The sequence below is a fragment of the Jeotgalibacillus haloalkalitolerans genome, from assembly GCF_034427455.1.
GTDB lineage: Bacteria > Bacillota > Bacilli > Bacillales > Jeotgalibacillaceae > Jeotgalibacillus > Jeotgalibacillus haloalkalitolerans.
On record NZ_JAXQNN010000007.1, the window covers coordinates 1 to 115343 of the forward strand.

General features: G+C 42.6%; 113 protein-coding genes, 1 tRNA gene, 1 other RNA gene, 3 pseudogenes and 2 riboswitches (1 of these 120 running past the window's edge). Of the genes and pseudogenes, 91 read left to right on the forward strand and 27 right to left on the reverse strand.

Features of this window, described 5'->3' with window-relative positions; all coding sequences use genetic code 11:
* Positions 1 to 109 precede the first annotated feature (109 nt).
* Entirely contained in the window at positions 110 to 700 is a 591-nt protein-coding gene (locus UFB30_RS14805; RefSeq protein WP_322422478.1) for a biotin transporter BioY, read from the reverse strand.
* Positions 701 to 1117: 417 nt separating this feature from the next.
* Here UFB30_RS14805 and UFB30_RS14810 point away from each other — a divergent pair, with 417 nt between their 5' ends.
* The 16 genes from UFB30_RS14810 to UFB30_RS14885 all read left to right on the forward strand — a co-directional run bounded on the left by UFB30_RS14810 (position 1118) and on the right by UFB30_RS14885 (position 16599).
* The gene (locus tag UFB30_RS14810) at positions 1118 to 1891 is read left to right on the forward strand and encodes a SurA N-terminal domain-containing protein (RefSeq protein WP_322422479.1); all 774 of its coding nucleotides are present in this window, start codon (positions 1118 to 1120) and stop codon (positions 1889 to 1891) included.
* A 729-nt stretch (positions 1892 to 2620) separates the two neighbouring features.
* Positions 2621 to 3799: an ATP phosphoribosyltransferase regulatory subunit gene (locus tag UFB30_RS14815; protein ID WP_322422480.1), complete on the forward strand. Its 1179-nt coding sequence runs from the start codon at positions 2621 to 2623 to the stop codon at positions 3797 to 3799.
* Entirely contained in the window at positions 3796 to 4422 is a 627-nt protein-coding gene (gene hisG / locus UFB30_RS14820) for an ATP phosphoribosyltransferase (RefSeq protein ID WP_322422481.1), read from the forward strand. Before UFB30_RS14815 ends, hisG begins: the two co-directional genes overlap by 4 nt.
* A 121-nt stretch (positions 4423 to 4543) precedes the next feature.
* Complete coding sequence (gene hisD / locus UFB30_RS14825) at positions 4544 to 5815, forward strand: histidinol dehydrogenase (protein ID WP_322422482.1); 1272 nt, start codon at positions 4544 to 4546, stop codon at positions 5813 to 5815.
* A gap of 479 nt (positions 5816 to 6294) precedes the next feature.
* The gene (gene hisB / locus UFB30_RS14830; RefSeq protein WP_322422483.1) at positions 6295 to 6885 is read left to right on the forward strand and encodes an imidazoleglycerol-phosphate dehydratase HisB; all 591 of its coding nucleotides are present in this window, start codon (positions 6295 to 6297) and stop codon (positions 6883 to 6885) included.
* On the forward strand, positions 6886 to 7521 hold the full coding sequence (gene hisH / locus UFB30_RS14835; protein WP_322422484.1) for an imidazole glycerol phosphate synthase subunit HisH: 636 nt from the start codon (positions 6886 to 6888) through the stop codon (positions 7519 to 7521).
* Positions 7518 to 8246 (forward strand): 1-(5-phosphoribosyl)-5-[(5-phosphoribosylamino)methylideneamino]imidazole-4-carboxamide isomerase, encoded by a 729-nt coding sequence (gene hisA, locus UFB30_RS14840; protein WP_039810997.1) that lies wholly within the window; start codon positions 7518 to 7520, stop codon positions 8244 to 8246. Before hisH ends, hisA begins: the two co-directional genes overlap by 4 nt.
* A complete protein-coding gene (hisF, locus tag UFB30_RS14845; RefSeq protein WP_322422485.1) occupies positions 8246 to 9004 on the forward strand; it encodes an imidazole glycerol phosphate synthase subunit HisF in 759 nt (252 codons plus the stop codon). Before hisA ends, hisF begins: the two co-directional genes overlap by 1 nt.
* Positions 9001 to 9633: a bifunctional phosphoribosyl-AMP cyclohydrolase/phosphoribosyl-ATP diphosphatase HisIE gene (gene hisIE / locus UFB30_RS14850; RefSeq protein ID WP_322422486.1), complete on the forward strand. Its 633-nt coding sequence runs from the start codon at positions 9001 to 9003 to the stop codon at positions 9631 to 9633. Before hisF ends, hisIE begins: the two co-directional genes overlap by 4 nt.
* A gap of 190 nt (positions 9634 to 9823) precedes the next feature.
* Complete coding sequence (locus tag UFB30_RS14855) at positions 9824 to 11272, forward strand: tetratricopeptide repeat protein (RefSeq protein WP_322422487.1); 1449 nt, start codon at positions 9824 to 9826, stop codon at positions 11270 to 11272.
* 62 nt (positions 11273 to 11334) lie between these two features.
* Positions 11335 to 12306 (forward strand): thioredoxin-disulfide reductase, encoded by a 972-nt coding sequence (gene trxB / locus UFB30_RS14860; protein WP_343217570.1) that lies wholly within the window; start codon positions 11335 to 11337, stop codon positions 12304 to 12306.
* Between the two features lie 712 nt (positions 12307 to 13018).
* Entirely contained in the window at positions 13019 to 13477 is a 459-nt protein-coding gene (locus tag UFB30_RS14865) for an NUDIX hydrolase (RefSeq protein ID WP_322422489.1), read from the forward strand.
* Positions 13478 to 13491: 14 nt separating this feature from the next.
* Complete coding sequence (gene rapZ / locus UFB30_RS14870) at positions 13492 to 14376, forward strand: RNase adapter RapZ (protein ID WP_322422490.1); 885 nt, start codon at positions 13492 to 13494, stop codon at positions 14374 to 14376.
* Positions 14373 to 15347, forward strand: coding sequence for a gluconeogenesis factor YvcK family protein (locus UFB30_RS14875; protein ID WP_322422491.1), 975 nt, complete (start codon positions 14373 to 14375; stop codon positions 15345 to 15347). Before rapZ ends, UFB30_RS14875 begins: the two co-directional genes overlap by 4 nt.
* A gap of 29 nt (positions 15348 to 15376) precedes the next feature.
* Positions 15377 to 16324 (forward strand): DNA-binding protein WhiA, encoded by a 948-nt coding sequence (whiA, locus tag UFB30_RS14880; RefSeq protein WP_322422492.1) that lies wholly within the window; start codon positions 15377 to 15379, stop codon positions 16322 to 16324.
* 17 nt (positions 16325 to 16341) lie between these two features.
* On the forward strand, positions 16342 to 16599 hold the full coding sequence (locus UFB30_RS14885) for an HPr family phosphocarrier protein (RefSeq protein WP_322422493.1): 258 nt from the start codon (positions 16342 to 16344) through the stop codon (positions 16597 to 16599).
* Positions 16600 to 17138: 539 nt separating this feature from the next.
* Here UFB30_RS14885 and clpP read toward each other — a convergent pair.
* Positions 17139 to 17744 (reverse strand): annotated as a pseudogene (clpP, locus tag UFB30_RS14890) (ATP-dependent Clp endopeptidase proteolytic subunit ClpP); the annotation flags it as partial.
* 221 nt (positions 17745 to 17965) lie between these two features.
* On the opposite strand from clpP, the gene UFB30_RS14895 reads away from it, so the two are divergent.
* From UFB30_RS14895 to UFB30_RS14940, 10 genes are all read left to right on the forward strand, one after another.
* Positions 17966 to 18037, forward strand: a tRNA-Arg gene (locus tag UFB30_RS14895).
* Positions 18038 to 18341: 304 nt separating this feature from the next.
* Entirely contained in the window at positions 18342 to 18581 is a 240-nt protein-coding gene (locus UFB30_RS14900) for a glutaredoxin family protein (protein WP_322422494.1), read from the forward strand.
* A 179-nt stretch (positions 18582 to 18760) separates the two neighbouring features.
* Positions 18761 to 19786 (forward strand): sugar-binding transcriptional regulator, encoded by a 1026-nt coding sequence (locus UFB30_RS14905; protein ID WP_322422495.1) that lies wholly within the window; start codon positions 18761 to 18763, stop codon positions 19784 to 19786.
* Between the two features lie 56 nt (positions 19787 to 19842).
* Positions 19843 to 20853: a type I glyceraldehyde-3-phosphate dehydrogenase gene (gap, locus tag UFB30_RS14910; RefSeq protein ID WP_322422496.1), complete on the forward strand. Its 1011-nt coding sequence runs from the start codon at positions 19843 to 19845 to the stop codon at positions 20851 to 20853.
* Between the two features lie 140 nt (positions 20854 to 20993).
* Positions 20994 to 22178 (forward strand): phosphoglycerate kinase, encoded by a 1185-nt coding sequence (locus UFB30_RS14915; RefSeq protein WP_322422497.1) that lies wholly within the window; start codon positions 20994 to 20996, stop codon positions 22176 to 22178.
* A 21-nt stretch (positions 22179 to 22199) separates the two neighbouring features.
* Complete coding sequence (gene tpiA / locus UFB30_RS14920; RefSeq protein ID WP_322422498.1) at positions 22200 to 22961, forward strand: triose-phosphate isomerase; 762 nt, start codon at positions 22200 to 22202, stop codon at positions 22959 to 22961.
* Positions 22954 to 24486 carry a 2,3-bisphosphoglycerate-independent phosphoglycerate mutase gene (gpmI, locus tag UFB30_RS14925; RefSeq protein ID WP_322422499.1) on the forward strand — a complete coding sequence of 511 codons (1533 nt, stop codon included), beginning with the start codon at positions 22954 to 22956 and terminating at the stop codon, positions 24484 to 24486. Before tpiA ends, gpmI begins: the two co-directional genes overlap by 8 nt.
* A gap of 459 nt (positions 24487 to 24945) precedes the next feature.
* Entirely contained in the window at positions 24946 to 26238 is a 1293-nt protein-coding gene (gene eno / locus UFB30_RS14930; protein ID WP_322422500.1) for a phosphopyruvate hydratase, read from the forward strand.
* Between the two features lie 174 nt (positions 26239 to 26412).
* Positions 26413 to 26850 (forward strand): cell wall hydrolase, encoded by a 438-nt coding sequence (locus UFB30_RS14935; protein ID WP_322422501.1) that lies wholly within the window; start codon positions 26413 to 26415, stop codon positions 26848 to 26850.
* A 249-nt stretch (positions 26851 to 27099) separates the two neighbouring features.
* Positions 27100 to 27249, forward strand: a complete 150-nt coding sequence (locus UFB30_RS14940) for a DUF1540 domain-containing protein (RefSeq protein WP_322422502.1) — start codon at positions 27100 to 27102, stop codon at positions 27247 to 27249.
* A gap of 41 nt (positions 27250 to 27290) precedes the next feature.
* Here the strand turns inward: UFB30_RS14940 and UFB30_RS14945 are convergent, their stop codons facing one another.
* Complete coding sequence (locus UFB30_RS14945) at positions 27291 to 28082, reverse strand: ABC transporter permease (RefSeq protein ID WP_322422503.1); 792 nt, start codon at positions 28080 to 28082, stop codon at positions 27291 to 27293.
* Entirely contained in the window at positions 28075 to 29028 is a 954-nt protein-coding gene (locus tag UFB30_RS14950) for an ATP-binding cassette domain-containing protein (RefSeq protein ID WP_322422504.1), read from the reverse strand. Before UFB30_RS14950 ends, UFB30_RS14945 begins: the two co-directional genes overlap by 8 nt.
* Positions 29029 to 29194: 166 nt before the next feature.
* Here UFB30_RS14950 and secG point away from each other — a divergent pair, with 166 nt between their 5' ends.
* From secG to UFB30_RS14995, 9 genes are all read left to right on the forward strand, one after another.
* Positions 29195 to 29428, forward strand: coding sequence for a preprotein translocase subunit SecG (gene secG / locus UFB30_RS14955; RefSeq protein WP_322422505.1), 234 nt, complete (start codon positions 29195 to 29197; stop codon positions 29426 to 29428).
* 559 nt (positions 29429 to 29987) lie between these two features.
* The gene (locus UFB30_RS14960; protein ID WP_322422506.1) at positions 29988 to 30740 is read left to right on the forward strand and encodes an alpha/beta hydrolase; all 753 of its coding nucleotides are present in this window, start codon (positions 29988 to 29990) and stop codon (positions 30738 to 30740) included.
* Between the two features lie 24 nt (positions 30741 to 30764).
* Positions 30765 to 33092: a ribonuclease R gene (gene rnr / locus UFB30_RS14965; RefSeq protein ID WP_322422507.1), complete on the forward strand. Its 2328-nt coding sequence runs from the start codon at positions 30765 to 30767 to the stop codon at positions 33090 to 33092.
* Between the two features lie 51 nt (positions 33093 to 33143).
* Positions 33144 to 33608: an SsrA-binding protein SmpB gene (smpB, locus tag UFB30_RS14970; protein WP_041123156.1), complete on the forward strand. Its 465-nt coding sequence runs from the start codon at positions 33144 to 33146 to the stop codon at positions 33606 to 33608.
* Between the two features lie 126 nt (positions 33609 to 33734).
* Positions 33735 to 34092, forward strand: a transfer-messenger RNA (tmRNA) gene (gene ssrA / locus UFB30_RS14975).
* Positions 34093 to 34240: 148 nt separating this feature from the next.
* Positions 34241 to 35017 carry a tyrosine-type recombinase/integrase gene (locus tag UFB30_RS14980; protein WP_322422508.1) on the forward strand — a complete coding sequence of 259 codons (777 nt, stop codon included), beginning with the start codon at positions 34241 to 34243 and terminating at the stop codon, positions 35015 to 35017.
* 23 nt (positions 35018 to 35040) lie between these two features.
* Positions 35041 to 35217: a tyrosine-type recombinase/integrase gene (locus tag UFB30_RS14985; protein WP_322422509.1), complete on the forward strand. Its 177-nt coding sequence runs from the start codon at positions 35041 to 35043 to the stop codon at positions 35215 to 35217.
* 579 nt (positions 35218 to 35796) lie between these two features.
* On the forward strand, positions 35797 to 36870 hold the full coding sequence (locus UFB30_RS14990; protein ID WP_322422510.1) for a hypothetical protein: 1074 nt from the start codon (positions 35797 to 35799) through the stop codon (positions 36868 to 36870).
* A 288-nt stretch (positions 36871 to 37158) separates the two neighbouring features.
* Positions 37159 to 37947: a hypothetical protein gene (locus UFB30_RS14995; RefSeq protein ID WP_322422511.1), complete on the forward strand. Its 789-nt coding sequence runs from the start codon at positions 37159 to 37161 to the stop codon at positions 37945 to 37947.
* Positions 37948 to 38339: 392 nt separating this feature from the next.
* Here UFB30_RS14995 and UFB30_RS15000 read toward each other — a convergent pair whose 3' ends face one another.
* Both UFB30_RS15000 and UFB30_RS15005 read right to left on the reverse strand, forming a co-directional pair.
* Positions 38340 to 40133, reverse strand: coding sequence for a hypothetical protein (locus UFB30_RS15000; RefSeq protein WP_322422512.1), 1794 nt, complete (start codon positions 40131 to 40133; stop codon positions 38340 to 38342).
* 85 nt (positions 40134 to 40218) lie between these two features.
* Positions 40219 to 41178, reverse strand: a complete 960-nt coding sequence (locus UFB30_RS15005) for an RES family NAD+ phosphorylase (protein ID WP_322422513.1) — start codon at positions 41176 to 41178, stop codon at positions 40219 to 40221.
* 1793 nt (positions 41179 to 42971) lie between these two features.
* Here UFB30_RS15005 and UFB30_RS15010 point away from each other — a divergent pair.
* The 11 genes from UFB30_RS15010 (at position 42972) to UFB30_RS15060 (ending at position 54654) form a co-directional block, all read left to right on the forward strand.
* On the forward strand, positions 42972 to 44195 hold the full coding sequence (locus tag UFB30_RS15010) for a hypothetical protein (RefSeq protein ID WP_322422514.1): 1224 nt from the start codon (positions 42972 to 42974) through the stop codon (positions 44193 to 44195).
* 532 nt (positions 44196 to 44727) lie between these two features.
* On the forward strand, positions 44728 to 45876 hold the full coding sequence (locus UFB30_RS15015) for a restriction endonuclease (protein WP_322422515.1): 1149 nt from the start codon (positions 44728 to 44730) through the stop codon (positions 45874 to 45876).
* A 67-nt stretch (positions 45877 to 45943) separates the two neighbouring features.
* Positions 45944 to 46339, forward strand: coding sequence for a helix-turn-helix domain-containing protein (locus UFB30_RS15020; protein ID WP_322422516.1), 396 nt, complete (start codon positions 45944 to 45946; stop codon positions 46337 to 46339).
* Positions 46340 to 46512: 173 nt separating this feature from the next.
* A complete protein-coding gene (locus tag UFB30_RS15025; RefSeq protein WP_322422517.1) occupies positions 46513 to 47130 on the forward strand; it encodes a recombinase family protein in 618 nt (205 codons plus the stop codon).
* The gene (locus UFB30_RS15030) at positions 47127 to 48374 is read left to right on the forward strand and encodes an RES domain-containing protein (RefSeq protein WP_322422518.1); all 1248 of its coding nucleotides are present in this window, start codon (positions 47127 to 47129) and stop codon (positions 48372 to 48374) included. Before UFB30_RS15025 ends, UFB30_RS15030 begins: the two co-directional genes overlap by 4 nt.
* Positions 48375 to 49525: 1151 nt before the next feature.
* Positions 49526 to 49855: an ArsR/SmtB family transcription factor gene (locus UFB30_RS15035; protein WP_322422519.1), complete on the forward strand. Its 330-nt coding sequence runs from the start codon at positions 49526 to 49528 to the stop codon at positions 49853 to 49855.
* Positions 49856 to 49937: 82 nt separating this feature from the next.
* Positions 49938 to 50300: an arsenite efflux transporter metallochaperone ArsD gene (arsD, locus tag UFB30_RS15040; protein ID WP_322422520.1), complete on the forward strand. Its 363-nt coding sequence runs from the start codon at positions 49938 to 49940 to the stop codon at positions 50298 to 50300.
* 11 nt (positions 50301 to 50311) lie between these two features.
* Positions 50312 to 52066, forward strand: coding sequence for an arsenical pump-driving ATPase (gene arsA / locus UFB30_RS15045; protein ID WP_322422521.1), 1755 nt, complete (start codon positions 50312 to 50314; stop codon positions 52064 to 52066).
* Between the two features lie 5 nt (positions 52067 to 52071).
* Entirely contained in the window at positions 52072 to 52350 is a 279-nt protein-coding gene (locus UFB30_RS15050; RefSeq protein ID WP_322422522.1) for an adhesin, read from the forward strand.
* Between the two features lie 95 nt (positions 52351 to 52445).
* A complete protein-coding gene (locus UFB30_RS15055) occupies positions 52446 to 54104 on the forward strand; it encodes an FAD-dependent oxidoreductase (RefSeq protein WP_322422523.1) in 1659 nt (552 codons plus the stop codon).
* A 184-nt stretch (positions 54105 to 54288) separates the two neighbouring features.
* Positions 54289 to 54654 carry a PilZ domain-containing protein gene (locus UFB30_RS15060; RefSeq protein ID WP_322422524.1) on the forward strand — a complete coding sequence of 122 codons (366 nt, stop codon included), beginning with the start codon at positions 54289 to 54291 and terminating at the stop codon, positions 54652 to 54654.
* 31 nt (positions 54655 to 54685) lie between these two features.
* On the opposite strand, the gene UFB30_RS15065 is transcribed toward UFB30_RS15060, so the two are convergent.
* Both UFB30_RS15065 and UFB30_RS15070 read right to left on the reverse strand, forming a co-directional pair.
* A complete protein-coding gene (locus UFB30_RS15065; protein WP_322422525.1) occupies positions 54686 to 55582 on the reverse strand; it encodes a DMT family transporter in 897 nt (298 codons plus the stop codon).
* Between the two features lie 12 nt (positions 55583 to 55594).
* Positions 55595 to 55996, reverse strand: coding sequence for a secondary thiamine-phosphate synthase enzyme YjbQ (locus UFB30_RS15070; protein WP_322422526.1), 402 nt, complete (start codon positions 55994 to 55996; stop codon positions 55595 to 55597).
* Between the two features lie 230 nt (positions 55997 to 56226).
* Between UFB30_RS15070 and ilvD the strand changes: the two genes are divergently transcribed.
* Positions 56227 to 57924, forward strand: coding sequence for a dihydroxy-acid dehydratase (ilvD, locus tag UFB30_RS15075; RefSeq protein ID WP_322422527.1), 1698 nt, complete (start codon positions 56227 to 56229; stop codon positions 57922 to 57924).
* Positions 57925 to 58211: 287 nt separating this feature from the next.
* Entirely contained in the window at positions 58212 to 58913 is a 702-nt protein-coding gene (locus UFB30_RS15080; protein WP_322422528.1) for a DsbA family oxidoreductase, read from the forward strand.
* Positions 58914 to 59072: 159 nt separating this feature from the next.
* On the opposite strand, the gene UFB30_RS15085 is transcribed toward UFB30_RS15080, so the two are convergent.
* The 5 genes and pseudogenes from UFB30_RS15085 to UFB30_RS15105 all read right to left on the reverse strand — a co-directional run bounded on the left by UFB30_RS15085 (position 59073) and on the right by UFB30_RS15105 (position 66037).
* Complete coding sequence (locus UFB30_RS15085) at positions 59073 to 59501, reverse strand: HIT family protein (protein ID WP_322422529.1); 429 nt, start codon at positions 59499 to 59501, stop codon at positions 59073 to 59075.
* Positions 59502 to 59623: 122 nt separating this feature from the next.
* Positions 59624 to 59984: pseudogene (locus UFB30_RS15090) on the reverse strand (IS1595 family transposase); the annotation flags it as partial.
* Between the two features lie 41 nt (positions 59985 to 60025).
* Positions 60026 to 61453: an alanine/glycine:cation symporter family protein gene (locus UFB30_RS15095; protein ID WP_322422530.1), complete on the reverse strand. Its 1428-nt coding sequence runs from the start codon at positions 61451 to 61453 to the stop codon at positions 60026 to 60028.
* A gap of 346 nt (positions 61454 to 61799) precedes the next feature.
* Positions 61800 to 62834: an SDR family oxidoreductase gene (locus UFB30_RS15100; RefSeq protein WP_322422531.1), complete on the reverse strand. Its 1035-nt coding sequence runs from the start codon at positions 62832 to 62834 to the stop codon at positions 61800 to 61802.
* Between the two features lie 125 nt (positions 62835 to 62959).
* Positions 62960 to 66037: an efflux RND transporter permease subunit gene (locus UFB30_RS15105; RefSeq protein WP_322422532.1), complete on the reverse strand. Its 3078-nt coding sequence runs from the start codon at positions 66035 to 66037 to the stop codon at positions 62960 to 62962.
* 139 nt (positions 66038 to 66176) lie between these two features.
* On the opposite strand from UFB30_RS15105, the gene UFB30_RS15110 reads away from it, so the two are divergent.
* Positions 66177 to 66443, forward strand: coding sequence for a hypothetical protein (locus tag UFB30_RS15110; protein ID WP_322422533.1), 267 nt, complete (start codon positions 66177 to 66179; stop codon positions 66441 to 66443).
* A gap of 23 nt (positions 66444 to 66466) precedes the next feature.
* Here the strand turns inward: UFB30_RS15110 and UFB30_RS15115 are convergent, their stop codons facing one another.
* Both UFB30_RS15115 and UFB30_RS15120 read right to left on the reverse strand, forming a co-directional pair.
* A complete protein-coding gene (locus UFB30_RS15115; protein ID WP_322422534.1) occupies positions 66467 to 67219 on the reverse strand; it encodes an HAD family hydrolase in 753 nt (250 codons plus the stop codon).
* Positions 67220 to 67237: 18 nt separating this feature from the next.
* The gene (locus UFB30_RS15120) at positions 67238 to 67555 is read right to left on the reverse strand and encodes a thioredoxin family protein (protein ID WP_322422535.1); all 318 of its coding nucleotides are present in this window, start codon (positions 67553 to 67555) and stop codon (positions 67238 to 67240) included.
* A gap of 326 nt (positions 67556 to 67881) precedes the next feature.
* On the opposite strand from UFB30_RS15120, the gene UFB30_RS15125 reads away from it, so the two are divergent.
* Entirely contained in the window at positions 67882 to 68703 is an 822-nt protein-coding gene (locus UFB30_RS15125; RefSeq protein WP_322422536.1) for an ABC transporter ATP-binding protein, read from the forward strand.
* Positions 68704 to 68971: 268 nt separating this feature from the next.
* Complete coding sequence (locus UFB30_RS15130) at positions 68972 to 69223, forward strand: DUF2573 family protein (protein WP_322422537.1); 252 nt, start codon at positions 68972 to 68974, stop codon at positions 69221 to 69223.
* A gap of 60 nt (positions 69224 to 69283) precedes the next feature.
* Here the strand turns inward: UFB30_RS15130 and UFB30_RS15135 are convergent, their stop codons facing one another.
* Both UFB30_RS15135 and UFB30_RS15140 read right to left on the reverse strand, forming a co-directional pair.
* Positions 69284 to 69577, reverse strand: a complete 294-nt coding sequence (locus tag UFB30_RS15135) for a spore coat protein (RefSeq protein ID WP_322422538.1) — start codon at positions 69575 to 69577, stop codon at positions 69284 to 69286.
* A gap of 22 nt (positions 69578 to 69599) precedes the next feature.
* On the reverse strand, positions 69600 to 69806 hold the full coding sequence (locus UFB30_RS15140; RefSeq protein ID WP_322422539.1) for a hypothetical protein: 207 nt from the start codon (positions 69804 to 69806) through the stop codon (positions 69600 to 69602).
* Between the two features lie 177 nt (positions 69807 to 69983).
* Here UFB30_RS15140 and UFB30_RS15145 point away from each other — a divergent pair, with 177 nt between their 5' ends.
* The 19 genes from UFB30_RS15145 (at position 69984) to sufB (ending at position 89775) form a co-directional block, all read left to right on the forward strand.
* Positions 69984 to 70901, forward strand: a complete 918-nt coding sequence (locus UFB30_RS15145; RefSeq protein WP_322422540.1) for a proline dehydrogenase — start codon at positions 69984 to 69986, stop codon at positions 70899 to 70901.
* Between the two features lie 595 nt (positions 70902 to 71496).
* Positions 71497 to 73875: a 3-hydroxyacyl-CoA dehydrogenase/enoyl-CoA hydratase family protein gene (locus tag UFB30_RS15150; protein WP_322422541.1), complete on the forward strand. Its 2379-nt coding sequence runs from the start codon at positions 71497 to 71499 to the stop codon at positions 73873 to 73875.
* Between the two features lie 252 nt (positions 73876 to 74127).
* On the forward strand, positions 74128 to 75306 hold the full coding sequence (locus UFB30_RS15155; protein ID WP_322422542.1) for an acetyl-CoA C-acetyltransferase: 1179 nt from the start codon (positions 74128 to 74130) through the stop codon (positions 75304 to 75306).
* A gap of 198 nt (positions 75307 to 75504) precedes the next feature.
* On the forward strand, positions 75505 to 77289 hold the full coding sequence (locus UFB30_RS15160) for an acyl-CoA dehydrogenase FadE (RefSeq protein WP_322422543.1): 1785 nt from the start codon (positions 75505 to 75507) through the stop codon (positions 77287 to 77289).
* A 336-nt stretch (positions 77290 to 77625) separates the two neighbouring features.
* A complete protein-coding gene (locus tag UFB30_RS15165) occupies positions 77626 to 78396 on the forward strand; it encodes an SDR family NAD(P)-dependent oxidoreductase (RefSeq protein WP_322422544.1) in 771 nt (256 codons plus the stop codon).
* 24 nt (positions 78397 to 78420) lie between these two features.
* Positions 78421 to 78723: an ArsR/SmtB family transcription factor gene (locus tag UFB30_RS15170; RefSeq protein ID WP_322422545.1), complete on the forward strand. Its 303-nt coding sequence runs from the start codon at positions 78421 to 78423 to the stop codon at positions 78721 to 78723.
* A 15-nt stretch (positions 78724 to 78738) separates the two neighbouring features.
* A complete protein-coding gene (locus UFB30_RS15175) occupies positions 78739 to 79098 on the forward strand; it encodes an arsenate reductase family protein (RefSeq protein ID WP_322422546.1) in 360 nt (119 codons plus the stop codon).
* 84 nt (positions 79099 to 79182) lie between these two features.
* Positions 79183 to 79566, forward strand: a complete 384-nt coding sequence (gene gcvH, locus UFB30_RS15180) for a glycine cleavage system protein GcvH (RefSeq protein ID WP_322422547.1) — start codon at positions 79183 to 79185, stop codon at positions 79564 to 79566.
* A gap of 427 nt (positions 79567 to 79993) precedes the next feature.
* Complete coding sequence (locus UFB30_RS15185; RefSeq protein WP_322422548.1) at positions 79994 to 80350, forward strand: toprim domain-containing protein; 357 nt, start codon at positions 79994 to 79996, stop codon at positions 80348 to 80350.
* Positions 80350 to 80673, forward strand: a complete 324-nt coding sequence (locus tag UFB30_RS15190; protein ID WP_322422549.1) for a thioredoxin family protein — start codon at positions 80350 to 80352, stop codon at positions 80671 to 80673. Before UFB30_RS15185 ends, UFB30_RS15190 begins: the two co-directional genes overlap by 1 nt.
* 101 nt (positions 80674 to 80774) lie before the next feature.
* Positions 80775 to 80877: riboswitch (SAM riboswitch) on the forward strand.
* Positions 80878 to 81016: 139 nt separating this feature from the next.
* Complete coding sequence (locus tag UFB30_RS15195) at positions 81017 to 82042, forward strand: methionine ABC transporter ATP-binding protein (RefSeq protein WP_322422550.1); 1026 nt, start codon at positions 81017 to 81019, stop codon at positions 82040 to 82042.
* The gene (locus tag UFB30_RS15200) at positions 82035 to 82703 is read left to right on the forward strand and encodes a methionine ABC transporter permease (protein ID WP_322422551.1); all 669 of its coding nucleotides are present in this window, start codon (positions 82035 to 82037) and stop codon (positions 82701 to 82703) included. The genes UFB30_RS15195 and UFB30_RS15200 overlap by 8 nt, the downstream gene beginning before the upstream one ends.
* A gap of 209 nt (positions 82704 to 82912) precedes the next feature.
* The gene (locus tag UFB30_RS15205) at positions 82913 to 83758 is read left to right on the forward strand and encodes a MetQ/NlpA family ABC transporter substrate-binding protein (protein WP_322422552.1); all 846 of its coding nucleotides are present in this window, start codon (positions 82913 to 82915) and stop codon (positions 83756 to 83758) included.
* A gap of 516 nt (positions 83759 to 84274) precedes the next feature.
* Positions 84275 to 84421, forward strand: a complete 147-nt coding sequence (locus tag UFB30_RS15210; protein WP_322422553.1) for a YuzK family famiily protein — start codon at positions 84275 to 84277, stop codon at positions 84419 to 84421.
* A 169-nt stretch (positions 84422 to 84590) separates the two neighbouring features.
* Positions 84591 to 85373 carry a Fe-S cluster assembly ATPase SufC gene (gene sufC / locus UFB30_RS15215; protein WP_322422554.1) on the forward strand — a complete coding sequence of 261 codons (783 nt, stop codon included), beginning with the start codon at positions 84591 to 84593 and terminating at the stop codon, positions 85371 to 85373.
* A 17-nt stretch (positions 85374 to 85390) separates the two neighbouring features.
* Complete coding sequence (sufD, locus tag UFB30_RS15220; protein ID WP_322422555.1) at positions 85391 to 86701, forward strand: Fe-S cluster assembly protein SufD; 1311 nt, start codon at positions 85391 to 85393, stop codon at positions 86699 to 86701.
* Positions 86698 to 87927: a cysteine desulfurase gene (locus UFB30_RS15225; RefSeq protein ID WP_322422556.1), complete on the forward strand. Its 1230-nt coding sequence runs from the start codon at positions 86698 to 86700 to the stop codon at positions 87925 to 87927. The genes sufD and UFB30_RS15225 overlap by 4 nt, the downstream gene beginning before the upstream one ends.
* The gene (gene sufU / locus UFB30_RS15230; RefSeq protein WP_204730859.1) at positions 87917 to 88351 is read left to right on the forward strand and encodes a Fe-S cluster assembly sulfur transfer protein SufU; all 435 of its coding nucleotides are present in this window, start codon (positions 87917 to 87919) and stop codon (positions 88349 to 88351) included. Before UFB30_RS15225 ends, sufU begins: the two co-directional genes overlap by 11 nt.
* A gap of 26 nt (positions 88352 to 88377) precedes the next feature.
* Positions 88378 to 89775 carry a Fe-S cluster assembly protein SufB gene (gene sufB / locus UFB30_RS15235; RefSeq protein WP_322422557.1) on the forward strand — a complete coding sequence of 466 codons (1398 nt, stop codon included), beginning with the start codon at positions 88378 to 88380 and terminating at the stop codon, positions 89773 to 89775.
* 231 nt (positions 89776 to 90006) lie between these two features.
* On the opposite strand, the gene brnQ is transcribed toward sufB, so the two are convergent.
* Positions 90007 to 91371, reverse strand: a complete 1365-nt coding sequence (brnQ, locus tag UFB30_RS15240) for a branched-chain amino acid transport system II carrier protein (RefSeq protein ID WP_322422558.1) — start codon at positions 91369 to 91371, stop codon at positions 90007 to 90009.
* Between the two features lie 252 nt (positions 91372 to 91623).
* On the opposite strand from brnQ, the gene UFB30_RS15245 reads away from it, so the two are divergent.
* From UFB30_RS15245 to UFB30_RS15280, 8 genes are all read left to right on the forward strand, one after another.
* Complete coding sequence (locus tag UFB30_RS15245) at positions 91624 to 92472, forward strand: DUF72 domain-containing protein (RefSeq protein WP_322422559.1); 849 nt, start codon at positions 91624 to 91626, stop codon at positions 92470 to 92472.
* Positions 92473 to 92490: 18 nt separating this feature from the next.
* Positions 92491 to 93315, forward strand: coding sequence for a sulfite exporter TauE/SafE family protein (locus tag UFB30_RS15250; RefSeq protein WP_322422560.1), 825 nt, complete (start codon positions 92491 to 92493; stop codon positions 93313 to 93315).
* Between the two features lie 23 nt (positions 93316 to 93338).
* Positions 93339 to 94694, forward strand: a complete 1356-nt coding sequence (locus UFB30_RS15255) for a bifunctional metallophosphatase/5'-nucleotidase (RefSeq protein WP_322422561.1) — start codon at positions 93339 to 93341, stop codon at positions 94692 to 94694.
* A 34-nt stretch (positions 94695 to 94728) separates the two neighbouring features.
* Positions 94729 to 95826, forward strand: coding sequence for an HD-GYP domain-containing protein (locus UFB30_RS15260; RefSeq protein ID WP_322422562.1), 1098 nt, complete (start codon positions 94729 to 94731; stop codon positions 95824 to 95826).
* A gap of 56 nt (positions 95827 to 95882) precedes the next feature.
* Positions 95883 to 96644, forward strand: a complete 762-nt coding sequence (gene yunB, locus UFB30_RS15265; protein WP_322422563.1) for a sporulation protein YunB — start codon at positions 95883 to 95885, stop codon at positions 96642 to 96644.
* Between the two features lie 66 nt (positions 96645 to 96710).
* Positions 96711 to 96895: riboswitch (Lysine riboswitch) on the forward strand.
* Between the two features lie 120 nt (positions 96896 to 97015).
* Positions 97016 to 98635, forward strand: a complete 1620-nt coding sequence (locus UFB30_RS15270; RefSeq protein WP_322422564.1) for a Na+/H+ antiporter NhaC family protein — start codon at positions 97016 to 97018, stop codon at positions 98633 to 98635.
* Between the two features lie 300 nt (positions 98636 to 98935).
* A complete protein-coding gene (locus UFB30_RS15275) occupies positions 98936 to 100459 on the forward strand; it encodes a sodium-dependent transporter (protein WP_322422565.1) in 1524 nt (507 codons plus the stop codon).
* Between the two features lie 14 nt (positions 100460 to 100473).
* Positions 100474 to 100584, forward strand: coding sequence for a methionine/alanine import family NSS transporter small subunit (locus tag UFB30_RS15280; RefSeq protein ID WP_322422566.1), 111 nt, complete (start codon positions 100474 to 100476; stop codon positions 100582 to 100584).
* A gap of 18 nt (positions 100585 to 100602) precedes the next feature.
* Here the strand turns inward: UFB30_RS15280 and UFB30_RS15285 are convergent, their stop codons facing one another.
* A complete protein-coding gene (locus tag UFB30_RS15285; protein WP_322422567.1) occupies positions 100603 to 100764 on the reverse strand; it encodes a hypothetical protein in 162 nt (53 codons plus the stop codon).
* Between the two features lie 113 nt (positions 100765 to 100877).
* On the opposite strand from UFB30_RS15285, the gene UFB30_RS15290 reads away from it, so the two are divergent.
* Positions 100878 to 101162 carry a YutD family protein gene (locus UFB30_RS15290; RefSeq protein WP_322422568.1) on the forward strand — a complete coding sequence of 95 codons (285 nt, stop codon included), beginning with the start codon at positions 100878 to 100880 and terminating at the stop codon, positions 101160 to 101162.
* A 288-nt stretch (positions 101163 to 101450) separates the two neighbouring features.
* On the opposite strand, the gene UFB30_RS15295 is transcribed toward UFB30_RS15290, so the two are convergent.
* Together UFB30_RS15295 and UFB30_RS15300 are read right to left on the reverse strand one after the other, a co-directional pair.
* Positions 101451 to 101678 (reverse strand): cytosolic protein, encoded by a 228-nt coding sequence (locus tag UFB30_RS15295; RefSeq protein ID WP_322422569.1) that lies wholly within the window; start codon positions 101676 to 101678, stop codon positions 101451 to 101453.
* A gap of 48 nt (positions 101679 to 101726) precedes the next feature.
* The gene (locus UFB30_RS15300) at positions 101727 to 101996 is read right to left on the reverse strand and encodes a DUF3055 domain-containing protein (protein ID WP_322422570.1); all 270 of its coding nucleotides are present in this window, start codon (positions 101994 to 101996) and stop codon (positions 101727 to 101729) included.
* Positions 101997 to 102109: 113 nt separating this feature from the next.
* On the opposite strand from UFB30_RS15300, the gene UFB30_RS15305 reads away from it, so the two are divergent.
* From UFB30_RS15305 to UFB30_RS15315, 3 genes are all read left to right on the forward strand, one after another.
* Positions 102110 to 102547, forward strand: coding sequence for a DUF86 domain-containing protein (locus UFB30_RS15305; RefSeq protein WP_322422571.1), 438 nt, complete (start codon positions 102110 to 102112; stop codon positions 102545 to 102547).
* Between the two features lie 21 nt (positions 102548 to 102568).
* Positions 102569 to 103333 (forward strand): TIGR01457 family HAD-type hydrolase, encoded by a 765-nt coding sequence (locus tag UFB30_RS15310; protein ID WP_322422572.1) that lies wholly within the window; start codon positions 102569 to 102571, stop codon positions 103331 to 103333.
* Positions 103334 to 103536: 203 nt separating this feature from the next.
* Positions 103537 to 104499 (forward strand): 2-hydroxyacid dehydrogenase, encoded by a 963-nt coding sequence (locus UFB30_RS15315; RefSeq protein WP_322422573.1) that lies wholly within the window; start codon positions 103537 to 103539, stop codon positions 104497 to 104499.
* Between the two features lie 70 nt (positions 104500 to 104569).
* Here the strand turns inward: UFB30_RS15315 and UFB30_RS15320 are convergent.
* Positions 104570 to 104862: pseudogene (locus UFB30_RS15320) on the reverse strand (NifU family protein).
* 283 nt (positions 104863 to 105145) lie between these two features.
* Here UFB30_RS15320 and UFB30_RS15325 point away from each other — a divergent pair.
* On the forward strand, positions 105146 to 105475 hold the full coding sequence (locus tag UFB30_RS15325; RefSeq protein WP_322422574.1) for a YuzD family protein: 330 nt from the start codon (positions 105146 to 105148) through the stop codon (positions 105473 to 105475).
* Between the two features lie 47 nt (positions 105476 to 105522).
* On the opposite strand, the gene UFB30_RS15330 is transcribed toward UFB30_RS15325, so the two are convergent.
* Positions 105523 to 105690: a hypothetical protein gene (locus UFB30_RS15330; RefSeq protein WP_322422575.1), complete on the reverse strand. Its 168-nt coding sequence runs from the start codon at positions 105688 to 105690 to the stop codon at positions 105523 to 105525.
* Between the two features lie 229 nt (positions 105691 to 105919).
* Here UFB30_RS15330 and UFB30_RS15335 point away from each other — a divergent pair, with 229 nt between their 5' ends.
* Positions 105920 to 106594: a peptidoglycan-binding protein gene (locus UFB30_RS15335; protein WP_322422576.1), complete on the forward strand. Its 675-nt coding sequence runs from the start codon at positions 105920 to 105922 to the stop codon at positions 106592 to 106594.
* 242 nt (positions 106595 to 106836) lie between these two features.
* On the opposite strand, the gene UFB30_RS15340 is transcribed toward UFB30_RS15335, so the two are convergent.
* Positions 106837 to 107904, reverse strand: coding sequence for an NAD(P)/FAD-dependent oxidoreductase (locus UFB30_RS15340; protein ID WP_322422577.1), 1068 nt, complete (start codon positions 107902 to 107904; stop codon positions 106837 to 106839).
* A gap of 234 nt (positions 107905 to 108138) precedes the next feature.
* Here UFB30_RS15340 and UFB30_RS15345 point away from each other — a divergent pair, with 234 nt between their 5' ends.
* On the forward strand, positions 108139 to 108375 hold the full coding sequence (locus UFB30_RS15345; protein ID WP_322422578.1) for a YuzB family protein: 237 nt from the start codon (positions 108139 to 108141) through the stop codon (positions 108373 to 108375).
* Between the two features lie 225 nt (positions 108376 to 108600).
* Here the strand turns inward: UFB30_RS15345 and UFB30_RS15350 are convergent, their stop codons facing one another.
* Positions 108601 to 109281, reverse strand: a complete 681-nt coding sequence (locus tag UFB30_RS15350) for a DUF2225 domain-containing protein (RefSeq protein ID WP_322422579.1) — start codon at positions 109279 to 109281, stop codon at positions 108601 to 108603.
* 225 nt (positions 109282 to 109506) lie between these two features.
* On the opposite strand from UFB30_RS15350, the gene UFB30_RS15355 reads away from it, so the two are divergent.
* Complete coding sequence (locus tag UFB30_RS15355; protein ID WP_322422580.1) at positions 109507 to 109869, forward strand: HesB/IscA family protein; 363 nt, start codon at positions 109507 to 109509, stop codon at positions 109867 to 109869.
* Positions 109870 to 109907: 38 nt separating this feature from the next.
* On the opposite strand, the gene UFB30_RS15360 is transcribed toward UFB30_RS15355, so the two are convergent.
* Positions 109908 to 110555 (reverse strand): SDR family oxidoreductase, encoded by a 648-nt coding sequence (locus UFB30_RS15360; protein ID WP_322422581.1) that lies wholly within the window; start codon positions 110553 to 110555, stop codon positions 109908 to 109910.
* Between the two features lie 68 nt (positions 110556 to 110623).
* Positions 110624 to 111619, reverse strand: a complete 996-nt coding sequence (locus UFB30_RS15365) for an NAD(P)/FAD-dependent oxidoreductase (RefSeq protein WP_322422619.1) — start codon at positions 111617 to 111619, stop codon at positions 110624 to 110626.
* A 301-nt stretch (positions 111620 to 111920) separates the two neighbouring features.
* Here UFB30_RS15365 and UFB30_RS15370 point away from each other — a divergent pair, with 301 nt between their 5' ends.
* The 5 genes from UFB30_RS15370 to UFB30_RS15390 all read left to right on the forward strand — a co-directional run.
* Positions 111921 to 113135 carry an NAD(P)/FAD-dependent oxidoreductase gene (locus tag UFB30_RS15370; protein ID WP_322422582.1) on the forward strand — a complete coding sequence of 405 codons (1215 nt, stop codon included), beginning with the start codon at positions 111921 to 111923 and terminating at the stop codon, positions 113133 to 113135.
* A gap of 50 nt (positions 113136 to 113185) precedes the next feature.
* The gene (locus tag UFB30_RS15375; RefSeq protein ID WP_322422583.1) at positions 113186 to 113668 is read left to right on the forward strand and encodes an NUDIX hydrolase; all 483 of its coding nucleotides are present in this window, start codon (positions 113186 to 113188) and stop codon (positions 113666 to 113668) included.
* A 243-nt stretch (positions 113669 to 113911) separates the two neighbouring features.
* The gene (locus UFB30_RS15380; RefSeq protein ID WP_162182134.1) at positions 113912 to 114019 is read left to right on the forward strand and encodes a YuiA family protein; all 108 of its coding nucleotides are present in this window, start codon (positions 113912 to 113914) and stop codon (positions 114017 to 114019) included.
* Positions 114020 to 114390: 371 nt separating this feature from the next.
* Positions 114391 to 114681, forward strand: coding sequence for a YuiB family protein (locus tag UFB30_RS15385; RefSeq protein ID WP_322422620.1), 291 nt, complete (start codon positions 114391 to 114393; stop codon positions 114679 to 114681).
* A gap of 121 nt (positions 114682 to 114802) precedes the next feature.
* On the forward strand, positions 114803 to 115343 hold the 5' portion of the coding sequence (locus tag UFB30_RS15390) for a 3D domain-containing protein (protein ID WP_322422584.1). It continues 98 nt past the right edge of the window; the window shows 541 of its 639 coding nt (coding positions 1–541); the start codon lies at positions 114803 to 114805; its stop codon lies beyond the right edge, outside the window.

Below are 115343 nucleotides of genomic sequence, written 5' to 3' on the forward strand. Positions count from 1 at the left end.
GCCGCAATTTTCGTTTCTAAAAGATACTTTGCCATAAAAAACTACACCTCCAATTGTTATGTGTGTCTAACAATTGGGGTGCAGTTCACTAAATCCTCTGCTCTTTTTATTATGCAGGAATACTTGTTTTTGAAGCTTGTGCCTGAGGGAAAACCTTCAGCATCTTAGCCCCGACGGCTGCTGCCACAAAAGAAAGAATGATATCTTTTGGAGCTGGTGGCAGCATCCAGATCCATGCCATTGTATAAGTAAAACCTTCAGGTGCGTTAAACCATAGCTTGTACGCCATATACATCCAATTCGTACCAAGGAAGTAGTTAAGTGCTGTACCAAGCAGTGCGGCTGCAACCAGCATCACAAAAGATTTATTTTTTTCCGTCAGTAAGCCTACAAACCAGGATACAACGATGTATGAAAGAATAAATCCGAATGTCGGACTGATCAGCGTGCCAAGACCGCCACCCCATCCGGCAAATACTGGCATACCCGCAAGACCGATCAGCATATAAACGGTCATTGCAATTGCCCCCCATTTTTTACCGAGCAGTAAACCTGCTATCACGCAGACGACGGTTTGAAGTGTGATTGGGACATTTCCAACTACCAGGATCGGCACAATTGAAGTAATGTTTGCGCCGATTGCCATGAGTGCTGCAAATAATGACGCTAGCACCATTCCGTGAACCTGTGATTTTACCATTTGAACCCCTCGTTTCTGATACATGCTGTGTAGTCTTCAGGACCGCTGGCACTTTCCGTGGCGGGCTGCGCTTTCCTGCCCCCGGGCGGTGAGCCCCCTCATGCTTCGCATGAATGGTCTTACCTGTCCCTTCCTGGGGCGGGAGTCTCCTCCGCCCGCCACTCCAAGTGCCAGCTGAAATATATATTGATATGTACAAAATGATTATAATTTGAAGAAGTATTTAAGTCAACTTAATGTTAATATAGGTTAACTAAACTTAGAGGAAGTATTTTTATTTTTAGTTTTTCAGCATTACAATCATGTTTCAATTTAGTGAAATTAAGTGTTATGGGTTTGCTTTTTTCCAGATATTCGTTACAATGCAGTCTAGGCTAAGAAATAGCGTTTTTGGAAATTCGAAAGGGGTTTTACTTTATGAACTTTAAGAAAATATTCCTACCATTCGCTGCAGGTGCATTAGCGCTTGGACTCGCGGCATGCAGTGATGATGAATCAGCTAATACAGAAGCAGAAAATCAAGAACCAACTGCTGAAGAGCAACAGGCAGCAGAAGAGCAGCAGGCTGCACAAGAAGAAATGCAGGCTAAAATGGAAGAGCAGCAGGTTGCTGAAGATGAAGTCGTAGCAACGATTAACGGTGAAGAAATTACTGGTGAAGACTATAACTCAGCGCTTGCTTCTACGCAAAGCAGCTTTCAGCAGTCAGGACAGGATCCTACAACTGAAGAAGCAGCAGAGCAAGTTAAAACACAAACACTTGATTTATTAATTAACCAAACTTTAATTGTTCAAAAAGCTAATGAGGCTGGACTTGAAGCAACTGAAGAGGAAATTGATGAAGAATATGCAACTTTCCAGGAGTCATTCGGCGGTGAAGAAGCCCTGAATGAAATCATGGAAGCGCAGGGTATGGATCAGGAAACTCTTCGGGAGCAAATCGCTGAGTCAATTAAGTTTGATAAGTATGTAGAGCAGGAAGCTCCAGTTGAAGAGCCTTCTGACGAAGAAATTCAGGAATACTATGATGAATCTGCAGCTCAAATGGAAGAACAGGGACAGGAAGTTCCACCACTTGAAGATGTAAGAGATCAGATTGTTCAGGGTATGACAGGTCAGGAACAGCAGGAAAAGCTGATGGCTCACCTTGAAGAACTGAAAGCTGACGCTGAAATTGAAACACTAATCTAAATGGTTGGAAGGCATCTCCTTTGGGAGGTGTCTTTTTTTATTTATCACTGGAATACAACAACAAAATGAGGTGATTGCTACAACCTGGCGGGGAATAGCGACATGATCCCGGGTGTATCGCTACATACCGAGAGCAAACCACTACAAATCCGGCAAAAATAGCGACAACTTCACCAGAACCACCCTCCCCGGCACTGAGTGCACTTGGGAAACGGGCTTTTAGTTTCTTAAAGAGCATCAAGAGGGGGTTGCGTGACATTAATTTGAGAGAAAGTGACAATATGTAAGGTTGATTGCTACCACATGGCGGGGAATAGCGACATCATCCCGGGTGTATCGCTACATACTGAGAGCAAATCGCTACAAGTTCAGCAAAAACACCAACAACTTCACCCAAACAACACCCTTGACTAACCACCCCATCCCTAGTAAACTACACAATATCTTTATTTTATTATCGTATTAGCGAACTAAAGGATTCAGTCAATTATTCGAGTTTTTAGTGGGCAGTAAGGTATAATGAATAGATACGATTTTATCGCTTTTAGTTCGTTAAACTATAAGAGTTGGACGGAGCGGAAGGCGGCGACTCCAACACGAGAAGCCGGACAGGTGAGACCCTGCAGACGTGAAGGGATGAGGAGGCTCACCGCCGGCCGCGTGGAAAGCGTCCGCCTGGAGCGCAGGCCAAAGGTTCTAATGTACAAACCATGAAAGGTTGTGGAGACGGTGTCAAAGCTGTTTATGTTTGAGAAACCAATCGGAATGAGAGATACGTTTCCTCATTTATATAGTTTGAAAAAAGAAATCCGTATGAATGTTGAGAATGAAATGATTAACTGGGGCTATGAATTTATGGAAACACCGGCCCTTGAGTACGATGAAACTGTCGGCGAAGCGTCAGCAATTTTAGATCAGCAGCTGTTCAAGCTTCTTGATCAGCAGGGGCGTACGCTTGTGCTCAGACCTGATATGACGGCGCCAATTGCACGTGTAGCTGCTTCAAAACTGTTAAAAGACCGTAATCCGCTCAGGCTGGCTTATGCGGCAAATTTATTCCGCGCGCAGCAGCGTGAAGGCGGGAGACCGGCTGAGTTTGAACAGATCGGCGTTGAGCTGATTGGTGATTCGACTGTCAGTGCGGATGCAGAAACGATTGCGCTTTTAGCTTCAGTTCTGAAGGCATCAGGGTTGGAGGATTTTACGATTGCAGTTGGACATGTCGGTTTCCTGCAGGAGTTGTTCCTTCAGATTGTCGGCACAGAAGAGCGCGCTGAGAAGCTGAGAAAGCATTTATATGAAAAGAATTATGTAGGTTATCGAAAGCATGTGGATTCATTACCGCTTTCCTCTATTGATAAGAAGAGGCTGATTGATATCCTGCACATCCAGGGGAATGGCGGATCGATTGCGAAAGCTGAGGCCCTTTTAGAGGGAGAAGGCGGACGCGGGGCATTGCGTGAGCTTGAGGAACTGCTTTCAGTCTTAAAGGATTATGGAGTCGAGGACTATGTGAAAATGGATGTGTCGCTTGTGAGCCACATGTCTTACTATACAGGCGTACTGTTTGAAGTGTACGCAGATAACGTAGGCTTTGCGCTTGGAAACGGCGGACGTTATGATAATCTGCTGAAGAAATTCGGTGCTGAGGTCGGTGCAACCGGGTTTGGGATCAGAATGGATTATTTAATGGAAGCGTTGAATAAAAGCGTGAAGCAGGTTCAGCCGGCATTGATTTTATTCTCAGCTGAACGCAGGAAAGAAGCAGCTGAAAAGGCGGCTGAATACAGACAGAACCAGCAGCCTGTGATTGTTCAGGATGTAAAAGGTGTGTCTGACCTGGACAGTTTTACTGCCGGATTTAAAGATGTGCATACGTTTATTGGAAAGGCAGGGGATCAGGCATGAAGGAATTAACGATTGCCATGCCAAAAGGGCGTATATTTGAAGAAGCGGTTGTCATGTTGAAGGAAGCAGGCTACAATCTGCCACCTGAGTTTGATGATTCAAGAAAACTGATTATTGAAGTGCCGGAGGAAAATCTGCGCTTTATTTTAGCGAAACCGATGGATGTACCGACTTATGTGGAACATGGCGTAGCGGACATTGGCATTGCGGGAAAAGATGTGATGCTTGAAGAAGAGCGTCATGTATATGAACTGCTGGATTTGAAAATCAGCCACTGTTATTTAGCGGTAGCGGGGCTTCCTGATACAGAAATGAATGAAGTCGCACCAAGGATCGCGACGAAATATCCAAACGTTGCATCGTCTTACTTCAGAGAGCAGGGCGAGCAGGTTGAGATTATTAAGCTGAACGGTTCAATTGAGATTGCACCGATTATCGGGCTGACGGACCGGATCGTTGATATTGTATCGACCGGGCGTACGTTAAAAGAAAATGGCTTAGTGGAATATGAGCATATTGTGGATATCACGTCACGTCTGATCGCTAATCCTGTAAGCTATCGTCTGATGCATGACCGGATCAGCGAGATGACGAGCAGACTTGAAAAAGTGGTGAACGGCTAATTAATTCGGGTTTATTAGGTTGGCGCTTGGTCTTCGTTTCAGGCGGACGCTTTCCACTACGATCAGCGCTGCGGATTATACCGATTTACCCCATCTTGTTATGAGAAAGGAAAGGCTTAATATGAACATCCGTTATCTGAATGAGAGCAGCATTCCGCGTCAGTCGCTTGATCAGGGTACTGAGGCACAGCGGAAAAGTGTGCAGGACATTATTGCAGAAGTGAAAGATGAAGGTGACGAAGCGGTCCGCTTTTACACGGAGCAGTTTGACGGTGTGAAGCTTGAGTCGTTAAAAGTAACAGACGGTGAAGTGGATGAAGCACTTCTGGAGCTGGATGAGGAACTGCTGTTGATTTTACAGGAGGCGGCTAATAACATTCGTGCCTTTCATGAAAAACAGGTTCAGCAATCCTGGATGACAACTGAAGAAAACGGCACAATCCTCGGACAAAAAGTCACTGCGCTTGATGCAGCGGGCATCTACGTGCCAGGCGGAACTGCCGCTTATCCTTCCTCTGTCCTGATGAATGCGATCCCTGCCCAGGTTGCAGGTGTAAAACGCATCGTGATGGTGACACCACCCGGCAAAGACGGAAAGGTACCGGCAGGCGTTTTAGCTGCAGCGCGCCTTGCGGGTGTGCGCGACATTTATAAAATTGGCGGTGCCCAGGCAGTTGCAGCGCTTGCTTACGGAACAGAATCGATTGAACCGGTTGATAAAATTACCGGGCCAGGGAATATCTTCGTCGCGCTTGCTAAACGTGAAGTGTTTGGAATTGTTGATATCGATATGATTGCAGGACCGAGTGATGTAACCGTGCTTGCAGATGATACAGCTTTTGCAAATGAAGTCGCAGCAGATCTGTTATCACAGGCTGAACATGGCGAACTCTCTCAGGCAAATCTGGTGACGACATCCAGGGAACTTGCTGAAGCGGTACAAAAAGAGGTGGAAGCACAGCTGAATGAACTGCCAAGACACGAAATGGCACGTGTAGCCATTGAAGAGCATAGCGCGATTTATGTGGCAGACACCCTTGAGCAGGCAGTAGAAGCAGTAAATCAGATTGCCCCTGAGCACCTTGAAGTGCAGATGGAAAATGCAATGGAATTGGTCGGAAAAATCCGCCACGCCGGCGCAATTTTCGTTGGCAGATACAGCTCAGAGCCGATCGGTGACTACTTTGCAGGACCAAACCACACACTGCCGACAAGCGGAACCGCACGATTTTCAAGCCCGCTGTCCGTAGACGACTTCGTGAAAAAATCCAGCATTATCTCATACAGTAAAGCTGCCTTTGATGAAAACGGCAGCAAGGTTGCGAAGTTTGCAAGGCTTGAGGGTCTTGAAGCGCATGCGAGGGCGATTGAGGCGAGAGATAAAAACAAATAGTAATCCAAAACGCTGACCCTTTCCGTGGAGGACTTCGCTTTCCGCACTCGGGCGGCGAGCCTCCTCAATGCTATGCATTTCCGGGGTCTCGCCTGCCCTTTCCCGGTGCAGGAGTCTTCGTCCTCCACTCCAAGGGCCAGCTAAGTGGGTTATTTAATTTCATTTTTATCACCACATGAAATAATGCTATCAGTATAATAAATCTACTCAAAAGTATATGATTATAACCATCTGGACTAATCAAAGTACCTGTTGAAACTTTGCTTTTTATTAATAACAATCAATATCCATGCACAGCTGAGGGTTGGAACGGAAGGGGGCGACTCCGGGACGATTAGTTGGAAGCTGAGACCCCACAGGCGCAGCCGAGGAGGCTCAGCAACAACCGTCCGGAAAGCGTCCCCCTGGAGCTCCAATCCTCAGCCAGCTTAATAAACCCATAAAAATAGTGGCCATACATATTAAAAGGAGTGTCCCAAATGACTGAACGTAAAGCTTCATTAAAACGAAAAACAAATGAAACCAATATCTCACTTGCGCTGAATATTGACGGTGAAGGCATAAGCGATATTCAGACAGACGTACCATTCATGACCCACATGCTCGACCTTTTCACTAAGCACGGCCACTTCGATTTAACCGTTGAAGGCCGCGGTGATGTGGATATTGACGGGCATCATACGACAGAAGATATCGGAATCGTACTCGGTCAGGCACTACTTGAAGCACTTGGTGATAAAAAAGGCATTAAGCGTTATGGCAACGCCTTTGTCCCGATGGATGAAGCACTTGCTCAGGTCACAGTTGATCTGAGTAACCGCCCGCATTTAGTAATGAATGCTGATTTCCCGAAAGAGCGGGTAGGGGATTTTGATGTAGAGCTTGTCCATGAGTTTTTATGGAAGCTTGCAATTGAAGCGCGGATGAATCTCCATGTGAATGTGCATTACGGTTTTAATACACATCATATGATCGAGGCAGTATTTAAGGCGCTTGGCCGCGCACTTGATGAAGCGACTCAGATTGATCCACGTGTTAAAGGTGTGCCATCAACGAAAGGGATGTTGTAAATGATCGGAATTGTTGATTATGGTATGGGGAATCTTTTCAGCGTCAGTAAAGCACTGGAGCGGATTGGCGTTCCTTATATCATCAGTGATAAAAAGGAGCAGCTTGAAAAGACTGACGGGCTGATTTTACCCGGCGTTGGCGCATTTCGTGATGCGATGAAGCTGCTTGATGAGACGAAGCTTTCAGATTTTATAAAAGAACAGGCAGATGCAGGAAAGCCGATACTGGGGATTTGCCTTGGCATGCAGCTTTTATTTGATGAAAGCGAAGAGAACGGTGTTTTTAAAGGACTCGGTCTTTTAAAAGGAAAAGCGGTTAAGTTTCCAGGGGAATCAAATGGTGAGCGTTACAAAGTACCGCATATGGGCTGGAATAAGCTGAAGTTTCACCAGGATTCACCGCTGACGGCAGATGTTGAAGCGGATCATGTGTATTTTGTTCACTCTTATTATATTGCAGGTGAAGATCGCGATGCACTGATCGCTTCATCTGATTATTATGAAGAAGTACCGGCGGTTGTCGGGAGAAACAACGTGTTTGGCATGCAGTTTCACCCTGAAAAAAGCGGTGACTTAGGCATGGCGCTTTTGAAAAATTATACGCAGTACGTACAAAATACGGAGGTGGAAGTATGAGTTTCACAGTCTATCCGGCAATTGATATGAGAGGCGGCAAATGTGTACGTCTCACACAGGGTGATTATGCACAGGAGACGATTTACGGGGATTCTCCTTTTGATATGGCTAAGCAGTTTGTTGATGAAGGTGCTGAATGGATTCACATGGTGGACCTTGACGGCGCGAAGGACGGCAAGCGCGTCAATGATGTATTTGTTGAGCGTGTTGTTAAGGAATTGCCTGCACGCGTTCAGGTTGGCGGCGGCATCCGTACGGAAGAAGACGTGGTACACTATTTAGATCAGGGCGTTGACCGCGTGATTATCGGAAGTCTTGCAGTAACAAACCCTGCTTTAGTAAAAGAATGGTTGAAGAAATATGGCAGCCGCATTGCAATCGGACTTGATGCTAAAAACGGTTATGTGGCAACACACGGCTGGATTGAAACGTCTGAGCTAAAAGCGGTTGACCTTGGAAAAGAGCTTGCAGAAGCAGGCGCTGAAACGTTTATTTTTACAGATATTGCAACAGACGGCATGCTGAGCGGTCCGAATGTAGATGCAGTTGTTGAGCTTGCTGAATGCACAGGTGCTGAGGTGATTGCATCAGGCGGCGTCAGCTCTCTTGAGGATCTGCGTACATTGCAGGCTGTTTCAGGAATCGGCGTAGCAGGTGCGATTGTCGGTAAAGCAATCTACACGAATAAATTCACCGTCAAACAGGCCATTGAGGAGACGTCGTGATGCTGACAAAACGAATCATTCCATGTCTTGATGTAAAAGAAGGGCGCGTTGTAAAAGGCATTCAGTTCGTTGAGCTCCGCGATGCCGGTGATCCTGTTGAGCTTGCCCGTGCTTATGACCAGCAGGGTGCAGATGAGCTTGTATTTCTGGATATTTCAGCATCACATGAAGGACGCAAAACGATGGTGGATGTTGTGCAGGGCGTCGCAGCAGAGCTTGCCATTCCATTTACAGTAGGCGGCGGCATTAATGCGCTTGAAGATATGAAGCGGATTCTGCGTGCAGGCGCTGATAAAGTGTCGTTAAATACAGCAGCGGTCCTGCGACCTGAGCTGATCCGTGAAGGTGCTGAATACTTTGGTACCCAGTGTATCGTGGTCGCGATTGATGCGAAATGGGATGAGGAAGCAGGCACGTGGCGCGTCTATACGCTCGGTGGCAGAAAGCCGACTGACAGACTCGTGCTGGACTGGGTCAAAGAAGCTGAAGCACTTGGTGCAGGGGAAATACTTCTGACATCAATGGACCGTGATGGTGAAAAGTCAGGGTTCAATGTAGCATTGACGAAAGCAGTCAGTGAAGCAGTGAATATTCCTGTTATCGCTTCAGGCGGTGCCGGCGGAAGTGAGCACTTTACTGAAATATTTACAGAAGGCAAAGCAGATGCAGCACTCGCAGCGTCCATTTTCCACTATGAAGAAACAAGCGTAAAAGAAGTAAAAGCACATTTAAGAAAAGAAGGAGTGAATGTAAGATGAACATTGATACAGCGAACATTCGCTTCGATGAAAAAGGATTAATCCCGGCAGTAGTACAGGATGCATCAACCGGTGAAGTCCTGACAGTCGCGTATATGAATGAAGAATCTTTTAAAAAATCAGCTGGAACCGGTGAAACGTGGTTCTACAGCCGCTCACGCCAGGAACTCTGGCATAAAGGGGCAACAAGCGGCAACACACAGAAGATTGTGGATATGACACTCGACTGTGATGGCGATTCACTTGTTGTGCGTGTAAAGCCTGCAGGTCCTGCATGTCACACAGGCGAGCGTTCATGCTTTAATGAAAAAGTATATGAATCAGATGATAAAGCAGTCGGTACTCAGATTCTCTCAGTGCTTGAAAGCCTGATTGCAGAACGTGATGAGGAACGTCCGGAAGGCGCTTATACAACATATCTGTTTGAAGAAGGCGTTGATAAGATTCTGAAAAAAGTCGGTGAAGAATCAGCAGAAGTCATTATTGCGGCGAAAAATCGCGATAAAGAAGAGCTGAAGTGGGAAACAGCGGATCTGCTCTATCACACACTTGTGCTGCTTCGTGAACAGAAGCTTCCACTTGCTGATGTCATGGGCGTTCTTGAAGAGCGTCATAATAGACCAAAATAAATTGCGGCACCTGTTCCTTTTTGGAGCGGGTGTTTTTTTGTGTGCAGAGGCGGGTCTGTCCCGGGTCTACAGCGTCTGCGTAGACTTGGGACAGACCCGCCTCTACCGGCTTACCATGGCATTCATCCCTTTCCACACTTTCAAATCCGTGCTAAAATTGATTAGTTAATACAATGTACGGAGGCTATTCATGAAAAAAGGATCGGATCATCAAAAAGGAAAGCTTGTGCCATTTACCCAGACAGGTGAGAGCCTGTATAAAAGAGGGATGGCCATTTATCAAAAAGGTCAGCTTGAGAAGGCTGTGAAATATTTAGGGAAAGCGGCCGAGCTTGAGCCGGAAGAGCCGATGATTGCACTTCAGATTGCGATGATTGAAACGGAGCTTGGACATTTCCAGGAGTCAAATGAGCGCCTGAAGCATATAAGTGAGTTAACCGATCCATCTATGACTGAAATTCATTATTTTATGGCGAACAATTATGCGCATCTGGGTTTATTTCAGGAAGCGTACCGCCATGTGAACACCTATTTGCAGAGCCAGCCTGATGGGGAGTTCTCAGAGGATGCTGAGGATCTGCTTGAACTGCTTGAGTTTGAGGATGAAGACGGTTTTGAAGAAGGGTTTGAACAGGATGACCTGATTATTCATCAGGAGAAAGCAGGAAAGCTGCTTGCTGATGGGAAGTTTGAAGAAGCCATTAAGGTGCTTGAAGAAGTGGTTGAACGTTATCCGGATTACTGGTCCGCTTATAATAACCTTGCACTCGCTTACTTTTACCAGGGAGATACTGAACAGGCGTCAGCTATTTTAACTGAAGTGCTGAATAAAAATCCCGGTAATCTGCATGCCTTATGTAATTTAGCGGTATTTTATCATTATCAGGGCCGCACAAAAGAACTGGAAGCATTGGTTAAAGCACTGGAAACCGTCCGGCCATTTCTGATTGAACACCGTTTTAAGCTGGGGGCAACCTTTGCTTTACTCGGAAAGCATGAACAGGCATACGGCTGGCTGAAGAGTCTTGCGAAAAGAGGATTCGAGGGTGACAGCGGTTTTCACTATTGGCTTTCACATTCCGCCTGGCATTCAGGTCATAAGAAAGCGGCCGAGGATGCGTGGAAGCGCGTGATTGAAGAGCAGCCTGATAAAGCAGGTCAGGAGCCGTGGAACCGTGCAACCACACGAAATGACGAAAAGCTGAAAACATTTTATCCGGAAGAGCGGATGTTTATTTTATTTAAGGATATTCAGGAATCAGCCAGCTTTTTGACAGAGGAAGCACCTGAATATTTTACAGAGGTTGAAAAAGCATACTATCAGATGCTGCAATCTGATGAACCGCAGGATACACCGATCAGCAGAGCACACCTCGTTGCATGTGAGCTTTTAAAACACTTTGACCTGCACGAAAAATCTCATCAGGGATTATTTTATATGTGGTTTCACATCGTTTATCACGGGTCTGTTCATGGGTATACATTTCAAAATGTAGAGGCCCTTGCTGCAGCGGTTGAATATTTATGGCGGAAAGTCAGAGGCTCAAAACTGACGCAAAAAGAGATCGCAGTTAAACACGGAATTTCAGCCGGAACGCTTGCGAGATATAAGCGGGAGATTGAATTATACTTGCCATAAGCAGATGATTGGACGATTCTATTCCCTTAGATTACGATGGATTGTAGATAAATTATGAACTCATCAAAAAGGAGTGTCATTTCATGACTGAAGAAAAAATTTATGACGTGATTATTATTGGTGCAGGTCCTGCAGGGATGACAGCTGCTGTATATACTTCAAGAGCGAACCTATCAACACTGATGCTTGAGCGCGGTGTACCTGGTGGCCAGATGGCAAATACAGAGGATGTTGAAAACTACCCTGGATTTGACCATATTCTTGGACCTGACCTTTCAAATAAAATGTTTGAGCACGCGAAGAAATTCGGTGCTGAATACGCATATGGTGATGTAAAAAGCATCGAGGACGGCACGGATTACAAAACAATCAAAGCCGGATCAAAAGAATATAAAGCACGTGCAGTACTCATCACAACTGGTGCAGAATACAAAAAGCTTGGCGTGCCGGGTGAAAAAGAACTTGGCGGACGCGGCGTGTCTTACTGTGCAGTATGTGACGGAGCATTCTTCAAAGGAAAAGACCTTGTCGTTGTAGGCGGCGGAGACTCTGCTGTTGAAGAGGGTGTTTACCTGACACGCTTTGCGAACAAAGTCACAATCGTTCACCGCAGAGACGAACTGCGCGCGCAGAAGATCCTTCAACAGCGTGCATTTGATAATGAAAAAATTGATTTTATCTGGAATTCAACAGTGAAGGAAATAAATGAAAAAGACGGTAAAGTCGGATCAGTGACGCTTGTTTCAACTGAAGACGGTTCTGAAACAGATTTCGCTGCAGACGGTGCATTCATCTATATCGGTATGGTGCCACTGACAAAGCCGTTTGAAGGTCTTGGTATCCTGAATGATGAAGGATATATTGAAACGGATGAAAAAATGCAGACAAACGTACCTGGCATCTTCGCAGCTGGTGACGTACGTGACAAGACACTACGTCAAATTGTCACAGCAACAGGCGACGGCAGTGTCGCATCTCAGGCGATCCAGCATTATGTGGAAGAACTTGCTGAGTCTTTGAAGGTACAGTCTTAATTAAATAATGCTTTATGACAACCGCTGGTGATTGCCGTTCTCTGCAAGGATGGTATATTAACGGTTTAACTTGAACCTCTCCTTAAGTGGAGGGGTTTTTGTTTTGAGTAAATGTGTTTTGTGGGTTCCGGAGATAATGTGGTGTGTTCATGAAATTACATGTGGTGTTCAGAAGATTAGTATGGTGATTCCGGACATTTTGAGACTGGTCCCTGAAATTGTGTAATTAGACCCACCCCAACTTTGGTGGTTATTCAAAAAATATACGTTTATTATTAAGTAAACCATCTATATAATTGCACTAAGTTGATCGGAGCGTAAGGTGGCGACTCCAGCGGGATGTGACGGAGAGGTGAGACCCCGCAGACGCGCAGCGATGAGGAGGCTCACCGCCGTCCCCGCGGAAAGCGTCCGCCTGGAGCGTAGATCAACGTTTCCGGTTTAATCATCAATAACTAAATCTTTATCTAATCGTTACCAAACTGTAACCGCCATGCAACAATTAATGGGTATAGTAAGACCATAAGTAATTGACCCCCTTTAAGTATATATTTTTGGCACGGACACCGAACAGGTCCGTGCCCTTTTTTTGTTTTCATAACAAAAAGGAGATTCACATACATATAGAGAAGGAGACAGTACGGCTTCATTGTGAGAGTATGTGAAACCATGTATAATAAAATGAATGAGCTAAAAATGAGCAGGTGATAGGATGCAGAGAATAACGAATTGTGTATATATAAAAGATAATCAGGCACTGCTTCTTCAAAAGCCTAGAAGAGACTGGTGGGTTGCACCGGGCGGTAAGATGGAGCCGGGTGAATCAGTCAGGGACGCCTGTATCAGAGAGTATCGTGAAGAAACAGGGATTTATGTAAAAAACCCTGAAATTAAAGGGATTTTTACCTTTATTATAAAAGAAGGAAATGAAGTGATTTCCGAGTGGATGATGTTTACGTTTCTGGCGACAGAAGGTGATGGACTGATGCTGGATGAATCGCCTGAAGGCATTCTTCAGTGGCAGCCGGTTGAAGCCATTCAGTCACTTGATATGGCTGAAGGGGACCGTCACATTCTTGAATATGTGGTTCATGGCCAGGGCGTGATCTATGGTACGTTCACGTATACAAAAGATTTTGAGCTATTATCTTATCGTCTGGATCCTAGCTAAGGGGGAGTGTCGCGATGTCAACAGATATGGAATTAGTGATTATTACCGGTATGTCGGGAGCAGGAAAAACAGTAGCCATTCAAAGCTTTGAAGACCTGGGTTTTTTCTGTGTAGATAATCTGCCTCCAACACTGCTGCCAAAGTTTCTTGAGCTGATGAAAGAGTCAGGAGACAAGATGAACCGTGTAGCAGTTGTAATGGATTTGAGAGGAAGAGAATTTTTTGACTCTCTTTTTCAGGCACTGGATCAGTTTGATAATGAAGAAAGACTAAAGCCGCGCATTCTGTTTTTAGAAGCAGACGATCAGGCGCTGGTGAGACGCTATAAAGAAACGAGACGTTCTCATCCGCTTGCACCTGCCGGACTGCCGATGGAAGGCATTAAGCAGGAAAGAATCCTGCTTGCTGATTTAAAAGGACGCGCACAGACCATTTATAATACATCGAGTTTAAAACCGAGAGAACTGCGTGAGAAAATTCTTAATGAGTTTTCAGTGAACAAGCAGTCTTTATTTACCGTCAATGTGATGTCGTTTGGATTTAAGCATGGACTTCCGATTGATGCAGACCTTGTATTTGACGTAAGATTCTTGCCAAATCCGCACTATATTGATCATATGAGACCCCAGACAGGCCTGGATGAAGAAGTATCTGAGTATGTAATGAAGTGGAATGAAACGAAGAAGTTTCTTGAGAAGACGATAGATCTGCTGCAATTTATGCTTCCTCATTATAAGCGTGAAGGCAAAAGTCAGCTTGTCATTGCAATCGGTTGTACAGGCGGACAGCACCGCTCAGTCGCATTGACTGAAGAGATGGCCCGTGCATTTGCCAAGGACTATCACACTCAGATTACGCACCGTGATATTCATAAAAAGCAGGGTGCACCAAAAAAATGACGCAGCAAAAAGGTAAGGTTGTTGTGATCGGGGGCGGGACAGGCCTGTCTGTTCTGCTCCGCGGGCTGAAGCAGCACCCGCTTGATCTGACAGCGATTGTAACGGTAGCGGATGACGGGGGAAGCTCGGGCAGAATCAGGGATGACCTGAAGATCCCGCCTCCTGGGGATATCAGAAATGTTATTGCCGCATTATCTGATGTAGAGCCGCTTGTAGAAGAGATGTTCCAATACAGATTTGCGAGTAAAAACGAATTAAGCGGTCATTCGCTGGGGAACTTAATCATAGCAGCAATGACGTCCATTACCGGGGATTTCGCACACGGTGTAGAGGAAATGAGTAAAGTACTGAATGTCAGAGGCCGCGTGCTGCCTTCTGCCAACCAGAGTATTGTGCTTTCTGCAGAGATGGAAGACGGTACGATTATAAAAGGTGAATCTAAAATTCCATTTAGCGGGAAGAAGATTAACCGCGTATTTTTAACACCAAAACACGTTAAAGCACTACCTCAGGCGATAGAAGCCATTGAAGAAGCCGATATGATTATTATTGGGCCGGGCTCACTATATACAAGTATCCTGCCGAACCTGCTTGTAAAAGAAATAGGGAAGGCAGTATTAAAGAGCAGCGCGCCAAAGGTGTATATCTGTAACCTGATGACGCAGGCCGGTGAGACAATGAATTATACAGCTTCTCAGCATGTAGAAGCGATCTACCAGCATATGGGTGCCAAATTTATGGACTATGTGCTCGTCAATAATGAAGACGTTCCTGCGGAGATCCGCACACTTTATGATAAAGAAATGGCGGAACCCGTAAAATTTGATGTAGATCGATTAAAAGGACTCGGACTTCAGGTGGTTTATGATAAAATAATCATTAATCGCGAAGGACTGATTCGTCATGATACAGATCGTGTCGCAAAAATTATCGTCCGCTTAATGGCTGAGGCTAAGGATCAGCTAGCGTAGTTAGTGAAAGAGGGAGGCGGAAAAGACACATGTCGTTTGCGTCAGAAACGAAAAAAGAACTCACCCAGATTGAGGCAAATGATTGCTGTTCAAAAGCAGAATTATCTGCGCTGATTCGGATGAACGGATCACTGTCTTTTTCTAACAGAGTTCTGATTGTCAATATTCAAACAGAAAATGCGGCAATTGCCCGCAGAATTTATACACTGATCAAAAAGAATTATACGGTACAGGTTGAACTCCTTGTGCGTAAGAAAATGAGACTGAAGAAAAACAACGTGTATATTGTCAGGATTGCTGAACAGGCGCGTGATATTCTTGAAGACCTCAACATCCTTGGAGAGGGCTTCCGTCTGAATCATGCAATCACACCGGCAATGATCGGTAAGAAATGCTGTCAGCGCGCATACTTAAGAGGCGCATTCCTGGCTGGCGGCTCAGTCAATAACCCGGAAACTTCATCCTACCACCTCGAAATCTTCACACTTTATGAAGAGCATAACGATTCACTTGCAAATCTGATGAATCAATTTGATCTGAATGGTAAGACGATTGAGCGTAAAAAAGGCTTTATCACTTATTTAAAAGAAGCTGAAAAAATCACTGAATTTTTCAGCCTGATCGGAGCTCATCAGGCGCTTCTCCGATTTGAAGATGTGCGCATTGTAAGAGATATGAGAAACTCAGTGAACCGTCTTGTGAATTGTGAAACAGCAAACCTGAATAAAACGATTGGAGCGGCACTCAGACAGGTTGAGAATATCCGCTTTATCGAAAGAACTGCAGGGCTTGGTATCCTGCCGGACAAGCTGAGGGAAATCGCTGAACTCAGAGTCGCGTATCAGGACGTTACGTTAAAAGAACTTGGAGAAATGGTCTCCGGCGGAGCTGTCAGCAAGTCCGGGATTAATCACCGCTTAAGAAAAATAGATCAGATCGCTGAAAAGTTGCGTAAAGGTGAAATGGTAAGAAATTAAGTTCAGGAGGAGATCAGATGCAGCAAAAAGAAGTGACAGTCAGGTTGAAAAGTGGATTGCAGGCACGCCCTGCATCCATGTTTGTTCAGGAAGCTACAAAGTTTAAATCCGACGTGTATATCGAAAAAGAAAACAAAAAGGTGAATGCAAAAAGCATTATGGGCTTAATGAGCCTAGCACTTGGATCAGGTGAAAGCTTTACATTGATCACAGATGGTACAGATGAAGAAGCAGCAATGCAAACGCTTGCCGCATACGTAGAAGAAGAGAATTAAACAGAGTCCCTTTCGGCTGATACCTGGGAGGGATTTTTATTTTGGCGGGGGAACTGATACGGGGTGAATGCTACAAGTTGTGGCGGAATAGCTACATCCTCGCCGGTGATTACGACAACAATCCGGGTGTATCGGTACAAGCTGAGCACGAATTGCTGCAACCCAGCCATGGAAAGCTACAATTTCTATAAGATCATAGCAGAGCTGGTAAGCCTTCCTTCGCCCTGAATGCACTTGGGAAACAGTCTTTTGATTTCTTAAAGGCATCAAGAGCGTGTGGTGCAACAACTTTGAAGTGGAAAGAAAAATTGAAATGAAGTGATTGCGACAATTCCAACGATGATTGCTACCCCCGAGGAGAAGATATAGACAACTTCCCGGGTGTATCGCTACAAGCTGAGGGCGGATTGCTACAAGTTAAGCACTGATTGCTGCAACTCACCGATGTGACACAATGCATTTTCAAACAAAAAATTGCATCTCAAACAAAAAAACCGGCCTCCCAAAACAGGAAGCCGGTTTCTCATATTCATATCTGATTATTTACCTTCTTCAGCAAGCTTGTTTCGGTCCATGATCTGATCAACAAGACCATATTCAAGTGCGCGTTCAGCTGTCATGAAGTTATCACGGTCAGTATCTTTTGCGATTGTTTCGAAGTCCTGACCAGTACGCTCAGCAAGAATTTTGTTCAGCTTTTCGCGAAGGAACAGGATGCGTTTTGCAGCAATATCGATTTCAGTTGCCTGACCCTGAGCGCCGCCAAGTGGCTGGTGGATCATTACTTCTGCGTTAGGCAGTGCATAGCGGTGACCTTTTTCACCTGCAGCAAGCAGGAATGCACCCATTGATGCTGCCATACCGATACAGATCGTGTGCACTTTTGGCTTAATGAACTGCATTGTATCGTAGATTGCCATACCCGCTGTGATGCTTCCGCCCGGGCTGTTGATGTATAGGTAGATGTCTTTGTCCGGATTGTCAGCTTCTAAGAATAGTAGCTGAGATACGATTGAGTTCGCAACGTTATCGTCAATTGCGCTTCCAAGCATAACAATACGGTCTTTCAGTAAACGTGAATAAATGTCATATGCACGCTCACCGCGGTTAGTCTGTTCAATAACTGTAGGAATTAAATTCATTGAAAAATCCTCCTTTAACGATCTAGTGGTGGTGTTGCAACAATATGTACTGTCATCTTACAATGAAGGTCAAATAAGGTCAAACGAAATGACTTATTCTTTCTTCCTTTCATCATACCCATCTGAACGCCTGATTAACAAGTCTAAACCATCTTCTTTATATTAATATTCGGCTTGCATTCCGAAAACTCCTTTATTATAATAGAAAAGCATTGTTAAAACGTGCCCTCGTAGTTTAATGGATATGACGCAAGATTCCGGTTCTTGAGATAGGGGTTCGATTCCCTTCGAGGGCGTACATAACAGCCGATCACTGAATGCAGTGGTCGGTTTTTTCTATATTAATGGATTTGTTAAAATTGGCTGTTGATTGCAGCGAGAGGGTGACGCTTTCCGGACCGTTTTTTGCCCTGTCCTTGAGTCCGCATGCTTCGCCTGGGTTTCACACTTCCCTTTCTGCAAGACCGCAACCTGCAGCGAGAATCACCAGCTGTACAAGAACAACAATGAATTTTTTCAAATTAATTTATAGGATCTGTACATTTTCCAATCAATTTATATTCATTTATAATAGTTGCATCAATGAATGAGGTGAATCAAATGATCGTACATTTTTACACCCGCAAAAACTGCGGTCTATGTGAAGAAGGTAAATTAATGCTCGAGCTCGCACAGGAAGACCATGGCTTTATAATAGAAGAGCGTGATATTGATACGTCTGATGAATGGACGGAAAAGTATGGGCTGATGATTCCGGTAGTGGAAGTTGACGGTGAAATCATCAATGCAGGCAATATTGACTTTGTGACAATAAGTAAACGTTTTCAAAAAAAGTCTTGACTTTATTTCTTGAAACGTTCTAAGAACCTTGCTATGATTAGAGGCGTAGCAGGGATCTTTTTTTTGCACCTGATGGGACATAATATGTCTACGCGGGACAAAAAACGACCAGAGACACTTCGATGTCGGGATAATTTGCCGGGCCTTGAAGTGATGTTTCACTGAAAAGGAGCTTTGATATGGCAAATATAATTGACATCCAAAAGCGTCTGGTACCTGACCTGCTAGATGAGATTCAACTGAAGTACCAGGTTTTGAGGTCAGTCAGGTTCTTGCAGCCTGTTGGCAGAAGAAGTCTTGCACAGTCTCTTGGTATGACTGAGCGGGTATTAAGGAAAGAGGTTGAGCAGTTAAAAGCTCAGGATCTGCTTCACATTCATTCATCAGGAATGAGCCTGACAAAGGATGGGTTGGAAATCCTTATTCCGCTTGAACGCATGATCAATGAGATATCGGGTATAACCTTAATGGAGCATTCCTTAAAGGAAATGCTGAAAGTCAAAGAGGTTATGATTGTACCCGGTGACAGCGACGATTCGCCATGGGTGAAGGAAGAGCTTGGACGGGCAGCAATTCAGAGTATGAAGCCTTATGTCGGCACTGACACAGTGATTGCAGTGACCGGTGGTACCACAATGTCTGCAGTAGCAGGCATGCTGACACCTGACTTTGCCACTCCTGAAACATTATTTGTTCCGGCACGTGGCGGCATTGGTGAGGATGTTCAGAACCAGGCGAATACGATCTGCTCGACAATGGCACTTAAATCCGGTGCGAGGCACAGAGTTCTATATGTGCCGGATCAGGTCAGCCGTGAAGTGTATGAATCGATCATGAAAGAACCTGCGATAAAAGAAGTGATGTCACTCATTACTTCAGCAGATATTGTTCTTCACGGAATCGGTGATGCATTTACAATGGCAAAGCGCCGCAGCACAACAGAAGAACATTTTCAGACCATATCTTCCGGACAGGCTGTAGGTGAAGCATTTGGTTATTATTTTGATGTGGAAGGTAACATTGTCCACAAGGTAAAAACCATCGGGCTTCAGCTGAAAGACCTGAGCAATGTACCTAACGTATTTGCCGTAGCCGGAGGTCATTCGAAGGCACAGGCAATCCGCGCTTATTTTAAAGGCGCACCAGAGACTTCTTCGACGCTGATTACAGACGAAGGAGCAGCGAAAGAGCTTTTGAAAGGGTAAGACCTTTTAAAATATAAAAAAGCACCATCCCCAAACATTCTAAGGAGGAATTATTCATGACAGTGAAAATTGGAATTAACGGATTTGGACGTATCGGACGTAACGTATACCGTGCAGCACTTAACAACCCGGAAGTAGAGGTTGTAGCAGTAAACGACCTTACTGATGCTAATATGCTTGCACACCTTCTACAGTATGACTCAGTTCACGGAAAGCTTGATCAGAAAGTAGAAGTTGATGGCGACGACAACCTTCTTGTTGACGGACACAAAGTAAAAGTACTTGCTGAACGTGATCCTGCAAACCTTCCATGGGGCGAGCTTGGCGTTGAGATCGTAATCGAATCAACTGGTATCTTCACTAAAGGTGAAGCTGCTGCTAAGCACCTTGAAGGTGGAGCGAAGAAAGTAATCATCTCTGCACCAGCTAACGGCGAAGACCTTACAGTGGTAATGGGTGTTAACGAAGACAAGTATGACCCGGCTAGCCACAACGTAATCTCTAACGCTTCATGTACAACAAACTGCCTTGCACCATTTGCTAAGGTTCTTAACGACAAGTTCGGCATCAAGCGCGGTATGATGACAACAGTTCACTCATACACAAATGACCAGCAGATTCTTGACCTGCCACACAAAGACTACCGTCGTGCGCGTGCAGCTGCTGAAAACATTATCCCAACTTCAACTGGAGCTGCAAAAGCAGTATCTCTTGTACTTCCAGAACTTGAAGGCAAGTTGAACGGTATGGCTATGCGTGTACCAACGCCAAACGTATCACTTGTTGACCTTGTAGCTGAATTCGAACAGAACGTAACTGCTGACGAAATCAACGCTGCACTTAAAGAAGCTGCTGAAGGCGACCTTAAAGGAATCCTTGCATACAGCGACGAGCCACTTGTATCAACTGACTACAATGGCAACACAAACTCTTCAATCGTAGATGGTCTTTCTACAATGGTTCTTGAAGATAACATGGTAAAAGTACTTTCTTGGTACGATAACGAAACTGGTTACTCAAACCGTTGTGTAGACTTAGCTTCTTACATGGCGAAAAAAGGACTGTAAGAAGTCCGGATTTAAATAGAGTATGATTGGTCTTTCGGCCGGTCATCCCTTATAATAAGAGGGTGAAACGGGGAGCGGGGAATGATCCCCTCTCCCTTTTTTCATCCGCTTGCCAATAAATTGAAGGAGGCCTGTATTCAATGAACAAGAAAAGCATGAAAGATGTTGATCTTAAAGGGAAACGGGTATTTTGCCGCGTAGACTTTAACGTGCCGATGAAGGACGGAGAAGTGACAGACGATACACGCGTGCGTGCAGCCCTGCCTACGATCAAGTATTTAACAGAAGCCGGAGCGAAGGTGATTTTAGCGAGCCACCTTGGACGTCCAAAGGGTGAGGTTGTTGAGGAACTTCGTCTTGCACCTGTCGCAGCACACCTGTCTTCACTCATTGGAAAAGATGTGAAAACAGTGGATGAGGCATACGGTGCGAAAGCTGAAGAAGCCGTTTCATCTCTTGAAGAAGGAGACATTCTCGTTCTTGAAAATGTGCGCTTCTACCCAGGTGAGGAAAAGAACGATGCTGAACTTGCAAAGCACTTTGCAAGCCTTGCTGATGTCTATGTAAACGATGCATTCGGTGCAGCACACCGTGCACATGCTTCAACTGCAGGAATCGCAGAACACATCCCTGCTGTTTCAGGTCTGCTGATGGAAAAAGAGCTTGATGTATTAGGAAAAGCATTATCTAATCCGGAGCGCCCGTTTACAGCAATTATTGGCGGAGCAAAAGTAAAAGATAAAATTGGTGTAATCGATCATCTGCTTGATAAAGTGGATAACCTGATTATCGGTGGCGGACTGGCTTATACTTTCGTAAAAGCACAGGGCCATGAAATCGGAAAATCTCTTTTAGAAGAAGATAAGATTGATCTTGCAAAACAATTTATGAAAAAAGCAGAAGACAAAGGCGTGAAGTTCTATATGCCGGTCGATATCGTCGTAGCGGATGATTTTTCAAACGATGCGAATATCAAAGAAGTTCCGGTTGATGAAATTCCATCTGACTGGGAAGGTCTTGATATCGGACCGAAAACACGTGAATTGTACCGTGATGTGATCCTTCAGTCCAAGCTTGTGATCTGGAATGGACCAATGGGCGTATTTGAACTTGATTCATTTGCGAATGGTACAAAAGCGGTAGGACAAGCCCTTGCTGATGCACAGGATACATATTCTGTCATCGGTGGAGGAGACTCAGCTGCAGCAGTCGAGAAATTCGGCATGGCAGATAAAATGAGTCATATCTCAACAGGTGGCGGTGCCTCTCTTGAGTTTATGGAAGGTAAAGATCTTCCAGGCGTTGTCGCACTAAACGATAAGTAAACCGGGAAAGGATGATCATCAATGCGTAAACCGATTATTGCAGGAAACTGGAAAATGAATAAAACAGCATCTGAGGCGAAAGCTTTTACTGAAGAAGTTGCTTCAAAAGTACCTTCAAATGAGAAGGTGGATGCTGTAATCTGTTCACCGGCACTATTTTTAGCAAACCTTGTGGATTTGACTGAAAACTCAGATGCCGCTGTAGGTGCACAGAACATGCACTTCGAGGAAAATGGAGCTTTCACAGGCGAAACAAGCCCTGTCGCACTTCAGGACCTTGGTGTACAATATGTGATTCTTGGACACTCTGAACGCCGTGACATGTTCAATGAAACGGATGAGTCAGTAAACAAGAAGACACATGCTGCATTCAAGCATGGCCTTACACCAATCGTGTGTGTGGGTGAATCACTTGAACAGCGTGAAAACAACGAAACAAAAGACTTTGTCGGTGGTCAGGTCAAGGCTGCACTGGAAGGATTATCTGAAGAGCAGGTAAAACAGACAGTTATTGCATACGAGCCAATCTGGGCAATCGGCACTGGTAAATCTTCAACTGCAGAAGATGCAAATGAAGTATGTGCACACATCCGTTCAGTTGTTGCTTCAACTGTGTCAGAAGCTGCTGCAGAAGCAGTACGTATTCAGTATGGCGGCAGCGTAAAACCTGCTAACATCGAAGAGTACATGGCACAAAGCGATATTGACGGAGCACTTGTCGGCGGTGCAAGCCTTGAAGCAGATTCATTCCTTGCACTAGTGGAGGCTGGCGCAAATGCGTAAAGCCCCAGTTGCTTTAATTATTCTTGACGGTTTTGCGCTGCGTGACGAAACAAAAGGAAACGCAGTCGCTAAAGCAAACAAGCCGAACTTTGACCGATACTGGGAAACCTTTCCCCATAATCAACTGACTGCATGCGGTGAAGCGGTTGGACTTCCGGATGGACAGATGGGTAACTCAGAGGTAGGTCACCTGAATATCGGTGCAGGACGCACGGTATATCAGAACCTGACGCGTATTAACATTTCAATCCGTGACAAGGAATTTCACTCTATCCCGGAATTCCTGCGTGCGGTTGATAATGCAAAGCGTCACAACAAAGCACTTCACATCATGGGACTGCTTTCTGACGGCGGCGTACACAGTCATTATGAACACCTCTTTGCACTGCTTGAGCTTGCAAAAGAGAAGGGTCTGACAAAAGTATACGTTCACGGATTTTTAGATGGACGCGACGTGGCTCCTTCGTCAGGTCTTCAGTATATTGCGGATGCTGAAGCAAGAATGAAAGAGATCGGCGTCGGGGAATTCGCAACCATTTCCGGCCGTTATTATGCAATGGACCGTGACAACCGCTGGGAACGCGTTGAAAAAGCGTACCGCGTGATGGTTGACGGTACAGGCCCTTCATTCAGTTCAGCTGAAGAAGGTGTCCAGGCTTCTTATGATGAAGAAGTATATGATGAATTTGTCATTCCTTTCGTGGTTGAAAAGGATGGAGCACCTGTTGGCAGAATTGAAAGTCAGGATTCAGTGATCTTCTTCAACTTCCGTCCTGACCGTGCAATTCAAATGTCAACAGCACTCACTAACCCTGACTTCCAAGGCTTTGACCTGGGTCATAACAAACCTGAAAATCTGCAATTCGTCAGCTTCACTCACTATAGCGATAAAGTGCGCGCTGACGTCGCATTTAAAGCAGCAGATCTGAAAAACACAATCGGAGAAGTGCTTTCAGCTGAAGGCCTTACGCAGCTGCGTATTGCTGAAACGGAAAAGTATCCTCACGTCACGTTCTTTATGAGCGGTGGCCGTGAAGAGAAATTCCCTGGCGAAGAACGGATCCTGATTGATTCACCTAAAGTGGCAACGTATGATCTGAAACCTGAAATGAGCGCATACGAAGTGACGGACGCGTTACTTGATGCAATCAATGAAGACCGATTTGATGCGATCCTGCTGAATTTTGCGAATCCGGATATGGTTGGTCACAGCGGAATGCTTGATCCGACTGTAAAAGCGATTGAAGCTGTAGACGAATGTCTTGGCAAAATCGTTGATCTGATTCACGAAAAAGGTGGACATGCCATTATTACTGCAGACCATGGTAACTCAGACGAAGTCATTACGACTGATGACAAGCCGATGACTGCTCACACAACAAATCCTGTACCGGTGATTGTAACGAAGGAAGGCGTAGAGCTCCGTGAGGGCGGAATTCTCGGCGACCTTGCACCGACGATGCTTGATTTGCTGAAGGTTGAAAAGCCTGAAGAAATGACTGGTGAGTCGCTTATTAAGAAGTAAGGTTTCCTGTAATCGCAGACCTGCGCTTCAGGCGGAGGCTTTCCGGACGGCGGTCGCTGAGCCTCCTCAGGCAAGCCTTGCGGGGTCTCAGCTATCCCGCTGCTCGTCCCGGAGTCCCCGTCTTACGCTCCGGTCTGCTGGATGCTTCTTAATAAAAAGAAACAAAAATTCTTCCGGGTTTTGTTTCGAACACAATTTAATTCTAGATAGTGAATTCATGACACAGTGTACTTCCGGCCTGAAGTTTGAATTTTGCTATCTAATGATTTGCACGTAGTTGATTGAAGCGTAAGGGGGGCGACTCCTGTGGCAGGAAGGGACAGGTGAGACAAAGCATGGCGAAGCCTGCTGGCTTACCGCCCGGCCACGGAAAGCGTCCCCCCTGAAGCGGCAATCAACGGTCAAAATTTTAAAGTTAATATATCCCGAAAATCATTTAAAAAGAGGAGAGATTTTAACATGCCATTTATCGTAGATGTATACGCACGTGAAGTAATCGATTCACGCGGTAACCCAACAGTAGAAGTTGAAGTTTACACTGAAAGCGGCGCGTTTGGCCGTGCACTTGTCCCATCAGGTGCTTCAACAGGTGAATATGAAGCAGTAGAACTTCGTGACGGTGACAAAGACCGTTATGTAGGTAAAGGTGTTCTTAAGGCAGTAGAGAACGTGAACAACGTAATCGCGCCAGAACTAATCGACAGCTATTCAGTACTTGACCAGGTGTCAATCGACCAGGCAATGATCGAGCTTGATGGTACTGAAAACAAAGGTAAGCTTGGTGCTAACGCAATCCTTGGTGTATCTATGGCCGTTGCTCACGCAGCAGCAGATTACCTTGATGTACCACTTTATCAGTACCTTGGCGGATTCAACGCGAAGCAGCTTCCAGTTCCAATGATGAACATCCTTAACGGTGGAGAGCACGCTGATAACAACGTAGACATCCAGGAATTCATGGTAATGCCTGTTGGCGCTGAAACGTTCCGTGAAGGACTTCGTATGGGTGCAGAAATCTTCCATTCACTAAAATCAGTTCTAAAAGACAAAGGTCTTAACACTGCTGTTGGTGATGAAGGAGGATTCGCTCCAAACCTTGGTTCAAACGAAGAAGCACTTTCAACAATTATTGAAGCAATCGAAAAAGCAGGATACAAGCCAGGAGAACAGGTTCTTCTTGCAATGGACGTAGCTGCTTCTGAAATCTTCAACAAAGAAGACGGCAAGTACCACCTTTCTGGAGAAGGCGTTGTGAAGTCTTCTGAAGAAATGGTTAACTGGTATGCTGAAATGGCTGACAAGTATCCAATCGTATCAATCGAGGACGGCCTTGATGAAAACGACTGGGATGGCTTCAAGCTGTTAACTGAAAAGATCGGCGACAAAGTTCAGCTTGTAGGTGACGATCTGTTCGTTACAAATACTGAAAAGCTTTCTCGCGGTATCGAGCAGGGAATTGGTAACTCAATCCTGATCAAAGTGAACCAGATCGGTACACTGACTGAAACATTTGATGCAATCGAAATGGCGAAGCGCGCAGGTTACACTGCAGTTATCTCTCACCGCTCTGGTGAAACTGAAGATGCAACAATCGCTGACATCGCAGTTGCTACAAATGCTGGTCAAATTAAGACTGGTGCTCCATCACGTACTGACCGCGTTGCGAAATACAACCAGCTTCTTCGTATCGAAGACCAGCTTGGTGCAACAGCTCAGTACCTTGGCGCTAAAACTTTCTACAACCTACGCTAATATGATGAATCCTCTCTGCTGTAATGGCAGGGGGGATTTTTTTGTGATACAGCGCGAAGGAGTAAGGGTATCATTTATGCATAATATCCCATTTTGATACACTCACCTCCGTCCCCCTGTATCAGCGAACATTTTTAAACACATTCTTCATACAATGATGTAGAGGTGAAGAACGTGACAAGAGTGAAACACAACAGCAAGGATATTGATCTGATTGCAAGAATGATAAGAGCTGAAGCTGAGGGTGAAGGGAAGCTGGGCATGCTGATGGTTGGGAATGTGATTGTGAATCGGGCTGTGGCTGACTGTCTGGATTTCAGGGATGTCAGAACGATCAATGATGTGATTTTTCAAATTCAGGGTGGGAATTATTCTTTTGAAGCTGTGCAGAAAGGTAATTTATTTTATAGTCCGGCAAGGGATCTTGAAAGAGATCTAGCTAGACAGGTCATTAAGAATTGGAGGCAGCATCCTTCTAAATATGCGCTTTGGTACTTCAATCCTTATGCGCCATGCCCTCCGACGTGGTACGATCAGCCATTTTCAGGGCAGTTTAAGCAGCATTGTTATTATGAACCTCAGGCTAATACGTGTGAGAGTGTTTATAGATGATCCAGAACTTGCTCATTATGTTAACCCTCTCTGCCGCTGGTGGCAGAGAGGGTTTTTTACTTCCCGATATGCTCAGCTGCAGCATAATTTTTTACCACGTTTAGAAATGGTCAGGCAGGATATAATATTAATACGTATAATTATCTGAATAAAAAGAATATTCAGTATGCGTATCAATTTCTGTCAGATATAATTGAAGTATGAAATATCAGCATCAGATTTGGTTATTAAAAGAAGGAGGGGCTTTTGATGGAACAAATCATTATGTGCGAAGTGAACAGCTGTAAATTCAACCGGGATGGTACAAGGTGTGGTGCGGAAAAGATTCATGTGGCACCTCATAAAGGCCGTGCGGATTCAAGTGAGGAAACAGACTGCAAGACATACGAGCATATTTAAAGAGAAAGCGGCTGCCGTGCGAAGCAGCCGCTTTTTCTATATTAATCCGTACTCACTGCTTTTTTAGCTGATACAGCCGAGAAGGTGATCGTAATCGCACAAAGTCCCGCAATTACCAGGAACCCTAATACGATTGGCCAGGTATCCGTAAAACCGTCAATCAGCACTGTTCGCATGGCTTCAAATAAATAAGTAACCGGGTTAATTGAAGCTGCTACTTTTAACCACGCAGCATCAATGAGTTCATAAGGCACAAAGGTTGTGCTGAGGAAAATCAGCGGGAAGAAGATAAATGTTCCTGCCTGCGCTGACTGTGCGTTTTTAGCACGAAGCGCGACTCCCACGGAATATCCCGCAAATGCAAGGCCCCAGCCAAGTGTTAATAATAAGACGACAACTACTCCCATTGCACCGCCGGCAACCTCCAGTCCTAAAATAAAGCCCACACAAATAATGAGTCCTGCCTGAATCACAAGCTGAAGCATACCGGCAATAATCGGTCCAAGTACAATCGCGAGCCGCGAACTTGGTGTCAAAAGCAGCCTGGAGAAAAATCCATTATCCAGATCCTTCACGAGCGCCTGCCCGGCACCACCGGCTCCGCCGATTGCTGCAGAAACAATGGATACAGGAAGGATAAATGCCAGGTAGTTTGCTCCTTCAAATGCAGGCAGGTTCGCGATACCGCTCAGCCCCGCTTCATATACAAATAGAAAAAACATACTGATTGCTAGGTTCGGTATAAAAATCAGCGGGTTTCTAAGGATCGTCACAATACTCCGTTTTGTCATAACAAGTGTATCTGAGAAAAAGTTACCCTGCTGCTTATTCATTCAGCCCACCATCCTTCTGTTCATTTGTCACCTGGATAAATACATCATCAAGAGAAGGGGGCTTTACATTAAGCTGTGCAGGATGCAGGTTCCGTTCATCAAGCTTTCTGATCACATCCGCTAATATAGATGTGCCATTTTCAGCAAGGATTGTCACATCGTTTTTCACGCGCTCCGTTTGATACTCAGGGGAAGCAACTGCCTCATGAGCACTGATTGCTTCTTCCTCTTCTTCAAATTGAAGGACAATTGCATCAAGACCAAGTGTCCGTTTCAGTTCAGCAGGTGTACCGGTTGCCACAATCTGCCCCTTATTAATAATGGAAATGCGGTCAGCCAGCTGGTCCGCTTCTTCTAGGTATTGTGTTGTCAGAAAAATCGTCGTGCCTTCTTCTTTATTCAGGCGTTTGATTTCACGCCAGATTGCCTTCCGGTTAGCAGGGTCAAGGCCGGTTGTCGGCTCATCAAGAAACAGAATTTTCGGCTGGTGGACAAGTGTCATCGCAAGGTCGAGCCTTCTTCTCATCCCTCCTGAATACTTTCCGCTCAGACGGTCAGCATCGTCAGTCAGTCCGACGAGCTCAAGCAGTTCTTCAGCCCGCTTCTTCGCTTCTTTTTTTGAAAAACCGAACAGTCTTGCCTGGAACTCAAGCAGCTCCCGTCCTTTTAAATCAGGATCAATGCCGGTTTCCTGCAGAGCAACACCAATTGACAGCCTGACTTTCTCAGGATCTTTACTGACATCATATCCTGCGACTTCAAGCTTTCCTGCTGTCGGCTTTAAAAGTGTAGTGAGCAGCTGGACCGTCGTGGATTTGCCCGCTCCGTTAGGACCTAAAAACGCAAAAAACTCACCTTCAGCCACATCAAAAGATACGCCTCTTACAGCTTTAACATCGCCTTTAAATGTCTTTTCAATATTCTCAACATGGATTGTACCGTTCATCATCTAACCTCCCGACAGGTGTGTCAGTTTTGATTTTATTCTATGCCTAAATCAGTTTTCTGACAAATTTGAGTGTTTTTAAATATTGTCGAAAACAAAGATTGTATGCCTTATGGGCGTATGATAAAATGAAACGAGTGTAAGGTCGGTTCAGGAGGTGGAACACATGGAAACATTATTAACTGTCCTATTAGTCATTGTATGTATCTCGTTGATCGTCGTGGTTCTTCTGCAGTCAGGTAAAAGTTCTGGTCTTTCAGGCGCCATTTCAGGTGGAGCTGAGCAGCTTTTCGGCAAGCAGAAAGCACGTGGGATTGACCTTGTTTTAAACCGTATTACTATCGTTCTCTCGGTACTGTTTTTCGTTTTGACGATTTCAGTTGCCTTTGTGCTAAAATAAATGCTCAAAACCCGATCGGATGGTCGGGTTTTTATTATTTCTTTTTAAAGGGAATGGTTATATTCTATGCGGTGAGATGAATCGTCTCGCTGCGCTTAAGGGGGACGCTTTCCGGACGGTTTTTGCTGAGCCTCCTCGCGCTTCGCACTGCGGGGTCTCAGCTTACAACTAATCGTCCCGGAGTCGCCCCCTTCCGCTTCGCTCGACTGTGATTACTCTTTATAATTGAAGAGCATATTAAAATGACCTTCCAACCGGTCAATGATCATAATGGTGATGTCAAAGTTAAATGTTACTGCAGTCATTGAAAGCTATTGTGTACTCAACAACAGTGTCACTGCAGTCAGCATAGACTATACAGCACTCAACCCGGGTGTGTCGCTACGTCGACCGGCATGATATGTCACTCAATTAGGGTGTATTGCTACGTCGATAGCCGGCATACGTCATTCAACCGGACCGGCCGCTGAGTGCCACACCCACAATGCGCACAAATAGCTTTCCACCGCGTTTTCTACTAAAATAGAACGAGACGAAATTGCAATTGGAGTGACAAATGATGAAATTAAATTTACCAAAACCATTTACATTTGAAGGCGGGAAGCGTGCAGTATTATTACTACACGGGTTTACAGGTAATTCTTCTGACGTCAGAATGCTTGGCCGCTTTTTAGAGAAGAACGGATATACATCACATGCGCCTCACTATAAAGGGCATGGTGTGCCGCCTGAGGAGCTAGTTGAGACTGGACCTGAGGACTGGTGGAAGGATGTTGAAGCAGGCTATGAGCACCTGAAGAATCTGGGCTATGAGGAGATTGCCGTTGCAGGGCTTTCACTTGGTGGTGTATTTTCACTGAAGTTAGGTTACACTGCTCCTGTAAAGGGTATCGTGACAATGTGTGCGCCGATGTACATTAAGAGTGAAGAAGTGATGTACAAAGGAGTTTTAGAGTACGCCCGCGAATTTAAGAAATATGAGAAAAAAGATGAAGATCAGATTGAAGCTGAAATGAAGGAATTTGAAAAGACACCAATGAACACGCTGAAGGCACTTCAGGAACTGATTGGTGATGTGAGAAATTCTGTTGACATGATCTATACGCCAACTTTTGTTGTGCAGGGAAGACATGATCACATGATTAATACAGATTCAGCAAATATTATCTTTGAAGGCATTGAAACTGATCAGAAGAAGCTGAAATGGTATGAGGAGTCAGGCCACGTGATTACGCTTGATAAAGAGAAGGAACAGCTGCATGAGGATGTGCTGGCATTTCTTGATTCCCTTGACTGGTCAGTTGAAAAATAACAGCTGAAAATGGAGGGATCGCTGATGGAAGAATCGGTGATGAAAATGAAAGACAGACTGCTCACGTTTATGCGGGAGGAAGCCTATAAACCGCTGACTGTGCAGGAACTGGAGGAATCGTTCGGGATTCATGATTCTGCAGATTTCAAGGACCTTGTAAAATCCCTTGTGATTTTAGAGGAAAAAGGTGAGATCGTCAGAACGAGAAGTAACCGTTACGGACTTCCTGAAAAGATGAACCTGGTACGCGGCACGCTGTCAGGGCACGCGAAAGGATTTGCGTTTCTGATTCCGGATGAGCCGGGCAGAAATGATATCTTTATTCCGCCGAATGAATCTGCACACGCCATGCACGGAGACAAAGTAATGGTCCGTGTATCACGTGAATCAAGAGGAGACCGTGAAGAAGGTACAGTTGTCCGTATTCTTGAGCGCGGGACGAAGCAGGTTGTCGGTACGTATACAGAAAGTAAAAACTTCGGATTTGTGATGCCGGATGATAAGAAAATGACCAGCGATATTTTTGTTCCGAAAAATGCGAGCAAAGGTGCAGTGGAAGGTCATAAAGTCATTGTTGAAATCACAGCTTATCCGGATGGCCGTAATAGTGCTGAAGGTGAAGTGATCCAGATTCTCGGTCATAAAAATGATCCTGGTGTGGATATTTTATCAATTATTCATAAGCACGGCATTACAATTGAATTTCCTGATGAAGTGATTCAGCAGGCGAATGACGTACCTGATGAGATTGATCCGGCAGATCTGAAAGACCGCCGTGATCTGCGTGACGTCACTACAGTTACGATTGACGGAGCGGATGCAAAGGATCTGGATGATGCGATTTCACTCACAAGACTGGATAACGGAAACTATAAGCTTGGCGTTCATATTGCGGACGTCAGTCATTATGTAACGGAAGGCTCGCCAATTGACGAGGAAGCTTATGAGCGCGGGACCAGTGTCTACCTTGTAGACCGTGTAATTCCAATGATTCCGCACCGTCTGTCAAATGGGATCTGCTCACTGAATCCGAAAGTGGACCGCCTGACGCTCTCATGTGAAATGGAGATTGATCAAAACGGCGGCGTCATTAAACACGACATTTTCCAGAGTGTGATCCGGACAAATGAGCGAATGACGTATTCAGATGTGAATAAGATTCTCGTTGATGAAGACGAAGCGCTGATTGAAAAGTATGAACCGCTCGTACCAATGTTCCGTGAGATGGAAAAGCTTGCGGCAATTCTGCGCGGGAAACGTTTTGGCCGCGGTGCGATTGACTTTGATTTTAAAGAAGCAAAAGTACTGGTGGATGAAGACGGAAACCCGACTGAAATCGGAATCCGTGAGCGCTCTGTCGGTGAAAAGCTGATTGAAGAATTTATGCTTGCGGCAAACGAAACAGTCGCTGAGCATTTCCACTGGATGAACCTGCCGTTTATTTACCGTATTCACGAGGATCCAAAGGCTGAAAAGCTGGAGCGCTTCTTCGAGTTCATTACGAACTTCGGTATTACGGTAAAAGGAACAGGCAATGAAGTGCATCCAAGAGCGCTGCAGGAAATCATTGATGATATTCAGGGAACACCTGAAGAAATGGTGATTTCAACGATGATGCTGCGTTCCATGCAGCAGGCGAAATATGATGAAAACAGTCTGGGTCACTTTGGACTCGCGACTGACTTTTATACACATTTCACCTCACCGATCAGACGTTATCCTGATCTGATTGTCCACCGTTTAATCAGAACGTATCTGATAAATAAAAAGGTGGATGAAAAGACGCAGAAGCGCTGGGCTGAACAGCTCCCTGAAATTGCTGCTCACACATCAGGACGTGAGAGACGCGCAGTGGATGCTGAGCGTGAAACAGACGAGCTGAAAAAAGCTGAATATATGATGGACAAGATTGGTGAAGAATTTGACGGCGTCATTTCTTCCGTAACGAACTTCGGTATATTTGTGGAATTGTCCAATACAATCGAAGGTCTTGTACACGTCAGCTATATGACAGATGACTACTACCGCTTTGATGAGCGTCATATGGCGATGATTGGGGAACGTACAGGAAATGTTTTCAGAATCGGTGATGAAATCTCAATCTGTGTTGTAAACGTCAATAAAGACGAGCGCGCAATTGATTTTGAAATTGTCGGTATGAAAGGCACGCCAAGAGTCCGCAGAGAAACTGCACGTGTCGTTGACAGCCGCGGCCGGGGACGTGACCGTGATAAAGACACCGGACGGAACCGTAAGAAAAAGCGTAAACGTGATGACGGCGGCAAGGGAGATAAGAAGAAATTTTATAAAGGTGCTCCGAAAAATAAGAATAAAAAGAAGAAGAGAAAGTAAGGTGTGGGGTCAGCTTTGACCCTGCCGCCTTTTATTGGGGAGGTTATACTCATGCCTAAAGGAGAAGGTAAATTACTCGCGCAAAATAAAAAAGCGCGTCACGACTATTTTATAGAAGAAACGTTTGAAGCAGGCATTGTGCTTCAGGGAACTGAAATCAAATCAATCCGCAGGGGCCGTGTGAACCTGAAGGATTCATTTGCGCGAATCAGTAATGGCGAAGTGTTTTTAAATAATGCACATATCAGTCCTTATGAGGAAGGTAACCGTTATAATCACGATCCGCTGCGTGAGAGAAAGCTGCTTTTGCATAAACAACAGATTAATAAGTTAATAGGCTTAACGAAACAGCAGGGCTATTCAATCGTTCCGCTGAAGCTGTATATTAAAGACGGCTATGCGAAAGTGCTGATTGGTCTTGGTAAAGGTAAAAAGAAATATGATAAGCGCGAGACGCTGAAGAAGAAGGATGCGAAGCGTGAAGTGGCACGTGCACTGAAAGAACGCCAGCGGTAAAGCATTCCAGTTGAAAAAAGACGGTACTATGTTATAATTGATTATGCCGTTAACAGCGGCAGGACAACCGGATTGATTTCCGGATCCCGTACTGAACCAGGCTAACGCCTGATTCATCCTTATCATGGGGACGTTACGGATTCGACAGGAATGGTTCGAGCTTGAGTTGCGAGTCGGAGGGATCGTCTCCGTCATCAACGTCAACAAAAATAGTTAACAACAAACAAGATTACGCTCTAGCTGCCTAATAAGCACTTGAGGCCTCACTTGTCTATCGCCCATGTAGACCTGCCTGAGGTTCACTTATAGTGGGATACGCAGTCTGCTGCCACCTGAAGCAGCCTGAAGAGACTAATCAGGATAGCCGTTCGGACGCCTGTCAGTTGGCATAAGTTACGGTGAAATGCGAATAGGCTGACTACGCTCGTAGAAGCTTAAGTATTGAAGTTTCTGGACGTGGGTTCGACTCCCACCGTCTCCACCAAATTAAAACGGTGGAAATACTGATATATATAGGTTTATAAGCAACAGGGATATTGAACGGGAGATGAACTCTCCTGTGATATCCCTGTTTTTTTATGTGGGTTGCGAACTCTGGTTCAACTCCTTAAATAAATTTAAGGAGCGGTTTTATGGAAAGAAATAGAAAACACGGTGTTTTTGCAGTGAAAGAGAAATCTACAGACCTACTTTTAACCATTAACGAAAGTGCTAAATCCACAGATCAGCTAATTGATGAAGCTCTTAAAGCTATCTATAAACAAATGAAAGTAGAGGGCATTAGGGACAGAACTATTCAAACTTATGAATATGCATTTCAACAAATGGTTAAATTCTCTAAAATCAAGTATACAAAAGAACTTAACCAAAATGTTATTTACGATTATCTTGGCAGTATAGAAGTCTCACCTCAAACAAAACTAATAAGGTTAAAGTCAATTAAAGCTCTTCTAAGCAGGTTCTTCAACAATGGCTTTTTAAAAGAACGTTTTTGGAGCGGGATTAAGATAAAAATCGACAAAGAATTTAAGAAGGGAGCTGACATAAGCGATATAGAGAAACTTTTATCATTAATTGATAAGTCATCTTTTATAGGCTTTCGAGATAGTGTAGCGATATTAACATTGTTAAAAACAGGTATTAGAATAAAAACATTAGGTCTTTTAGAAGCTAAGCATATTGATTATAAAAATAAATGCTTACTATTAGATGGATCTATCTTAAAAAGCCATAATCAATTAAAATTACCAATTGATGATCAATTATTAGACATGTTAAGAGCTTTGATTGATGTTAGCTCCGGAATTAAAGGTTATTACGATATTGAACATTCGTTTGTCTTTATAACTCAAAATGGTTTGCCTATTTCAAAACCAAATCCTCTAATTGCGCGATTTCAAAACAGTTGAACAAGTATTCAAAGAAATATAAATTGAAAAATATAAATGCTCATGCCATCAGAAGAGCATATGCTAAAAATTTGTTAAGTAAAGGAGCAAGTGTTGCCTTAATTAGTAAAGCTTTGGGACATTCAGATTTATCAGTTACAACACAATATCTTGATTTGAGTGTGGAGGAAGTGGTTACTAATCTGAGAGCATACATTTAATAAATTTATCTACAAACACGCTCAAGGCAAAACCTTTGGCGTGTTTTCTTTTCAGTGAAATATTATCAATTAATCACGGTAAATTACATCACCAGACAATGTATTTTTGTATCTGAGCAGTAATGTTGTGACAGAGGTGTATTAGTATTAAATCTAATTAAAACGCTGAGCTTGTAAATCCGTGTTTATTTTATTGAAAAGGAAGTAAAGTGCATTTCTTTTCATTAGTGGTCGAGTTTTTTGAGCGATCAATTGTTTTATAAGTTAATTATATTTCAAAATCATAAATTCTTAAAAAAGTCAACTATATTTTAATCAAAAAAGGAGAAAAATGCTATAATAGTAATGTAAGACTTTAACAAAAAGATTATTGAAAGGAGGACTTATTTAGGTGAAAGTATCGGTGTTTTATAATTTAACTGTGTTCATATATTGAGTTGAGTTATGTCCCGTTCAATATCAACATTTATTCAGCAACAATGAAGAAATTCACACAGTTTATATTGATGAAGTTTTACAAGAATCACTGAAAGAATATAAAATAAATCCTATTAAACATAGGGATAAGGAGAATACATATTGAATCAATCAATTACAATGGAAACAGTTAATGAAAAATTAGAAGTTGGACAAGAGGTTAAGAATTATAAAGTGCTTTGTGATCTGCTAGAAGTCGAGAAGAAAAAATGTAAAAAGTCTAGAGATTATCACCTTTTGGAGATTAACAGATATGCAAATGTGGAGAAAATAAAAGGTACACAGAGGTTTATAGTTAATAAAATATTTGATGAAGTTCAGCCTAAAGTTGATAAAAGAAAATCAGATAATCCAGATAACAAGAGAAACGGTAGATTTGATTATGAATTAACAGAAATTCTTCTTCTTGATTTGTTCGCCTCTTCTTATAACGAGGTGAGTTATTATACAGTTGGCAAATTGTTAGAGGGAATACACGCTGTAAATGGAAATTACTCGATAAGTAGACATAATCAGAAAGCACTGGCAAAAATAACAGAAGTAAAATTGAAAATCATCAATGAGTTTTTCGCAAAAACTCACAATTCTCTAAAGAACTTTATTGAACGTGGATTAGCCAACTTAGAGAAAAGATTTTTAATTACAACAGAGAAAGTTTTCATGGTTAAACAATTAGGAGACTTTTCAGCTAGACCAGCTACAAGAAAAGAAAGTCAATATTTGATGAAAGTTCACCGTCAAGTATTAATTGGGTTGGGGTTTACTAAAGAAAGTCAGATATATGCTTCAGGTTTTGATAAAAAGTTTTATTTTGAAGTTGAAAAGAAACTAAAAGAAGATGAGTCAAATAAAATTGTTGAATGTTATAAAGCCTTTAGAATAGTGTTGAATTATGATGAAATAAAAAATGTATGCAATGAAATCGAAGATTTAATTTTGAATAATGACGAAAGAATTACTAAACACATTGAAATGTCAGAAAGCATAGAGAAAAGAATTTCAGAATCTGCTTTCAGTAGGCATAAAAAAGCAAAAACTGAATATGGCTTCAGTGTTGATAAAGATAGAATAGAATATATAAGAGTACAAGATGAATACTTAGAGGGATTCGATAAAATCAAAGGAATTGTGATTAGTCCGTTTCCAGATGACATAAAAGTAAAAATGAAAAAATGATACTATAAAAAGTGATAAAAAATATAATCTTATATTATACTTTATAAAGTATCATTTTCTAAATACATAACTATGAACATTAATTGCTGAAGGCGGTTTTTGTCCCTGAACCTATTAGTTAATGGGGTGAGAGCTTGCTCTCAACCGACAACTGAAAAGGGTGATTTTCCCTTTTTAGGCAGCAGGCTCTTGACCTTGCCTTTCAGCATTTACACATAATAAAAGAAAGTCACTGATTAGTTTCAGTGGCTTTTTCTAATTCAAATCAAAAATTTGGAGGTTGTTTATTTGAAAAAACTACTTGTTACTCTTTTGTGCGTAAACTTGATGTTCATTGGATTTTCATCTTCTACATCAGCTTCGAAGAAAAATGAAGTTAGTCCCGCCAACCACATTTTAGTTAATGATAATGAGAATACTCCTTCCAACATGAAGTGGATTGAACAAACAGACGAATTTTTGAAGTACACATATACATTGGATGGAGTTAATTACTTAATTGAAGAAACATTTCATGATGATAATTCAGTAACTTCTAAGGTTTATAAAGAAGATGAAATTACTGGAGAATACGAAGTAGTTGATACTTTAAAATCATCTTTCGATGAAAGTAAAGAAGTAATAGTTCAAGAGAATCAAGAGGGGATAATTTCAGAGTTAGAAGTTAATTCTGAAGAAGTAGAAACTATTTACAATCCTATTGATGCATTATCAGTCTCAAACAGTGATAATTTCACTACACAAGCTGATCAGGATTTTGTATATTCTAGTACATCATATGGAAGTAACAAACCTGCACAATGGCTAGTAGGAGTAATAGCTATTACTATATCTACTATTTTGAAGAGAAAAGTAGATCAATGGGTTACAAGGGTAGCTGGACTGACTTATGCTTTCTGGAGTGAGAGAGTTTATTACAAATATGTAACTTATAAAAAGAATTACGGACAAATTACACAAGTTACTAGGACTTTCCGATATGTTTACTCAGACAGTGCAAGAACAAATCCAATTGCAAACACTGTACACGATTCCAGCAGAACAGGTATTACATTCGTATCTCAACGTATATACTAATGAAATAAAAGTCCACTCAAATAAGACATACGCCTTAAGAATGTTAAATTTAACATTCTTAAGGCGTATTTAATTTTATTTAAATTATGTAATTCGCAAAAATGATCCATAAAATTAGTGATATAACTGAAAGTACTGACCACAATATAAATTTATTTTTTTGAGATCTATGAGTGAAGGCTAAGGATAATGACCATAAGAAAAGTGAAAACCAAAATAAATGCAACCAAATTCCGCCAAATGTTATTGCTAATATTGCGAATATGATGTTTAGAAAAGAAAATATAGTACTAATTTTCATAATATCCCCTCCAATCCAATTTCATTGAAAACAAAATCATCTTATCCTATTGTTTGATTTTACCATGAAATAACACCTGTTGAATATTAAATTAATTTAATCTAGATTCAAGAATCTCTTTAGCTCTCCAAATTGGCAAGTTTTTCAAATTTTTCTGATCATCCAATGTTAATTTGCTAAAATGGTATCCAGCCTCTATTTTGTTATCCAATAAAACGTTTATACAGTATAAAAGAATATGTTGGTCTGTAGCAGCTTGGATCTTCATTTGAATTAACTGGTCAATTAAAGAATCACTTAATTCATATTGGTTTATTCGCCATTCAATTTGAATCAAATTCAATCCCACAACCTGTTTCATGGAAGGCTCTTTAACTTCATCGTATTTCTTGTAAATGTACTCAGCCAAGGCTAAGTGATCTTTGTTTTTACTTATATCATAAGCTTTAATACACTGAAGGCAAAAATCGTTTGCTAATTCAATTCGGTCATTGGCTTCTCCTGAATCTATCGCGCTATATATTTGATCTAGATCAATGTTAATTGATTTTGTGAGCGCTTTTGCATCAAGCAAGTAATAGTTACACATTTCTACTCTTTCAGTACGTTTCTCATTTGATACAAGGATCTTAATGTCAGAGAATTCTTCAGAAAAGGGGTCAATTAAGTATGTCTCTTTTTCACTCTGCCCATTTAAAACAAAAAATAAGTAACCTTTATTTGCAAGCGTATGCAGTACATAGCCATTATTTTTATTGGTTTCAAAGCCGACACAGGAGCCCTCAGTAATATTCTTAACGATTACTGCAAGTTCACTTAGAATAGCATGATAATCATCGTGAAATTTAATTTCATCTGAAATTCCTTTTTCAGCAAAAATGGATTGAGCAGCTGTTAGGATTTGCTCCTCTTTTGTTATCTGCTCAAGTGCTTCATCTTTATCTGTTACATTATCAATTTTAATTAAAACACTTGTGAGCATTAGCTCATGCCCATTTAAAAGATCCTTTACTAACGATAAGAGCATCAAATTTAGTTTAATTGAATGGAAGTTTTTAATTTCTACGTGATATTTATTTCCTTTATAGACTTCGATAAATAAAACATCTTCGATAGAAATATTAATAGCTCCGTTGGCCAGCCGCTCTTCTTCAATATAAAAATGATATTCATGATCGTTGATCTTAAGTAACCTTTTTGAGCCATACTTAAAGCTTGCCGGTTGAGAAGTAATGATGGGGACAGGAAATTTTTCTTTCGTTACCCCATAAATCGTGAAATTATGTTCAAATACTTCTTCAGGCTGCTTTGAGTGTGGTAACAGTGTGGTGGTTACCGCCTCATAGTATTCAAACGTAAAATCTCTTTTTAAAGCTTCATTTTTAACAGTGACTGTGGGTTGCTTTTCTCTTTCGTCGACAAATGTTCTACATACTCTTTCAATAGTAGACCCTTCCAGTGTAAAAAAGGTAACTGAACGACTTTGTTGTGAACCATAATTGTCTATAAGTTGTTTTAATTCTTGAGAGAAAAATTGACGATAATAAATCCGTGTATCATAATCATCCGCTTCTTCATTAACAAGCATCTCAACTACAAAATAGACAACACCCTGGGCAGCATAATAATTTTTGATGTCGTCCATCCGGATGGGATATGTACGAGTGCTGCCAGAGAAGGTATCAACAGTAATACCTTTAACCTGAACAGGTACTTTTGAGATTAAATCTTTTACTGTTTGGGCCGGGCTGCTGTACAGTTCAATTTCCCCATCAAAGGAAACAGTTTTATCACCTGAAAGGACGTTTGCTTTTACCCGGGACTTGGGCTTTCTGCAGGCTTTTGTAATCGCATCAACTGCAATATCTTCTGTTTGTGGATCCAATATAATACCCCCTATGAAAATTTATGTTCAGATCGATTCAATAATTTGAACCATTCAAGTGTTGGATTAAAAAGGACATAGTTGTTTACTTTAGAATCTTTTGTACTCTTATATTTAATCCCATCAAATCCATGGTATTTTGCGCAAAAAGCAATAAAGTTAGCAACAAGTATTCTTTCTTTTGATTTGATGTTACAGGATGTTGGGTGTATTGATAAATTGGTGCCTCTAGGATACTTGTTAAATCTAATAAATTCACTTCCTTGATTAACTTCAATTGTAATGAACCGAACCCGTAATCAGGTTTATTTGAATTGCGTACTTCTTTTATTGCAACCTCCAAAGATTCACTTAAATATAAATGATTATGGCCCATAAAATTAAATCTTCCGTTACCAGGCACACCATAGGGGGCTATAAATAATTCTTCAAAGAGAAATGGTGGTTCATTATCCGTTTCTTTTGGTCTTGCTCTATACACTGTCAAACCCTTTATTGTTGTAGAATTTTCAGTACTTAGCCATTCGAAAATCTCTTTGCCGACTTCATGAAACATACCCAACATTGGATAGCGATTCAGATATGTATAAAATTCAGCCATTCTATCAATAGTCATATTCTCTATTTTTTCAGAAATATTACCTGCAATTTCAACTTCATCTTCATCTATAATTACTTCTCCAGTAGGGTCACTCCACGCTTTGTATAATTGGTCACCTTGTTCTTGATAACCAGGTTGCCAGTCGATCGATGAATTAAACTTTTCAAAAACATGAGAAAAATCTGGCACAGTTCTTAATGAACTTACAATATTATCTATTGCAGGCGCAACATTTTTTGTCGTTATGCTTGTATCAGGCAGGAAACGTGTCATGCCTTGAACATTATCAGCAATTACTTTTAGGTACGCTCTATTTGGTTGGTCCATATAAGGTTGAACAGTTATTGCCGGAAAATTCAAATTTTGTACTATCGTTTTTATTTGATTATCCTGTTCAGCCTGGCGTTTGATAAATTCAGGTATAACTTTAGGTTTATCGGACACAAAATCCCTCTTTTCTTCTATTATATATACTCTCCTAATATATCACTCTTCCATTGATGGATGGCATGCTGCTCACGTTCAAAAATCTTCTCCAGGTAGATAGATCATCGTCGTTTCCAACTTCTCGTGCCCAAGTGATCGAATTATCACATAATTGTCATTTCCCTCTATTCGTGAAATGATCTTTAAGGGATGTCTCTGAAGGTATGAGGACCAATCGTGTTCTTCCGCTGCTTCACAAAGGACAAGTCTGTGGCGCTGATCTTAGAGTCAATAAATGAGAATAAGGAAATAGAAGTTGCTGCTACTTTATATGGTGATAAGTAAAAAATAAATAGTGGTGATGAAATCGAAACTGATTCTACTGAATATGTAATTAATGTTGCAGTTACAATTTATCAATAGTCCTGATCCAAACTACTATAACAATTGTGACTAACCGCCTTTTTAAGAAGGAACTGAAATGACAAGCTTACAACAACTACTGTTAGAAATTACAGTTAAAATATGTCATGCGATGATTTGTCAGTATTGCTCACTGATAACGGACTGCAAGTCTATATTAAATATTATCCTTACTCTTAGAATAATTATAGATTAACACTGTATTATTGCTCAAGGTGTAGAAATGGTAGTACTTCCTCTATAAACAGGTATAAATAAAAATATGAAAATGTAAACTAGCCTCCGCTTAATAAAATTTTATTTTTATCGAAAAAGAAGCAGGTCTATTAATTAAGGAAATTCAATATTATATTTAGAAGCTACAAAGCAAGTATGAAATCGATAAAGTGAGAAGTAGTAGAGAGCCATTCATTATAATCTAAATGGAGGGGTTTAGATATCATTACTTGGTTACCTCAAAGGGCGGGAGACAACGTAGGATTAAATCTATGCTGTTCTTATGAGTTTGTCCGTCTCGTTCTAATCGTCTTGTGCAATTCGTCTCTGTATCATTAAAATACTTTCTTAGGCTACTAGTGAAAGTATTTCTTCTATGTAAATGAAACATAACAGTTATTATATTTATAAGTGTAATATTCGATATGATAGATAGCCGGGCACACCGCGATTCATCTGACGGTTCCCTATTTTTTAACTCCTAAAAATGTTGTATATACAAATTTGCGAAAATTCTATATATTTTATTCTTGATCTGGATATTAAATAAGATCACCATGTTTATAAAAAGATGCGATATTCTTAAGGAAGTTACCATGCTTTGGCACTTTGGATTTTATCTAAAGTAACTATTTCGTTGGAAAACGACTTACATAATTAAGTATAGGAGTGTAAAATGAATTTATAAGAAGTTGAAACATTATCCAAATTTGTGATTGTTTTCGCTTGGCTAATGGTGCAGTTTAGTTCAATAATCCTTATAATTATCTATGTAGAGATGTAGAAGGATTAATATGGACAGGATTACGAAGCTATTACATAAAAAGGTAGGATATATAAAATGAAATTGCAGTATATATTCTCACAAAGGTACAAGTTTATATCGTTTAAGCTAGAATTGCTTTAATGGTTATCTTTGCAGTCCATAATTCCTTTTCTTCGTGGTTAAGATTTTTACATAGTATCTCTAATAAACCACAATAGTTTTTGGAAGTTCAGTGGAAATATCAAGGGGCTTGAATTTAATCGATGATAAATTTTAATACATCATTTTTCATTTTAGAGAGGACAATTAAGAAAGTATGTTTAGTTAGGGGGTAATTAATATATCTAATATTATTTCATTTGCAAACTTATCAATTGAAGCTTCATATAGAATAATGAGTCAAACTATGGATTTTAGAGATTTGACCCAACATCATTTAAAAGCTCTTATGGAGCAAATAGATGCTTTAAATTTTGAAATTTCCACTGTTAAAAGTGCTAAACTAATTGTTCATGAGGCATCGCATTATTTTGATCATCTGGTAACTCTTTCTGGACAGGAAATGCTAGTTAAAATTTATAGTGCATTAAATGAATATGAAATTATTAATGATGCAATTATTAATAATAAAGCGAAACCTCAAGCACATAATATTATTAACTTTTTAAATACCTTAAAAAACTGGAATCATGCCAAGTTTGCAAATGAGCTAAGCAATGGTTCTCATAGTCCAAGTTTTCAGAATTGGTCATACAATTTTGAAACTACTGGAGATTTAGATATATTCAATAAGCCAAGTGGTGAAGAACTTTTAACTGTTACTTTTAAATATAACGATACACCCTATGTAAGGGTTCCTTTTACAATGGAATCACTTTGGGAAACAAATGCAATGTGGGCAGAGATAATCTATCAATTCGAATTAGTTCGTAAGTTAGAAGGAAGTGCAAGGACAGTAGAAGCTCATCTTATGCAAGAAGAATACGAACATTATCTTTATAACCCAGGGTTATTTGTATATTCAGTAGCAGCGCACCTAGTTTCTTCTTTTATTAATTTAGGAGATATACCAAGTGCATTTAACTTAAGTAAGGCACTTTGTAGCATTAGCTTAAATTTACCATTTAAGTATTATGGACAAATAAAAAGGACACAGGGCACTATATTTAAAGGTCAAGTAAACCGCTTATTAAATAATACAACTAACCTTAATCCAACTTTTATTTTCCTTGCCCTGCTTGAGAACATTGTAGAATCAGGTTTAGATATTATAGACCTCAATAATGAACATGGACTGGATATAAACAAAATCCTTGCTATAAATAATCTTCCTGATAAATTAGTTTTAAATCGAGAAATACTTTTTGAAATAAATGAATTATCCCTTAAGGTTTACGGTCCACATACAGACCTGTACACATTTCAAAAGAATAAAGGGCTGGAATGTTTTGAAATGTTTGGTATTGAGGGAGGTTTAAATCAGCATCCAGCATATTTGATTGCCATGGCTAGTAGATCACAATCTTGTGTATTTCAGGGTTGGGATGAAGAAGCTTTTGAAGAGGGAGAATCTGAAACATTTAAAAGACAAGAGATATTACACGAACTATTAAAGAAAATGATTACTTGATGAACTATATAACAACTGTTAGTACTAAGCCGATTTGCCGACTAATGAAAAAGTTCATGCGGTAAAACTTGAAGAAAAGGTTCAAGAAACTCCCAAAGATAGTGTAAAGAATTATCAAGTATATGAATTTAGGGTTTATAACAATTGACCGCCTTTATTTTAAGGGCGGTTTTATTATGCAATTAGAAAGGAGAACTACATGGCAAATTTAAACGCTTACTCTTAGAAATTAAAGTTGATATGCCACAGCACAGGATGACTTAACAATCTTACTTGCTGAGAATGGACTTCAAGCACATTCTGAATATAACCTTATTATCAGATTAACTTTTGTAAATATTGGGGGTGTAGAAATGGTAGTGCTTCCTATGTAACTAGATATAGGGTTATATATGAAAATGTAAACAATCCCCCGCTCGATAAAATTATTGTTTTAATGAAATTTTTGTTTGTTATTATTAGTATATCTAGTGTTTATATGGAATTATAAAGAGTATTTACTACTTAATACAATAGGAGTGGGGTTGAAATTATGAACAATGAATTAATCACCCAAACAAAAATGTCTGAATTAGTTGGAAGGTCTGAATCAAACGGGAGACGTTGGGTCAAAGAATTTAAAGAATATATTCCTACTATTGAAGAAAGTAATAAAACCTTTTATACAGCGGAATCACTAAGAATAATGAAGTTTCTGAAAAAAATGCAGGAAGCTTCATTAACAATAAAAGAAATTAAGCAAATAATAAATAAAGAAGGAATACCTAATAATAAACAAGAAGAACAACGAATAATTGGTAAGTATAAAGTTGAAAAGGTACATAAAGATTACGATGAAACTATTAAAGAAACTATTCCTACTGCTGGGGAAATGATGGTTCCATATTTAAAAATAATTAAAGACGGCGAAGCATATACAGCCAGTGAAATTACAGAAAAGCTAATTGAGTACTTTAAATTAACTGAAGAGCAGCGTCTTATGAAATATGAAAATGGTTCTGACAGTATGTTTCTTTCAAGGGTACGAAGCGTAAGATATAGCTTAAAAAGAGAAAGTTATATTGATGAAATAAATAAATTAACATATATAATAACAAACGATGGGTTAGATTTACTAAACGAGAGTAAGAGTGGCATTAAAGAAGAGATTGAAGAATTAGAAAAAGTTGTAGATCCATTAACTACAGTGAAAGAAAATCTGGAAGAATTAAACAACGAGTTGGCGGATAATTTACTGAAACAATTAAGAAGTATTCATTGGATGAAATTTGAAGATATAGTTGTAGAGCTATTAACAGTAATGGGTTATGGAGACGGTCAAGTTACACAGAGATCAAATGATGAAGGTCTGGACGGATTAATAAAAGAAGATAAATTAGGATTAGACAGTATATATGTACAAGCTAAAAGATACGGAGTTAATAATTCTGTTGGTCGAGAACTTGTTCAAAGTTTTTCTGGGGCGTTAGATGGAAAAGGCGCAAAGAAAGGTGTATTTATAACAACTTCTTCGTTTACTTCTGGTGCAAAAACATATGTTGAAAAAGCAAACCAAAAGAAAATTATCTTAATTGATGGCATAGAACTATCAAAATTAATGATAGCTCATAATGTTGGAGTTGATGTAAACCATACCTTCGTGGTGAAAACACTCGATTATGATTATTTTAAAGATGAATGAGATATAAGGTGATTGGTAGCTTATTTATTGATAAGCGCAGTTATATGCTATTTAGGAGGAAGTCGAATTGGGCAGAGGAAAAGACACACCTTTACAAATTGAATTAAAAAAGATTCTTAGCACTAACCTTAAGAATTTAATGAAGTCATCTGCAGTGAGCCAAACAGACTTAGCGATGCAAACAGAAATACCGAGAACAACGATAAATGGCTACGTAAAGGGAACGTCTTTACCTACAGCTGAAAGCAGTGAAAAAATAGCACAGGTTTTAAATGTGCCAATAGAAGAATTTGATCCTAGATATAATATGAATTATTTTGATTCTATTAGTGCTAACAAAAAGAAAATTTTGCTGCAGTTGCTGGATAATGTGGTGCAAGACTTAAGCAGAGAAAAAGACTTAGATCAATATGAAAGCGTTATTGAAAATATTGAAATTGCAAGGATACTTATTAAATCGTAATTTTAGAACAGATACGTGGTAAAGGGTACTTTTTATTTTTCTAAAAGTTATAAGTTTTGAACATATAATTCAAATGTTGAAATAACCTAAAAAAATCAACTTGTTATTGTCTAAAAGATAGTCTAAAATAATATGTACAAAACATAAGAGACTTTCAGACAGGAGTGTTATATATGGCTTTGATTGGCTATGCAAGAGTTTCTTCCGTTGGGCAATCACTGGAGTCACAAGTTGAACAACTTAAAGCATTTGGTTGCAAACGGATATTTAAAGAAAAAGAATCTGGAGCTAAATCAGATAGAAAGGAATTACAAGCTGCTTTAGAATTTTTAGAAGATGGGGAACTGGATAACAACGGGAAGATTATCTATAAGGATAAGCTAATTGTAACAAAAATTGATCGCTTAGCTAGGTCAACCTTTGATCTTCAAAGAATTGCCGGTGAATTAAAAGATAGGAAGGTTGGACTTCAATTCTTAAAAGAGAATATTGATTTCTCAACTCCATCCGGCGAGTTAATGTTTACTATGCTTGGAGCAATAGGTCAATTTGAAAGGGACATAATTAAGGAAAGAACTACAGAAGGGCGAGAGAGGGCAAAGTTAAAGGGTAAACATATGGGGAGACCGAGCAAACCCAAGAAGAATATAGAACGTGCTATGGTCTTGTATAATGAGCGGGAAGACAATGGAATGAGTGTTAATGATATTTCGAAGCTTACAGACGTGCCACGCTCCACGATATATGCGGAAATAAAGAAGAATAAAATATCACTGGAGTTGAAAGTATGAAAAGCACTGAAGTGTTTTGTTTAACCTGTAATAAAGCATACGAAATTATGGAGTTCTTTAAAAATGAAGACATTGAATTGGAAGAGTTAGATGATCTTCCTATTAGAATAATTGGTTTTAAAGAAAATGGCACTTATACTTGTAGTTTATGTGAATTTGATCTTGAATTTGAAGATTATTTCATAGATTCCGAAAGCGATTACGAACGATTTATTGAAATTAGTGTTGAAAAGATCGGAGAATGCTTGAGTACAAAAGTTGAAAGTTGTAACAAATGTCCTGATGGAGAAATTTTAGAAAGTTATCATTTGACATATAATAAAGAAGAAGGGACAAATGAATATACTGGTACTTTATTCTGGGATTTCATTCGAGAAAATGGAATTGAAAATACAAAATTAATGGATCAGGTTTTAAGATATATTGAATGTTCTTCATGTGGATATGGTGCGGAATACGATAAAGATGAAATGAGGATATTTAATTTTGATGACAAAGTAATAAGTAGTGAAGAGATAAATGACTTTTTTGGTGATGATTACGGACTTAATTACGAAGAATTGAATAATGTAGCAACAAGGTATGGTATTGATCTCAAAATTGCTGAAATAGAAGATTTTATAGATAAAATAACTGAGAATCCTATGTTGGCTTATCAACATAAAACTGGTGTGAAGCTTTACAATTTATTAAAACAGATTTTCGACAAGGACGATATATTCAACCTGGAAATTGGAACAATGATCTTCAGGGGAAGAAATAGAAAAAAAGATGAAATAAAATTGACTTCTGAGCAACTTTGGAGTCCACCTATAGGAAATGCAGGTCACGGAAGGTATAATTTGATAGGACTCCCTGTATTGTACTGTAGTGACTCTACCAAAGGAATTCCTTATGAGTTAAACCCTATTAATAACGATTACATTGATGTAGGAACTTTTTATATAAACAGTCCTTTAAAATTATTAGATATATCAGAGATATTTAATGAAGAATTTGGTGAATTCATTGGATCAGTTAATTACGAGAGTAAACATTTCAAGAAAGGATACTTGTTTACTAACTTTATAAAGGATTGCTGTGCCACAATAGGGTTTAATGGTATAAGGTATAAGGGAGTTGGAAAAGAGAATTATTATAATTATGCTCTGTTTAACTTTGATAAAGGAAATGAATTAAAAGTATCAGAGAATGTTAATACTTTGAACTGTAATATCAGCTATACAATTCAAGAAAAAATATAAAGACAATGTTTTTAAACAGTGAGAAAGTTACCGTAATGTATTCTCTAACTAACCCAGAGTTTTTGTGCATAGATTTGCTGGTCAAAAAAGTCACTTCGCAATTAACTCGTAAGCCTATCGCAAGAAACCTTATTTTCTTTACATCTTAAATGAATTAAGAGTGAAAACTGTCAAAAAAGTAATACCTCTCTGAGTTCTTTAAAACCCTAACTTCTTCCGTGTTTTTACTACACATAAAATTGTGACTCGAAATATAACAAGATGATGTTTTAAGAGGTGTTAATATCATTCTTTTACAATCTGAAAGTCTTTAAAGCCACTTTAAGAAGATATTTGATGAAAGAGTTTACATCTAATAGATAATAGTTCAATTCATTGTGTTATAATCGGAAACAAGGAATTGAACCGAGTTCGTAAAAAAGTTATACTCCCTAAAGCTAAAAAACTATATATAAGAAGCTTCAAACCCAGTTGGCATAAGTTACGGTGAAATGTGAATAGGCTGACTACGCTCGTAGAAGCTTAAGTATTGAAGTTTCTGGACGTGGGTTCGACTCCCACCGTCTCCACCAAATATATATTTGGTGGTTTTTTATTTGTCTAAAAAACATTTACATAAAAACGTGCCTGTAACTTCCTCCCTTCCACCATGCGAATGCCGGGGGGGGGGTTCAGAAACGGCAATTAAAAAAGGAAACCTGACAATTAATCAGGTTTCCTTTCCAAATCATCTATAGGTTGATCTTTTTCACTCTCCACTGTTTTTCCTGCTGAGTGTATTGATTCAGCTTGCTTGAAAGTCTGCTGGCCTCGTGCTGATCCACAAAAAACTTAAACGCTTTATTGAGTGAATCCCTTAAAACTTCATGAGTACCATTGTTTTCCCTGTGTAAAATATACATGTTGTCTGTCAGCTCCTTCATAAACAATTAATTATATCTTGCCAGAAGTGTAGTGAGAAAGTTGACGAAACGTCGTGATAAAACCAGGTTTTCATTCGACAAATTATGGATAATTTTCTCTTTAACTCTATCTGATGTAAAAAAGATTTAATCATCATTAATTGTGTAAACGGAGGATGAAAGGGTAGCGTATATAACCTTTTTGTTATATAGTGTACAGAGAAACTTTTTTAGAAGGTGGGTGACGTGATGATTTTAACTGCACCAGGGCTGGAGAAGATGAGTGCGTTTTTCAAAGTCCTTGGGGATCCGACAAGGCTTGAGATGCTGCGGAGAATGTATACGAGTGAGCATTGTGTTTGTGAGTTTGTTGAGATGTTCAAAATTTCACAGCCGGCGATCAGCCGTCATCTGCGGGTGATGAAGCAGGCGGGAATTGTGCTTGAACGTAAGGACCGTCAATGGAATTATTTCCGGTTAAATGAACAGGATCCGTGCTATCCTATTCTTGTGAAGGCGATTAAAGAACTGGGAGAGCTACCGGTTCACGAACATAACCTTTTGAAAATAAAATGCTGATTGAACAGAAGATATGATTCTTCTGTATTTTGTATATAACAACATTGTTATATACCTATATCCAACTGAAAGGGTGTTTTGAATGAAAAAGATTAAGATTTTTGATCCGGCAATGTGCTGCTCAACAGGGGTTTGCGGAACGAGCTTTGATCCGGAATTACCGAGAGTGGCTTCTGTTGTCAGTTTCCTGAAGCAGAAAAATTATCCGATTGAACGTTTTAACCTGACTAGTGAGCCTCAGCGATTTGTAGAAAATAAAACGGTTCAGGAGGCTTTGGCGAAAAACCCTGAGGGACTTCCGTTCACACTGGTAGATGGTGTGATCGTGCAGCAGGGGACTTATTTATCAAATCAGGCTTTTGCTGAAGTAACAGGAATTTCTGAAGATCAGTTTCCTGCATCAGGGGAAGCACCAAAGCCGAAAATCAGATTAACAATTGAGTGAGGAGTGGAATCATGCAGGACTTTTTGATTGATGAGATTCCTTTGACTCCTTTTGTGTTTTTGACGGGAAAAGGGGGAGTCGGTAAGACATCCACAGCCTCCTTGCTGGCGATTACCCTTGCTGACCAGGGAAAAAAGATTTTGCTTGTGTCTACGGATCCCGCGAGTAATCTGCAGGATGTTTTTGGAACGGATCTGACAGAAGTACCGAAAGAAATACCCGATGTGCCGAATCTGCATGTAGCCAATTTCGATCCTGAACAGGCTGCTGCTTTATATAAGGAAAAGATGGTCGGCCCATACCGTGGCGTGCTGCCGGACACAGTTGTTCAGTCTATGGAAGAACAGCTTTCGGGCGCATGTACCGTTGAAATTGCAGCTTTTGATCAATTCACAGGGCTGCTTTCATCGAATGAGCTGAGAAGCATGTATGATCATATTTTATTTGATACTGCACCGACTGGTCATACGCTCAGGCTGTTGAGTCTGCCGAATGCCTGGAATGTGTATTTGGATGAAAATACAAGTGGTACATCCTGCCTGGGACCGCTTGCTGGTCTTGCAGAAAAGAAAACTCAATATGAATATGCCACAGAGATGTTACAGGATGAAACCGTAACGACCCTGGTTCTGGTTGCACGACCGGAGGCGTCAACGCTGACTGAGGCTGCAAGAGCGTACCATGAGCTGAAGGAAACCGGAATGAAGCATACGCTGCTTGTGATCAACGGCTATTTACAGTCAGATGATCAGGGGGATTCATACCGGCAGTCATTTATAACAAGGCAGCAGCTCGCTTTGGAAAATATGCCTGAAGCATTAAAGGAGCCACAAAGTTATATCCTGCCTTATGTGACTACGAGTCTTGCAAGTGTTGCTGATATCAGAAGCTGGATGACTGCCGCAGTGGAAAATGAGCCTGTTGATAGAGAGCCTTTTCAGGGTGACAGACTTGAAAAACTGGTGAAGGAGCTTGAGGATACAGGTCCTGGTCTTGTGATGACGATGGGCAAGGGCGGCGTTGGCAAGACCACGGTCGCTTCCATGATCGCCACAAGTCTTACTGCCCGTGGACATCGTGTGATTTTGACGACAACTGACCCTGCTGCACATGTGGATCAGGTGGTTGGAGAGTCGGATCAGCCGTTACTATCAGTAGAACGGATTGATCCGAAAAAAGAGACTGAGCGGTACCGGTGCACTGTCTTTGAGCGGGCCGGTGAGATTTCACCTGAAGAAAGGTCTCTTCTTGAGGAGGATCTTAATTCCCCGTGTACAGAGGAGATTGCTGTATTTCGAGCGTTTGCAGACACGGTCGCAAGGGCCGGTGAGGCGTATGTTGTAATTGACACAGCCCCAACCGGTCACACGCTTCTTTTGCTGGATGCAACAGAAGCGTATCACCGTGAAATGGAGCGTTCTACGGGAGAGGTTCCGGAGGCTGTACGATTACTTCTGCCGAAGCTGAGAGACCCTGCCTTTACGCATGTATTGATTACCACACTTCCTGAGGCAACCCCTGTTTTTGAGGCGTCACGTCTTCAGGACGATTTAATCAGGGCAGGAATCAAACCGCAGGGCTGGGTGGTCAATCAGTCACTGGCTGTAACGGATACGCGTGACGCTATTCTTGGAAGAAAAGCAGAGAGTGAGCTGAGGTGGATTCAGGAAGTAAAGAGGCTGAGCGATGACAAAGCTGTATATATTCCCTGGATGGAAAAGCAATTATCAGGTTATCAAACATTACTGGAAGCAATGAAAGGATGAGGGAAATGAATATTACACCAGGTGCTGTATCATTTTTGAAAAGTGTTGTAGATGAAAAAGGAGCAGAGGGAATCCGTTTCTATAAGGCAGGAGAAGGCTGCTGCGGGCCAAGCTTTGGGCTTGGACTGGACCCTGCACAGGAAAACGATCAAATTCATCAGTTTGATGGATTGAAGCTTGCGGTGGATGGTCAGCTTGAAGGTTCAATTGATGCGATCACACTCGATGTGGAAGAAACACCGGAGGGACCTCAGATTGTGATGCTTGGCGGCAATGCCTGCTAAGGTCAGATGACAAGCTGTGCAGGAGGATAAACGTGTATGTTGTCTTCCTGCTATTTTTCTGTTTACTAACTTTAGAACGCGGAGGGAAATGAATCATGAAAAAGCTGATGATTATTGGATCGGTAGCTGCCGGTACATCTGTAGGAGCGAAAGCGAGAAGAAACAGTGAGGATATTCAAATTACGATTTACGACAGAGACACAGATATCTCCTATTCAGGGTGCGGTATTCCTTATTATGTAGGAGGAGAGGTGGCTGATCTGGATGATCTGACACCTAGAAATGCAGCGTGGTTTAAAAAACGTTATAACATCGATATCCACACGCAGCATGAAGTGGAAAGCATTAATCATCAGGAAAAAACAGCTGTTATCCGGAATCTGATTACGAATGAAACGTTTATGGATTCGTACGATACGCTTGTTCTGGCAACCGGTGCAACAAGTTTTGTTCCGCCTATTTCGGGTGTAGAGGCGGAAAATGTGTTCAGCGTCCGCAATATCCGCAATGCGGGTGAGATCAGGAATTATGTGGATACGCACCTGCCAAAAACTGCGACAATTGTTGGGGGTGGGTTTATCGGACTTGAAATGGCTGAACAGCTGACACAAAGAGGGATTGAAGTGACGCTCGTTGAACGTCTCCCGCAGATCATGCCGCCGCTTGATCAGGATATGGCTGCGCGGGTAGCGGAGCATTTAGAGGAAAAGAATGTGAGTGTGATGACTGGGGAAACAGTTAAATCCTTACAGGGGGGCAAGCGAATCACTTCTGTTCTGCTTGAAAGCGGACAGGCTGTTGAGACCGACCTTGTCATCCTTTCTGTCGGCATTCGTCCTAACACCGAACTCGCTAAGGAGATCGGAGTAGAAATTGGCAGCACAGGTGCAATTAAAGTAAACAGAAAGATGCAGACAAATGTACCGAATGTGTATGCGGTTGGAGATGTGGCGGAGAGTTTTTCTCTGATCACAGGAAAGCCGATTTACAGACCGCTCGGATCAACAGCCAACAAAACAGGAAGAATTGCCGGTCAGGTCATCACTGGAGAAGACACAGAGCACCGTGGTATTTTGGGAACCGGAATCTTTAAAGTATTCGACCTGGCAGTGGCACAGACCGGTCTGACAGAAAAAGACGCGGTTGAGGAAGGTTACACAATTGAAGTGCTTCATAATATTAAACCTGACCGTCCTGAATATCTGGGTGGCAAGGAAATGGTGATTAAGGCAGTAGCGGATCGCAGAACAGGAAAGCTGCTTGGTGCCCAGATTGTCGGACCACAGGGTGTTGATAAACGAATAGATGTATTTGTCACAGCCATTTCATTTGGTGCAAAGGCTGAGGACCTGTTCCATCTCGACCTGGCCTATGCCCCACCGTTTGCCACAACGAAGGATCCAGTCATGTATACAGGTATGGCCCTGCATAACGCATTTAATGAAAAGGCCCCGCTGATCACGCCGCAGCAGCTGATCAGGGAGACAGAGAGCGGAGAAGCGTTCCAGATCATTGATACAAGATCAAAAGCCCAGTTTGAAAAAGCGCATGTAAAAGGCGCGATTCATATTCCGCTTGGCGATTTAAGAAACAGAGCTTCAGAATTGAACCGCGACCTGAAGACAGTTGTGTATTGTAATAAGGGTGTGACAGGGAATGCTGCACAGAATATCCTGATCAATCATGGATTTAAACAGGTATATAACCTGTCCGGCGGAAATAAAAACTATCAGCATGTGGTGAAAAATTTTTAAAACTTGAAAAAGCCGTCTTTTATGACGGCTTTTTCGAATGAGCTGATTTGTTCATTTACCTGATTTTATTAAAAATTTATTCAACAATTTGCAAAAATACAATCCAATGATACATAATAGTAAAAAATAACCGATATAACTAGTACAAAAGTTTTGCCATTACTCTCTGTGTGAGGTGAGGACTTTGCGGTACAATCGGAAGGAAGGCTTCAGGTTCGCATTTAAAAAGCCATTAGAGGCAGCATTTAAGATTTATGAGCTGCATGGTCGTGAGGTGAATTCCCACCCGGGGAAAGCGCTGATGCATGATTTGAGTCCGAGCGGGACAAAGATGAGCTCACAGCTCAATCTGCCAGTGAGTCATCAGGATGAGCCTGTTAAGATCCACTTGCAATTTATGCTGAATGAGGTTGTATATGAAATGAAGGCTGAGCTTGTGTGGAAGCGGGCAGGTGGAAATGAGTTTTATTATGGCGTTCATTTTTATGCTTCAGATGATGTGAGAGAAGAAATTGTAAAGCAGCTAAAACTATTCGTGAAGACAGTATAAAAGAGCGGTCTGCAAGTCGACCGCTCTTTTTTTATGCCGTGGCTTTTTCCGTATTTACCTTCGTAGCCTTTGCTTTCCGATTCGCATAATAAATGCCCGCAAAAATAATTACCATTCCGCCAATCAGTGAAGGCGTGATGGGCTCATCCAGCAGAACGCTGCCCCAGACCATTGCAGACACCGGTGCGAGATAGGTAACCGTCGTTGCAAACTCAGGAGATTTCTGCCTGATCATATAATAGAAAAGCAGATAGGCAACCCCTGAGCCGAAGCACCCAAGTCCGATTGCCGACAGCCAGAATGATGTGTTGTATGTAAAGCTCATCACACTGTATCCGTTTATTGTCATCATCACTAGTCCAACAATCGCGCCTGTGATCAGTGAGGTGGCAGAAAGCAGAACCACGCCGGTTACGGGGGTGAACCGTCTGACATAGTGTGAACCGAATCCGTAGCACATTGCCCCGAGCATCATTGTCCCCACTCCGATGAATTCCGAACCGAAAATCCCTCCAATTTTAAAGTCAATCAGGACCAGTACCCCTGTGAAACCGATCAGAATACCGATCCACTGCTGGAGTTTCAGACGCTGTTTAAATAGAAAGAATCCAATCAGTCCTGCAAAAACAGGTGTGGTGGCATTCAGTACAGATGCTGTATTAGAGGCGATTCTCGTTTCGCTGAGTGCGATCAGTGCCCATGGAAGTGCGGCATTCATCACGCCGATCACAATCAGGTGTTTCCACGGGATCGGGCGCTCGATTTTTCGCCATTGTGCAATCAGTATCGGCAGCAGAATCAGCGCGCCGGCAGCACATCTGATAAAAACCGTCCCCCAGACGCCTGCTGATTCTGCAAGGATTTTAATAAATACAAACGAAAGGCCCCAGATCAGGCTGAGACCTCCGAGTGCTGCGTATGCTCTCATGATGTTCTCCTTTTAGCTTGAAATCAGTGTGACGGTATACTGGCGCGTGCGCGGCCCGTCAAATTCACAGAAATAAATGCCCTGCCATGTGCCAAGTACGAGTTCTCCGTCTTGAACAGGGATCGTCTGCGCATGGCCGACAGTGCTCACTTTCATATGGGATGCAGTATTGCCTTCCATATGACGGTCTTTTGGATGATCCCACGGAAATACTTCATCCAGACGTCGTAAAAAGTCAGTTTTTACATCGGGATCCGCATTTTCATTTACGGTAATGCCAGCAGTTGTGTGCTTTGAAGAAACGACTGCAATTCCGCTATTAAACGACTGACTGCTGATCCACTTCTGGACTTCTTCTGTAATCTCAATCATCTCATCACGGCTATGCGTTTTGACTGAAAATGTGTTAAACATACGATCATCTCCTTCAGTGATAGTGTACCGCACGAAAGAGAAGTTTTCTAATCACAAACATTTTATGGCAAAAAGACCTGTCTTTGAAAATGAAAGCGGTTAAATTTATCGAAATATTGATAAATTCAGAAATCTTATTGCGGAACCTCACATCTCTATGTATGATGGTCTTTATATAAAGGTTTCGCTGTAATGATGTAAAGCGGAAAAATCATCAGGAGGGTTACACAATGGATTCGACAAAAAAAGATCTGAGAATCAGAAGTAAAGTTATCAGTGAAGGAGTTAACAGAGTTCCAAACCGCTCAATGCTGCGAGCTGTCGGTTTTACAGATGAAGACTTTAAAAAACCGATGATTGGTGTAGCAAGTACCTGGAGTGAAGTGACGCCGTGTAACGTACATATTGACAAGCTTGCACAGCGTGCGAAAAGTGGTGCAAAAGCTGGTGGAGGCGCACCGATGATTTTCAACACAATTACAGTATCAGACGGCATTGCAATGGGACATGAAGGGATGTTCTATTCACTGCCAAGCCGTGAAGTGATCGCGGATTCAATTGAAACCGTAACAAATGCAGAACGTCTTGATGGCGTTGTCGCAATCGGAGGCTGTGATAAAACGACGCCTGCCTGTGTGATGGCGATTGCGCGTATGAATATCCCGTCCGTTTACATCTACGGTGGTACAATCCAGCCGGGTAAACTGGATGGAAAAGATATCGATATCGTTTCTTCATTTGAAGCAGTCGGTCAGTATCAGGAAGGGCTGATTGATGAAGAGCAGCTGTATAAAGTGGAATGCAGTGCCTGTCCGGGGGCTGGTGCGTGCGGTGGTATGTACACAGCAAACACAATGGCATCAGCAGTTGAAGCGCTTGGCATGAGTATTCCTGGATCTTCTTCAACGCCTGCAATCAACGATTATAAAGAGCAGGAATGTGAGCAGGCAGGGGAGCTGGTTGTAAAGCTTCTTGAACAGGACATCTACCCGCGTGACATCATGACAAAAGAAGCGTTTGAAAATGCGATTACAGTTGTAATGGCGCTTGGCGGATCAACGAATGCATTCCTTCACCTGCTGGCAATGGCCCACGCAGCTGAAGTGGATCTGACAATGGATGATTTTGAGCGTGTACGCCAGAACGTTCCGCATATTGCTGACCTGAAGCCGAGCGGAAAGTATGTGATGCAGGATCTTTACGAGGCAGGCGGAGTGCCGGCAGTCATGAAGCTTCTACTAGAAGAAGGACTGCTTCACGGCGACTGCATCACAGTCACTGGTAAAACGATTGCAGAAAACCTTGCAGAAGTGCCGTCACTGAAGGAAGGACAACAGGTCATCAAGCCAATCAGCGAGCCGCTTAAGAAAACCGGACCGCTTGTTGTATTAAAAGGAAACCTTGCGCCTGAAGGTTCTGTTGCAAAAATGAGCGGACAGAAAATCAGCCGCTTTGAAGGACCGGCTAAAGTATTTGACAGCGAGGATGAGTGTGCAAAAGCCATCGAGGATAATCAGATTAAAGAAGGCGATGTCGTGGTCATCCGTAACGTCGGACCTAAAGGCGGACCGGGTATGCCTGAAATGCTTTCAATTACGGCAATGATCGTCGGACGCGGGCTGAACGGTAAAGTAGCCCTCATGACAGACGGACGCTTCTCAGGCGGCTCACACGGCTTCGTAATCGGTCATATCGCCCCTGAAGCAGCAGTCGGCGGGCCGATCGGACTCCTGCAAAACGGAGATATCGTCGCAATCGACAGCGACACACAGGAAATCAACCTGCAGATCTCAGAGGAAGAATTCGAAAAGCGTGCCCGCGAATGGGTCAAGCCTGAACCTAAGTTCAAACGCGGGATCCTGGCGAAATATGCGAACTCGGTATCTTCTTCATCTAAAGGTGCTGTAACAGATTTATTTGAAGAGTAAGAGCCAGACCGTCCGGATATAGTCCGGACGGTTTTTTTTCCTGGCTTATGAGAAATCCGGAGATAAGGGAGCAGGTCTTTTGGTACTTTTCTAAGAAGGTTAGCGTTTTTTCTAAGAACCACACTGGTTTTTCACCGAACACCGTCACCTATTCTAAGAACATCCTCCTCTGTTCTAAGAACCAGTCACATTTTTCTCTGAACACCCGCCCCTACAGGCAGATTTTTCGATAAACGAAAATAAACATTGTAAGATAATACTATGAACATTTCAGGAGGGATTCACCGATGAAAATAGAAGTCTGGTCAGATTACGTTTGCCCATTTTGCTATATCGGCAAAAGAAAGCTTGAGAACGCACTAAACACATTTGAACATAAAGATCAGGTAGAAGTCGTCTACCGCAGCTTCCAGCTTGATCCTGACGCACCGAAAAACGCAACTGAAGATACCATCTCAGCGCTTGCGAAAAAGTACGGCATGTCCTATGATCAGGCAGTGGAAATGACAAACAACGTTGTGGCACAGGCAAAAGAAGTCGGGCTTGATTACGACTTTTCAAAAATGAAGCGTACGAACACGCAGGATGCACACAGACTCACTCATTTTGCTGCTGAACATGGTAAAGATCAGCAAATAACTGAAAAGCTGTTAAGTGCCTATTTCCTTGAATCCAAGCATATCGGTGATCATGACCAACTCGTTGCGATCGCTGAAGAAGTGGGGCTTGATACTGAGAAAGCTCGTGAAGTACTCACGTCAGATCAGTATACAGAAGAAATGACTGCAGACATTCAGAAGGCTGCACAAATCGGCGTTTCAGGCGTACCGTTTTTCGTACTTGAAAACAAATACGCGATCTCGGGTGCTCAGCCTGATGAAGTATTTACGCAGGCACTTGAAAAAGTGTGGGCAGAAACTAACCAGTCGCCACTCGTCAACGTAGGCGGGCAGGGCAATGCCTGCACGGATGATTCATGTGATATTTAATTAAAAACCGTTAATTGAAAGTGAAACTTCAATTAACAGTTTTTTAAATGGCTTTGTTAAATTTTAATGTTGTTTTTACTATGATTAAAGGACTTCCATACATTTGGAAGTCCTTTTTGTTGATATTAATGAACTCTTTAACTTGCATATGTCCTTATTTTAAAGTAACTTTTCAATCAAATTATTTAATTTATTTTTTGTTTCTAAAAATTTGGCTTTTTCTTTGTCATTATCTATTTGTTCCTCATAATAAAAAGGTTGATCTTCAAACCTCGGTATAACGTGCATATGATAATGACCCAAATCATTAAATTTACCACCGTTTTGACAAATTGTGATACCATCAGGATTAAATAATTTCTTCAATGCTTTTGAAATTGTTATTGACGATTTCATAATAGCATTTGCAGTTTCAGAATCTAATTCTTCAACATCTAAAAAATGCTTTTTGGGAAGGATTAGAGTATGTCCTTCGTTAAAAGGTTCAATATCCAAGAGACAACAAACATAATCATTTTCATAAACAATATTTACTGGTTCAAGTTGGTTAGTTAGTCTACACCCTAAGCATTCTGAGTTTACAGTCATATATTTGAAATCCTCCCAATCATTTTTTGTATGAACTTTTTTGTTTCTTAAGAAACTATTCTACCTTATTCGTTAGATAAGAAATATGATTATTCCGTGAACTTAGAAGACCTAAGCTTATCCTATGTTTCGACAATTGGAATTAAATTCCCTTTAATTATCATATCATTGACCGTTACTTCGTTCAGTTGGTGGTGAATGCTCTCAAGCACCTGGAACCACGCAAGGTAATTATCAAGATACTTGGTTGCCACACCGTTAAAACGCCGTATCCACTCTTTCAGTCTACTATGATAACTGTTGACTTTTTGGATATGATAAAGCCGGACCATTCCGTCTGACTTGAACTAGTAAGTGGTCATTTCTTTGTCAGCAGTGTAGGTTCTGAACTACATTTTGAGATGAAAGTTTTTGGCCAATCACTTTGTCTAATTGGTCTTTTTTATTCTGCCTACACCGAGGAAGCTCAAGCGCCCGGCTGAAACGACTAAAAGAGGCTGGAACTCTGTCCCAGCCTCTCTAAATCATGATACTTTCTCTTCTTTTTCCTTCTCATACGTCTCGTGAACCTCATCCCAGCAATCAGCATTCTTAATGCCGAGAGATTTCGGTTTAAAAACAGGATCAAGCCCTTTTAATCGCTGTGCTTCGTAATCTTTTAATACCTTGATCGCGATACCGCTCAGTAACACAATACCGATGATATTAATCAGCGTCATCAATGCCATAAATACGTCAGCCATGCTCCACACCATTCCAAGACTTGCATACGAACCGAACATGACAAGACCCATTGTCAACACGCGGTAAATATTAAGGGCGGTTTTGTTCTTTCTGATAAATTCAAGGTTTGTCTCACCATAATAATAACTGCCGACAATTGAACTGAACGCAAACATAAAGATCGCCAGGGCAATAAAGATACCTGCCCAGTCACCAACCTGTGCACTTAGCGAGCTCTGCAGCAGTTCAATTCCTTCAAGTCCACTGGCCTGGTAATCGGTATTGACTAAAATGATAAACGCAGTCGCAGAACATACGATTAACGTATCAACATACACGCCAAGTGTCTGAATAAAGCCCTGTTTAGCAGGGTGACTGACATTTGCAGTTGCTGCCGCGTTAGGCGCACTACCCATACCAGCTTCATTTGAAAATAGTCCGCGTCTCACACCCTGCATGATTGCAGCACCAATACCGCCGCCAAGTGCCTGTTCAAATCCAAACGCACTGCTGATAATCGTCGAGAAAACAGCAGGAATCTGTGAGAAATTCATCACAATAACCACAAGTGCGATGACGATATATAGTACAGCCATAATCGGTACGATCACACTTGAAAAGCTTGCAATCCGGTGGACACCGCCGAAAATAATCAGTCCTGTCAGAAGTGTAACAATCCCACCGACAATCAGACGGTCAACACCAAACGCACTCTCAAATGCTAATGAAATCGTATTACTCTGAACTGAATTGAATATGAGACCGAATGTAATCGCAATCAGCACGGCAAATACTATGCCAAGCCACCTTTTATTCAGCCCGCGTTCGATATAGTAAGCTGGTCCTCCGCGATAAGCACTGCCGTCTCTGACTTTATACACTTGTGCCAGCGTGCTCTCAATGAAGCTCGTCGCACCTCCGAGAAGTGCCACGATCCACATCCAAAACACTGCGCCAGGTCCGCCAATGACAATGGCCACTGCCACACCGGCGAGATTTCCTGTACCGATTCGTGTTGCAGCTCCGATAGAAAACGATTTGAAGGAGCTGATACTCTTCATTCCATTTGGCACTACCGATTTATCACCAAGCACTTTCACCATTTCTTTTAAATACCTGAACTGCACAAAACGGGTTGCAACTGTGAAGTAAACACCGGCTCCAAGTAATACAGCAATTAAAACGTAAGTCCATAAAATATTGTTGACTGAATCAATGATTCCCTGCATGATAACCACCCCATAATAATTTAATGTTCTGAATGTTGTATAATATATACGAATATTCATTGTTTGTAAACTGTGATATATATTTAAAACGTTGATATAACAAGATCACGTGAGGTTTTTGTGGTAATTATTTGAAATGAATATACATAATATGAATATTCATTCCCAATGAAAAAACAGGTAAATGCTTTTACTTTAGTAAATATATGCGTTGCTGCGATAAAGTGATTACCATTAGAGTATCGAAATAATTTTTTTAGAGATTTGATAAAATTTTTTTGAAAAAAAGAGGTAAAAATATAAAAAAGGCGCAAATTGCACAATGCAATTTGCACCTGTCGGGGCCTTATTCAAAATATGTTCTGATAAGCATTTGATACTGATCGTCTGTTAACGTAAAAGCAGGATAACCGGCAGCTTCAATTAAAGCCTTAGTATTGTCATCCTTAAAGACAACCGAACGTGAAAGGTAGGAGTGGAACACACTCATTGGCGCATTAATGACAGCATCATCCTCAGACAGGTCTATCGCATCAGCTGTTACAGCCAGATTGTCCACACCGCTTTGTTCTTTGATCCATTTCATCACAGTGGCATTGTCGGGGGAATTGTTATTTGAAATATGATAAATATGATCAGGCTTGGCATGCTCAGCAGCAGCTGTCAGGACATCGACTACATAATTGACCGGCACCACATTATTTGAAGCCTCAGGATCACACAATAGCTTAATGATTCTGTTCTGATCGACACGCCCGCGGTTAATCAGCTTTTTCAGCAGTGCAACAGCCTTCAGCAGACCATATAATGCAAAAGTGGTGTCAGCTTCTCCGGTTCTGGTATCACCCACAATAATGGAAGGCCTGAAGATACTCACCTTCATCTCATTCCGTTTTTCCCACACGAGGTGTTCAGCATGATTTTTGCTTTCTTCATAATCATTTACAAAGCGTCGGTCCTTTGAATGAATCTCTTCATCTGCAAAGTCATCTAATCCTGCTGTATAAGCGGTACTCACATGATAAAAAGAAGGAATCTGCAGCTTCTCAGCCAGTTCAAGTGCATGTGTTGTTCCGTCTACATTTGCCAGGAAAGTTTTCTCACGGTCTTTGGGATCAAACGATAGGAATGCTGCGGTATGATAGAGTATATCGATTTTTTCTCTGAGTGATTCAGACTCATGAATACCAAAATCAGTCTCCGTAATGTCTCCTGCGACCGGGTGAATTCTATTTGCCTGCTCAGGAGAGAGTTGATTGATGAATTGATTGATTTTCTGTTCGTTTCGGAAAACAGGATAAAGCGTATGTCCTTTATCTAAAAGTGAAAGCATCAGCTTTGAGCCAACAAAGCCGGTTGCTCCGGTTATCATAATGTTCATAGTGATCTCCTTTGGAAAAGCATTCAGTTTTTATTATATCAAAAGAGGAGAGGTGTGTTGAAGTTTGAGCTAAAAGGCTAATTACTCAAAAAAAGAGCCGCCCAAAAGGACGGCTCTGCATGTTATTAATATTGACCGCTCTTCTTAAGCTCTTTTCCCTTACGTCTGAAACGCAGGAACACAAGATAAAGCATCGGTACAATAATCAGTGTCAGTAACGTTGAGAATGCAATTCCGGCAATGATCGTAATCGCCAGTGGCGTAAATAATGCATCACCGCTGACTGCAACTGGAATCAGCGCTACGATCGATGTTACGGCAGTCAGTATAATTGGACGGATTCTTACGCGTCCTGCTTCAATTACCGCATCATACACCTTCATCCCATTGGCTACACCCTGCTCGATAAAATCAATTAACACAACAGAGTTTCTCACTACGATACCGGTCAGTGATACCATACCCATCACGGCAAGGAAACTGATTGGTGTCTGTGTTACAAACAGTCCGAGTATCGCGCCTGCAATCGCCAGATACACAGCTGTCAGTACAAGGAATGGGAGTGACAGTGAGTTAAACTGGAATGCGATCAGCAGGTAGACAAGGAAAATAACGATTGTAAACAGTAAGATAATCTCAGAGAAGAAATCATCCTGTGCTTCGTTTTCACCGCCTATTGTCAGTGAATAATCATCACCCAGTGAAGAGCGGATATCTTCTACAATATCAGTTGTTTGTGCTTCAAGATCCTCGACTTCCCCAGGGAATGCGCGAATCGTAATTGCGCGTTCACCGTCTTCATGCTGGATCCGCTGAAGCTGGGACGTTTCCTCAGCTGTAATGAGATCAGAGAGCGGGATCAGCTGAGGAGGACCTTCCTGCTGAGATGCTGCAGGCACTTCAATCTCATCAAGCGGAATCTCCTGACCTTCCTCAACAGGATCCACGAGCAGCTTCATATCACGCTCAGTCACCCCATCGTCAAATGAAGCCATCGGAATGCCTTCTGTTACAAGTCTGATCTGCTGGCTGATCGCCTGAATGCTGATATCATTTTCTTCTAGTGCCCCGCGATCCGGCACATATGAAATCACCGGTTCTTCTTCACCAATATTATCAAGTACAAGGTCTACACCAAGATCTTCAATCTGCGTCATGACTTCATCACGGATTGAGACAAGCTCTTCAAGCTCAGGTCCCTTCACTGTAACCGTAACCGGCGCACCTGAAGGAGGTCCCTGTTCAATGGTGTTCATAAAAATAATCGCATCAGGATACTGACTTCTTAGCTCATCTGTATAATCCTCAATCAGTCCCTGAGCCGTCTGATTTTCACGGTCTACTCTGGCTACGATCTGGCCGGTATAATCCCCGGTTGTATCCAGCGAGCTGTTGAAAAGGTTAGGCAGCCCGGTACCCGCAAAGACTGAAGTTTCATACACGCCTTCATCCTGCTCAAGCACCTCTGCTATTTCAAGCAGTGTATTTTCTGTTTCCTCAAGCGGCGTGCCGATTGGAAGGGTAACATCAACCGTTACTTCTTCACGGTCAGCAGCCGGGAAAAATTCAAATGGTGTTAACACGACAAGTCCAAACAGGAGGGTCGTGATGATCAGACCGATTGCCCCTGTTAGTAAAGGTTTTTTCGCGGTCCTTTTTAAAACTTTGTCTGCATAAAAATCGGCAATGAAATTTAATGGTTTGCCCAGCAGACCCGGCGAATCAGATACCTTTTTAGATGTATTTCTGTAAAAGCTGTATCTGAGCATTGGTACAAGCAGTAGAGCCACAATGGTTGATGCAATGATTGTTGTGATCAACACAGTCGGCAATGCTCTGATAAAATCTCCGTTTCCTCCTGATAAAAAGACAAGAGGGAGGAAGGTGAATACGATCGCAAGGGATGAAGTCACAATGGACACCCATACTTCCTTCACACCCGTGACAACGCCAGGCAGTGCTTTATCACCAAGCTTGAAGCGGCGCTGGATATTATCATTCACCACAATCGAGTCATCGACCAGAATCCCGAGTGCGATAATAACCCCGATCACTGAAATCTGGTTCAAATCAACGCCAGCTCCAGGAAGTGGGATAATCCCCATTAATACAGACATCGGTACAGCGATCGCCACTACAATCGCGCCGCCTGCAGTCAAACCAAGTGAACTTGTCACAATAACTGCGAGTACTGCAATCGCAAGCGAGAAGAATAGCCCCTGGAAAATCTCATTTACCAGGTTCGCCTGTGAGTAATAGGATTCAAAAGTAATGTTTTCAGGTAAAAGGGATTTCAGCTCAGCGACTTTTTCTTCAACCGCCTCACTGACTGAGGGAATATCTTCACCTGATTCTAGATATGTCGTTACTGAGACAGCGGGCTGTCCGTCAAATGTAATCAGATCCTCTGTCTGCTTTGGCTGAATCTCAACTGTCCCAACATCAGACAGCAAAACAGATTCTCCCTGCGGATTCTGCCCAATGACAACCTGCTCCATTTCATCCACAGAACTGTAAGATTCAATCGCAAGCTGGTAAATTGTACCGTCAGCTTCCTGTTTGCCAAGAGGTACCGGATTGAATTCTTCTTCAATTGCTGTTAACACCTGAGGGAAAGCCAGTCCGTTTTCCCCAAGATCTTCACTATTTAAAGTAAGTATAATTTCTTCTTCCTGCACACCTTTTACAGTAACACCGGAAATACCGGGAACCGCTGATAATTCTTCTTCCCATGTATCCATCACGCTTCTGAGGCCTTCAAAATCCTCACGGCTGTCAGCAGTCAGCATATAAGAAGTGACAGGGAAATTGGCAGCTGCTTCACTGACGGTCGGCTCAATGACTTCTTCCGGAAAAGAAGCACCTGCATCTGACACTTCCTGTCTGATCGCAGATAATGTCTCCTGCTTATCAGCCCCATCAGTCAGTGTCACAATGATCTGGGAGAACCCTGCAGCAGAAGATGAGGAAATACTGTCAATCCCATCTAAGCCATCAAGGTTTCTTTCAATCGGATTTGTAACCGTCCGCTCAACCGTTTCCGGTGTAGCACCTGGATAAGGCGTTGAGATCGTCGAAATGTTAATAGACGTCTCAGGAATTTCCCGCTGCGGCAGCTGAAGAAACGTCAGCACACCGACAATCAGGAATAAAACAAATAAAATCATAAATATTTTTGACCTTTTCAGCACCCATTCAAACATGGTTGCACCTCCAATTGTTCTATCGATAAGCTAACTTTTTCACAAAACCGACAGTTGTGTCAAGAATGAAGGTGCCCGGATGTGCTGGAAGTTGTTTTTCCTGGATTTTAAGTGTTAGGAAGGGCAGGGGAAGGTAGATATGATGTTGGTTGAAGTAGGTGAACCGCCGTTTGAAGTATGTACCCCAAGAATCGGGGTAGTTATCCCGGCAGTTGAAGTAGCAATCCCGCGAAACGGGGTAGTTATCCCGCCAGCTGAGGTATCGATCCCATCGATCAAGGTCATCATGCCACCGTTTGAAGTATCAATCCCATCGATCGAAGTAGTCATCCTGCCTTCCGAAGCACTAAAACTGCCCGCTTGGTATTCAAGTTCATATATCACAAAAAAAGAGCACATTCATTAGAATATGCTCTCCTTAAAAAACAATTATGATTCCCATTTGATTAAAATATCCGCGACATCTGTCAATGAAAAATCAGCGATTTGAGCCAGTTCATGACGCAGTTCGGGATTTTCGTTAACGGCAATTGATTTGCATCCTGCCGCTTTTGCCATCATACAATCCACTATACTGTCACCAACCATCAGCACTTGCTCAGGGGGTACGGTAAAGTCTCTGCAGATTTTTTCAAGCATATCGGGAGCGGGTTTGCCATGCTTTACATTTTCCGGTGTCACGATAAAATCGGCTTCCCGGAAGTTGAGTAGCTTCATACAGGCAGCAGTGCGTTCCTTATTATCAGACGTCGCAATGCCGACTACATATCCCGACTGCTTCAGCTCCTGAAGAAGCTCGGCAGCACCTTTTACAGGAATAAATGCCTCCTGAATATTCAATGACTCGTTGCTTTCTTCAAGCAGCTTTTCAGCCAGTGCAAGTGATTCAATCCACGGCTTCCCGGTATGCTGATAAAGCAGCGCGGCAATCACTGTTTTTTCCTCAGCTTCACTCGCCACTGCCAGCAGACCGCTATGATCCACACCGGTCTCCGTTACCCCCATGATCCGGTCCCATTCTTCACCGTGATGCAGGCCGGTCATGGAAACAAAGCGTTTTTTTCGTTCTTTATTCAAAGCTTTCCAAAAGGGTTCGGCCTGGAACAGCGTGCCATCCTTGTCGAAAGCGACGACTGAAGCTGAAACAGGGGTACTACCGACCTGAATCGTTCTGGATGTCATAGCTGATCTCTCCTCTGATTACTTTTGCGCGTCCAGAAATTCCTTTACCTGTTCAGGACTTTTCGCATTAGCTGAATGAAGGTGTGCTTTCTTTTCACCATTTTTGAAAATGAGCAGGCTTGGGATTCCCATGACTTCCTGTTCATCTGCAATCTCAGGCAGTTCATCACGGTTCAGCTCATACCAGCCGTATTCATTATAAGTGTCCATAATATCATCAATGAACATATCCATTCTTCGGCAGTCAGGACACCAGTCTGCTGTAAATTTTACAATGACCGCTTCATCCTTATTTACTGTTTCTCTAAATTGATCGTTATTTTTAATTCCTTGCATTGTTCATCCCTCCATAAAGGAATCATAAGAGTTTTTTGATGAAAAGGCAAAAATAATATGTTTTTAAGTCCGCTGTTGATGGAAGTAGAGGGAATCACTCAAAATAATGGTATCAAGAAGCCTGTGCTAACACTATCCGGTCATTAAATGCACCTGTCTGAAACGGGTAAAGCAGCCAACTTTTATCAAGCCTGCAAAAATAAGAATTTAATGTGAATTTACTGATAATGATTCTCAAATTCATTGACTCATTCTCTAAAAGCCGATAGACTGATAGGAAAGAAGTTGCTGAAGCCTGCGAAGGAAACTAAAGGAGATCGGATTAGATGCTAAAGACACAGTCATTAACATTAGGATACGGAGATTCCATTATTATAGAAGAGCTTGATTTGACCATTCCAAAAGGAGAAATTTCTGTCCTGATCGGGGGGAACGGCTGCGGAAAGTCGACGCTGCTTCGTTCGATGGCACGCCTGCTTAAGCCTCAGGATGGCGATGTATTACTGAATGGAAAAGAAATCAATCGCTATTCATCCCGTAAAGTAGCACAGGAAATGGCGATCTTACCGCAATCACCGGTTGCACCTGAAGGCCTGACTGTCCTGCAGCTTGTTAAGCAGGGAAGATATCCTTACCAGGGCTTTTTGCAGCAGTGGTCAAAAAAAGATGAAGAAGCTGTAACCAGTGCACTTGAAGCGACAGGCATGACTGAACTTCAGGACCGCTTTGTTGATGAATTGTCAGGTGGACAGCGCCAGCGTGCATGGATCGCGATGACACTTGCACAGGATACGGACCTGATTCTGCTTGATGAGCCGACAACGTACTTAGATATGACACACCAGATTGAAATTCTGGATTTATTATTTGAATTAAATGAACGTGAAAACCGTACTATTGTAATGGTGCTTCACGACCTGAACCTTGCGTGCAGATACGCACATAATCTGATCGCTGTAAAAGATCGTAAAGTATACAATCAGGGGAAGCCTGAAGAAGTGATCAGCTGCGACCTTGTCAGACACGTATTTGAAATGAACTGCCAGGTCACAACAGATCCGCTGTTCGGTACACCACTCTGCATTCCGCACGGCAGAGGCCGATGCATCGTACAGGAAACAAAAACAAATGCAGATGCAGTTTCATAAAATAAAAACCGTCTAACTTTAGGCGGTTTTTATTTTATAGTGATTAACAGCCCATAAATGTAGTTCCACAGCAGATGATTGTAGCGTAAGGGGGCGACTCCGTGACGAATAGAGGGAAGCTGAGACGCCGCAGCCGGAGGCTCAGCAACCTCCGGCCGGCAAGCGTCCCTCTGAAGCGGAAATCATCAGCCAACTTGCTAGCATAAGTTAACTTCAATTCACCAAAATAAGATTAAACCAATTCAAACAGGGAAGGGATGTAAGTACTATGATGAATGAAAAAATGGACGCAATGGTTGAAAAATATGCAGAATTATTAACAGGTGACACATCTGAACAATCAATTGAAGAAATTAAAATGTATGTGCTTTACAACCATATCGCTAAAACAATGCCTGCACTCGCAAGACACTGGAACAGCCTTTACCCTGAAGGAAAAGAAGAAATGAAAAGAATTGTCAGGGACATTCAGCAAAAGAACAAGGCTGTGAGAGCTGAAAACAAGGAACGGGAAGAGTAAGACCTGAAGCTACATAAAAAAGCCGGAAAGTGTGTACGCACTTTTCGGCTTTTCCACCTATTAATGAACCGGCAGCTGACTCTTATCAGTCTGAGCCTGGCTTGCAGCATTCTGAATGTTGACTGGTGTTTCCTGAGCAGGGTTATACCAGTTTTGCTGCTCCATATAGCTGTAAAGCGTATGCTGCTGTCTTGATGTTTCATTCAGGATTGATTGCAGGAACTGAAATAGCTGATTTGTACTTGCTTCATTTGAAGCCACGCTGTAGCTCACAGCAAGATGTTTTTCTAAAATAAGAAGATCAGTTGTCCAGTCTTTTTCAGACATTGTGGCAGTTTGTTGAATGTTCTGCATGATAACTCCTCCTTTTTCTTTGTTATTGAACCGGCTGACCTGAAAGGAAAGCAGATGTTTTTTCATAGTGATTCTTGTGCATTGTACAGCAGGCTTCAAGCATTGTTTTTAACTCAGGTGTTGTACACTGGGAAGCTGCGTAATGGGCTTTCTTTGAAGCAAGCAGGTTCCACTCAAGCACATCTTTCAGATATAAAAGGTCTTTTGTTGATAATTGTTGCTGTGTCATATTTTTCGCCTCCTTTTTGTCCTGTTTACTATGTGCAGGTAATAGAGGAAATATGCGTCGATTTTTGTATTCAAATGGTGACTGGCATGATAAGATTATGCTAGTCCGCTAAAGGATTCTTTATTTTAGAAAAATAGAAAGCGGTTGCAAAATTAATGATTCAGGGGGTTTGTCATCATGGAAAAAGTGATGCGTGATTTCTTTTTATTCTTATCTTCTAACAAGCCGATGACGAAAGCGGCTAAGCAGTACGGGCTGAAATTTGGCGCGAACAGATTCGTTGCAGGAGAAACAGTTGAACAGGCAGTAATGACCATTAAAGAGCTTAACGAAGAAGGCCTATGTGTAACACTCGATTGTCTTGGTGAGTTTGTAGACAATGAGCAGGAAGCAGAAGAAATCACAGAGCTATGTATTGATGCGGTCCGTGCAATCGGTACAAACAATCTGGACTCAGAGCTTTCACTGAAATTGACCTCTTTAGGACTTGATCTTTCAGAAGAGATTGTCCTTGAAAATATGAGAAGAATCCTTGATGCGGCAACAGAGCACGGCGTCTTTGTAACGATTGATATGGAAGACTATGAGCGCTGTGGTAAAACGCTGGCGGTCTTTACACAGCTGAAGTCTGAATATGATAACATCGGGACTGTCATTCAGGCTTACCTTTACCGGACAGAAGAGGATATCAAAATGCTGAATGAATATTCTCCAAACCTCCGTCTTGTAAAAGGTGCCTATAAGGAATCACCGGAAGTTGCATTCCCTGAAAAACGGGACGTGGATGAGAACTTCAAAAAGATAATTAAAATGCATCTATTAAATGGTAACTACACAGCAGTTGCCACGCATGATGATGCAATGATTGACTATACATTACAGCTTGTTGAAGAGCATGGTATTTCAAAGGATCAATTTGAATTCCAGATGCTTTATGGTATCCGTGAAGAGCGTCAGAGAGAGCTTCACAAGCAGGGCTACAAAATGCGTGTGTACACACCATTTGGCACTGACTGGTACGGCTACTTCATGCGCCGCCTCGCAGAACGCCCGCAGAATGTGGCGTTTGTAGCGAAGGGGATTATTAGTAAGTAATCGCAGGACTGTCCAAAATTGGGCAGTCTTTTTCATTTGGCTTCGGATGTGACGGATTGAGACAAGTGATCGGGAGCATTACGACAACTTTCGGCGGGATTGCGACAAGTAACCTGGTGTATCACGACAACTTCAGGTGGGATTGCAACAACCCAGCCGGAAACTGCGACAACTGGAGCGGCGGCCCTGCATGCACTTGGGAAACATGCTTTTGTTACTTAAGGGCATGAAGAGGGCGTGATACAAACAACATTTGTTCACATACACTAACCTGAGTGTGCAATTACGACAACCTGAATTGAGAAAGCAACAAGTGCCCGGGTGTATCGCAACAACTTCGGGTTGGATTGCAACAAGGCCCGGGTGTATCGCAACAACTTCAGGCAGGATTGCTACAACCCGGCTGTTGCACTTCAAAATTAACTCCTGAAAATTTTTCCACCATATTATGAAAGCGCTTCTAATTTTCTGTTGCTTTATTCTGAAAACTTTATTAAGATAGAAATGTAGAGAATTTTCTTATATTTTTTTGCCGTAAAATGAATGAGTATTCATTCAAAAATGCGGATTCAGTTCAAAGGGGGATCTTTAACAGATGAGACACATTCAAAAAGCAGTAGTGATCGGCTCGGGTGTCATGGGCTCAGGGATTGCTGCCCACCTTGCAAATATCGGTATTCCATCGCTTCTTCTGGACATCGTGCCGAAGGAATTAACAGAAGCGGAACAGGCAAAAGGGCTGACACTTGAGAGCCCGCAGGTCAGAAACCGCCTGAGTCAGGGAGCTGTACAAAAACTATTCAAGCAAAAACCTGCACCACTGGCATCAAAATCAAATGCTGCCCTCATTACAGCAGGGAACCTGGAAGATCATATGCAGCAGCTTGGTGAAGCCGACTGGATCATTGAAGTGGTTGTTGAAAACCTTGACGTAAAAAAGAAAGTATTTGAAAAAGTAGATCAGTACAGAAAGCCTGGAAGTATTGTAAGTTCAAATACATCAGGTATATCAATAGAAGCAATGGTTGAGGGAAGATCTGAGGATTTCAGTAAACATTTCCTTGGGACACACTTCTTCAACCCGCCGCGTTATCTGAAGCTGCTTGAAGTAATCCCGGCTAAGTCAACTGACCCGGAAGTTGTTCAATTCATGAAAACATTCGGTGAAGACACGCTTGGTAAAGGGGTTGTATTTGCAAAGGATACACCTAACTTTATTGCCAACAGAATCGGAACATACGGTTTACTAGTGACGGTAAAAGAAATGCTGAAAGGCGGATACAGCGTTGGAGAAGTTGACTCAGTTACGGGTCCATTAATCGGCCGTCCGAAAAGTGCCACATTCAGAACACTTGATGTCGTTGGACTTGATACGTTTATCCATGTAGCGAAAAACGTCTATGATCAGGTAGAGGGACAGGAAAAAGAAGTATTTGACGTGCCTGACTTCATGCTGAAGATGCGTGATAACGGATGGCTTGGCAGTAAATCAGGTCAGGGCTTCTTTAAGAAAGAAGGAAAAGAGATCCTTCAGCTGAATCCGGAAACGCTTGAATATGAAGCGCGCGGAAAATTAAAAGCACCTTCAGTTGAAATGGCAAAGCAGGAAAAAGGATTCCCGGGCAAGATGAAAACGCTCGTTTACGGAAAAGATCGTGCATCAGAGCTGCTCTGGTCTATCCTTTCACCAGTGCTTGTCTACTCAGCAGAACTGAATGGTGAAATTGCTGATGATCTCACTGGGATTGATCAGGCAATGAAGTGGGGCTTTGGCTGGAATAAAGGACCATTTGAGACATGGGACGCAATCGGCGTTGCCAAATCTGTTGAGCGTATGAAAGCTGAAGGGCTGAACGTACCTGAGTGGGTAGAGGAGATGATCGCTAACGGTCATGACACGTTCTATAAAGAAGAAAACGGCGACCTTTTCTTCTATCATAACGGTGCATATCAGCCGGTAGAAGAAAATGAAAAAGTGATCAATCTGAAACGCCTGAAGAAAAAGAACGGTGTCATTAAGAAGAACTCAGGTGCAAGCCTGATTGACCTTGGAGACGGCGTTGCACTTCTTGAATTTACTTCACCTAACAATGCGATCGGTATGGACATCACGCAGATGATCAATTACGCAGTAGATGAAGTATCTAAAAATTATAAAGGTCTTGTGATCGGTAACCAGGGTAAAAACTTCTGTGTCGGTGCGAACCTTGCCATGATCCTGATGGAAGCACAGGATGATAATATATTTGAAATTGATATGGTTGTAAAGCACTTCCAGCAGGCGATGCTGAAGCTGAAATACAGCTCATTCCCGGTTGTAGCAGCACCATTTGGTATGACGTTAGGTGGCGGAACAGAAGTTTGTCTGCCGGCTGATCATATTCAGGCATCTGCTGAAACATATATGGGTCTTGTAGAAGTTGGCGTTGGACTAATTCCTGGCGGCGGAGGTAATAAAGAGCTTTATCTGAATTACTATAACAGTCTGCCAAAAGGTGTAGACTTCGACCTTCAGAAGGTAGCAAACAAAGTGTTCGAAACGATTGCGATGGCAAAAGTATCAACATCTGCTGCGGAAGCAAGAGAATACAACTTCCTGAGCCAGTCTGATGGCATCAGTGTAAATGGTGATCATCTGATCTATGATGCGAAGCAGGCAGTACTTCATTTAGCTGAAAACTATACAGCACCTGTGAAGAGAAAGGTGCCTGTTGTCGGAGAAACCGGATACGCAACACTGCTTCTTGGAGCACAGTCGATGTATCAGTCAGGATTTATCTCAGAGCACGATTTGAAAATCGCGAAGAAATTGGCATACGTGATCGCAGGCGGAAAAGTACCTTATGGAACGGAAGTAGATGAAGAGTACCTTCTTCAGCTTGAAAGAGAAGCGTTCCTGAGCCTGATCGAAAAGCCGAAATCTCAACAGCGCATGCAGCACATGCTTGTAAAAGGAAAACCGCTGCGTAACTAATTAGTAGTTTATAGCCGCTGTGGTTTCTGCGCAGGACCAAACTTTATTTATTAAATGAATAAGCAACTTTAACATTCAAATAACCATCCAGTCGAACGGAGCGGAGGGCGGTGACTCCGACGGGATTAGACGGACAGGTGAGACCCCGGAAGCGAAGCTGAGGAGGCTCACCGCCGTCCCCGCGGAAAGCATCCGCCCGGAGCGCAGTTCGACGGTCAAATCAGTTAAATCGAGCATTTAAGGGGGAGCACTATGCGTGAAGCAGTAATCGTTGCCGGAGCGAGAACTCCGGTCGGTAAAGCAAAAAAAGGATCACTGGCACATGTACGTCCGGATGATTTGGGCGCACTTGCTGTCAGAGAAACATTGAAGCGTGCAGGAAACTACGACGGTGAAATTGATGATCTGATCTTCGGCTGCGCAATGCCGGAAGCAGAACAGGGAATGAACATGGCGCGTAATATCGGTGCACTTGCAGGTTTAAATTACACAGTACCTGCCATCACGATCAACCGCTACTGTTCATCCGGTCTTCAGTCAATTGCCTATGGTGCAGAGCGTATTATGCTTGGGCACGCAGACACAATCATTGCAGGCGGAGCTGAATCTATGAGCCTTGTCCCAATGATGGGACATACGGTTCGCCCGAATTCAAAAATCGCAGAAGAAATGCCTGAATATTATATGAGTATGGGTCACACAGCAGAGGAAGTTGCAAAGAAATACGGAATTTCCCGTGAAGACCAGGACGCGTTCGCAGTCAGAAGTCACCAGAAAGCAGCTAAAGCTGTACACGGCGGTATATTTGATGAAGAGATTGTACCTGTTGAAGTGACACGACGTACAGTTGGAAAAGATCATAAACTGAAGGAAGAAACGTTTATGTTCTCAAGAGATGAAGGCGTTCGTCCTGACTCATCAGTAGAATCCCTGGGTAAACTTCGCCCTGCATTTTCAATGACCGGTTCAGTTACAGCAGGGAATGCTTCTCAGACGAGTGATGGTGCTGCAGCTGTTATGGTGATGGATCGCGAAAAAGCAGAATCACTTGGACTGAAGCCAATCGCTAAGTTCCGATCATTCGCAGTAGGTGGTGTACCACCTGAAATCATGGGTGTAGGTCCGGTTGAGGCGATTCCGAAAGCTTTGAAGATTGCAGGGCTTTCTCTTTCTGATATTGATTTATTTGAACTGAATGAAGCTTTTGCTTCCCAGTCGATTCAGGTGATCAGACAGCTTGGACTGAACGAAGAGATTGTCAACGTAAACGGCGGTGCGATTGCACTTGGTCACCCGCTTGGCTGTACAGGGGCAAAGCTGACTTTGTCACTGCTTCATGAACTGAAGCGCAGACAGCAGCAATTTGGCGTTGTCACAATGTGTATTGGCGGCGGAATGGGCGCAGCAGGCGTCTTTGAAATGATTAACTAAGATTGTTTTTAATTAGAAATAAAATATTCAACTGTAAACTAAGCAGCGATTGGAGCGGAAGGCGGCGACTCCTGCGGCAGGAAGGGACAGGTGAGACCGAGCATGGCGTAGCCTGCGGGCTCACCGCCCGGCCGCGGAAAGCGTCCGCCTGGAGCGAAATGAGCAGCGTTTATAAAGTAAAAAAGGGAGGAATTTTTCATGTCAAACGAAACAAAAGCATTGGTTAAAGGCGGCAGCTTTCTGATTGAGGATGTTGAGGCTTCTAACGTATTCACACCTGAGGATTACACAGACGAGCAGAAAATGATTGCCAAAACAACTGAGGACTATGTTATCAACGAAGTTGTTCCTGAAGTAGAACACATCGAAAACCATGAATTTGACCGTTCAGTTAAGCTGCTGAAGAAAGCAGGGGATCTTGGTCTACTAGGAGCAGATGTTCCTGAAGAGTACGGTGGCCTTGGACTAGATAAGGTCAGCTCAGCTTTAATCGCTGAAAAAATGTCACGCGCGGGCGGTTTCTCAATCACTCACGGTGCACACGTTGGAATCGGTTCACTGCCAATCGTTCTTTTTGGTAACGAAGATCAGAAGCAGAAGTATCTGCCAACACTTGCCACTGGTGAGAAAATTGCAGCATACGCACTGACTGAGCCTGGTTCAGGTTCTGATGCACTTGGCGCTAAAACGACTGCTAAGCTAAATGAAGCAGGCACTCACTATGTACTTAACGGTGAAAAACAGTGGATCACAAATGCAGGCTTTGCTGATGTATTTGTTGTCTATGCAAAAATCGACGGCGAGCAGTTCTCTACATTTATCGTAGAACGTGAGTTCCCTGGCGTTTCAGTTGGCGCTGAAGAGAAGAAGATGGGTATTAAGAGTTCTTCTACTCGTACGCTGATTCTTGAAGACGCTGAAGTTCCGGTTGAGAACCTTCTTGGTGAAGCTGGAAAAGGTCACGTGATTGCATTTAACATCCTGAACATCGGCCGCTACAAGCTTGGCGTAGGTACAGTAGGAGCTTCTAAGCGTGCGCTTGAGCTTGCTGTAAAATATACAAATGAGCGTAAGCAGTTCAATACACCAATCTCAAGCTTCAACCTGACAAAGGAAAAGCTTGCGACAATGGGTGCGAAGCTTTATGCAACAGAGAGCTCAGTTTATCGTACAGTAGGTCTGTTTGAAGATCGTATGAGCCAGCTGTCTGATGAAGAAATCAAAGACGGTAAAGAAGTGGCAAAATCAATCGCTGAATATGCAATTGAGTGCTCACTGAACAAAGTGTTCGGTACTGAAGCACTTGATTATATCGCAGATGAGGCAGTTCAGCTGCACGGCGGTTACGGCTTCATGCAGGAGTACGAAGTGGAACGCATCTACCGCGACTCACGTATCAACCGTATTTTTGAAGGTACAAACGAAATCAATCGTCTGTTAGTACCAGGCACTTACCTTCGTAAAGCAATGAAGGGAGAACTGCCATTGCTTCAAAAAGCACAGGCGCTTCAGGGAGAACTGATGACGATGATGCCTGAAGAAATCAGCGATGAGCCATTGAAGCAGGAAGAGTATCTTGTAAAGAATGCGAAGAAAATCGGCTTACTTGCTGCAGGTCTTGCTGCACAGAAGTATGGCAAAGCGCTTGAAGCGGAGCAGGAAGTTCTTGTGAACATTGCTGATATCGTATCACTGGCGTATGCAATGGAGTCTTCACTTCTTCGTACGCAAAAGGCTGTTGAGAAATCAGGTCTTGAAAAGAACCAGCAGAAGGTTCTTTATACACAAATCTTCTGTCAGGAAGCGTTCAATCAGATTGAGCAGCATGCGAAAGAGACACTGATTGCTGCTGAAAGCGGAGATTCACTTCGCATGATGCTTTCTGCTCTTCGTAAGTTCACTCGTTTCACTCCGGTGAATCTGATTCCGGTGAAGCGTGAAGCGGCTGCTAAGCTGATTGATGCTGAGAAATTTGTGGTTTGATAAATAAATAAATCTTACTTGAAAAGCCTGAAACGATTATGTTTCAGGCTTTTTAACCGTTCCGCTGCGCTTCAGGCGGACGCTTTCTGGACGGAGCCTGCTGAGCCTGCTGAGCCTCCTCACCTTTGGTTGCGTGGTCTCAGCTTCCCTCTATTCGTCCCGGAGTCGCCGCCTTACGCTCCGCTGCACTATAATAGTATCCATTAATTTATCAGGCACTTCAGCTTTATTGTAAGTTTACTTTTTTCACAAAAGCACCTTTAATTGACTTCCTATAAATAAATCTTTACGATATGTTTAAACTTTTAAACATATAGACGTAAGGAGAGTAGGTATATGAATGTTTTAATTACGGGTGCTTCGGGCGGTATTGGAAAGGAAATGGCGAAGCTTTTTGCTGAGAAGGGTCATACGTTGATTCTTGCGGCGAGAAGTGAGGATAAGCTGAATGAACTGGCGACAGATCTTGCTGAGCAATATACGATTAAGACCCATGTTTTTAAAAGTGACTTATCAAAATCCGGTGCTGCCGAAGCTCTTTTTGAGCAGGTGCAATCGCAGAGTCTGAAAGTCGATATTCTGATTAATAACGCAGGCGTAGGACTTTTCGGAGAATTTCACCAGACTGACCTGCAGAAGGAACAGGAAATGATTCAGCTGAATATCACTTCTTTAACCGAACTGACAAAGCTTTTCGGACGGGAGATGGTGAATGCCGGGTCCGGAAAAATTCTGAATGTCGCTTCGACTGCTGCATTCTTCCCGGGGCCGTTAATGGCGGTTTACTACGCGTCTAAAGCTTATGTAAAATCATTTACAGAAGCATTGGATAATGAATGGGCTGAACTTGGTGTGCAGGTATCAGGATTATATCCGGGACCTACAAGCACAGGGTTTAAAGACACTGCAGAGCTGAATGATTCAAAGCTGTTTAAAAATGGTACGATGAAAGCGCAGGCTGTTGCAAAAATTGCTTATATCGAATTCATGAATGGGAAAAAGCAGATTATTCCTGGCGGGATGAACAAGCTGCAGTCTAAAGCGAGCCGACTAATATCGAGATCAGCTGCTGCAAATATTGTCAGGAAAACACAGGAAAGAGAATAATTTTTATTAATAGAGGTGACAACGATGGGGGAACAGGCAGAAAAAGCATTTCGGGATTGTATTCCGTTATTTCAGGCGTTAAGTGATCCTTATCGTCAGGATATTGTCTTAATGCTTTCAGATACAGATTCAATGACAGTAAACGAATTAACGGAAAAGCTTCCACTCTCCCGTCCTGCTGTTTCTCATCATTTGAAAATTCTGCGTGAACAGGGTATTTTAAAAATGCAGCAGCATGGAACGCAGCGCAATTACTCCCTTGCACTTGAGGGAGCGCTAGACACATTAAAGCATCTGATTATTACGGTGGAAGACCGGTGTTATTAAAAAGGAGGAATTAGCATGGCGATTACTTTTTATACTTATCCAAAATGCGGTACGTGCCGCAAAGCTAAGAAATGGCTGGATCAAAATGAGGTGTCATACGAAGAAATTCATTTAATTGATTCACCCCCTTCAAAAGAAGAACTTTCTGAGCTACATAAGAAGAGCGGTCTCGAACTGAAGAAGTTCTTTAATACAAGTGGCGTAAAGTACCGCGAGCTTGGCCTGAAAGATAAACTGGCTGATATGTCAGATGATGAAAAGCTTGAACTGCTGGCTTCAGACGGCAAGCTGATCAAGCGTCCGCTGACAACTGATGGCACACAGGTCACAGTCGGATTCAAAGAACCTGAATTTGAAGAAAAATGGCAGGGGTAAATCAGAAACAATTCTTGTTTTCAGGCACCTGTTATGCCAATATGAAATAGTATAGAAATCAATTCATATGCGGAGGGAAAACACATGAGTTCACCAAAAGAATTACGTTATTCAGAAGAACACGAATGGGTAAAAGTTGAAGACGGTAAAGCACGTATCGGTATCACTGAATTCGCACAGTCAGAACTTGGCGATATCGTATTCGTTGAACTTCCGGAAGTAGGCGATGAACTGCAGGCGGACGAGCCTTTTGGCAGTGTTGAATCTGTTAAAACAGTTTCAGAGCTATACGCACCAGTCAGCGGTAAAGTTGTTGAGGTCAATGAAGACCTTGAAGACAGCCCTGAGTACGTTAACGAATCACCATACGAAAAAGCGTGGATGGTGGTTATTGAACTTTCTGATGAGTCAGAGGTTGACGAACTGATGGACGCTGAAGCATATGACAAAATGACAGACGAAGATTAATTGATGTGCCGTTCACCTGGTTGGGTGGACGGTTTTTTAATTTGAACCGGCTCACTGGGGACGGAGTTAAGTGATTCATTCTTGTAATCACTCTAAAAGTTTTAGTCAACGCCGTCCCTGCTGTGCTCAGTAGTTTGTAAAAGTAAATATTCATACTTGCACAGCTGATGATTGGAGCGGAAGGGGGCGACTCCTGCGGCGGAAAGGGACAGGTGAGACCCTGTAATGCGAAGCATGAAGGGGCTCACCGCCCGGCCGCGGAAAGCGTCCCCCTGAAGCGGAAATCATCAGCCATTGTTTCAACGTAACCCAAAGAGATTTTCCTCATCTCATTTACTTGCAATTATCCACAGTACAGGCGACAATTAAATCAGCAGCATACCATGTAAGAAAGCCGTGCGATCCTTAGGTGAGGGTGTGATGGGAAATGGAGTGCAAAAAGGTTATTATTGTTGAGGGGAAGTCAGATAAGCGCAAGGTACAGCCGATTATCAGAGAACCTGTTGACATTATCTGTACAAACGGCACAATCAGTCTGACAAAGATGGATGAACTGATTGATGAATTGTATGAAAAGGATGTCTATGTGCTAGTCGATGCAGACGATGCAGGTGAAAAGCTGCGTAAACAGTTTAAAAGAGAAATGCCAGAAGCGGATCATCTGTATATCGACAGAGCGTATCGGGAGGTTGCAACTGCCCCTGATCAGCACCTGGCAGTCATTTTAGCCGGTGCAAACATTGATATTTACACTGAGTTTTTAGAAAAAAGGATGAATCTTTAATGATAAAAGAATGGACAATAGAAGATCTGGACAGCCGTCTGCAGGAGAAAAAGCAGTCGGCGATGTATCTGTATACGCCAATGTGCGGCACCTGTAAGCTTGCAGGAAAAATGCTTGAGGTTACAGCCGCTGCGATTAAAGACACTGAAATTGGTAAAGCTGATCTGAATTACGTTGAACCGCTGGCTGAACGCTATCAGATTGAAAGTGTTCCATGCCTGCTGTTATTTAAAGACGGTCAACTGGTACGTAAAATGTATAAGTTTGAGTCGGTTCCAACGATCTTTGAAGCATTTGGAGAGTTATCGCGACAGCCTGTTTAAAAATGAATGTGCAATTTTGAAAAAAATTCGTTGACATTATTTTTAGGATCATGATACGATTTGTCTCGTACTCTTAATGAATCTTAACTAAATACGCAAAACTCTTATCAAGAGCGGCGGAGGGAAGTGCCCTATGAAGCCCGGCAACCGACAGTTTACTGGAAAGGTGCCAAGTCACACAGGTTAAAACCTGGCAGATGAGAGAAAGCCGTTTTAATTTTGGACGCCTTTCTGCTCATCACGCAGAGAGGCGTTTTTTATATAAAAGTGGTCAATTTATGGGGTCACTTTAATGTTCCGCTTTAACGGGATAATAAGTTAATTTACGAAAGTAGGTGATGGTATGATAACCATCTCAGATGTGAAAAAAGTTTTTAAAACAAAAAGCGGTTCACTGACTGCAGTGGACAAAGTGAACCTGAATATTCAGGAAGGCGAGATCTTCGGTGTTATTGGCTACAGTGGTGCCGGTAAAAGTACATTAATCCGTATGCTGAACGGTCTTGAACAGCCTTCAGAAGGTAAAGTTGACATAAATGGCAAGCTGATCTCCTCAATTAAAGGAGGAGACCTCAGGAAAGCACGGCAGAAAATCAGTATGATCTTCCAGCATTTCAATCTTCTCTGGTCAAGAACTGTAAGAGAAAATATTTCATTTCCGCTTGAAATCGCTGGTGTACCGAAGCAGCAGAGATTAAAAAGAGTCGATGAATTAATTGAACTGGTTGGGCTTGAAGGACGGGGGGATGCTTACCCATCACAATTAAGCGGCGGACAAAAGCAGAGAGTCGGCATCGCAAGAGCACTTGCAAATGATCCTGAGGTACTGCTTTGTGATGAAGCAACATCCGCACTTGATCCTCAGACAACTGATTCAATTCTTGAACTGCTGGTTGATATCAATAAACGCCTTGGACTGACTATTGTTCTGATTACACATGAAATGCATGTAATCAGAAAGATCTGTCACCGCGTTGCTGTTATGGAAGGCGGTAAGGTTGTGGAACTTGGCGATGTCCTTGAGGTATTCAAACAGCCGAAGGAAAACATTACAAAACGTTTCGTACAACAGGTAACAGAGCCTGAGGAAACAAAAGATACGATTGAACATCTGCTTAAAGAATATCAGGACGGTAAAGTTGTGAAGCTGACATTTGTAGGTGAATCAGCTGAGCAGCCGGTTGTGACAAATCTGATCCGTTCGTTTGAACTGCAGGTAAATATTCTGCAGGGGAAAATTTCTCAGACGCAAAATGGTGCATACGGCTCACTATTTATTCATTTACACGGAAAGCCGGACGAGCTGGCCCGCGCCATTGAGTTTCTGGAAGCGGCAAGTGTTGGAGTGGAGGTGATCACACATGATTGAGCAGATTTTTCCGAACGTTGACTGGCCGGTCATGTGGGAAGCAACCTATGAAACGATCTATATGACGGTCCTGTCAGTTGTGATCACGTTTGTCTTAGGTTTAGCGCTTGGATTGCTTCTGTTTCTTACTTCAAAGGGAAACCTTTGGGAGAATAAAATTGCCTACGCGATTACAACTGCACTTGTAAATATTTTCAGGTCCATACCATTCATTATCCTGATCGTTCTGCTGATTCCGTTTACAAGATTTCTTCTTGGGACGATCCGGGGAGCAGATGCGGCATTGCCTGCGCTGATTATCGGAGCGGCACCGTTTTATGCAAGGATGGTTGAAATCGCACTCCGTGAAATCGATAAAGGTGTCATAGAGGCAGCAAGATCAATGGGTGCAAAAGTAAGTACAATTATTTTTAAAGTATTATTGCCTGAATCAATGCCGGCTCTTATTTCAGGAATTACTGTTACCGCGATCGCGCTTGTCGGTTATACGGCGATGGCCGGTGTAATTGGAGCAGGCGGACTTGGTAACCTGGCATTCCTTGACGGGTTCCAGCGAAGCAGAGATGACGTCACACTTGCAGCGACGATCATCATCTTAGCCATCGTCTTCATTATTCAATTTTTTGGAGACTTCTTCACCAACAAACTTGATAAACGCTAATTTCGTGATTAGCTTTTTATAATTTGTGCTATTAAATCCATCAATGATTTTGCACAGCTGATGATTGAAGCGTAAGGGGGCGATTCCTGCGGCAGGAAGGGTCAGGCGAAGCCTGCGGGCTCAGCGCCCGACCGCGAAGTCCCCCTGAAGCGGAAATCAGCAGCCACTTTTACAAAGACAAAAAACACATTTAAGGGAGAGAATCACACATGAAAAAATTCGTAGCAGGAACATTCGCAGTAACAAGCATTTTCGCACTAGCCGCTTGCGGTTCAGATAACTCAGAAGAAGGCATTGGTACAAGTGAAGACGGCGAACCGGTTGAACTGAGAGTCGGCGCATCTAACGTACCTCACGCAGAGATCCTTGAGCAGGCACAGCCGCTTCTTGAAGAAGAAGGTGTAGACCTTCAGATCGAGCCATATCAGGACTATATCCTGCCAAACCAGGACCTTGAATCAGGAGAAATTGACGCAAACTACTTCCAGCACGTACCATATCTTGAGTCACAAATTGCAGAGCACGGCTATGACTTTGCAAACGCTGGCGGAATTCACATCGAGCCGATCGGTGTATATTCTCAGGAGCACGAATCACTTGAAGATCTGCCGGAAGGTGCTGAGATTCTAATGAGTAATTCAGTGGCTGACCACGGGCGTATTCTTACAATGCTTGAAGCACAGGGTCTGATCACACTTGATCCTGAAGTTGAAAAAACAGCAGCAGAAGTATCTGATATTGTAGAAAACCCTAAAAATCTTCAGTTTGAAGCAGATTATGAAGCGGCACTTCTTGTACAGCTTTATGAAAATGGAGAAGGCGACGCTGTTCTAATCAACTCTAACTACGCAATTGATGCAGGAATCAATCCGCTTGAAGACTCAATTGCACTTGAAGATTCAGATTCACCTTATGTAAACATCATTGCTGTAAACAGCGGTGAAGAAGATAACGAAGCAGTTCAGAAGCTTGTTGAAGTACTGACTTCTGAAGAAATCCAGGATTTCATCTATGAAGAATGGGGCGGCGCAGTCGTACCGGTTGACGCTGAATAATGTGTTTGTAACTGTCCAGGCTGTGCCTGGGCAGTTTTTTTATGTTTTGTTGCAAGGGCAGAGGGAGGTTTGTCGCGATTTTTGCCGTATCTGTAGCAATATGCGTTGAGGTTGTAGCGATACACCCGGGAAGTTGCCGTTATCAGCTGGCAGATTGTCGCAGTCACCCCTGCCTCTTGTCGTCATCCCCTTGCAGGACGCTGTAATCAAAATGTCATATACAAACACAGTCTGCATTGCATCACCCCGACTAAAAAAGAACTCACCCACAAAAAAATTAAAAACTTTCATCCATTGATACATAAACAATGTAAACCCTTACACACCTCAGGTGAATATTTGTAATAGTGAAAAAATTATGCTAGGGTGTTTATTAAGTTTTCTGGCGGGTAATACACCAACTAGTAAACAATTTTGGTTAAATTTTGGAAACTAAGTCACGGACAAAAAAACGAAAAGGAATGATTCATTATCCATCCTATTAAAGTTGATTTTACAACTGACATGGAGAAGCAGATGCTAAGTTCGCACGGAGTTGGTTACGAAACGTATATGAGAGATCACGATGTGCGTATGAATGTGGAAATGAAACGCGAAAAAGAGTACAAAAAGTCGCAGGACTTAGTCCAGGAACTTGAAGGTAAAGTCATCAATCATTTATAATAGTAGAGAAGTGAAAAAGTCAGTGTATCCTACACTGACTTTTTTGATTGTAAAGGCAAGGGTCAACGTCATTTGATTCTAGTTTTAATTTGTTATAAGATTAGAATGAGAATAAATTGAGAATGGTTCTTCCATTTCAAATTCATATACAAACGGAGGTAATTAGACAATGGCTTCAACTTTAGTAATTAAAGATCTTCACGTTGAGATCGAAGGCAAAGAAATTTTAAAAGGTGTAAACCTTGAATTAGATAGCGGTAAGATTCACGTTATTATGGGACCAAACGGAACAGGTAAATCAACGCTTGCTTCAGCAATTATGGGACACCCTAAGTTTGAAGTGACAAAAGGTGAAGTACTGCTGAACGGTGAAAACGTTCTTGAAATGGAAGTGGACGAGCGTGCACTTGCAGGTCTATTCCTTGCAATGCAGTACCCAAGTGAAATCACTGGCGTAACAAATGCAGACTTCCTTCGTTCTGCAATCAATGCACGCCGTGAAGAAGGCCAGGAAATTTCTTTAATGAAGTTCATTAAAGAATTAGATAAAAACATGGACTTCCTTGAAATGGATCAGAACATGGCACAGCGTTACCTGAATGAAGGTTTCTCAGGCGGGGAGAAGAAGCGTAATGAAATTCTTCAGCTGATGATGATCAAACCTGAATTCGGTATCCTTGACGAAATTGACTCAGGTCTTGATATTGATGCACTGAAAGTTGTATCTAAAGGAATTAACAAAATGCGCAGCGAAGACTTTGGCTGCCTGATTATCACTCACTATCAGCGTCTTCTTAACTACATCGAGCCTGATTTCGTTCACGTTATGATGCAGGGCCGCGTTGTAAAATCCGGTGGACCTGAACTGGCTCAGCGCCTTGAAAGTGAAGGTTATGACTGGATCAAACAGGAACTTGGTATTGAAGACGAAACTGTAGGACAAGAAGCGTAACTGATAGGAGGATGAATATGACGACACAAATGAAATTGCCGGTTGATCAGCAAGCGGTGCAGGCTTTCTCAGAAAAGAACGGCGAGCCTGGCTGGCTGTCGTCCCTTCGATTGGACGCACTTGCGAAAGCAGAAGAGCTGCCATTGCCGAAGCCGGATAAAACGAAAATTGATAAATGGAATTTCACACAGTTTGTAAACCATACTGTGGATAGCGAAGTATATGCTTCACTGGAAGAGCTTCCTGAAACAGTGAAGTCTCTTGTAGATGCTGAGAAGCAGGAAAACCTGTATATCCAGCGCAATAACACACCAGCTTACCTGAAACTGTCTGACAGCCTGAAGAGCAAAGGTGTGATTTTCACAGATATTTTAACTGCGGCGAAGGAACACCCTGAGCTAGTAGAACAATATTTCATGAAGGACGCTGTACAGGTGGACGAGCATAAGCTGACTGCACTTCATGCAGCGCTTGTAAACGGCGGAGCATTCCTTTATGTTCCTAAAAATGTTGAACTTGAAGAGCCAATCCAGGCTGTTTACGTTCACGATAATGCAGATGCAGCGCTATTCAACCACGTATTAGTTGTGGCTGAAGAAAACTCTTCAGTAACGTATGTGGAATCTTATCTTGCAACTGAAGGTGCCGGTGAGTCACTTGCGAACATCATCACTGAAGTAGTAGCAAAAGATAACGCGCGCGTTGTATACGGAGCGGTTGATAACCTGTCAGAAGGTACAACAACTTACGTAAACCGCCGCGGCACAGCAGCCCGCGATGCAAAAATCGAGTGGGCGCTTGGTATGATGAACGATGGAGATACAATCTCAGAAAACATCACGCATCTGATCGGCGACAACTCTCACGGCGATACAAAAATGGTTGTAGTCGGCCGTGGTAACCAGAAGCAGAACTTTACAACAAACATCAGACACTGGGGTAAAAACTCAGAAGGATATATTCTGAAGCACGGTGTTATGAAGGATGCGGCTTCTTCTATCTTTAACGGAATCGGTAAGATCGAGCACGGCGCGACGAAAGCAAACGCTGAGCAGGAGTCACGTGTACTCATGCTGAGTGAAAAAGCACGCGGTGATGCAAACCCGATCCTTCTGATTGATGAAGATGATGTAACAGCTGGTCACGCAGCTTCAGTTGGCCGCGTTGATCCAATGCAGCTGTTCTATCTGATGAGCCGTGGTATTTCTCAAAGAGAAGCAGAACGTCTTGTGATTCACGGTTTCTTGGCACCTGTTGTAACAAACCTTCCAATTGAAGGCGTTAAGCAGCAGCTAACAGAAGTCATTGAAAGGAAAGTGAATGTATGAATGTCGAAGAGATCCGCAGACAGTTTCCAATATTGGACCAGGAAGTAAACGGTCAGCCGCTTGTCTATCTTGACAGCGCAGCTACTTCTCAAAAACCGCTGTCTGTGATCCAGGCGCTTGATGAGTACTATAAAGGGTACAACTCAAACGTACACCGCGGTGTACACACGCTTGGAACCCGGGCGACAGACGGGTATGAAGGAGCTCGCGAAAAAGTTCGTAAATTCATTAATGCCGCAACCTCTGAAGAAGTGATCTTCATGCGCGGTACAACCACAGCGATTAATACAGTCGCTCAAAGCTATGGTCAGGAAAATGTAAAAGAAGGCGACGAAATCGTCATTACACATATGGAGCACCACAGTAATATCATCCCATGGCAGCAGCTGGCGAAAAGAACCGGTGCAACACTGAAGTATGTACCGCTTCAGGAAGATGGCACGCTGTCACTTGATGATGTGCGTGAAACGATCACATCAAACACGAAAATTGTTTCGATCATGATGGTTTCAAACGTACTCGGCACAATGAACCCGATTAAAGAAATCACACAGATTGCCCATGAAAATGGTGCAGTCATGGTGGTTGACGGTGCACAGGCTGCACCTCATATGAAGGTAGATGTGCAGGATCTTGACTGTGACTTCTTTGCATTCTCAGGACACAAAATGGCCGGACCGACTGGTATTGGCGTTTTATATGGAAAGAAAAAACACTTGAACGCAATGGAGCCGGTTGAATTCGGCGGAGAGATGATTGATTTCGTCGGTCTTCAGGAATCCACATGGAAAGAGCTTCCGTGGAAGTTTGAAGGCGGCACACCGATCATCGCCGGCGCAATTGGTCTTGGGGCTGCGATTGATTTTCTGAATGAGATCGGTCTGGATGAGATTGAGAAATATGAGCACCACCTCGCAGCCTATGCGATGGAGAAAATGTCTGAAATCGATGGCCTGACCATCTACGGACCTAAAGATCCATCTAAGCGTGCAGGCCTTGTGACTTTTAATCTTGACGACGTTCATCCACATGATTTAGCCACTGTACTTGATGCAGACGGTATTGCGATTCGTGCAGGTCATCACTGTGCGCAGCCGCTGATGAAATGGCTTAATGTCTCTTCAACGGCACGTGCAAGCTTCTATCTGTATAACACAGAAGAGGATATTGACCGTTTGGTAAGTGGACTCGTTAAAACAAAGGAGTATTTCAGCGATGTCTTTTAATAACTTAGACCAGCTGTATCGTCAGGTGATTATGGATCACTATAAGAATCCGCGTAACAAGGGTGAAATTGAAGACAGTGTGACTGTTGATATGAACAACCCGACATGCGGTGACAGAATCCATTTAACACTTGATGTGCAGGATGGGATTGTCAAAGAAGCAAAGTTCGATGGCGAAGGATGCTCAATCTCAATGGCGTCTGCTTCTATGATGACGCAGGTCATCAAAGGCAAGCCGGTTGATGAAGCATTAAAATATTCTCAAATCTTTTCAGATATGATGCTAGGCAAAGAATACGATGATTCAGTAGACCTTGGTGATATTGAAGCACTGCAGGGTGTCGCAAAATTTCCTGCCCGTATCAAATGTGCAACACTTTCCTGGAAAGCAATGGAGAAGGGGATTGACCAGCAGTCTGAATAACTGCAAACAAAGAAGGAGGAATCATCATGGCGAAAAAAATGCCCGAAGTTGGCGATTATAAATATGGCTTCCATGACAAAGACGTATCGATTTTCCGTTCAAAGCGTGGTCTGACGCGTGAAATCGTGGAAGAAATTTCCCGTATGAAAGAAGAGCCGGAGTGGATGCTGAACTACCGTCTGAAGGCTCTTGAACAGTTTTACAACATGCCAATGCCTCAGTGGGGCGGCGACCTAAGCGGACTGAACTTTGATGAAATTACGTACTATGTTAAGCCATCAGAGCGAAGCGAGCGCAGCTGGGACGAGGTTCCAGAGGAAATCAAGCGTACATTTGATAAGCTTGGTATTCCTGAAGCTGAGCAGAAGTACCTTGCAGGTGTATCTGCACAGTACGAATCAGAGGTTGTATACCACAACATGAAAGAAGATCTTGAAGAAATGGGTATCGTCTTCAAGGACACTGATTCAGCGCTTAAGGAAAACGAAGAGCTTTTCAAAAAGCATTGGGGAACTGTTATTCCTTCAGGAGATAACAAATTCTCAGCACTGAACTCAGCAGTATGGTCAGGTGGATCATTCATTTACGTTCCTAAAGGCATAAAAGTTGATACTCCACTACAGGCGTACTTCCGAATCAACTCTGAAAACATGGGTCAGTTCGAGCGTACACTGATCATTGCTGATGAAGGTTCAAGCGTTCACTACGTTGAGGGTTGTACAGCACCGGTTTATACAACGAACTCACTTCATAGTGCCGTTGTTGAAATCATTATCAAAAAAGATGCTTACTGCCGTTACACGACGATTCAGAACTGGGCAAACAACGTGTTTAATCTGGTTACAAAGCGTGCAGTGTGTGATGCAAATGCAACGATGGAATGGGTAGATGGAAACATCGGCTCTAAGCTGACAATGAAATACCCTGCTGTCATCCTTCGCGGTGAAGGTGCACGTGGTATGACGCTGTCAATCGCACTTGCAGGTAAAGGCCAGCACCAGGATGCAGGAGCTAAAATGCATCACCTGGCGCCAAACACATCGTCAACAATTGTATCTAAATCAATTTCTAAACAGGGCGGTAAAGTAACGTACCGCGGTATTGTACACTTTGGACGTAAAGCACATGGTGCACGTTCTAACATTGAGTGCGATACGCTGATTATGGATAACGAATCAACATCTGATACAATTCCATACAACGAAATTCTGAATGATAACATTTCACTTGAGCACGAGGCGAAAGTGTCTAAGGTATCTGAAGAGCAGCTATTCTATCTGATGAGCCGCGGAATTTCTGAAGAGGAAGCAACTGAAATGATCGTAATGGGCTTCATCGAGCCATTCACGAAAGAGCTTCCAATGGAATATGCAGTAGAGATGAACCGTCTGATCAAGTTCGAGATGGAAGGTTCTATCGGTTAATATGACAAAAACCCGTACTTTTGAAGTGCGGGTTTTTTCGTGTGTTATATGAGGTTTCTGAGAATAGCGACAAATATTTGGCGAATTGCTACACCCCAGCCGGTGATTACAACAAGAACCCGGGCGTATCGCTGCATCCCCAGCCCGAAATGCTACAACTCTGGCAGAAACAGCGACAACAAGCTTCCGAAACACAAAAAAAGACTGCCGCAGCAGTCTTTTTTCAACATATCAGTAAGACAAATCCTCAGATACCTTCCCACTAGAAGCAGGTCTCCACATAAACCCAATCGCTGCGCCAACGAGTGCCGGCAGCATCCAGCCAAGACCAATTTCATACAGAGGCAGATAGGTCATATAAAACGAAGTAACAGCATCAAGTGCTCCATTTGCAATACCAGGAAGTGTGCCAAGCAAAGCATTATATCCATCAACCAGGCTGACGAAGAATGTCAGGAACATCGCGCCAGCATAGATACTGCGTTTGTGGCCGAACAAATTAGATGTCAGTCCAAGCAGGATTAATACAATTGCGAGTGGATATAAGAACATCAGTACAGGAACAGCGTACTGAATAATATTTGTTAAGCCGAAGTTCGCAATTAACAGTGACATCAGTGACAGGATCAATACAAATGTTTTATAGCTGATTTTTGGATACAGCTGATGGAAAAATTCACTGCAGGCAATGATAAGCCCGATACTTGTCTTCACGCAGGCAAGGACAATGATCAGTGCGAGCAGTATTGCGCCAAATGGTCCGAAATAGTGCTGGGCAACTGCTGCAAATGTCAGTCCGCCATTTTCAAATGTACCGACTGCTGAGGGGCTTGATGCACCCATATAAGTGATCAGCCCATAGATCAGCATCATGAGTCCGGTTGCGATCATGCCTGATTTCAGTGTTGTCTGGGCAATCGCTTTTTTATCAGTAATGCCAAGGTTTTTAATCGCATGAATGACGATAATGCCAAATGCCAGTGCACCGAGCGCATCCATAGTGTTATAGCCTTCACGGAAGCCGCTCATAAACGGCAGCGACTGATAATCAGGAGCAGGTGCAGAGAAGCTGCCCATTGGATTAACAATTGTCGTAATGATCAGGATTGATAGGAAAAATAAAAAGACCGGTGTTAAATACTTACCGACAATGTCCATCACTTTTTCAGCCTTTAGCGATAGTACATAGACAATTGCAAAGAATACAATACTGAACACTGCAAGCCAGAGCCTGCTCTGTTCGGGGCTGACAAAGGGTTCAAAGCCCACAGTATACGGAACAGTCGCTGTACGCGGAATCGCGAAAAACGGTCCGATTGTTAAGTAGAGAATTAAAGCAAAAACTGTACCAAAAAGCGGGTGAACGCGACTGGCTAAGTCGTGAAGCCCTTTACTTCCGGATAGTCCGATTGCCAGAATGCCCAGGAGCGGCAAGCCGATTGCTGTGACCAGAAAGCCTGTCAGCGCTGGCCAGAATGATGTACCTGCGAGCTGACCGAGCTGGATCGGGAATATTAAGTTTCCAGCTCCGAAGAAGAGACCGAACAGCATGGTTCCGATTATGATATAAGTTGAAAATGGGATCTTTTGTTGCATAATATAGTCCTTTCCTGTCCCTTTTTAAGGGTGACGCTGTGATGTAATAAAGGTAATCCTAACAAGAATTAAATAGGGTTACAATAGCAATATTCTGTTTTTTTAAAACAGTTTTTATGAGAACGCTTCCTTTTAACAAAAGCTGTTTGAATGCGTATTTTCTGTAAATTCAATCCACTAATCCTGATCATACTCATGCTGCTCAACTGTGATACAATAACGATAATAAATTGTCCGTAAGCAGGTGATCGTGTGATTTATATCGGTTTGACCGGTTGGGGAGACCACCCGGATGTATATGATGAGCATTCTTCAAAGCAGGATAAGCTGAAGGATTATGCAGGGCATTTTCCGATCGTTGAGCTGGATGCCTCTTTTTATGCGGTTCAGCCTGAACGCAATATGAAGAAGTGGGTTGCTGAAACACCTTCTTCATTTAAGTTTATTGTCAAAGCCTATCAGGGGATGACGGGCCATCAGCGTGGAGATATTCCTTTTGATTCAAAAGAGGAGATGTTTAAAGCATTCCGCCTGTCACTCACTTCATTTATAGAAGCAGATAAACTCGGTGTTGTACTGCTGCAATTTCCACCATGGTTTGACTGCCAGAAACAGAATGTTGATTACATAAGATACTGCAAAAAGCAGCTTGAGGGGCTGCCGCTTGCAATTGAATTCAGAAATCAGACGTGGTATTCAGATGAGTTCCGTGATGGGACACTTCAGTTTTTAAAAGATGAAGAACTGATCCACAGTGTGTGTGATGAACCGCAGGCAGGAGAAGGATCCATCCCGCTGATTGCTGAAAGCACGCATAAAGGGATAACAGTTTTCAGGTTTCATGGCAGGAACGTTGCCGGGTGGACAAAAAAAGGGAATGAAAACAGCTGGCGTGAAGTGAGATACCTCTATGATTATACGGATGCAGAGTTAAAGGATCTTGTGCCGGTGCTTCAAAAACTGGACCGGTCATCCGATAAAGTGTATGTATTATTTAATAATAATTCCGGGGGTCATGCTGCCGGAAATGCGAAAACGATGATTGATCTTCTGGGACTGGATTACGGAGGACTTGCACCCCGCCAGCTCGACTTATTTTAGGATTGGGATGAAGTATAAATGGAATGGTTTTTACTGCCTTTAATCGGGCTTGCAGCCGGAGCGGTCGGTTCGCTGATCGGCCTTGGAGGCGGCGTTATTGTTGTGCCTGCCCTGCTGTTTTTTGGGCCGGCACTCATGTGGATTGACGGAATCACGCCTCAGACAGCTGTTGGGATCTCTTTAGTTGTCATGATTTTTACAGGATTATCCTCAACACTTGCTTATTTAAAAACAAAAACAGTTGATGTGAAAAGCGGACTGATATTTTTTGCGGGAAGCGGTCCTGGTGCAATTGTGGGCTCCTATACAAATCAGTATCTGACGCTCGGATCTTTTCATCTGTATTTTGGATTATTCATGATCTTTTTATCGTTTATTCTATTGATCCGCAATAAAATTAAGCCGATTGAAAAGTTCAAAGCGGCATCGTACCAGCGTCATTTTACAGATCCGCAGGGCGTACAATGGTCATACGGATTTCCGCCGGCTGCAGGGGTATTTGCAGCTTTTGCAGTGGGCTTTGCATCAGGATTATTTGGCATTGGCGGAGGTTCTGTCATGGTACCGGTTATGATCATTGCGTTTTTGTTCCCGCCACATGTAGCAGTCGGAACATCGATGCTGATGGTCTTTTTATCTGCATTGCTCGGCTCAGCTTCACATATTGCGCTTGGAAACGTGAACTGGCTGTATGTTGCGCTGCTGGCGCCTGGCGCATGGTTTGGCGCTAAGCTTGGCGCATGGATGAACCAGAAGCTTCAATCAGACAAGCTTGTTTTTGTACTCAGAATCATTCTTGTATTGATCGGGATCAGGTCAATCATTGAAGGAATATACGGCTAAAAGGATATGAGAGGTGATGAATCGTGAAAGAAAGAATAACCATTTTCCATACGAATGATTTACATAGTCATTTTGAGAATTGGCCCGTCATTCATCAGTTCCTGCAGCAGGAGCGTGCGATGCTTCAGGCAGCCGGCGAGGAAGTCTATCTGTTTGATATCGGGGATCATGCTGACCGCTCGCACCCTTTAACAGAGGGGTCAGCGGGAAAAAGAAACGTTGATCTGCTCAATGAAGCCGGGTATGATGCTGTGACGATCGGAAACAATGAAGGGATCACTTTTTCATACGAAGAGTTAAATGAGCTGTATCATCATGCAGACTTTGAAGTCATTCTGGCAAACCTTTTTACATCAGAAGGAAACCGTCCGGACTGGGCATGCCCTTATCTGATTAAAACTACGAAAAGTGGTGTAAAAATCGGAATTACAGCTGTAACAGCGGAATATCCGGTCTTTTATGAAAAGCTCGGCTGGCATATTACGTCTGCAAAAGATGAATTGAAAGCGCAGGTTCGTGCAATGAAGGACAAGGTGGATATCATTGTGCTGCTGTCACACCTGGGAATCAGAGAAGATGAGTGGGTGGCGGAAGAGTGTCCTGATATCGATATCATTATGGGTGGCCATACACATCACGTGCTTGAAAATGGCCGGCTGCATAATCAGGTGTTGTTAGCCGCAGCCGGAAAATACGGCATGTTTACAGGTAAAGTGGAAATTGAATTTGATCATGTGAGCAGGAAAGTGTCCGGGAAAACAGCAACCCTTTATGAAACAAATGAGCTTCCTGCAGCAGACGATCTGAATACAATATGGCTTGAAGAAGGCCGTCAGCTGCTGTCTAATGAAATCACAGTCCTGAAAGAGCCGATTCATCATAATCCGCTTCAGGCAGAATCTCCTCTATCCAGGCTGCTTGCTGAAGCAATACTTGACTGGTGCGACGCTGATTGTGCAATTGTAACAGGTGGTCTGCTGCTTCACCCGCTTGAAGCAGGGCCGGTAACGGAATATGATCTGCATAAGATTCTTCCCCATCCGATCAACCCGTGTCTGGTTGAACTGACAGGAAGCGAATTGAAAGAAGTCATCAGGCAGTCGAGACATCAGAACTGGCCAACGACGGTGATCAGAGGTCTTGGGTTCAGGGGAACCATTTTGGGTGAGTTTATTTATAATGGGCTTGAGGAAAAAGATCATCAATTTTATGTAGGCGGGCAGGAAGTGCGAGCAGATCAGGTATACAAAATCGCAACCGTTGATATGTTTACATTCGGGTTCTTTTTCCCTGAAATGCAAAGAGCAAAAAAACAATATTTTATGCCTGAGTTTTTGCGTGATATTTTAAAAGACAAGCTAAGTCATACCGCCCGTTAGCGCATGATAATAGATAGAGAAGGGTGATCAGCCAATGAGATTAATATCAACCAGGGTTCTGCGGGCCGGTATGGTACTTGGTCATACCATTTATAACGTGAATGAAAAGCCTCTGTTGCAAGCAGGTGTGACTTTGACTGAGGGAATGATCACACGTCTGCGTTTACTGAAAGTGCAGTATGTATATATTGCTGATGAAAAGTCCAAAGGAATTGAAGTGAAGGAAAGTGTGCCGGTTTTTGTCAGACAGGAATCGATCAGAGAAATCAGGGATGCTTTTTCTTCCATTCATACGTGTAAACAAAAAAATATGTCAGAAATGCTGGCAAATAAAGCAACGAAAATTCAGCATATCCTGAAAAATATCATGAGTGAAATGGACGCGAATCAGGACCTGCTGATGATTCTGTCAGATGCTTATATTTATGATTCTTATATCTTCCACCATTCCTACAATGTGACGCTGTATACGCTTGCGATTGGAAAAGAGCTGAAGCTGCCTGTCAAACAGCTGGAGCAGCTGGGACTTGGTGCGATGCTGCATGACATTGGGAAAACGATGGTGGATGAGTCAGTGCTGATGAAGGAAGGTCCATTGACTGAAGAGGAATTTGAAGAAATCAAGCAGCATACAGTTCATGGATTTGAAGTGCTGAAAAATCTGCATAATGTTTCATTACTGACTGCTCACTGTGCTTTTCAGCATCATGAAAGACTGAATGGCTCAGGTTATCCAAGAGGTATTACCGGTGAGGATATTCATCCGTATGCAAAAATAATTGCCGTAGCAGATGTGTTTGATGCCTGCACATCCAACCGGGTCTACCGGGATAAGATGCTTCCTGCAGATGCACTTGAAATTTTGCTTGCAGGTTCGGGTACATTATTTGATCCGACAGTCATAAAAGCTTTTCAAATGGGAATCGCCATCTATCCAAATGGTTTGACTGTTCAGCTGAGTGATGGAAGAAAAGGGATCGTTGCGCGACAGAATAAAGGCGTTTCTACACGTCCGGTGATCAGGGTAATTGAAGAGAGCCATAAAATTGTTCGGGCGACCTATGAAGTTGATCTATCCTCGGACCTTAACTGCACCATTGCTCAGACCGATGTTGCATTCATAACAGAATAATTCCAAGGAAAAAACTCTTCTGTACAGCATACACTGCGGTATAGGAGGGCTTTTTTATGCGCAGAATCAGAAAAAGAATTGTGATCAAGCCGCTCACAGCACGGTCTGTCTGGCTGCTGTCTATATTAATGTTTCTGCTGATGACGGTTGTCGGTCTCGCTGTAATCAATACGGGTGTGAAACCAACTCTGATGATCTATGCAGAATCTCAGACGAAAAAAATAGGGGCGCTTGTGATCAGTAAAGCAGTTAACAGAGAGATTGCAAATGTAATGGATATCAATGAAATCATTGAAAATGTCCCTACCGACTCAGCAGAAATGGTGACAACAAAATTTAATACCGAAATTATTAACAGAGTACTTACAGAAACCACTGAGCTTGTCCAGGAGCAATTGAGGGCAATTGAACGGGGGGATACCAGAGTCCTGAAATCACTGACCGAGCTGGACCTTGAAGTAGAAGATGCAGGGGAATTGGAGGGGATTGTATATACAGTGCCACTCGGGCAGGCGACAGGTAATGCATTGCTTGGGAATCTTGGTCCTAAGGTTCCTATCCGATTTCACGCTGTTGGAAATGTCACTTCGGATATACGGTCAGATATTGATGAATTTGGTATAAATAACGCTTTTGTGCAGATTAATATTCATTTGGTGGTCGACGTTCAGATCATTGTACCGTTTGCAACTGAGGTAACAACGGTAGAGCAGGATATACCAGTTGCAATGGGCCTGATTCAGGGACAGGTACCTGAAATTTATAATATGGGTGATGGTATGTCTCCTTCCTTGGAAGTTCCTCTTCCGACAGATTAGTCTTGAATTAAAGACAGTCACTTGTTATAATAGTTCAGTAAAATGAATAATCACCACATCATAATCCGATGGGGTAGAGGAGCAGGATTTAAGAGTAATCTGTGTGAGGATGACAACTGCGATCACAGATGAAAGGGGATCACTGCCGAAATGGTAACAATCAGTCAGGATTTTATCATTGGGGTTATCTTTAATAAGGATAACACTCTCTTTCCGCAGCAATTTTTGCGGGTTGAGGAGCTACAGATCGTGATGGAGCATAACATTACTAACGACAAGGGTAATGGTAGAGTCCTCTATCATTGCCCTTTTTTGCGTTTTTTTACGATTATGCCTCACTGCCCTATCATACAAATAAAGGAGGGAACATTATGGAAGGAACTTGGTTATCACTTTTACCGCCAATCATTGCAATTGTAATGGTTTTACTTACAAGACGCGTTCTGCTATCACTTGGAGCAGGGATCGTCGCAGCAGCCCTATTAATCACAAGCTTTGGACCGCTTGATACGCTCGAGACACTTTGGCTGTCATTCAGCGGCGTATTCTGGGAGCACGGTTCAGATGGAGAGCCTGGCGTGCTGAACTTATGGAATATCTTTATTATGCTATTCCTGATTATCCTGGGTGTGATCACAGCATTCATTAACGTATCCGGAGGCGCAAGAGCATTCGGTGAATGGGCAATGAAGCGCGTGAAAACACGTGCAGGTGCTCAGGTTGTAACAGCGTGTCTGGGCATTATTATCTTTATTGATGATTACTTTAACAGTCTTGCAGTCGGACAGGTGGCACGCCCGTTGACTGACCGTCACCGCGTATCCCGCGCAAAGCTTGCTTATCTGATTGACTCAACAGCAGCACCGATCTGTGTAGTATCACCGGTATCAAGCTGGGGTGCATACATTATCGCAGTCATCGGAGGCATTCTTGCTACACATTCAATCACTGAATACACAGCATTCTCAGCATTTATCCAAATGGTGCCGATGAACCTTTATGTATGGGCTGCACTTGGAATTGTCTTTATCGTTGCACTTCGCGGTGTTGATTTCGGACAAATGAAGGTACATGAAAACCGTGCGATTGAAACCGGGGAAGTCTATGATCCAAATAAAGATATCCCTGGCGAATTAAAAAATGATCTTCCTGTTTCTAAATATGGAACAGTCGGTGATCTGATCTGGCCAATCATTGCGCTTGTAATTGGTACAGTGGCATCAATGATGTGGACAGGCTCTCAGGCTTATACAGCTGACACAGGAGAATCTGCAACAATTCTTCAAATGTTCGAATATACAGATGTTGCGAAATCACTTGTATATGGTGCGCTCGTTGGACTAGCAGTTGCCATTGCATTCTTTATCAGACAAATTGGCCGTTCTGAGAAAATTGGCGGCGCTGAATTTTTCCTTGCGCTTAAAGAGGGTGTTAAATCAATGCTTCCGGCAATCTACATTCTTGTTTTTGCCTGGATGATTGTTGGTTTAATCGGGGATCTTGGTACAGGTGAATTCCTTGCTGGAATTGTAGAATCATCTAACTTGCCTCTTGGCTGGCTGCCGGTTCTGTTATTCATTGTGGCAGGAGTAATGGCATTCTCAACAGGGACGTCATGGGGATCATTCGGTATCCTGCTTCCAATCGCAGGGGAGATTGCAGCAAGCACTGATATCTCACTGCTTCTTCCATCACTTGCAGCAGTACTTGCAGGTGCAGTATTTGGTGACCACTGTTCGCCGATTTCTGATACAACGATTCTTTCTTCTACAGGAGCAGGAAGCAATCATATCGATCACGTTGCAACGCAGATTCCTTATGCTGTAACAGGAGCAGCGATTGCTTCAGCCGGTTATGTGATGCTTGGTTTCTCAGGAAGTACACTGCTTGCACTCGGACTTGTCATTGTTCTGCTTGTATTATTTGCAGTCATTATGGGAAGGAATCCGGAAAAGGCAAGAACCGTATCCGCTAAAGAAGGACTCGAATAATGATGAAAACCGTCTGAATAACAATGTCTATTCAGACGGTTTTTTTAAAGGACTATTGTATGATTGGGAAAATGTATGAATTATATAAAGTGTGAAATATTTTGCACACTATTAAGATAAACCTTGTTATGACAGGGTTTATTTTTTTATGTAGATTATTGTAATATAATTTCAGAATTTTTCAAAATAGTACTTTTACATTTAGGAAGCAAGTGCTATACTGATTTTAGATTATGTGAAATAATCTGAATATATAAAAACTTCCATTTATTCAGGAAGTACTTTCAGGGGGGTAATTAGATGAATCGTCAACAGTGGGGATCGCGTGCCGGATTTATTCTTGCAGCAGTTGGTTCCGCAGTCGGACTCGGGAACATTTGGCGTTTTCCGTATGTCGCTTATGAGAACGGTGGGGGAGCATTCTTCATTCCATATTTATTTGCACTCTTAACTGCCGGTATTCCAATTCTTATCATGGAGTTCACCATCGGTCATAAGTACAGAGGATCTGCACCGCTGTCATTCTTCCGCATGAGCGGTAAAAAAGCTGAGTGGCTTGGCTGGTGGGCTGTTTTTGTAGCGTTTGTGATCTCAACCTACTATGCCGTCATTATTGCCTGGGCAATGAGGTATACAATATTCTCATTCGGGCAGGCGTGGGGAGAAGACACAGAAGGGTTTTTATTCACGGAATTTTTACAGCTGGACGTAGCACCTGGGGAAACAGGCGGTATTGTGTGGGGAATATTTATTCCACTTGTACTGGTATGGGTGATTACACTCGGAATTCTGGTTGCAGGTGTTAAGAAAGGAATTGAATATGCAAACCGTATCTTCATTCCAACGCTCGTTATTTTATTCCTGATCATTGTTATCCGTGCAGTCACACTTGAAGGCGCAGCGCTTGGACTTACTGCTTTCTTCGAGCCGAATTTTGAAAACATTATGGATCCGTCAGTCTGGGTAGCAGCCTACGGTCATATTTTCTTCAGTTTGTCTATTGCATTTGCAATCATGATTACTTATTCAAGTTATCTTCCGAAGAAATCGGATATTACGAACAATGCATTTATCACAGGTTTTGCGAACTCAGGTTTCGAGCTTTTAGCCGGTATCGGGGTATTCGCAGCACTTGGCTTCATGGCTACACAGCTTGAAGTTCCTGTATCAGAAGTAGCATCAGCAGGTGTGGGTCTTGCCTTTGTTGTGTTCCCGCAGATTATTAATCAGCTGCCTGGACTCAATGGCATTTTCGGCGCATTATTCTTCCTGTCGCTGACGCTTGCAGGTCTTACTTCACTTATGTCTATCACTGAGACATATGTGGCTGGCTTAACTGAAAAGCTTGGTATCTCACGTAACAAGGCCGTTCTATTCGGTGGCGGACTTGCAGCATTGATTTCAATTCTGTTTGCTACGCAGGGCGGACTATTCTTCCTTGACGCAGCAGATTACTACATTAACCAATTTGGTGTAGCAGCAGTTGGTCTTGTGGAAGTTGTCATGATCGCATGGATTCTGCGTAAAACAGGTGTCCTTCAGAATCACGCGAACCTGACATCAGATATTCACCTTGGCGGCTGGTGGAAAGTATGTCTTGGTCTGATTACACCAATCGTTCTTGGTTATATGATGTTCGGTCTGATCACTCAGAACGTTCTTCAGCAGTTTGATTTTGATAGCGGTAACTATGAAGGATATTCAGATGAATTTGCGCTGACCATGTTCCTTGCTTCAGCAGGTGCAGCTCTTGTGGTTGGAATTATCGTTTCATTTATTAAATGGAGCCGTTCAACACCAGTTGAACTTCCGGATAAGGAATAAAGGAGGGATTCACAATGACAGCCAGTGCAATTGTGATGATGGTAATTGGGATCGTTCTTTTATGGGGCGGACTTGCTGCAAGTATTACAAACGCAGTAAGAAAATCCAAAGATAAAACAGTTTAATATTGAGGCTGCCTGTGCTTACAGTACAGGCAGCTTTTTTATTGCATATTCCGGTGCGAGATCATATTCATTCAGAGTTGAAGGAAGCCATGTGGACATTGGTGAAACTTCCGGAGGCTCGGGTTCTTTTGTGCATCCGGCAATCAATAATATCAGTAGAGCAGCATAAATGAATCTCATGAAGAACACACTCCTTTTCCTGAGTTTGTGCGTTTTGATTCTCATTCATGCATAGAAAAAAGTGTGTGGTCATGTATAATAGGAAGTAGTTCACAGGCAGGAGTGAGAATCTGATGATTACAATGCATAATCAACAATATGAAATCATAGAAGAGTTCAGAGAAGGCTATAATGAAGAGGCTTTTGAAGCGAGATACAGTGAAATTCTGCACAAGTATGACTATATTGTGGGTGACTGGGGATATGGTCAGCTGAGGCTGAAGGGTTTCTTTGAGGATACAAATCAGAAGTCGTCGTTTGATACGAAAATTTCTACGGTCAAGGATTATTTATATGAGCACTGTAATTTTGGATGTCCTTATTTTATTGTGAAGAAGGTTGGCGGAGCGAAAAAGTAAACCCTGCGTTTCCTATAAAACCGTTTCGCTGCGCTTCAGGCGGACGCTTTCCGGACGGAGGTTGCTGAGCCTCCTCAGCCTGCGGCTTCCGGGGTCTCAGCTTCCCTCTATTCGTCCCGGAGTCGCCGCCTTACGCTTCGCTGCACTTAGATATCCATATATATTTTTATTAAATCATCCTTCTAAAAGTAAATAAACGTTTCCTTCAACACGTTTTGGTATGAAAAAAAGCATGTCTCAATTCAAAATGAGATATGCTTCTTTTTGATTTATAATCATTCCGTTTAGTTAAGGTTTATGTGATCCGGGATCGAGTCTTGGAATATCTTCATGGTCGCCTTTGTTTTCGTAGTTAAATGCACTGTAATAACGCTGACCTTTTTGCCATGGGCCTGATTTGTTTCTGACGAGTGAATACTTTCCTCTTGGTGATCCGTAAGGGCCTTCAGGCAGCGTTTCCGGAATGAGGTATTCCTTTTGTACTTCGACGTTTGAAAAATCACTGTAGCGCTCCATGATCCTGCTCCTTTTTTACTTAGTATGAGCAGGCCGGCTTCATCTGATTCACAAAATCACTTCATTTAAAAATTCGCGTAGTTCTGATGCGTCCTGTTCGGACAGTTTGAATGCGTGTTCGATATATCCTTCCTCATCAAGATCATCCTCACCGATAATCGCAAACCGGCTTCCCTGAATATCCATCACCATTGCTTTTCCGTAATAACGGTCAGAATAAAGGATGGCCAGGTCAAAGCGCTGATGCTCGCCCATAAAGCTGACAAATCGTGTTTTTGTTTCCTCTGTATCATCATATAGAAAAAATCGTTCAGTCATATGAAGTCCTCCTTTTACTATCCTCACAATTATAACGATTAACGCACGTCATGCCAAAAAATCTGAAGGCTTATGGTACACTAAAAGCATACATTTTGATGGAGTGTGAAGAGATGTACTTCGTGGATAGAGAAACAATTGAAAAGACATTAATTTTTATGGAAGAACAGCTCAGCTTTTTAAATGAGCACGGCACTTGGGACTCTAAAATTGAAAAGCTGGCGCTTGAACGCAGTCTGCATACCGTTATAGAATCAATTATTGATGTGGGAAATTCAATGATTGACGGTTTTATAATGCGTGATCCTGGCAGCTATGAAGATATTATCGATATTTTAGAGGATGAAAAAGTGATCGGGAAAGACATGCATGCTGATCTTGTTCAGGTAGTGAAGCTCAGGAAGCACCTTGTACAGGAATTTACAGAAGTGAATCATCAAATATGCATTGATACATTTACATCAGCAGAAGCTGCACTAAAAGCATTTGCACCAGCAGTAAGAACCTATCTTGAAGACGAGCTGGGACCAGTCTCAGCATTCAGACGGTAAGGAATAGAGAGGACGTACAGTATGAAAGCTTATAAAGGTTATTTAATTGATTTGGACGGAACAATGTATAGAGGAACGGAACCGATTCCGGCAGCAGTAGAGTTTGTGAAAAAGCTTAAGGTAAAGGGGATTCCGTATTTATTTGTCACCAATAATTCTTCAAAAACACAGGAACAGGTAGCTGCACACCTGCAGAATTTTGATGTGCCTGCTGAACCTGAACAGGTATTTACGACATCTCTTGCAACAGCGGCAGTCATTTCCCGGGAAATGCCGGATGCATCTGCATATGTAATTGGAGGCGACGGCATACGTCAGGCTTTGACTAAAAAAGGCATTACCATTAAAGATGAAAACCCGGATTATGTCATTGTCGGCCTTGACCGGGAAATTACGTATGAAAAACTCGCGCTTGGCTGTCTCGCAGTCAGAAATGGTGCGAAATTTATTTCTACTAATGGTGATATTGCCATCCCAACTGAACGCGGGCTGCTGCCTGGTAACGGCTCGCTTACGTCAGTGATAACTGTTTCTACACAAACAGAACCGCTGTTTATTGGTAAACCTGAAGCGGTTATTATGGAACAGGCGTTAAACGTATTAGGTCTTACGAAAGAAGATGTTGTGATGGTTGGGGATAACTATGATACAGATATCAAAGCAGGATTTAATACAGGAATGGATACATTAATGGTGCATACAGGTGTGTCGCCAAAGAGCCTGCTAGCTGAAAAAGAACTGCAGCCGACTTATTCGATTGATTCTTTGGCTGAGTGGGAGATTTAAGGTCTATATACATTTTGCGTTTACTAAAAGTTAATTTTCTAAAAAGAATGACTCAGCCGTATCTTGGAGTGGAGGACGGAGACTCTCGCCCCGGGAAAGGACGGGTCCGCAAGCGGAGCTGACCCACCATCCGGGGGCAGGAAAGCGAAGTGATCCACGGAAAGATACTGCGTTTTTTAAAGCAAATAAAGGGGATTCTGGTCATGTCTAAAATTTTCATTACCCGTAAAATAGATGATGCTGTGATTGATGAGCTTAAAAAGAGTTTTGATGTTGAAGTGTGGGATTCTGAGGATGAAGCTGTTCCGAGGGATGTTCTGTTGAAACAGGCGAAGGAAAGCCATGCACTTTTAACCATGCTCTCTGATCAGATTGATGAAGAACTGTTATCTGATGCGCCTCATTTAAAAGTTGTTGCGAATATGGCTGTTGGATATGACAACATTGATGTTGAAGCGGCTGAAAAGGCAGGGGTCATTGTTACGAATACGCCGGATGTTTTAACAGATACAACGGCTGATCTTGCTTTTTCATTAATACTGGCAACAGCAAGAAGAATTCCTGAAGCGGCAGATTATATTAAACAGGGCGAGTGGACATCATGGTCCCCATATTTACTAGCCGGTCGTGACGTTCATCACAAAACACTCGGCATTGTTGGCATGGGGAAAATTGGACAGGCTGTTGCCAAACGTGCTGCCGGGTTTGATATGAATATTCTGTATCATACAAGAAGCAGAAAAACGGAGGCAGAAGAGCAATTTGGCGCTCAGTATAAAAATTTGAGTGACCTGCTTGAAAAAGCTGATTTTGTACTTGTACTTGCCCCGTTAACTGAAGAAACCCGCGGAATGATCGGTGCTGAGCAGTTCAAGAAAATGAAGGACTCTGCGATCTTTATTAATGTTGGAAGAGGTCCTGTAGTAGATGAAAAATCGCTGGTTGATGCACTTAGAAATGGTGACATTGCGGGAGCGGGTCTTGATGTATTTGAAAAAGAACCGATCTCAAAAGAGCATCCATTATTATCGATGGAAAATGTAGTAGCTGTGCCGCATATCGGCAGTGCTACGACTGAGACACGCTATATCATGATGAAGCTTGCTGCTGATAATATAAAAGCCGTACTGAATGGTGAGAAGCCCTTAACGAGAGTGACACGCTGAATTCTCATTTATATTAAAAATTTCTCAATAAAAAATCCTCTTGCTATTCTAAGCAAGAGGATGATGTTAATTAAAATACCTGTTCAACTTCTACAACGCCTGGTACTTCTTCAAGCAGTGCGCGTTCGATACCTGCTTTAAGTGTAATCGTTGAACTTGGGCATGTACCGCATGCGCCAAGAAGTCTTAATTTTACGATTCCATCTTCAACGTCAACGAGTTCGCAGTCTCCGCCATCGCGAAGAAGGAATGGACGAAGTTTATCAAGTACTTCCTGAACTGAATCTTTCATTTCTACTTCTGTCATTCGAATCGACTCCCTTCCTGTGTTCTATTATAATGAGTATAGCGAAAAAAATCCATCCATGTTATTTGAAATTATTATTGTTTACGGATTTAAATATGTGATCTGGATGCTTTTTTAAAGAAGGCAGAGATTGGTGCTCCAGGCGGACGCTTTCCGCGGCCGGGCGGTGAGCCAATCCGGCTTCGCCGTATGGTCTCACCTGTCCCTTTCCGCCGCAGGAGTCGCCGCCTTACGCACCAATCTCTGCTGTGCAAGTATATTAATGGTATTCCAAATTTAATGAATAAAAACAGATTCAATGAGTTTAACTTACATTTATATCAAGGGGAGTTGTTAGATATGTCAGATAAAGCTGTGACGATTACGGTGTATGGGGCGGAGACGATTTGTGCGAGCTGTGTAGGTGCACCTTCTTCTAAAGAAACTTATGAGTGGCTTGAGGCGGCGATTGGCCGTAAGTTTCCTGACCGCACATTTGTGATGGATTATGTGGATATCAATACTGAGCAGAAGGATCCGAAAAAGGCTGCTTTTGTTGAGCGGGTTTGGGAAGAGGATCTGTTTTATCCGGTTGTATTAGTAGAGGATGAAATTGTGGGGGAAGGGAACCCGCGTTTGAAGGCTGTCTATAAAGAGCTTGAGAAGTACGGGTTTCAGACTGCTGAATAAACGAAACAAGCGTCCTGGAGTGATTTCACTTCTGGACGCTTTTTCATTTAGACTTCTGTAAAGTTAAGACCCTTTAATACCTCTGCATCTGATTTGTCACACAGATAGCACTTATCATGTTCATCTCTCATGACAATAAAATCAGGATTCTGGTTATCATAATCCTCCGGGACTTCTACAAGATTGTAGCGTTCATGGAATGGTAATAGTGACATACAGATTTCACCGCCTGAAAAATATTTCTTTCAGTATAATGGATCCAGTACGAAATCAACATTTTGGAAAGTTTTCAATGTGTAAAAAAGCGATGGTCTGCTGTACATTTTATATGGTTTGTCACTTAAAATAAATTTCATGAATGTAAGATTTAGACAATACAACTGTGGGTATTAATGGAAGTAACCAGACTCTGGATGAGCATTCGATTTGAAAGGATGGATTCAAATGAGCAGAGTAGCACTTGATACATTAATTAATCGCAGCGTTCGAAACATGGGGGATATTGATTCACGAATCAAAGATATGACGATAGAGATGATTAAACGCGCTTATCAGGAAGGTATCAACGTACAGATCAGTTCAGGCCTCCGCACAAATGATGAGCAAAATAGATTATATGCTAAAGGGAGAACGACATCAGGAAATATTGTGACCAATGCCAGAGCCGGACAGTCCGCTCACAATTATGGTCTGGCTGTAGATTATTTTTTAACTGATCAGACAGGTACTAGAGCTGTTTGGACGGTAAACGCTCAGTGGAAAAGAGTGGCAGCCATTGCGAAGTCTATGGGCTTTACGTGGGGCGGAGACTGGACAAGCTTTCCGGATGCTTCTCACCTTGAGTATACGAAAGGGTTAACATGGAGAGATCTGCAGGCAGGAAGACGCCCGTCATTCACTCAGGTTCAAGGAGTTGAAAAGACCTGGCTGGAATTTGGTGATGAGGGAGCTGGAGTAAAGGCGATGCAGGAGCTGCTAAATAGCCATGGATATGATCTTGTAACTGATGGTATTTTTGGACCGAAAACAGAGCGGGCGGTGAGAAGCTTCCAGTCTGAAAACGGCTTAATTGTGGATGGTGTATATGGCGTTAAGACTAAAGCGGCTCTTGAGGGATAGAGTACATCATAGCCAGTGGACACCGTATTAATGGACTAAAAATCTTTTAAAATAAACGCTTTGTTAAATGTTATTGTTGTTTCTGCACAGCTGGAGCGAAAATCAACAGCCAACTTTAATAAAGCTTAAATAAAAGTAAAAAAACACGCCCAAGAGAATGAGCGTGAAATAAATAAAAAAATTAAATTTTATGATGCTAATATCACTAGCTTTATCAAAGAGTAATGAATATCTGAGAAACCCTATCCATTATGATATTTATACATCCAAAGCACACCTGACTTCAGCAGTCGTGCAATACGGCCTGTTACGGTGCGGTCTGCAAGGTAGGCGAATCCCTGTTTTTTACCGAGTGAGCCCATAAAGCCTTTCAGCTTAATTTTAGGCATCTGCTCCGGCAGCTCTTCGTTTTTCCAGCGAGCAAGGAGCACTTTGACAATCTGCTCTGCCTGTTCCTCAGCAAGCTGCGCGCTTGGTGCGAATGGAAGGCTTGCACAGTCACCGACAACATAGACGTGCTCGTTATCCGGCAGGTTATGGTACTGCGAGAGAACGACGCGGTTTGATGAATCTTTCTCACCAGGCAGGTCACGCACGACTTTCACGGGCTGGATGCCGGCCGTCCACACACATACGTCAACCGGAATCTGTTCTTCGTGGTTATAAAGCATGGTAGGTTCAACCTTTGTAATGTTCGAGTTGCTGACAACTTCAACATTGTTGGCATCAAACCACTTTTGTACATAGTTACTCAGACGCTGAGGGAAGGCAGGAAGAATACGTTCTCCGCGGTCAAAGAGTTTAATCTTGAGGTCTTCGCGGCTTTCACGCAGTTCACTTGCAAGTTCAATCCCGCTCAGTCCTGCTCCTACTACACCAACAACTGATCCTGAAGGAAGATTTGACAGGCGTTCATAGGTCGCTCTTGAACGCTGAATGGATTGAATGCTGTACGTGTGCTCATCTGCACCAGGTACATTGTGGTATTTATCCTCACATCCTAATCCAACAACAAGATCATCGTAATGAACTTCAGTGTTATCTTCAAGAATGACGCGGCTTTCTTCAGTATCAATTTTCGCTACTGAACCGTATTTTACTTCCAGGCGTTCATGTTCAGGAAAGCTTACACGAACTTCCTGATCTGAAGCAGTACCAGCTGCCAGCGCATAATACTCAGTTTTCAGACAGTGATATGGTGTCCGGTCGATTAATGTAATTTTTACGTCTTCAGGCAGCTTATCCGGCAGTAGTCGCAGTAACACGCGCATATTGCCGTAGCCTCCACCTAATAATACTAAGTGTTTCATGGATAGCCCTCTCTTTACAGTAAGCATATTGGTAGGTAAGCACTTTCAATATGATCATACTTACACAATGTGTTTGATCATTACGTTTACATTCATTAAAAAGTATATCGGAATAAAGGTCTTAGTACAATCATATTAAGAGATTTCTTTCACAAACTTGTCATGAAAAAGAGCAGGATCATTGACGAACTTTATTGAAGACGTTACATTTGAAGTGAGTATGAGGTGATAAAAATGAAACCAATTATAGAGTTTTGTATTAGTAATATAGCAAGTGGATCACAGGAGGCATTTGAAACGCTCGAGCGTGACCCGAACCTTGATGTGATTGAGTACGGCTGTACAAGCCACTGCGGGATTTGTGCAGCAGCGATGTTTGCAATCGTTAATGGGGAGCTTGTTGAAGCAGACACGCCGAAAGAACTGGTAGATGCTGTATATGAGTTTCTTGAGGAAAATCCAATGTTTTAATAAAAGGCTTTGTTAAAGTAGGCTGTTGATTTCCGCTTCAGGGGGACGCTTTCCGTGGCCGGGCGGTGAGCCAGCAGGCTTCGCCTAGGCCTCACACGTCCCTTCCTGCGAGCCGCCCCCTTACGCTCCAATCAACTGCTTTGGAGAAACAACAATGGACTTTAACAAAGCGAAAAAAGAAGCTGATTTGATTCAGCTTCTTTTTTATGGACTGTTTCTTTTCTATTATGCATTACGCTCTTCTCTGTACAGCTGCCATCTTTCTTTTGCCATATGCACCATTTTCCGGTCAGTTGAGCTGTGCTGTCTTTCGATAATTTTTGAGAAATGTCTTGTTGCATCATCATCTTCACCAAGACGCAGCGAAAGCTCGGCAATCAGGTATAGTACACGTTCTGTTGTGATCTGAGAACCTTTATAATCCTCTTTTGAATACGCTGATTTATAGGCTTCTACAGCAAGCCGCTGAAATCGCTGCTCCTGTTCAGCGTCCCTTCCGCGGAACAGCCAGGAGAGTCTCAGGTAAAGTCCCGCCAGTGTAATGCTCTTTTCCCTTTTCATCACAGCGATATAAATCGCCAGCTTATAGGCCTTAATGGCATCCTCAATCGAACGCTCACCTGAATAATCGAGATGCTGCCAGTGCTTTGAAATCTTTTCTTCAATTTCCTCTTTACCACCGGGAGGGAAATAAGGGGCAAAGTCATCAGTGAACGAATAGCCGCATTCCGGACAGACATGTACATGATACAGATTCGGGTTTAATGAATCATTCTCATAAATCGGCATCAGGTCTGTACTGTGCTCTTTGGCACGGACAAACCGGCCCCTGATTTTTGTTGTTTTAAATGTCTGATTACACAATCCGCAGGTGATGTGCTTTTGATAAAGCGGGGTAATTTCCATGATGAAACACCTCCAGGTAGTTCTATATACTCTGATAACCTATATCAATGCTTTAATTATACCCTTAAAATAGGACTTTTGAAACAAATTTATCAGAAAATTTAAAAGTAGAGGGATTTACAGGGATGAGGGCACAATATAATGAAACAACCTGATTCCAATCGGTTGAGTACAGCGTGAATTAGCGATATACTAAAATCAGTTAAAAACGTTGGAGGTGCTGAAATGGCAAATGTAATCAAATTATCAGAAGCTGCAGCGCTTCAGGTGAAAGATATGATGAAGCAGGCTGAAGAGGAAGATGCATATCTTCGCGTAGCTGTAAAAGGCGGCGGGTGCAGCGGATTATCTTATGGAATGGGCTTTGAACATGAACTTGGTGAAACCGATAAAATAGAGGAACACCACGGAATTCAGGTACTTGTAAACAAAGACGACGCTGATATATTGAATGGAACTGAAATTGATTATAAGCAGTCACTGATGGGTGGCGGTTTTACAATTGAAAATCCGAATGCAATCGCATCATGCGGCTGTGGATCTTCATTCAGAACAGCGACGAAGACAGGTACACCTGAGAATTGTTAATATTAAAAAAATCGCCGGCGCTTATGCCGGCGATTTTTTTATATACCTTTTAAAGCCTCTTTAATCGGCTGATCTCCATTCACCAATTCAATTGTTTTATGATGAAGATTAGTACAGAGAATGGATTCCACCAGTACTGTGGCGACATCCTCACGTGTGATTTCACCCTCACGATGCTTCATTTCTTCTGATACATCAATTTTATCTGTTGCTTTGTCATCCGTTAAGGCACCCGGACGCACAATTGTGTAATTCAGCCCGCTTTGTTTTAAGTGAACGTCTGCATCATGTTTTGCCTGCAGGTAATGATGGAACGTATCGCTGTCTCCTGCGATTGACGGGTCGTCTGCACCCATCGAGCTTAGCATAATGAACCGCTCAATACCTTTTTCCTTGGCAAAGTCGACAGCCTTGATTGCACCATCACGGTCAACAGCCGTTGTCTTATCAGTTCCGGTATCAGGTCCTGAACCTGCAGCAAAAATGACTGCATTGACATCTTCAAACGCATAGTTGAAGGCCTGTTCCAGGTCTGCAATAATCGGCCTTGCACCGAGATCCTCCATCTCTTTGGACTGTTCGGATTTCCGGATCATTGCTTTTACAAGATGCTGTTCACTCTCAGCAAGCTTCTTCACTGCCATTCGTCCAGTCGTTCCATTTGCACCAATTACGAGTACATGCATGGTATCACTCTCCAAAAATTAGTTGATACTCTATATCATACCCTGGCAGAATTTTGCTAAACGAATGATCAACTGAACATAGACGTACTGTGCATTGGCTGCACGCGTGCTTTTGGATCAATTGAAGCCTTGGCATTATTAACAGCTGTCGGTGCTTCACCGAATCCTGAAGCGATCAGCTTTACTTTCCCGTCATACGTACACACATCACCTGCTGCGTAAATGCCTGGAATATTCGTTTCCATCCGTGAATTTACAACAATTGAATTTTTCTCAATCTCAAGCGTCCATTCTTTAATCGGACCAAGAGAAGAGACAAAGCCGTAATTCACGATTAAGTGATCAAAGTTCAGTACGGTTGTTTCTTCTTCCTTCGCTTTTTGCAGCGTCAGTGACTGAATGACATCATTCATTGTCTGGTAACCGACAGGCACATAAGGTGTCATCACGTTTACACTGGACTGCTTCAACTGCTCAACGCTTGCTTCATGTGCGCGGAATGTATCGCGTCTGTGAACGAGTGTAACTGATTTGGCCACCGGCTCAAGCATCAGTGCCCAGTCAACTGCTGAGTCACCGCCGCCTAACAGCACGACATCCTGATCTTTGAAGTTTGAAAGATCTTCTATAAAGTAATGAAGATTTTTCTCTTCAAAATCATTCAATCCATCCAGGTTTAATTTTCTCGGCTGGAATGCGCCGTTACCTGCAGTAATAATGATGGTTCTTGTATAATGAACTTCTTCCGGCGTCGTCAGGACAAATACACCGTCCTCACGCTTTTCAACGTGTGTAACTTCCTGACCCAGACGGATTTCGGTATCAAAGCGTGACATTTGAGCGGTTAAGTTATCAACCAGCTCCTGTGCTTTTACTTTCGGAAAACCTGCAACATCATATATATATTTATCAGGATATAAAGCAGTCAGCTGTCCGCCAAGATGCGGAAGACTTTCAATCAGCTTTACACTTGCCTGGCGCATACCGCCGTAAAAAGCTGTAAATAAACCAACCGGACCGCCGCCTATCACCGTAATATCATAAACCGAAGTATCTTCTTTCATCATGAGATCCCTCCACAAAACCTGATTTGCATGTAGTGTACCACATCATTCTATACAATAACCTTTCACGAGGTTCTGAAGATGCACTTTTCAGACTTTTGGATGAAGACACAAAGTTTTCAGATTTTATCATAAAACCTTGAAATAAGAAGAAAAAAAGAATATGATGGTCTAAGATAAAGAATCAATAGAAGAAGTATGGTGTTCATTTTCGTGAACAATTTCACAATCTTTTATAAGGGCAAGCGTTGCTGCCTTAAAAGCATCGTAATCTCATATTAAAAAGGTGGAAGTGATCCAATTGAAAAGACCAACAGTGGTTGTTTTAGGAGCAGGATACGGCGGATTATCCGTTATTACTAAACTTCAGAAGCTTGTGAATGCAGACGATGCAGATATTATTCTTGTGAATAAGAATGATTACCATTATGAATCAACATGGCTGCATGAAGCAGCAGCAGGTACAATGTCTCCGGATGCAGTGCGCTATGATATCGGCGGCGTGCTTGATAAAGGTAAAGTAAACTTTGTACAGGCAACTGTTGAAAATATTGATACAAAAGCTCAGAAAGTCATCACAGACCGTTCTGAAATCAGCTATGACTACCTTGTAGTCGGCCTTGGTTTCGAAGGCGAAACGTTCGGAATCCCTGGCTTGAAAGAGCACGCTTTCTCTATAGCTAACGTGAAAGCTGCACGCCAGATCCGTGACCACATTGAATATCAGTTCGCAACTTACAGCCTTGAAGAAGTAAAAGATCCTTCAAGACTGACAATTATCGTAGGTGGCGCAGGCTTCACAGGAATTGAATTTCTTGGAGAACTTGCTGACCGTCTTCCGGAGCTATGTGAAGAATACGATGTAGATCCTAAAGCAGTTCGTATTCTTTGTGTTGAAGCTGCACCAATGGTTCTTCCAGGGTTTGACGAAGAGCTTGTTGAATATGCAGTGAACTACCTGAAGAGTAAAGGGATCGAATTCTCAATCGGAACACCTCTTACAGAAGCAACGCCAGAGGGTGTGAAGATTAAAAAAGGTGAAGATGTATTCGAAGAAATTCCTGCAAAAACAGTTGTATGGGCTGCCGGCGTTCGCGGTAACTCAATCATTGAAAAAGCAGGCTTTGAAAATATGCGTGCCCGCATCAAGGTTGATCCGGACCTTCGCGCACCTGGACACAACAACGTATTCATCGTTGGAGACTGCGCACTAATGATCAATGCACAGACAGAACGTCCATACCCGCCAACAGCACAGATCGCAATGCAGCAAGGTGCACACACTGCACACAACCTGGTTGCACTGTTCAAGGGTGAAGAGCTTGAGCCATTCACGCCTGATCTGAAAGGTACAGTATGCTCACTAGGTGAAAATGAAGCAATCGGCGAAGTATTCGGCCGTAAAATTACAGGTAAAAAAGCTGCTATGATGAAAAAAGTCATCGACAACCGTGCATTATACATTCTCGGTGGTCCTGGCCTTGTATTCAAAAAGGGTAAGCTGAACATGTTTTAATAAAAAGAGCAGCTGCGGCTGCTCTTTTTCTACATATAAGGGGTGTAGTCATGAAAAGGGGAAAAGTATGGCTGGGCGCTGCGGGCGTCATTGAAAACAGTAAAGGCGAATGGCTCGTCGTCAAGAAAAAGTACGGCGGTCTAAAAGGAAAATGGTCTATTCCGGCAGGGTTTGTGGAAGAAGGGGAAACAGCAGATCAGGCAGCCGTCAGAGAAGTGAAAGAAGAAACAGGCATCACAGCAGAAGTGATTAAAGTAGCCGGCTTCAGGAGCGGGGTGCTGAAGGATACGATCAGTGATAATATGATTATATTTGTTATGAAAGCAGTGGATGAATCTGAGGCGCTGCAGGTTCCTGAAGAGGAGATCGCAGAGGCGGCGTGGATTGAAAAGAGTGAGCTTAGGAATCATCCGGATGTATCTTCTATGATCCCGGTGATGATTGATCATGAAGAAGCAGCGACGCTTGAAATCAACCGTGATTCAAACCCTGGCGATCAATTTGGTTATACGAAGTATCATTTGTTTTTCTAAGGCTAACTTTAATCATGCAGTCCCTGGGTTGGAGAAACTTTGAATTCAACGTTTCTATAGACCAATTGTGAACAAATTGCGAAATTCACCCACAGTTCTAAATTTTCTGATAATTAAAGAAAAAGGAAGAAACGGGTTAATGTATTCGCTTTCATGCGCTTTTTTCACCAAATTTGCTGCTTTTCAGCTCTAAAGTGTCCGTGCTATAGTACTCTCAATACATCAGAAGAGAGGGTGCTTCATATGAAGAAACAGACAAATTGCAGCTATTGTGCTGGTAAAGGATATTTTCAATTAAGACTAGGTGGATCAGAAACCTGCCCTAACTGTGGAGGGGAAGGTAAAAAATAGATGATACAAGAGCCGGGTGCATATGCATCCGGTTTTTTTCTGGTTTGAGAGGGGGTGCTTTTTTGATATTTTAGCCCGGAGACCAGGGAATGTAATGAACGGATATGTCATCAAAAACCCTGAAAAGCTGTCAGTGTGCGCGTTGATTACATCAAGAATCCGGGTGTATCGCTACAACTTCATCGTGGATTGCTACATCCTAGCCGGAAACAGCGACAAGTGCACGCGCCAGCCCTGTACTAACTTTGTGTCATCAAATTGAACGTTAATACACGAGCATTGCACTGGATTCCCAAGTGATGTACACTGTTCTAGTGAACATGGAGGTGTATCATTTGGCTTCGTTTGGATTGGCTGAACTTTTAATTTCAATGATGCTGTTTCTGATCTTATTTTTTGGAATCGGCTTTTTATTAAATATGTTACTACGTATGACATGGATCATGGCAGTGATTTATCCAGTCATTACAATTTTAATTGTCGATGAAGTCAGATTCATCGAGTATTTTCGTGAACCGGGAGATTCTTTTTCTGCACTCGGGACCCGATTTGTTTCGCTGGCACCAGCGGATATTTTAATATTATCAAGCGGTATGGCAGGCGCTATCATTGCAGGACTTGTAATGATTTGGCTCCGTAAGCAGGGTTACCGAATGTTCTAAAGCTCCCCGGATAAGGTGGAGCTTTTTTAATTGTCAGTCAATTCAAAGGATTAGGTCTATCGTCATCAATGATTAATCTTTGTCATATAGGGAATATGTAATTTTGGAAGGAGTAGATGTAATGTCTAAATTAGTAAAAGTATCTGCAGGGATAATTCTTGCAGGGCTTGCTTCGTTATTTTTTACGCAGGAAAACAAAGCAGCAGCAGAAGGATGGTCCATTGCGTTGCCATCTGAAGAAATGGTGCCCGTTGTTGAAGATATGAGAATGTTACAGGACAGAGAGCTGTCTTTAACATCAAAAACACTTTCAAGCGAGGATGCGGCGTTTAAACTGCTTGCCTCTAAAGTAAAAGGCAATGAAGAGAAAGCTGTGCCGAGACATGTAGTGGACAACCCATCAAAAACTGTTACAGCTACAGGTTACACTGCCGGAATAGAATCAACAGGAAAAGAGCCTGGTGATGACCTCTACGGAATTACGTTTTCTGGTATTGAAGTAAAAAGAGATCTTTACTCAACGATCGCAGCTGACCCAAAAGTGTTTCCGATTGGAACAGTGATGTTTATTCCGGGATACGGTTATGGTGTTGTAGCAGATACAGGAAGTGCAATTAAAGGAAACATCATAGATCTGTATTTTGATACAGTAGATGAAGTGT

What these genes read in the sequence shown, in the direction of transcription:
- UFB30_RS15360 (WP_322422581.1), bottom strand. Translation starts at nt 110,555, where the DNA reads ATGCATGTACTCGTAATTGGTGCAAATGGAACGACTGGACGAATGGCA.
- UFB30_RS15355 (WP_322422580.1), top strand. Translation starts at nt 109,507, where the DNA reads ATGGCAAATGTAATCAAATTATCAGAAGCTGCAGCGCTTCAGGTGAAA.
- UFB30_RS15100 (WP_322422531.1), bottom strand. Translation starts at nt 62,834, where the DNA reads ATGAACATTATGATAACCGGAGCAACCGGCTTTGTTGGCTCAAAGCTG.
- brnQ (WP_322422558.1), bottom strand. Translation starts at nt 91,371, where the DNA reads ATGCAACAAAAGATCCCATTTTCAACTTATATCATAATCGGAACCATG.
- hisD (WP_322422482.1), top strand. Translation starts at nt 4,544, where the DNA reads ATGAACATCCGTTATCTGAATGAGAGCAGCATTCCGCGTCAGTCGCTT.
- UFB30_RS15380 (WP_162182134.1), top strand. Translation starts at nt 113,912, where the DNA reads ATGAAGAAACAGACAAATTGCAGCTATTGTGCTGGTAAAGGATATTTT.
- UFB30_RS15160 (WP_322422543.1), top strand. Translation starts at nt 75,505, where the DNA reads ATGTCAAACGAAACAAAAGCATTGGTTAAAGGCGGCAGCTTTCTGATT.
- UFB30_RS15225 (WP_322422556.1), top strand. Translation starts at nt 86,698, where the DNA reads ATGAATGTCGAAGAGATCCGCAGACAGTTTCCAATATTGGACCAGGAA.
- UFB30_RS15200 (WP_322422551.1), top strand. Translation starts at nt 82,035, where the DNA reads ATGATTGAGCAGATTTTTCCGAACGTTGACTGGCCGGTCATGTGGGAA.
- UFB30_RS15095 (WP_322422530.1), bottom strand. Translation starts at nt 61,453, where the DNA reads ATGCAGGGAATCATTGATTCAGTCAACAATATTTTATGGACTTACGTT.
- UFB30_RS15065 (WP_322422525.1), bottom strand. Translation starts at nt 55,582, where the DNA reads ATGAGAGCATACGCAGCACTCGGAGGTCTCAGCCTGATCTGGGGCCTT.
- UFB30_RS15110 (WP_322422533.1), top strand. Translation starts at nt 66,177, where the DNA reads ATGATGTTGGTTGAAGTAGGTGAACCGCCGTTTGAAGTATGTACCCCA.
- UFB30_RS15280 (WP_322422566.1), top strand. Translation starts at nt 100,474, where the DNA reads ATGACAGCCAGTGCAATTGTGATGATGGTAATTGGGATCGTTCTTTTA.
- UFB30_RS15050 (WP_322422522.1), top strand. Translation starts at nt 52,072, where the DNA reads ATGAATATTACACCAGGTGCTGTATCATTTTTGAAAAGTGTTGTAGAT.
- hisA (WP_039810997.1), top strand. Translation starts at nt 7,518, where the DNA reads ATGAGTTTCACAGTCTATCCGGCAATTGATATGAGAGGCGGCAAATGT.
- UFB30_RS14900 (WP_322422494.1), top strand. Translation starts at nt 18,342, where the DNA reads ATGATCGTACATTTTTACACCCGCAAAAACTGCGGTCTATGTGAAGAA.
- UFB30_RS15270 (WP_322422564.1), top strand. Translation starts at nt 97,016, where the DNA reads ATGGAAGGAACTTGGTTATCACTTTTACCGCCAATCATTGCAATTGTA.
- ilvD (WP_322422527.1), top strand. Translation starts at nt 56,227, where the DNA reads ATGGATTCGACAAAAAAAGATCTGAGAATCAGAAGTAAAGTTATCAGT.
- UFB30_RS15315 (WP_322422573.1), top strand. Translation starts at nt 103,537, where the DNA reads ATGTCTAAAATTTTCATTACCCGTAAAATAGATGATGCTGTGATTGAT.
- gcvH (WP_322422547.1), top strand. Translation starts at nt 79,183, where the DNA reads ATGAGTTCACCAAAAGAATTACGTTATTCAGAAGAACACGAATGGGTA.
- UFB30_RS14855 (WP_322422487.1), top strand. Translation starts at nt 9,824, where the DNA reads ATGAAAAAAGGATCGGATCATCAAAAAGGAAAGCTTGTGCCATTTACC.
- smpB (WP_041123156.1), top strand. Translation starts at nt 33,144, where the DNA reads ATGCCTAAAGGAGAAGGTAAATTACTCGCGCAAAATAAAAAAGCGCGT.
- UFB30_RS14810 (WP_322422479.1), top strand. Translation starts at nt 1,118, where the DNA reads ATGAACTTTAAGAAAATATTCCTACCATTCGCTGCAGGTGCATTAGCG.
- yunB (WP_322422563.1), top strand. Translation starts at nt 95,883, where the DNA reads ATGCGCAGAATCAGAAAAAGAATTGTGATCAAGCCGCTCACAGCACGG.
- UFB30_RS15340 (WP_322422577.1), bottom strand. Translation starts at nt 107,904, where the DNA reads ATGAAACACTTAGTATTATTAGGTGGAGGCTACGGCAATATGCGCGTG.
- arsA (WP_322422521.1), top strand. Translation starts at nt 50,312, where the DNA reads ATGCAGGACTTTTTGATTGATGAGATTCCTTTGACTCCTTTTGTGTTT.
- UFB30_RS15300 (WP_322422570.1), bottom strand. Translation starts at nt 101,996, where the DNA reads ATGACTGAACGATTTTTTCTATATGATGATACAGAGGAAACAAAAACA.
- UFB30_RS15070 (WP_322422526.1), bottom strand. Translation starts at nt 55,996, where the DNA reads ATGTTTAACACATTTTCAGTCAAAACGCATAGCCGTGATGAGATGATT.
- UFB30_RS15010 (WP_322422514.1), top strand. Translation starts at nt 42,972, where the DNA reads ATGGATTTTAGAGATTTGACCCAACATCATTTAAAAGCTCTTATGGAG.
- hisH (WP_322422484.1), top strand. Translation starts at nt 6,886, where the DNA reads ATGATCGGAATTGTTGATTATGGTATGGGGAATCTTTTCAGCGTCAGT.
- UFB30_RS14950 (WP_322422504.1), bottom strand. Translation starts at nt 29,028, where the DNA reads ATGAACGGTACAATCCATGTTGAGAATATTGAAAAGACATTTAAAGGC.
- UFB30_RS15105 (WP_322422532.1), bottom strand. Translation starts at nt 66,037, where the DNA reads ATGTTTGAATGGGTGCTGAAAAGGTCAAAAATATTTATGATTTTATTT.
- UFB30_RS15035 (WP_322422519.1), top strand. Translation starts at nt 49,526, where the DNA reads ATGATTTTAACTGCACCAGGGCTGGAGAAGATGAGTGCGTTTTTCAAA.
- UFB30_RS14915 (WP_322422497.1), top strand. Translation starts at nt 20,994, where the DNA reads ATGAACAAGAAAAGCATGAAAGATGTTGATCTTAAAGGGAAACGGGTA.
- UFB30_RS14960 (WP_322422506.1), top strand. Translation starts at nt 29,988, where the DNA reads ATGAAATTAAATTTACCAAAACCATTTACATTTGAAGGCGGGAAGCGT.
- hisF (WP_322422485.1), top strand. Translation starts at nt 8,246, where the DNA reads ATGCTGACAAAACGAATCATTCCATGTCTTGATGTAAAAGAAGGGCGC.
- UFB30_RS15385 (WP_322422620.1), top strand. Translation starts at nt 114,391, where the DNA reads ATGATGCTGTTTCTGATCTTATTTTTTGGAATCGGCTTTTTATTAAAT.
- UFB30_RS15345 (WP_322422578.1), top strand. Translation starts at nt 108,139, where the DNA reads ATGAAACCAATTATAGAGTTTTGTATTAGTAATATAGCAAGTGGATCA.
- UFB30_RS15190 (WP_322422549.1), top strand. Translation starts at nt 80,350, where the DNA reads ATGATAAAAGAATGGACAATAGAAGATCTGGACAGCCGTCTGCAGGAG.
- UFB30_RS14980 (WP_322422508.1), top strand. Translation starts at nt 34,241, where the DNA reads ATGGAAAGAAATAGAAAACACGGTGTTTTTGCAGTGAAAGAGAAATCT.
- UFB30_RS15365 (WP_322422619.1), bottom strand. Translation starts at nt 111,619, where the DNA reads ATGAAAGAAGATACTTCGGTTTATGATATTACGGTGATAGGCGGCGGT.
- UFB30_RS15140 (WP_322422539.1), bottom strand. Translation starts at nt 69,806, where the DNA reads ATGACACAGCAACAATTATCAACAAAAGACCTTTTATATCTGAAAGAT.
- UFB30_RS14875 (WP_322422491.1), top strand. Translation starts at nt 14,373, where the DNA reads ATGACGCAGCAAAAAGGTAAGGTTGTTGTGATCGGGGGCGGGACAGGC.
- UFB30_RS15130 (WP_322422537.1), top strand. Translation starts at nt 68,972, where the DNA reads ATGATGAATGAAAAAATGGACGCAATGGTTGAAAAATATGCAGAATTA.
- secG (WP_322422505.1), top strand. Translation starts at nt 29,195, where the DNA reads ATGGAAACATTATTAACTGTCCTATTAGTCATTGTATGTATCTCGTTG.
- UFB30_RS15250 (WP_322422560.1), top strand. Translation starts at nt 92,491, where the DNA reads ATGGAATGGTTTTTACTGCCTTTAATCGGGCTTGCAGCCGGAGCGGTC.
- UFB30_RS15195 (WP_322422550.1), top strand. Translation starts at nt 81,017, where the DNA reads ATGATAACCATCTCAGATGTGAAAAAAGTTTTTAAAACAAAAAGCGGT.
- sufC (WP_322422554.1), top strand. Translation starts at nt 84,591, where the DNA reads ATGGCTTCAACTTTAGTAATTAAAGATCTTCACGTTGAGATCGAAGGC.
- gap (WP_322422496.1), top strand. Translation starts at nt 19,843, where the DNA reads ATGACAGTGAAAATTGGAATTAACGGATTTGGACGTATCGGACGTAAC.
- UFB30_RS15150 (WP_322422541.1), top strand. Translation starts at nt 71,497, where the DNA reads ATGAGACACATTCAAAAAGCAGTAGTGATCGGCTCGGGTGTCATGGGC.
- rapZ (WP_322422490.1), top strand. Translation starts at nt 13,492, where the DNA reads ATGTCAACAGATATGGAATTAGTGATTATTACCGGTATGTCGGGAGCA.
- UFB30_RS15170 (WP_322422545.1), top strand. Translation starts at nt 78,421, where the DNA reads ATGGGGGAACAGGCAGAAAAAGCATTTCGGGATTGTATTCCGTTATTT.
- UFB30_RS15030 (WP_322422518.1), top strand. Translation starts at nt 47,127, where the DNA reads ATGAAAAGCACTGAAGTGTTTTGTTTAACCTGTAATAAAGCATACGAA.
- arsD (WP_322422520.1), top strand. Translation starts at nt 49,938, where the DNA reads ATGAAAAAGATTAAGATTTTTGATCCGGCAATGTGCTGCTCAACAGGG.
- hisIE (WP_322422486.1), top strand. Translation starts at nt 9,001, where the DNA reads ATGAACATTGATACAGCGAACATTCGCTTCGATGAAAAAGGATTAATC.
- UFB30_RS15350 (WP_322422579.1), bottom strand. Translation starts at nt 109,281, where the DNA reads ATGGAAATTACCCCGCTTTATCAAAAGCACATCACCTGCGGATTGTGT.
- sufU (WP_204730859.1), top strand. Translation starts at nt 87,917, where the DNA reads ATGTCTTTTAATAACTTAGACCAGCTGTATCGTCAGGTGATTATGGAT.
- sufD (WP_322422555.1), top strand. Translation starts at nt 85,391, where the DNA reads ATGACGACACAAATGAAATTGCCGGTTGATCAGCAAGCGGTGCAGGCT.
- tpiA (WP_322422498.1), top strand. Translation starts at nt 22,200, where the DNA reads ATGCGTAAACCGATTATTGCAGGAAACTGGAAAATGAATAAAACAGCA.
- UFB30_RS15120 (WP_322422535.1), bottom strand. Translation starts at nt 67,555, where the DNA reads ATGCAAGGAATTAAAAATAACGATCAATTTAGAGAAACAGTAAATAAG.
- UFB30_RS15085 (WP_322422529.1), bottom strand. Translation starts at nt 59,501, where the DNA reads ATGACTGTAAACTCAGAATGCTTAGGGTGTAGACTAACTAACCAACTT.
- UFB30_RS15055 (WP_322422523.1), top strand. Translation starts at nt 52,446, where the DNA reads ATGAAAAAGCTGATGATTATTGGATCGGTAGCTGCCGGTACATCTGTA.
- UFB30_RS15335 (WP_322422576.1), top strand. Translation starts at nt 105,920, where the DNA reads ATGAGCAGAGTAGCACTTGATACATTAATTAATCGCAGCGTTCGAAAC.
- UFB30_RS15135 (WP_322422538.1), bottom strand. Translation starts at nt 69,577, where the DNA reads ATGCAGAACATTCAACAAACTGCCACAATGTCTGAAAAAGACTGGACA.
- hisG (WP_322422481.1), top strand. Translation starts at nt 3,796, where the DNA reads ATGAAGGAATTAACGATTGCCATGCCAAAAGGGCGTATATTTGAAGAA.
- UFB30_RS15115 (WP_322422534.1), bottom strand. Translation starts at nt 67,219, where the DNA reads ATGACATCCAGAACGATTCAGGTCGGTAGTACCCCTGTTTCAGCTTCA.
- UFB30_RS15080 (WP_322422528.1), top strand. Translation starts at nt 58,212, where the DNA reads ATGAAAATAGAAGTCTGGTCAGATTACGTTTGCCCATTTTGCTATATC.
- gpmI (WP_322422499.1), top strand. Translation starts at nt 22,954, where the DNA reads ATGCGTAAAGCCCCAGTTGCTTTAATTATTCTTGACGGTTTTGCGCTG.
- UFB30_RS15275 (WP_322422565.1), top strand. Translation starts at nt 98,936, where the DNA reads ATGAATCGTCAACAGTGGGGATCGCGTGCCGGATTTATTCTTGCAGCA.
- UFB30_RS15310 (WP_322422572.1), top strand. Translation starts at nt 102,569, where the DNA reads ATGAAAGCTTATAAAGGTTATTTAATTGATTTGGACGGAACAATGTAT.
- UFB30_RS14805 (WP_322422478.1), bottom strand. Translation starts at nt 700, where the DNA reads ATGGTAAAATCACAGGTTCACGGAATGGTGCTAGCGTCATTATTTGCA.
- UFB30_RS14885 (WP_322422493.1), top strand. Translation starts at nt 16,342, where the DNA reads ATGCAGCAAAAAGAAGTGACAGTCAGGTTGAAAAGTGGATTGCAGGCA.
- UFB30_RS15290 (WP_322422568.1), top strand. Translation starts at nt 100,878, where the DNA reads ATGATTACAATGCATAATCAACAATATGAAATCATAGAAGAGTTCAGA.
- UFB30_RS15125 (WP_322422536.1), top strand. Translation starts at nt 67,882, where the DNA reads ATGCTAAAGACACAGTCATTAACATTAGGATACGGAGATTCCATTATT.
- UFB30_RS14865 (WP_322422489.1), top strand. Translation starts at nt 13,019, where the DNA reads ATGCAGAGAATAACGAATTGTGTATATATAAAAGATAATCAGGCACTG.
- whiA (WP_322422492.1), top strand. Translation starts at nt 15,377, where the DNA reads ATGTCGTTTGCGTCAGAAACGAAAAAAGAACTCACCCAGATTGAGGCA.
- UFB30_RS15325 (WP_322422574.1), top strand. Translation starts at nt 105,146, where the DNA reads ATGTCAGATAAAGCTGTGACGATTACGGTGTATGGGGCGGAGACGATT.
- UFB30_RS15330 (WP_322422575.1), bottom strand. Translation starts at nt 105,690, where the DNA reads ATGTCACTATTACCATTCCATGAACGCTACAATCTTGTAGAAGTCCCG.
- UFB30_RS14905 (WP_322422495.1), top strand. Translation starts at nt 18,761, where the DNA reads ATGGCAAATATAATTGACATCCAAAAGCGTCTGGTACCTGACCTGCTA.
- UFB30_RS14940 (WP_322422502.1), top strand. Translation starts at nt 27,100, where the DNA reads ATGGAACAAATCATTATGTGCGAAGTGAACAGCTGTAAATTCAACCGG.
- UFB30_RS15155 (WP_322422542.1), top strand. Translation starts at nt 74,128, where the DNA reads ATGCGTGAAGCAGTAATCGTTGCCGGAGCGAGAACTCCGGTCGGTAAA.
- UFB30_RS15285 (WP_322422567.1), bottom strand. Translation starts at nt 100,764, where the DNA reads ATGAGATTCATTTATGCTGCTCTACTGATATTATTGATTGCCGGATGC.
- UFB30_RS15210 (WP_322422553.1), top strand. Translation starts at nt 84,275, where the DNA reads ATGCTAAGTTCGCACGGAGTTGGTTACGAAACGTATATGAGAGATCAC.
- hisB (WP_322422483.1), top strand. Translation starts at nt 6,295, where the DNA reads ATGACTGAACGTAAAGCTTCATTAAAACGAAAAACAAATGAAACCAAT.
- UFB30_RS15175 (WP_322422546.1), top strand. Translation starts at nt 78,739, where the DNA reads ATGGCGATTACTTTTTATACTTATCCAAAATGCGGTACGTGCCGCAAA.
- UFB30_RS15205 (WP_322422552.1), top strand. Translation starts at nt 82,913, where the DNA reads ATGAAAAAATTCGTAGCAGGAACATTCGCAGTAACAAGCATTTTCGCA.
- rnr (WP_322422507.1), top strand. Translation starts at nt 30,765, where the DNA reads ATGGAAGAATCGGTGATGAAAATGAAAGACAGACTGCTCACGTTTATG.
- UFB30_RS15015 (WP_322422515.1), top strand. Translation starts at nt 44,728, where the DNA reads ATGAACAATGAATTAATCACCCAAACAAAAATGTCTGAATTAGTTGGA.
- UFB30_RS15295 (WP_322422569.1), bottom strand. Translation starts at nt 101,678, where the DNA reads ATGGAGCGCTACAGTGATTTTTCAAACGTCGAAGTACAAAAGGAATAC.
- eno (WP_322422500.1), top strand. Translation starts at nt 24,946, where the DNA reads ATGCCATTTATCGTAGATGTATACGCACGTGAAGTAATCGATTCACGC.
- UFB30_RS14945 (WP_322422503.1), bottom strand. Translation starts at nt 28,082, where the DNA reads ATGAATAAGCAGCAGGGTAACTTTTTCTCAGATACACTTGTTATGACA.
- UFB30_RS15025 (WP_322422517.1), top strand. Translation starts at nt 46,513, where the DNA reads ATGGCTTTGATTGGCTATGCAAGAGTTTCTTCCGTTGGGCAATCACTG.
- UFB30_RS15145 (WP_322422540.1), top strand. Translation starts at nt 69,984, where the DNA reads ATGGAAAAAGTGATGCGTGATTTCTTTTTATTCTTATCTTCTAACAAG.
- UFB30_RS15375 (WP_322422583.1), top strand. Translation starts at nt 113,186, where the DNA reads ATGAAAAGGGGAAAAGTATGGCTGGGCGCTGCGGGCGTCATTGAAAAC.
- UFB30_RS15305 (WP_322422571.1), top strand. Translation starts at nt 102,110, where the DNA reads ATGTACTTCGTGGATAGAGAAACAATTGAAAAGACATTAATTTTTATG.
- sufB (WP_322422557.1), top strand. Translation starts at nt 88,378, where the DNA reads ATGGCGAAAAAAATGCCCGAAGTTGGCGATTATAAATATGGCTTCCAT.
- UFB30_RS15185 (WP_322422548.1), top strand. Translation starts at nt 79,994, where the DNA reads ATGGAGTGCAAAAAGGTTATTATTGTTGAGGGGAAGTCAGATAAGCGC.
- UFB30_RS15260 (WP_322422562.1), top strand. Translation starts at nt 94,729, where the DNA reads ATGAGATTAATATCAACCAGGGTTCTGCGGGCCGGTATGGTACTTGGT.
- UFB30_RS15165 (WP_322422544.1), top strand. Translation starts at nt 77,626, where the DNA reads ATGAATGTTTTAATTACGGGTGCTTCGGGCGGTATTGGAAAGGAAATG.